Origin of the sequence: Olsenella sp. An290, assembly GCF_002159535.1 — a bacterium.
GTDB lineage: Bacteria > Actinomycetota > Coriobacteriia > Coriobacteriales > Atopobiaceae > Thermophilibacter.
In genome coordinates this window covers 1-90,815 of record NZ_NFIU01000008.1, presented here as the reverse complement: position 1 = coordinate 90,815, position 90,815 = coordinate 1, and the positions used below count along the sequence as shown (strand labels likewise).

Here is a 90,815-nt window from a genome sequence, read left to right as displayed (position 1 = left end):
CGTCCTCGCGGGCGTAGTAGACCTTGCCGTCGGCGCCGTACCAGCCCGTCCAGAGGTACCCGTAGTCCTTGTCGAGGCGGTAGCGCTTGCCGTCGAGGTCGAGCCAGCCGCGAACCATGTTCCCCGACTCATCAAAGTAGTACGTTCGCCCGCCGATCGTACGCCAGCCCGCTGACGTCACCGAACCGCGAGGGGTAAACGCGCTGAGATCCGCCTTGCCGCTAATGCCCGGCACAGACGCGCTCGAGGTGTACTGCCAGCCGTGGAATGCGGGCTCATAGGGATTGGCGAAGGTAAGGCTGCTGTTATATTGAGCGACCCAAGACGTCTTCGCCCAGATAGAAGGTGAGTTAAGGGGGCCAAGCAGATAGCTGGTGTAGCTATAGACGCTCACATCCGTATACCCATACGACTTCATGGTCGTAAGATACGCGTCAACGATCTTCTCGTACTCCGACACCTTCGTGGGAGGAGTGTGCCCCGTCCACGTCCACTCCTCCAAGTCATAGAAGACAGGCAGGTCCGGATGGGCGTCGTAGCGGTTGATGAGGCTTGCCGTCCAAACGGCCTCCCTCTTGGCATAGTCGGCGTCATAGGCATAGCTGTAGAGATACAGTCCGTAGGGAATGCCCAGGCGCTCGCACTCGGAGATGTTTCTCTTGAGGTACTTGTCCTCGTTTCCGGAGGCATAGCCAACCCTGATGATTGCGGCGTCGACGCCCGAAGCCTTCACCTTCTCCCAATCAACCTCTCCCTGCCACTCAGACACGTCCACTACCTTGAGAGCGGGGCTCAGATACAGAGTCCCGTCACCAAAATAGAATGATGGGCCCTCCCAGAAGGGGGACGAAACCGAACGTCGAAGTCTCGTCTGCTCAGCCCCACGCTGGGGATTGGGCATATCGGAATAGTGCGTTTCTGCAAACAGCTTAAGCTCCTCGTAGGAGGTCTCAAGAGAGCTTGGGTCACTCAGGTATGGCCCGTCTTCGGATGAGTTCTCCCCGGGAGTCTCAGAAGGGGTCGCGGAGACCCCCTGGTCAGAAGCTCCTTCAGACCCTGTCGGGCTCTCGGCCACAGGCGAGGCATCTGTCAACGGGTCAGTTTCGTCAGACGGGAGCCCTTGGTAGACCTCCTCGACAGATCCAGCCTCCTCGCCGGCGGCGCCTCCCTCCGTCAGCTCTGCCGCAAGCGCGGGGGATGCGCATGTCACGGCAAGAGCGCAGGACAAGAGAGCTCCGACAACCACTCTCCTTGTTAGAAGCATGTCAACCCCTCTCTTAACCGCCCCTCATGAATGAGGGGATCCGTGGAACCAACCGGTACCTTCCATGCGGTTAGTATAGGGATTGAGGGGCGTCCCTAAGCCAGGAAGCGGACAGCTATTCTCGGCTCGTTAATCAACTGGGACGTCGCCGGCAAACCGCATCTTCCCGGGCATGGCAGGACGCAGAGAGGCGGTCACCGTCAGGTCAAGCGACAGCGACCGCCCGGCATAGCCCAAGCAGGTTCTTGACCACTAACTGGGATGCTTCGAGAAGCTCGGCCTCAGCAGCTCAAAGGAGCCATTTCGGAAAGAATAGACGGCCGGGGCGTCCTCGATGAAGAATCCGGGGGTAAAGCTCATGGAGTACGCCCCCGCAAAGCGAATGAGCACGATGTCGCCCTCGCAGAGCTCGGGCTCGTCCTTCAGGATGCACATCCGGTCGCTCTCCATGCAGGTAAAGCCACAGAGCTCCTGCTCGCTCATTCGCCTATCCGAGGAGGTGTAGAGGACATAGGGGTACGAGGTTTTCTTCATCTCATGGTCAATATTGAGCCGAGAGAACTCGCTCACCACAAAACGGACACCACGAACATCCTTTGCGTCGACCACGCGGCCGACATAGAAGCCAGGGGTGCAGACAACAGCCCCGCCCGGCTCGACATAGAGCGCAACACGACTCCGGTCGATCGAGGAGAGCTCGTCGGCGATTGCCTCGGCATACTCCTCGTATTTCCCCTCGTTGCGCCTTCCTCCCCCATAAAAACCGCCGCCCATGTCGATGTAAGCAAGGTCGTCGGTCATGCTGAAATCGTTGATGATCTTTGCCGCATGGGAGGCGAGGACGCGATAGGTACTGGCAAGACGCCCAAACGTCGTCACGTGCATGTGCAGCCCGCAGAGCGTCACCCCCGGGATGGCCCGAATGCTCTCGATAGCATCGCCGAGGCCTCCGTCCTCGTAACAGAACCCAAAGCGGCCAGGCTCCGAGCCTCCGATGGTCTGGCCCGGGCAGAATCTCTCAAGATCGATGTTCGCACGAATTCCGACGCGCAGACTCGTGTGGCCCTCGGACGAGAGCTCCTTGAGCCATCTAATCTCCCGCTGAGAATCGATGTTCACGATTGAGCCGTTGAGAACGGCGTGACGGAACCACTCTCGGCCCTTCACAGGCCCATTGAAGATAATCTCCTTTGGGCTGAAGCCACGCTCGACGGCAAGATGATACTCCTCATCGGAGACCACCTCTGCCATGCAGCCGCAGGCCTTAGCCTCATCGAGAATCCATGGGAAGGGATTGGTCTTGACCGAATATCCCACACGGGCATGCTCTCCCCAGGAGCGCTTCAGGGCGGCGGAAAAGTCCAGGAAGTTGCTCTCGAGCTCCTTGGCATCAAAAATGAAGCAGGGGGTTTCGAGGCTGCTCAGCTGCTCTCTTGTAAACATTCAGTCTCCTAACGGTACGCAGAGGCGTCGCCATAGCGCTCGGAGAAGAAGCCGGCGAACCTGTTGAGCTCCATCTCGCGCTTATAGTCCTCGAACAGCTCCCTCGGACCATACTGAGGCTCGTATCCGAGATTCTTACGGGCCTTATCAACGTTCATAAAGTAGTTGACGCAGTCGTGCTTCTCCGGTCGGTACACCTTCTTTGAGGTGGAGGTGTCCTTGGCAAAAACCTCTATGATCGTCGAGACGAGCTCGTCAAGCGACGTCATACGCCCCGTTCCCACGTTATACATCCCGCTCTTGTCCACATCAGCAAACAGCTGCCTCCACACCATCTGGCAGAAGTCCTTGACGTAGATGAGGTCCATGCCCTTCTGGGGGTCACCCCACACCTCTAGGTCGAGCCCCTCAAGAGCACGCTTGATCATGAGCCGGTAGGAGCTCGTCGCAGGCTTTCCGTCATGAAAGAGCGTCTTGCTCTCCGGCATATAGCAGTAGATGTTCGGAAGACGCAGGCCGAAGAACGCGATGCCGTACTCTTGCTCATAGTTCCTGCAAATGTCTTCGGCGGCGCACTTGGTAATCGCATAGACCGAGTGGTCTCCCGTAAAGGGCACGCGACGCGGCATGTCATCCATAAGCTCGGTCTGCTTGCCGAAGTAACCATCGTAGTCAGAGATGGTCTGCGTGTATATGATGCGGCCGGCGCCACTTTTGCGCGCATATTCCAGCACGTTCAAGGTCCCCATGACGTTCGAGCGAACATAGGCCCGAGGGTCATAGCCCTCCATATAGGCAGGAAGCGCACCGGCAAAGTGAACCACCGCGTAGACGTTCTCCTGCGGGAGCGAGGCAAACGTCGACTCATCGTCAATGTTAACCTGAGCGTAGGAGACCATATCGGGGTAGGCGCTCTCAAAGAATGTCACCGGGCGCCGTCCGGTGGCAATAACCTCCCATTCGGTAGAGAGGTTGGATGCGAGCCAGTCAACCGTGTAGAGCCCGAGGGTTCCCGTCGCTCCAAATACGACGATGCGCTTCCTGGTCATAGCTTCTTCTCCTTGGGTCAGTCGTTTCGTTACATGCTCAGGGAATAGATGAGGATGCCGCCAAGAATAAGGGCGAGTGCGACACATCTTCGCGGCGTAACACGCTCCCCAAAAAACACCACGCCGAAAATCGTCACGTAGATGTAGCTCGTAGCCTCCAGAATCGGACCAAGCGAGAGCGGGACCACCTTGTAGGAGACGATGGTGAGCAGGGTCGCGCAGACAAAGATGGAATATGCGGCGATGACTCTCGGATTGAGGTACTCCGCCACAACGGAGTCATACTTCTTCATGGCGGATTTCTTGAGCAGCACCTGAGACACCGCGCTGATGAACACCCCGACAAGATAGATGCCCGCAAAGAGAGGGAGCTCTGGATTCATTCGCCCTCCCTTTCCTGCTTGGCATCAGCATCGTTTTGAGCGGCATCGGTGGAGTAGAGAACCACCCCGACCATCACCACCGCGGCACCGACCAGCATGCCAGCAGATACCTCTTCATGGAAAAAGAGCCAGCCCCACACGATTCCCCATACAACGGTCACGGCCTTGTTCGCAAAGGCAACCGAAAGGGGAAGGCGCTTGATTATCTGCTGCCAAACAATCGCGTAGGCAAAGAGAACGAAGAGCATCCCCCCATACAGCAAAATGAACTCTGGGCTCAAGAACTCCTGGGACGATGCGAGCTTGCTAAAGATGCCAGACAGCGAGTAGACGAGCAGCAGCACATGAAGGGCAACGAAGACCGGGGCTCCACGCCTCATCTCTTCGCCCCGCCGAGAGTGACGTTCGGACGACATACTATCGAGCCAGTTCGTCATAGGAGGTTAGCTCGCTCCCATACAGGAGATTGCTCCCATCCTGAGAAAGGACTTTTATGGAACGGTACAGGCAGTCCGTCACCTGGTCGAGCTCCTTGTATGAATCGGCCGATAGATAAATCCGTATTACGTAGGGCTTATCGCCAACCCCGTGCCTAATCTCGGCGCCAGGAGCGTAGTAGGACAGGATCTCTTTCACCTCTGGCCTCTCAGAGGCCTCGTCAAGGCCCTCGATCCTGCAGATGCGCCCCTCATATCCGTGAAAATAAAGGCCCGCGCTAATCCGGTCGAGATAGGGAGAATGACCGCGCAGACGCTCGCGAATTCTATCGCGGTCATAGACGTAATCAAGAAGCACTTCCTCAATGGAGAGGCCGCAGGCAAGCTCAAGAAGCTCGTGCTCATAGCCAAAAATGCGACCGGCGCACTCGCAGACCTGCAGGCCGCGTCGCTCACTCCAGAAGAACTGCATGCAAAGAGGGCCGTCAACCATCCCCACATAGCGCGCGACCTTCGACACAATCTCACGCGCCTCGTCGATGACCAGATTCGTAAGGCGGCTCGGATAGACGATTCGGCTCACGTGGGGCGTGGTATGAGCAATCTCCGTCGTCTTCTCGCGGTCCGCAATCTCCAGCACCACGGGCTCGCCATCGACGACCCAGTTCATCATGTTGAACTCAAAACCGTCGTTATACTCCTCTGCAAGAATGCAGTCTGCCTTTGAGTATGAGGCGCTCTCCTCAAAGTAGGACGCAATCTCCTCAGGGCTGTCGAGCACGTGAATTCCATGGGAACCGTAGGCGTCGATGGGCTTGACGACACAAGGAAAGCTGAGGCCGGAAAGGTCCTCGATCGCGGACTCGCGACGAACCACGGCGGACTTTGGGTAGGGAACGCCCAGCTCGTCGAACATCGCCTTCATCATGGTTTTATCGCGCAGGTAACGGAGGCGATCCGAGTCGAGATACGTGGGAAGCCCCGCCCTCTCGGCAATGGCGACGAGGTTTTCGGCGAGCACGTCAGAGAAGGAGGAGATGATGCCGTCGGCGCGCTCCTCGCGGCACATCTTGGCCACCGCGTCGACATCGCGAACATCAATGTCGTACGACTTGTCCGCGATGAGCTTAGCCGGACCATTTGCGTAGCCATCGCACACGATGACATAGATGCCACGATCCTGCGCCATCTTGACAAGCTTCACAAACTCATCCATAGAGCCCAGGACAACGAGGCGATGATCAGCGCTCACGGCACGCTCCTTCATCCTCGACAACCTCCTTGAGAACATACTGCGGGGTCTTGCTCACCGTCATCGTAAGGCGCCCAAGATACTCGCCTATGAGACCGAGGAACATAACGATGATGCCGGAGCACAAAATGACCGTCACCATAAGAGAGCTCCACCCCGTCTGAATCGAGGGGTCCAAAAGCTTCTGGACGACAAGAACAACAGCCCAGATAAGGCCAAGAAGTCCCAGAGCGGCGCCGGCAACCGAAGCAAACCTCAGCGGGACCATCGAGAAGTTCAGGACCGTTGACCAGAGCCGCACAAGACTCCTGAGCGTGTAGCCCGAGGTCCCCACCTCGCGATCAAAGTGCTTGACCGTCACATTGACCATGTTGTGCGTCGCGCGGAACATCAGGCCTTGGATGTAGACGTAGGGACCGTCGTACTTGACCATCTCATCGCACACAAAGCGCTTCATCACGAGAAAGTTGCTCGCCTCGATGCCCTTGGGCCGACCGGTAAGCACCCGCATGGTCCAGAGGGTAAACTCCGAGCCGACCCTTCGCCAGAGCGCCTCCTTGTGCTGCGGGTACTTTGCAAAGACGACGTCATGCTCGTCCTTCTCCATCTCATCCAGCAGAAGCTTGCACTGCGATGGGTGAGTCTGCATATCGTCATCCATAAGCATGACGTAATCGCCGTGAACGTGGCGGAGCCCGGCGATGATGGCACTATGCTGACCGAAATTCTTTGCGAAGTTTATTCCCGTCACCGCAGGGTCGCTCATGCACAGAGAGCGAATGCGCTCGAAGGTGCCATCGGTGGAGCCGTCATTGACAAGAACGAACTCGTACCGATAGCCCAGCGAGACAAGCACCTCTCGGGTCATCGAAACGACCTTTTCTATGGTCTTCTCAGAGTAGTAGCACGGGATGACAACGGAGACGAGCTTCTTGGAATCGGAGGCACTAGTTGCAGGCATAGAAGTCCTTCACGGAATCAATGACGACGTCACGGTCCGACTCGGAGAGGCCATAGTAAAGCGGCAGGCGCACAAGCCTATCGGAATCCGCCGTGGTGTAGGTGTCCTCCCCCGCAAAACGGCCGTACCGAAGGCCCGCGGGAGAAGAGTGGAGCGGCACGTAGTGGAAAACGGCCGAGACGCCGCGCTCCCTGAGGAAGGAGATGAAGTCCGTCCTCTCCTGAAGGCTGCGGCACTTAAGGTAGAACATGTGAGCATTGTGCAAGCATCCGTCCGGGATGACGGGAAGCTCGACCAGGCCACGTTCCGCCAGAGGGGTGAATGCCTTGAAGTAGGCCTCCCAGGTGGCAAGGCGATTGGAATTAATCGCGTCAGCCTCCTCAAGCTGACCCCAAAGGTAGGCCGCGTTCATGTCGCTCGGAAGATAGCTGCTGCCGTATTCCTCCCACGTGTACTTGTCGACCTGCCCGCGCAGGAAACGCTGGCGGTTGGTGCCCTTCTCGCGGATAATCTCGGCGCGCTCGTTGTACTTCTCGTGATTTATGAGAAGCGCGCCGCCCTCCCCCATGGAGTAGTTCTTGGTCTCATGGAAGGAGTAGCATCCAAAGTCGCCAATGGTGCCGAGAGCCCGTCCTTTGTACGTGCTCATGACACCCTGCGCGGCATCCTCCACAACGAGAAGCCCATGGCGTCGTGCAATGTCCATGATGGTGTCCATCTCGCACGAGACGCCCGCGTAGTGAACGGGGACGATGACGCGCGTGCGCTCTGTAATCGCGGCCTCGATCTTGGTCTCATCGATGTTCATGGTGTCGGGTCGGACGTCGACGAAGACGAGCTTGGCACCCGCAAGGACAAAGGCCGTCGCGGTTGTCGAGAAGGTGAAGCTCGGCAGGATCACCTCATCGCCCGGGCGGAGGTCGCAGAGCAGCGCGGCCATCTCAAGTGCCGTGGTTCCACTCGTGGTAAGTAGGGCCTTCTGTGCCCCAAACCGCTCCTCGAGCCAAGCGTGACACCGCATGGTGAATGGGCCGTCTCCGCAAATCTTGTGGTTGGCCTCCACGGCCTCTCGAACATAGCCGAGCTCCGTGCCCACATAGGGCGGGACGTTAAACTGAATCATTGCTTGAATGCTCCCCTAGGAAAGAACCTTACGGTTGCCATACATGTGCTCGAAGTACTGCTGATAGGTACCGCTCGTCACATGCTCCACCCACTCCTGGTTGTCGAGATACCACGAGATAGTGCGGGCGATGCCGTCCTCGAACGCGGTCTCGGGCTCCCAGCCGAGCTCCTCCTTGATCTTGTCCGGGGCTATACCATAGCGACGATCGTGTCCCTTGCGGTCCTCGACGTGCCTGATGAGCGAGGTGCAGATTGCGGGGTCATCAAGCCTCTCTGCAAGCTCGGCGATGATGCGCTCGACGATGTACATGTTGCTGCGCTCGTTGTGCCCGCCCACATTATAGACCTCGCCGACGCGCCCCTTTCTCAGCACAAGATCGATGGCCTTGCAGTGGTCCTCGACGTAGAGCCAGTCCCGGACGTTCAGCCCGTCGCCATAGACCGGCAGCGCCTCGTGGGACTGCGCGTTGTGAATCATGAGGGGAATGAGCTTCTCCGGAAACTGATAGGGACCGTAGTTGTTCGAGCAGCGCGTGATGTTGATGGGAAGTCCATACGTATCCGCATAAGCCTGGACAAACAGGTCGGCAGACGCCTTGGAGGCAGAGTAGGGACTGTGCGGGGAGAGCGGCGTGTCCTCACGAAAGAAAGTATCGGGCTCGTCGAGCGAGAGCGTGCCGTACACCTCGTCAGTGGAGACCTGGAGGTACTTGCGCTCCCCCGGGCCATCCGCCCCCATCCACGCATCCCTCACGGCATCGAGGAGGGAGATGGTGCCGAGCACGTTGGTGTCGGCAAATACCGAGGGGTTCTCGATGGAGCGGTCGACGTGCGACTCCGCAGCAAAGTTGACAACGTAGTCGGGATCAAACTCATCGACCAAAGAGCGCATGCGCGAACGGTCGCAGATGTCGGCGTGGACGAAGACGTAGCGCTCGTCCTCGGACACCGCGGCAAGGTTCTCGAGGTTGCCTGCATACGTCAGGGAGTCCACGTTCACCACTTTTACGTCATCGTGGTGCGAGAGGACATAGTGAACGAAGTTGCTCCCGATAAATCCGGCGCCGCCGGTAACCAGATAGGTCTTCATGGATGGTCTTCCTCCGAAAGGGACTCGACTACTTTGCGATGCGTCTTAGGTAAAGACCATAGTCCGCCTTGTCATGGCGATCCGCAGCCCGCAGCACCTCATCACGGGAAATCCAGCCTGCGTTGTACGCAATCTCCTCGAGGGCGGCAATCTTCACGCCCTGGCGCTTTTCAATGACGCGGATAAACTCGCTGGCATCATAGAGGGAGTCAACGGTGCCCGTATCGAACCATGCGAAGCCGCGCCCGAGGGTAGTAACGTGAAGGAGGTCCTTCTCGAGATAGATGCGGTTGAGATCGGTAATCTCAAGCTCGCCCCGAGCGGAGGGGGACAGCGACTTGGCATACTCGCAGACGTGGCTGTCATAGAAGTACAGGCCGGTCACGCAGTAATTCGACCTGGGGTGGGCAGGCTTTTCCTCAATGGAGAGGGCGCGGCCGGACTTGTCAAACTCGACGACGCCAAAGCGCTCCGGGTCCTCGACGTGATAGCCGAAGACGGTGGCGCCACACTCGCGCCCCACGGCGTCGGCAAGATATCCCGTCAATCCGCTGCCATAAAAGATGTTATCGCCTAGCACGAGGGCGCAGGAGTCGCCGTCAATGAACTTCTCGCCGATGATGAAGGCCTGGGCCAGACCGTTGGGCTCTGGCTGGACCTCGTAGCTCAGCCGGATGCCAAGGTCGGCGCCATCCTTGAGCAGACGTTGGAAATTGGGAAGGTCCTCAGGCGTCGAAATGATAAGGATGTCGCGGATGCCCGCCATCATGAGAACCGAGAGTGGGTAGTACACCATCGGCTTGTCGTAGACGGGAAGCAGCTGCTTGGATGTTACCGAGGTGAGAGGGCTCAGACGGGTACCGGAGCCCCCGGCAAGCACGATGCCTTTCATCCCACGTCCTCCAGACGTATCAAATGGATAAAACTGGAACTATGGTATCACGCCCATAAGGCATTACCTCATGCCGCGGTCGTCTCAGCCGAATCGTCGTACTTTTGCCGAGCCGCGCAGAGCCCGTGACTCACGGCCGTGGCGGCCCGCTCTGCCTTCAGCGAAAAGCCCACGGCTCTTTTGGCCGCTTCGATGAGCACCGAGCACAGCAGGCTTGTGGCAAGAAGCGCAAGCAAAATGAACGGGAACCACACCAGCGAATATATGGCCGAGCCGAAGAAGTAGTCATAAATGAACGTGTGCAGGAGAAAAATGTTCATTGAGTGGGCGCCCAGGAAACGAAGGGGCGCCCTCGCCACGGTCTTCTCGAGCACGCAGGAGAGCAGGCATACCAAGAACGCGGCAAGGGCATCGATCGCAAACTCCATGCCGATCCTCTGCCTGACGACGAGTAGGACGGCCAGGAGAAGCGCCAGCACCAGGGCTTTCGGTGCCGCATGGCGCTCTGAGCGCAGCATGGCGAGCAACCTCTCGAACGTGTCGTACTGCGCGCAGGCGATCCCGGCGCAAGCGGACGGAAAGTACCACCAGAGGCTTCGTCCAAGCTCCCATCCTGCCAGCAAAGGAATCAGGGCGCTCATGGCCAGAAGAGCCCAGCCCCCGATCAACCGGCTCGTTTTTATCAGCACGGGCACAAGGAAAATGAGCAGAATCGCAAGGGACATATACCACCACGTCGCATTGAGCGACGGGGTGCCAAGCGCGGACGAAAGGCCGAGCCCATCAATAAGGAAATATGCTATTCCCGCGATGACGCCATTTCCCCCATACACCGAGCCGGCCCAGTGCGACGGCACGCCCACAAGAAGTGCCACGGCCTGGGCGAGGACAAACACGCACCAGAACCCGGCGAGCAGCTTCACGACGTGCTCGATCGAGTAGCGCTCGCACAGGCGCGCACCCCTTTCCGAGATCAGGCCCTTGGCGTCAAGCTGACGAAAGGTCCCGTACGCCGTGATGAAGACAAACACGGCAACGCAGATCTTGAAGGACTGCGCCACGTTGACCAGAGAGGCCTCGCTCAGGGGGAAGCTTGAGAAGCCCCCTGCACCCACGTGGGCGGAAATGGTCTCGGTTGAATAGAAGAGGTGATGGAAGAGCATCATTATGATGGCGAGCCCCTTTGCGAGCGCGCTCGCGGTTTTTGACATGCAACCTCCCGACGTAAAGGCTCAAGACCGAGCGGACCAGACTCCCCAGCAAGGAGCCGCGCTCCATTCCCAGCTACGATACTCCTCATGGTCCTTTGCCACACCAGGCAATGCGATGACAGCCCACGGACCCCGCTACCGCCTGCGGCGCCGCCGGTTCTCGCGGATGACGTCGTGCGCCACCCACACGCCCAGGACAAACGCCATGAGATAGCCAACGAACCCGATGACGGGGATGCCAAAGATGACGGGCTGAATGCGTGCGTAGTAGACCACCGACGAGCCAATGAACAGGCCCGCCACGATGACGCTCATGGTGAGGCGGTTGGCGATGCGCGCCACGTCCTCGAGCGGGTCGGCCGTGCCCGCCAGGTCAAGGTTCACGCGAAGCTGGCCGCGCGTGAGCATGCGCATCGCGAGGCTCGCCTCCCCCGCCGCGCCCAGAAGGCCGTGGGTCGCGGCGAGCGTCTCGCGCGCGAGGCGCTTGAGCTCGCGCTCGCTCACGTCCCCGACCGAGGTGTGCGCCCGCACGTGGCTCTGGATGATGTCCACGATGGAGGCCTCGGGCAGAAGGCCGTGCACCACGCCCTCCAGCGTCACGAGCGAGCGCGCGAGCATGGTCACCGAGCCCGGCAGCTCCACGCCGTTCTTCTGCGCCATGGAGATGATCGCGTTCATGAACCCGCCGATGTCGAGGTCCGAGAGGTCCGCCATGCCGTAGTCGGCGACGATGGCGTCGAGGTCGGCGAGCAGGTGGGCCAGGTCGACCCCCGCGGTGTCGGAGACCGAGAAGCGCAGGAGGCCGTCGGCCAGCGCAGGAGAGTCGCAGCGCGCCACGGCGAGCACCATGTCGCGCACGGCGTTACGGTCGTGGCTCGAGAGCCGTCCCATGATGCCGAGGTCGAGGTAGACGATCTTCCCGCCGTTGATCACGAGGTTGCCCGGGTGCGGGTCCGCGTGAAAGAAGCCGTCGTCGAGCATCTGGCTCGTGTAGTTGTCCGCGAGCTTGGTGCCGATCTCGGCGAGGTCGTATCCCTCGGCCGCAAGGCGGGCCGTGTCGTTGATGGGGATGCCCTCGACGTAGTCCATCACCACCACGTGCCGCGTGCAGAGCGCGGGGTAGGGCTTGGGACAGGAGACGAAGGCGCAGGCGGCGTTGTTGCGGCGGAACTCCTCGAGGCTCCTTGCCTCCACGAGAAAGTCCGTCTCCTCGCGGAAGGACTGCCAGAGCTCGTCCACCACCGACTGCAGGTCGATGAACTGCTCGTCCCCCATGAACCGGCTCGCATAGCGCGCGAGCGAGCGGATGATGGAGATGTCCTGCGCCATGATCTCCTGCACGTGCGGCCGCTGAATCTTCACCGCCACGAGCTCGCCCGTGACGAGCCGCGCCTTGTGCACCTGCGCGACGGAGGCAGAGCCGAGCGGGCGGTCGTCGATCGCGTCGAAGATGTCCTCGATGGGTCGGTCGTACTCGGCGCGCAGGGCGGAGAGCACGGTGTCGCGGTCCATGGGCTCCACGCTCGTGCGGAGCTTCCCGAGCTCGCGCGTGAAGCTCTCGGGCAAGATCTCCGAGCGCATGGAGAGGATCTGGCCGGCCTTCACGAAGGTGGGCCCCAGCTCCTCGAGCATCCGGCGCAGGCTCTGGGGCGTGAGGCCGTGGAAGATGTCGTAGCGGCGAACGATCTGGAGCATCTCCCGGATGCGCGCCAGGCGCGAGGCGGTGGAGAGCCCGTAGGCGTCCATGCCGTCGGACCGCCCGCCAAAGAGGCCTATCGTCTGGGAGGACTCGCGCGTCTCTGACTTCACCCGGGCGTACCAGGCGTCGAGAATCTCGTCGGCGCTGCGCGGCGCCCCCTTCCGCCGGGGCACGCCCTCCGGGCGAGGGGGTGCCCCGCCCGGCCGGGAGTCCTCGGCGTCCCAAACGTCCGGGGCCGCGCCATGGGCGCGGTCCCGGTCTCTGCCCAGCTCCTCCGACACGCGCGCTCCGCGCTACTCGGCGTCGTCGGCCGGCTCGGAGGCGTCCTCGACGTCCACCACGACCGTCTTGGCGTCAATGTCCGCGGAGATCTCGGCCACCTTGGCCGCGTAGGCGGCGCGCTCCTCGGGCGTCATGGACTCGAGGCGGGCGCGCAGGGCGCTGTCCGCCGTGCCGTCGATGACCTCCTTGGCCTTGCGGGTCAGCTCCTGGTTCAGGGTCTTGCCCTGCTCGACGGTGAGCTCCCCCTTCTTGACGAGGTCCGCGACGACCTCCTGGGACTTCTCAGCACCCATGGCCACCGCGCCAACGCTGGCCAGGAAGAGCTTGCGGATGCCCTCGGTCACGTCAAAGTCTGCCATGTCTGCTCCCATCTCTTGGCCGGGCGCCCGGTGCGCCTCACCTGTATGGTCTCTCTTGTACCCGTTGCGCCGGACAAGAATTCGGCGAGTCGCCGCGGCCGAGCGCCGGCGTGCAAAGGTGACTGTCCCCTTTGCACGGGCGCCGGGTCAGCCCAGGAGGGCCGCGCGCAGCTCCGCCACCGTGCGCGCAACCGCGCAGGCGCCCGCGTCCTCGAGCTCCCCGGGGGCCGCCGTGCCGCCGAAGGTCACGCCCACGCACGCCACGCCCACCTCGGCCGCGGAATCCACGTCATGGTGGCGGTCCCCCACCATCACGGCGCGCGCCGCGGGGACGCCCGTGAGCTCGAGGGCCCGCGCGATCGTGGCCGCCTTGTCCGCCTGAGCGTCCGACACCTTGCCCAGCCGCACGTCAAAGAGCCCCTCGATCCCATTGTCCGCGAGCGCGAGCTCGACGAGGGACTGGCGCTTGGAGGACGCCACGGCGAGCCTCCGGCCGGCCGCGCGCAGGTCCTCGAGGAGCTCCCGCACGCCATCGAAGAGCGGCCAGCCGCTCGGGCCGAGCCCGGCGTAGATCTCGCGGTACTCGGCGGTGATCTGCGCGGCCTCCTCCGGGGAGAACCCGTACACCATCGAGTACGCCTGCGGGAAGGGCGGCCCCACGAGACGCGTGAGGTCCCCGAGGTCCTTCTCGGCAAGCCCGTGGCGCACAAGGACGCGCCGGGCCGTCGCCGTGATGCCGGGCACGGTGTTGGCAAGCGTCCCGTCAAAGTCAAAGATCACGAGCTCGCGGCCCGTGACGTCCTCCCCCGTAAGCGCCATGGCGCCCTCCTTTCGTCGCCACCCAGCGTAGCACGAAAGGGGCCGCCCCCTGCGGACCACGCGGCGGCGCAGGGGGTATCATGTCCCCATAGCTCACGCGCCCAGAGGAGGTCCCATGCACGCCGAGCCCATCACCTGCTACCGACCGCGCCCCGAGGCGGCGGCCGAGTTCGCCGCCCTGCCCTACGACGTCTTCGACCGCGCGTCCGCCGCGGCCTACGTGAGGGAGCACCCGCGCTCCTTCCTCGCCATCGACCGTCCCGAGACCGCCTTCCCCCAGGACCACGACCCCTACGCCGCCGACGTCTACGCCAAGGCCCGCGAGCTCCTCGCCGCGCGCGTGGCCGACGGCACGCTCCTGCGCGACGACACGCCCTGCTACTACCTCTACCGCCTCGCCCAGGACGGCCGCGAGCAGACCGGCGTCGTCGCCGCGTGCGCGCTCAAGGACTACGCCGACGGCACCATCCGCCGCCACGAGCTCACCCGCCGGGACAAGGAGGACGACCGCGTCCGCCACATCGAGGCCACCGGCTGCCAGACCGGCCCGATCTTCCTGGCCTACCGCGACAGCCCCGTGATGGAGACCCTCGTGGGCGCGGCCATGACCGCCGAGCCCCTCTACGACTTCACGGACGAGGACGGCTGCCGCCAGACCGTCTGGCGCGTGGCGCGCCCCGCCGCCGTCGAGAGCTTCCGTGCCCTCTTCTCGTTCGTGCCGCGCGCCTACATCGCCGACGGCCACCACCGCGCCGCCTCCGCCGCGCGCGTCTGCGAGCGCATGCGCGCCGAGGCGGGTGAGGCCGAGGGCGCCGGGGCGCCCTACGACTCCCTGCTCTGCGTCCTCTTCCCCGCGAGCCAGCTCACCGTGCTCGCCTACAACCGCGTGGTCGCCGACACGGCCGGCCTCTCCGAGGAGGAGCTCGTGGCCCGAATCGAGGGGGCCGGGCTCTCGGTGGGCCCGCGCGCCGAGGGGCCCGTCGAGCCCGCTCGGCGCGGGACCTTTGGCATGTACGCCTTCGGCGCGTGGCGCGAGCTCGCCCTTGCGGGGGAGCCGCCCGCGGACCCCGTCGACGCGCTCGACGTCTCCCTGCTCCAGGACCGCGTCCTCGGCCCCATCCTCGGCATCGAGGACCCGCGGACGGACCCGCGCATCTCCTTCGTGGGCGGCGCCGCGGGCGCTCGCGAGCTCGAGCGCCGCGCCGGGACCGAGGGCGTGTCCTTCTCGCTCTTCCCCACCTCCGTGGGCGAGCTCATGGACGTCGCCGACGCCGGGCGCCTCATGCCGCCCAAGTCCACGTGGTTCGAGCCCAAGCTGAGGAGCGGCCTTTTCATCCGCCGCATCGACCGCAGGCCGCGCGCGTCCCGCTAGCGGGACAAGAAGGGCCGGGCGAGAAGAACGAGGGAGGTGTCATGGCAGACGGAAGCAACGAGGGGCGCGGCAGCAGGCTCGGCAGGCTCTTCGCCGCGCTCGTGAACACCGAGGGGGACGGCGCCGACGCCCCCGACCTCGCCTCCGCCCTCGAGGGCGGAGGGGTGCCGGGGAGAGAGGCCGCGGCCGCACCCGACAACACCTCCGTTCTTGATGTGGACGAGCTCGGGAGGTCGCTCGCGGCCTCGCCCGACCCGCTCGCGCTGCTCGCCGGGCTCGTCGTGGACGTGCGCTCTCGGGCCGAGCGGGCGGGGCTCGCCGAGGAGGGGCCCACCCTGCCGCCGAGCGCGCTCGAGGTCCACCTGGCGGAGCGCCTCGTCGAGGCGGGGCTCCTCGAGCCCGACGTCGAGCTGCCGAGCCTCCATGTGGTGCGCCCCCGCACCTCCGACCTCTTCTACCTGCGCGTCGAGGACGCGCAGCTCCCCTACCTGGCCAAGGTCCGCGTCCTGCGCATCGAGGCCGCGCTCAACGCGGCGCTCCTCGCCACGCGCGTCCTGCCGGACGCCAACGCCGCCTCCGGCGCCGAGCTCGTCCGCTGCGAGCAGCGCGTGGCGCGCTCCGTCACCTCCCAGGCCCCCGAGCTCGCGGCCCGGCTCGAGCCGCCCGTCGCGGGCGAGTGGGACGTCCGCTACGCGCTCGCCTTTGGGATTGAGGCGCTGAGGCTCCCCTACCGCCTGACGGCGCGCTTCCGCGTGAACGCGCGGCACGGGCGGGCGGCGATCGAGGTCGACCTCGTCCCGCCGCGCGCGTGGGCGGCGACCGCCTACGTGGACGGGCTCGGCGTCGTCCCCGCCACGGCGGAGATGCGCCGGCGGGCGGCCTCCGAGTACAACCTGCGGCTCGGGGTCCTTCTTGCCGGGTACGCCCTGCTCGCGGCGCCCGAGCTCTCCGAGGTCTGGGTGGCGGGCGTGGTGGACACCGCCCGCGGGCACGCCTGCTACTACTCCGTGCGCGTGGAGCGCGGGATGCTCGAGGGCGTCGACCTTGCCGGCGCGCTCGACCCGTTTGCGCTCATGGCGTCCTGGGGCGCGGAGCTGGACGCGCGCGACCGCACGCTGGAGCCCGTGCGCCAGACCTTCCGCCTGGACGACGCCCGCTTCTGCCCGCCCTTCCGCTACGACCCGCCGGAGCTCTCCGGCCGGGGCGTCCCGCCCTCGCTTGCGGCGGCGCTCGGCTGCGCGCACGTGCGCGACCTCGGCATCGACGAGGCGGCGCGGCGCCGGCGCGTGGCCCGGGAGCTCTCGCGCCACCTCACCTCCTCCACCGAGCAGAACGTCCACGCGATCCTTTCCGCCGCGCGCGCCGAGGACGCCGAGGACGTCGAGCGGGCCGCGCGACGATGCGTCACGGGGCTCATCGAGGGGACGCTCGCGGACGACCCCGAGTCCGTCACGGACGCCTTCGTGTCCTCCGAGCTCGACCTCGCGTGCTCCCGCGCGCGCGAGGCGCTCGCGGCGCACGACCCCGCCCGCGCCGCGCGCGAGGTCGAGGACGCGCTCCTGCCCGTGGACGGGCTCGGCCTCTACGACGACGCGGACGCCACGATCTGGCGCTCGTTTGGCTCGTACGCGGACCGTGCGCTCTTCAACCGGCTCCTCGCGCGCCCGGGCGTGACCTGCGGCCTCGCCCCGGCGGCCTACTTCGAGGCGCACCTCATCGGGGCCGCGGCGGCGGGCGCGCAGGGAAGGATCGACGAGGCCCTCGCCCACGCGCGGCGCGCCTGCGAGGTGGCGCCGCTCTCCGCCCAGGCGAGCCTCGCGCTCGCGCAGTGCCTCGAGGCGTCGGGGGACGCCGCCGCGGCCGAGCGGGAGCTCTGCCGGCTCCTCTCGCTCGCCCATGACCCCGAGTCCCTGGGGCTCGGCTACCTCGCCATGGCCCAGCTCCAGTGGCAGGGCGACCACGTCCTCGCGGCGCAGGCATGCTACCAGCGGGCGACGCGCCACCTCGGGGCCCCGGCGCTCGTGGCGGGCCTTGCCGTCGTGGCGCTCATCGGGCACGTGGGCGCCACGGCCGGCGGGGCGCTCTCGGCCGAGCGGGCGGACGCCGTCCTCGAGGCGGCCGGCGTGCCGCTCGCGCCCACCGAGGAGGTCGGGGGCGCGCTGCTCGAGGCCACGCGGGCGGCCGTCGACGCCGAGGTGTTCCCCGTCGCGCGCGGCCTTCTGCGCGCGCTCTGCGCCCTCTCGCGCGACGACGTCTACTTTGGCGTGCTCCGCTCCATCGAAGACGAGCCGGACCGCTGATGGCGGGGGTCGAGCTTCTCCCGCCGTCCTTCTCGGCGGGCATCTTCGACTTTGACGGCACGCTCGCCGAGACCTGGCACCTCTGGATCGAGGTCGACCGCATCTTCTTTGCCACGCGCGGCCTTCCCTTTGACGCGGAGGCGGCGCAGACCCTGGCCACCCTCGGCTTTGCCGCGGGGGCGCGCTGGTGCATCGAGCGCTACCGCCTGCGCGAGCGCCCGGAGGACATCGTGGACGAGTGGAACCGGCTGGGCTCGGCCCTCTACAAGAGCGAGGTGAGGCTGCGCCCCGGGGCGAGGGCGTACCTCGAGGCGCTCAGGGCGGCGGGGGTGCCCCTTGCGCTCGCGACCACGAACGACCCGACGGTCCTGGGCGCGATGCGCCACGTGGACGTGACCGAGCTCTTCGACGCGGTGGTCTGTGGGTGCGAGGTGGAGCGCGGGAAGGACCACCCGGACATCTACCTGGAGGCGGCGCGGCGGCTGGGCGCGCGGCCCGAGGGCTGCGCCGTCTTTGAGGACCTGCTCGCAGGGGTGCTCTCGGCGGGGCGCGCGGGCATGGCGACGGTGGCCCTGCGCTGCGAGGACCCGCGCCAGCCCTGGGACGAGCTCTGCCGCGCGGCCGACCGCGCGATCGAGGGCTGGAACGGCCTCGGGCGATAGCCGGCGGGCAGAGGCCGGGGCGGGCGCGCGGGCTAGCGGCGCCGAAGCCTGGCCACGAAGTGGGTGTCGGCGTGGGGCAGCGCGGTCCTGCGCGCGTCAAGGAGCTCGAGCCCGGCGCCGGCAGGGCTTGCGAGCAGGGCGTCGACCACGCGCTCGTCCTCCTCGGCGAGCACCGAGCAGGTCGCGTAGACGAGAAGGCCCCCGGGGCGCACGCGGCCGGCGGCGGCGCGCAGGATGGACGTCTGGAGCGCGGCCAGGCCGGGCAGCGACTCCTCGCGCAGGGACCAGGCGATCTCCGGGTGCCGCGCGAGTGTGCCCGTCCCGGAGCACGGCGCGTCAACGAGGACGAGGTCAAAGGTGCCGAGCTCGTCGCCCAGCCCCTGGCCGTCCGCAACCAGGCACCGCACGTGGTCCGCAAGGCCCGCCGCCTCCATCCGGCGCGCGGCGAGCGCCGACTTGCCCGCGTCCACCTCGACCGAGACGATCTGGCACGGCCCTCCCGAGGCAACGGCCACGCCCTCCAGAAGCACGGTCTTGGTGCCGCGCCCCTGCCCCACCTCGAGCACGCGCGAGCCCGGGGCGGGCGCGCACGCGAGCGCGACCTCCTGGGCGGCGAGGTCGCAGGGCAGGACGTCCACGCGCTCGACGAGCCCTGACGCAGCGAGCCGGGACGGCGAGCCGAGCAGGAAGGACCCCGGCAGCGCGGCGGGCTCGGGCGCGCAGCCGGCCGCAGACAGGAGGCGCGCGGCGTCCTCCTCGGTCCAGCGGGTCCGGTTGGCGGCGACGTAGGCGCCGGCCGGCTCGAGGGCGGAGGCGGCCCACGCACAGGCGCGCTCGCGGCCGAGCGAGGCCCATGCGCGCTCGGCGAGCCACACGGGCAAGGCTCCAATGCGTGCGAGGTCAGAGGGGTCGCACTCCCCCGCCGCCACACGCCCTCTCGACGCGGCGAGCGCCCGGGCGTCCTCGGAGGAGACCCGGCGCAGCACGGCGTTGGCCAGCCCCGCCGCGCGCGGGGCGACGCCGCGCACGAGCTCGACGCCCTGGCTCACGCAGGTTGCCACGGGCGTGGAGAGGTAGAGCAGCTCGAAGGCCGCCAGGCGAAGGGCGTCGCGCACGCGGGGCTCGAGCTTGGCGCCCCGACGCAGGTGCGCCCCGATGACGCGGTCGAGCTCGCCCTGCGCGGCGGTCGCCCCCATGACGAGGCGCGTTGCCAGCGCGCGGTCGCGCTCCGAAAGGCCGGAGAGCGCCTCGGAGGCGCGCAGCAGGTCGCGGGCGCGCGCGGACCGGCGCCGACGCTCGGAGAGGAGGGAGAGCGCGACGCGACGCGCCTCGGTGGCGCGGGCCACCTAGACGCGCCCCCAGGAGAGGCCCTCGCCGCGCAGCCCGGCGGCCCAGGAGGATGCCTCCATCTCGCGCTTGCCGTCCGGCTTCACGCGGAGCAGCTCGAGCGAGCCGTCCGAGCAGCCGAGAAGGACGTGGCCGCGGGACGCGAGGACCACGCCGGGCCCGAGGCTCTTCTCGGCCTCCCGGGCGTCGCAGACGCGCAGGCCGCGGCCGGCGACGGCGCAGCGGGCGGGGGCCGCGTCGGAGGACGCGAGCACGCGCAGGGCGTTCTCGCGGGCGGGGGCCGACGGGTCGAGCTGGAGCTCGGCCTTGGAGATCTTGGCGGCATGTGTGACCCGGGCCTCGTCCTGCTCCGTCCAGGCGGCCGAGTCGTCCACGACGGAGGGGAGCGTCTCCACGAGGAGGCGCGCGCCGAGCTCGGCGAGCTCGGCGGTGAGCGCGGCGGCGGACTTGCCGGCAACCGGCGTCGCGGCCTGGGCGCAGTAGGCGCCCGTGTCCACGCCGTGGCCGATGCGCATGATGGAGACGCCCGTCTCGGCGTCCCCGGCGAGGATCGCACGCTGGATGGGCGCGGCGCCGCGCCAGCGCGGCAGGAGCGAGGCGTGCACGTTCACGCAGCCCGCGGGTGCCATGGCGAGCACCTCGTCGGGCAGGATGCAGCCGAAGGCGGCCACGCAGAAGACGTCGGCCTCGGCGGCGCGGAGGGCCACCATGGCCTCGGGCGTCATGCGGTTGGTCTCAAGCACGGGAAGGCCGAGCTCGAGCGCACGCGCCTTCACGGGAGAGGGCTCGAGGCGCTTCCCGCGGGAGCGCACCGCGTCCGGGCGCGTGACCACGAGCGCGACCTCGCACGCCTCGGCGAGCGCGGAGAGGGACGGCACGGCGAACTCCGGCGTGCCCATGAAGACCACGCGCGTCGGGCGCTGGCTCGTCATGGCAGGCATGGGCACCCCCTACTCCACCTCGGTGTCGCCGGGGCGGGCGCCCGCGGCGAGGGCGGCCTCGTACTCGCGCTGGGCCTCGGCGCGGCGGATCGGCGGCAGGTGGTCCATCATGGTGACGCCGTGGACGTGGTCGATCTCGTGCTGGAGGCAGACGGCGAGCAGGTTGTCGGCGGCCTCGTACTGCATGAGGTCGCCGTCGAGGTTCTGCGCCTGCACGATCACGTGGGACGGGCGGGTCACCGAGACGCTGATCCCCGGGAAGGAGAGGCAGCCCTCGGAGCCCTCGCGCTCCGGGCCGTCGGCCGTGACGATCTTGGGGTTGATGAGCACGTAGGGGTTCTTCTTGGAGCCCTTGCCCGCCCAGTCGACGTCGATGACCACGATCTGGCGCATCTCGCCAATCTGCGGGCCCGCAAGGCCGCAGCCGTCCGCCGCGTACATGACCTTGAGCATGCGCTTGGCGAGCGCGCGGACCTCGTCGTCGATGACCTCGATGGGGGCGCACTCCTGCGCGAGGCGGGGGTCGGGCGAGAGCACGATCTGGCTGAGCTCGTTCATGGTCCTCCTTTTGCCGGCGGCGCGGCCGGCGTCACATCAGGTCGTAGGGGTCTATGTCCACTGACATGTTAATACCCACGGGACGGCCGAGCGAAGCCACGCACGAGGAAAGCATGGTCCCGAGGTCGGCCGAGAGCGGCGCCTTCACGAGCACGTGGCGGCGGACGCGGTCCTTGACGCGGGCCTTCACGCAGTCGGCGGGGCCCAGGACCTCCCAGCCGGGCTCGGCGCCCACGCGGCGGCGGAGCTCCTCCGCCAGGCGGGCGGTGAGGTCGCGGACGGCGCGCTCGCTCGCCCCCCAGGCCACCACGTTGGCGAGGCGGCTGAAGGGCGGGTAGGAGGCCTCGGCGCGCTCGGCGAGCTCGGCCTCCAGGAAGGTCGCGCGGTCGTGCGTCGCGACGGCGCGCATGGCCGGGTGGGACGCCCACCAGGTCTGGACGACGACCTCGCCCGGGCGCTCGCCGCGGCCGGCGCGGCCCGCCACCTGCTCGAGGAGGTCGTAGGTGCGCTCGGCGGCACGAAAGTCCGGCAGCTTGAGCATGGTGTCCGCATTGACCACGCCCACGAGCGTGACCTCGGGGAAGTCGAGGCCCTTGGCGATCATCTGCGTGCCCACGAGCACGGCGCACTCGGCGGCGTCGAACTGCTCGAGGAGGCGCTGGTGGGCGCCCTTGGCGCGCGTGGTGTCCGCGTCCATGCGGATGACCTCGACGTCTTGGGGAAGGAGCATGCGCAGCTCGTCCTCCACGCGCTGGGTTCCCACGCCAAAGGCGGCGAGGTAGCGGCTCCCGCAGTTGGGGCAGCGCGTGGCGGGGTTGGGGTAGGCGGTCACGGGCCACGTGCGGCCGCAGGTGTGACACGCGAGCTCGTGGGTGCGCTCGTGGTAGGTGAGCGCCGTCGAGCAGTGCGGGCACTCGGGCACGCAGCCGCACTCGCGGCACATGAGGAAGTTGGCGAATCCGCGACGGTTGAGCAGGAGGACGGCCTTCTCGCGGCGCTCCGTCACGCCCTCGAGCGCGCGGACGAGGGGGCCCGAGAAGATGGAGCGCCCACCGCCGCGGAACTGCTCCCCCATGTCCACGACGGTGACGCGGGGCAGGACGGCGGTGCCGGGGCGCTCCGGCATCTCGACGCGCGTCCAGCGGGCGCCGCGGTAGCCGCCCTCGCGACAGCGCTCAAGCGCCTCGAGGGAGGGCGTGGCCGAGCCCAGCACGAGCGCGGCGCCGCGCTCGCGGGCGAGCTCGGCGGCGACCTCGCGGGCGTGGTAGCGCGGGGACTTGTCCTGTTTGTAGGAGGCCTCGTGCTCCTCGTCGATGATGATGAGGCCGGTGTCCGCGAGCGGGGCAAAGAGCGCCGAGCGGGCGCCCACCACCACGCGGGCGCGTCCCTGTCGCACAAGGTCCCACTGGTCGAAGCGCTCGCCGGCGGAGAGCCGGCTGTGGAGCACGGCGACGTCGTCGCCGAAGCGGCTGCGAAAGCGCCCCACCGTCTGCGCCGTGAGGCTGATCTCCGGGACCAGGACGAGCGCACCGCGGCCGTCGGCGAGGGCGCGCTCGATGGCGGCGAGGTAGACCTCGGTCTTGCCGGAGCCGGTGACGCCGTCCACGAGCACCACGTCGCCACGCGAGGCGCGGCGGGCGGACTCGATGGCGGAGAGGGCGGCGAGCTGGCCTTCCGTGAGGCGCTCGGGGCGCGGCGCGGCGGCCGAGGAGAGCGTGGTGTCCTCCGAGCCGCGAAGCCGGCGGCGGGACTCCACCTGCACGACGCCGCGCCTTGCGAGCGCGGTCACGGCGGACGCGGCGCCGGGGATGGTGGCCGAGAGCTCGGAGACGCGCTGCGGGCCCTCGCGCAGGGCGTCGAGCACGGCACGCTGGCGGGAGGCGTTGCGGGCGGGCGTGAACTCGTTGGCGGCCGGGGTGAGCGAGGCCCAGCGGACGTCGACGGCGCCGGCGCGATCCGTCTTGAGCTCCCAGGGGGCGTCCGGGGCGGAACGGGTGACCTTGACCTTCTGGCCGGGCGCGAGGAAGGGGCGGACGGCGTCACAGAGCGGGCAGGCATACTCCCGGGAGATCCAGGCGGCGAGCCGCGCGGCGGTGTCATCGAAGGCCGAGGGTGCGAGGGCCTGCACAATGGGCTGAATCTTCTTGGGCGAGACGTCCTCGGGCGGCGTGTCGGTGACATCGAGAACGTAGCCCACGGCGACCCGATGGGAGAAGGTGACGAGGACGGTGGCGCCCGTCGTGGCATCGGCGGCGAGCTCGGGGGGCACGGCGTAGGCAAACGTGCCCTCGAGCTGGCGCGTGGGTATGTCGAGCACGACGCTCGCGTAAGGCATGGCGCGGGGCCTCCGTTCTTCTGCCGGGATGGGCCTCCATTGTAGCGGGGAGCGCGGACTCGGCGCGGGGCCGGCCCTCAGAGCGAGGGCGCTACGGCTGGCGTCACAGCCACAGCACCTCGCTAGAAGTCACGCTTTCAACGTGCAAAGCGTGACTTTGGGTGAGTCGCCACAACTTGATTCGCTGGAAGTCACGCTTTGACATACGAAGCGTGACTTTAAACGAGTTGCCGCCACGTAACTCGCTGAAACTCACGCTCTGGAGGCGCAAAGCGTGACTTTGGGTGAGCTGGCGTACTTGACTCGCTAGAAGTCACGCTTGCCCCTACGAACGGGCTCTTCACCCGCGCCGGCTCACCGGCCCGCCTCTTCTTGCGATGAAACTCCGGAGTCCCTCTAGCTCCCACCTAGCATATATCGGACACTTCCACGGACCAATCCTAGGCCGAGATTTTGACTGATGTCTCCAGCGAACAAATTACTTATAATTTTTATACTATAAACGACTAACACGATCCCATATCGAATCAGAGCTTAGTGTCAAGTCACTAAGAATAGAGTCAACCCTGCTCTGTTGATTACGGTTCGGCTTATAGACTTTTCCAGAGTCTGCTTTATAATAAGTAATCATCTCTTCATCAATCAGAATCCTAATAATTTGCTTAGCGAGCTTTTTGTCGGCACTTTGTCCCATGCCTCTTGTCAAAGTCGACTCTTGGCGTCCACTTCCTGGCTCTAAGAAGAGTTTTCTCAGAATTTCTATCAGCATGCGATGCGGAACTGATAGCTCACCCTTTCTCACAGCTGAGTTTGAATGAAGGTATTCAAATTTTTTAATTTGTTTACAGCTTTCTAACCATTCGGGAACACCATTTACTGAAGAGACGCCGGCAACTTCTCCAATATCAGTATTAGGGAAAGAAACAGAATTATCTACGTTTGAATTAGTTAAATCCAGAGAATAGACCGTACAATTTCGTAGTGTTAAATTAAATACTTTCTTGCGTTTAAATGAAAGAACAGTGAATTCAGAGTAATCGATACTAATCCCTCTAAAATCAAGCGATTCAGTATCAGTTAGGCATAATGCGGCTATTATGTCAGCAACAAGCTGGTGATTCAAGGAACGGTCTAAACAGAATTTGGCGAAAGATATGAAGTTATCTGTAAGATGATTTGAATCAATATAATCAGACAAAATCTCGAGACCGGACAACTCAAGACAATAATTCCAGCGCTTACCATAATATGATGCATTATGTTGAGAGCCATCACCAGTAGTTGACTTTAGGTAAGAAAAATAGAGATTGATAATATTTTGAGCCCTTAATCCGTTTAAGATATAGCCATCATGGAATTCTCTATCTGGTGAATCTGCGGAGATTCTACCGATCGAAGGTAGCCGCTGAAGCATCAGGGCAGACTCATCGTTAGGAAATACGCCTGTCACAGATTTGAACACATCAGATAAATCACCTTGCGTAATGGGTCCGGTTGGTTTTTGCGTTCGACGCGTTAGATCTGCCAGCAGAAGCATGACCCGTTTAACAGTAAGTTGGGATATGGCTGGATTTATACTTGCCTCACGTCTGCATATTTCATTAAAGAAATAATTCCAGAACGTATAGTTTGAATTAAAGACAGGAAGAGTCTCTTGGTTGCTCTCAATTAAGGTTAGAAAGTACTGGATGACAAGCGGACGCTTAGGAATCCATCTAAATGGGAAGCTACTCACTTGATCAAGGTATCTACTTGATAGATTTTTTTCTAAATATTCAGAGAGTTCCTCGTCAGAAAACTGAGTCTTACACCCAAGTTTTAAAGTATTTGAAGAGTCGAGACCTAGGGCTTCAAACATCTCCTCATCGGAGTTGAAATAGTAGTCTCTCCCCGAAATAAGAACTCCACCTTTCGAAATAGAAATCAATTGCTTAACGCCGCGCAATGACATCGCCCTCGTATGTTGCATGGCCTGCTTATCAGAGAACCAAGATTGTGTTCCAATTTCATCGAAACCGTCTAAAAGGAGAATCACATGTAATTTCATATATTCATCAGTAAGAAAATTGTTTATGAATGACTCACCATTAATCCCCAAATCAGAGAAGTGACGATCCAGGATCTCTTTTGCGGATACCGCTCCCCAATGATTGCGTAGGTTGATTGCAAGTACATACGAAATTGATGATGATTCTGTGGTCATTTCGGAGAATATCTGCTTAATGCATCTACTTTTTCCTAAACCAAAGTCACCTTTTAAGACAATTCTTCTACCTTTACGAAGTTGATCTTTCATTTCGGAAAGTGTATATGATGATTTCTTAATTTCTCTTCTTTCTTTGCAAAGATTCATGTACGACACATTGATAAATACATTATCTTTTTCCGGTTCCCCAGTTTTCGCGTTAACAAGACTTCCAAATTGTCCGTTTTTTCTGGCGTAAACGTAGCCAGAATAATTAAAGAACTCGTTTTTGAACTCTTCAATGGAGAGAACCTTTACCTTTGATGCTTTACCTGCCTCTCTCATAGCATCAGTCGGCGTTTTCTCTAGGACAATATAACAACGTGTAAAAATTCCATCATTATTGAAAAGTGCATGCTTCACTAAGTCTAAATTTGAAATATCTTTTCTGATTTTATTAATATTATGCTGCTGTGTAATTTCAACGGCAACAGTTTCTTCGTCAGAAATATGTAGTATACAGTCGCACTTGACCCCGGCAATTATCTCTGTAGTTGCTCTACATTTCCACCGAAGACTGGCGATTTCTCTGACACTTTTTTCCAATTCCTGCCACATTATGTCTCCCCACTGGATGCATGAGCATTTTTCAATCTTGTTATGTAACTTACTAGATGCTGCCCATTCTCACGTCAGCTTATCGGGAAGTGTTGCTAATCTCGCCATGAATGGCCTCTGCCTACGCTCTACCTCCAGGCATTTTTCATTCTGCTGCGCTCGTACATTATTATGGTTGTATCACCAATAGCATGTAGGGAGTATCAATCTTGATTCTTTGATGAGCTGAGACTACACCCTCAGTCCCCTTGCCACACCACAAAAGCTTCACGTTTTCAACTTTTTTCTTCTATTGCCTGCTCTATCATTTGTTACCTGATTCGCCCTCCTCCACAGTCTCTTGAATGCTATCGACTCCCATGTGCCTGCAGTCATGCCAGTCTTTGTCGCTCACGTAGCGGACCGTACCGATTGGATGGAACAACGCCATCTCCAAAGACAAGTTCTGAATCATATGCGTACGGCACTGTATGTCGATGAGGACGAAAAGTTGGACCGTGACAGTTGGACCGTGACATTCCAACGTTCCCACGCAAACGAAGTGCGACCTCCGGCGTAAGCCGCCGGAGGTCGCCCAGCTGCGAGCAAATTGCCCATAGGTATCTTTTCTGGCGCCGCCACATCGCCTCGAGAACACTCGCCCCGCGCGGGAACAAGCCTGCCGGCAATCCCCTACCGCAGCTCAGCCACCGCCGCTCGCAGCTCGTCCACGCGGTCGCAGCGCTCCCACGTGAACTCGGGCAGCTCGCGACCAAAGTGGCCGTATGCCGCGGTCTTCTCGAAGATCGGGCGGCGCAGGTCGAGGTCGCGAATGATGGCACCGGGACGCAGGTCAAAGACGCGCGCCACGGCGGCCTCGATCACGTCGCCCGGCACCGTGCCCGTGCCAAAGGTGTCCACCATCACGGAGAGCGGGTGGGAGACGCCGATCGCGTAGGCAAGCTGTACCTCGCAGCGCCTTGCCAGGCCCGCGGCCACCACGTTCTTGGCGACCCAGCGCGCGGCGTAGGCAGCAGAGCGGTCCACCTTGGTGCAGTCCTTGCCGGAGAAGCAGCCACCGCCGTGCCGGCCCATGCCGCCGTAGGTGTCCACGATGATCTTGCGGCCGGTGAGGCCCGCGTCGCCCATGGGACCGCCCACCACAAAGCGCCCGGTGGGGTTCACGTAGACCTGGGCGTCACGCCACGGAATCCCCGACGCGTCGAGCACGGGCGCGATCACGTGGCGCAGCATGTCCTCGCGCACCACGGCCATGTCCGTGACCTCGTCGGCATGCTGCGTGGAGACCACGACGGCCGTGACCTCGACGGGGCGGTCGTCCTCGTAGCGCACGGTCACCTGGGTCTTGCCGTCCGGGCGCAGGTAGCCCACCGTGCCGTCCTTGCGCACGGCCGCCAGGCGCTCCGCCATGCGGCTCGCCAGGTAGTGCGGCATCGGCATGTAGACCGAGGTCTCGTCGGTGGCGTAGCCGAACATCATGCCCTGGTCGCCCGCGCCCACAAGGTCGAGCGGGTCCGTGGTGCGCCCGGCCTGCACGTCGAAGGACTCGTCGACGCCGGCGGCGATGTCGGGGCTCTGCTCGTGGATGAGGTTGAGGACACCGCAGGTGTCGCAGTCAAAGCCGTACTTCGCGCGGTCGTACCCGATGCGGCGGATGACGTCGCGCGCGATCTTCTGCACGTCCACGTAGGCCTCGGTGCGAATCTCTCCCGCCACGATGACGGTGCCCGTGGTGGCAAAGGTCTCGCAGGCGCAGCGCACGTTGTCCACGCTGGCGGGGACGCCCGAGGGGGAGACGTACCCCTTGGCCTCGAGCTCGGCCTCCTTGGCGAGGAGGGCGTCGAGGATGGCATCTGAGACCTGGTCGCAGATCTTGTCCGGGTGTCCCTCGGTCACGCTCTCCGAGGTGAAGAGGTACGAGCGCTCGGACGGGTTGGAACGATTGGGTGAGGACATGTTGCTCCTTCTTTCGCTTGGGAGGGCGGCCGTTACCATTCCGCCCCCTGCTCGGCTGGCTCAGAAATAGTACCCCAAGCCCCGGGCGCAAACCGCACGCCGGGAAAACGCCGCAGCAACCACACGTCAGGAGGCCTGGCCCGCGCCCGCACCCCCCAGCGCCTCGGAGAGGAGCGCGCGCCCGCGCTCGGTCCCCATGCCGGCAAACGCCAGGTCGACGACCTCGCGCACGAGCACCTCGCCGGCTCCGCCGCCGTCCCCGGCCCCGCCGGCGCCCGCCGGCGCCACGTGCTCGAAGACCAGAAACGCCCCGGCCACGGCCGCCGCCGCAAGCCGCCCGTTGATCTCGGGCCTGACGAGCCCCTCGCCCTTGGCGCGCTCGACCTGCGCGGTGAGGATGTCCACGACCCGCGAGAGCCGCGACTCCTCCACAAGCCCCGCCGCGGCCCCGGCCGCGCGCTCCGGTCGGTTGACCATGGCCAGCATGAGCGGCCCGCCGGGCCGCACCGCGTCGGCAAGCGCCCGCACGAGCCCCAGGATGGACGCGGCCGCCGAGGGGGCCGACGCCACGACGGCCTCGACCTCGCCCACGAGGTCGTCCACCGAGCGGTCAAAGACCGCGCGCACGAGCGCCGAGCGGTCCGCGAAGTAGTAGTAGAGGGAGCCCTTCGACAGGCCGCAGCGCGCGGAGACCTCGCCCATCTGGAACTCGACGTCGCCGCGCTCCACCATGAGCTCGGCCGCGGCGCGCATGATCTTCTCGCGCGTCGCGGCGCTCTTGGGGGTCCGAGCCCCCTGCCTCCCGTTTGCGGGGCGCGTGCCCGCGCCCTCGTGCCCAGCAGCCATGCGCCTCCCTTCCGTCTGCGGCAAGTGTAGCATTCCGTCATTTTTTTGACTCATATTCAAAAATATTGGACACGCGTGCATAATCAGGGCCCCATGGGGCACATTCACCCAACGAGGTGCGCCCACGCGGGCGCACGCCGCAAGACGGGCGCGCCCGGCCAGGCCGGCGCGCCGCCCGAAAACGAAGAGAGAGAAAGGACCGTCGTGCGCACCGCCGCCCGCATCTTCCGGCGCGACCTCAAGCGGATCGTCGCCAACCCCGTCGCCCTTGTCGTCACCCTGGGGGTCTGCGTCATCCCCTCCGTCTACGCCTGGCTCAACATCCTCGCCAACTGGGACCCGTACGAGAGCACCTCGACCGTCCCCGTTGACGTGGTGGTCCTCGACGAGGGCGCGGAGGTCCCCGGCCTGGGCAACGTCAACGCGGGCGAGATGGTCCGTGACCGCCTCGCCGAGAACACGCAGCTCGGCTGGACCTTCGTGGACAACGAGGACCGGGCGCTCGACGACGTCCGCGCCGGGCGCGCCTACGCCGCGCTCGTGATCCCCGAGGACTTCACCTCCTCCCTCGCCGACGTCATGGACGGCGACGCCCGCCCGGCCCGCGTGGGCTACTACGTCAACGAGAAGGCCAACGCGGTGGCCCCCAAGGTGACCGACACCGGCGCCACCACCCTCGAGAACCAGATTGCGCAGCAGTTCGTGGACGTTGCGGCCACCACCGTGACGGAGCGTCTCCAGGGCGCGACGGATAAGGCCGCAAGCGGGATCGACGCCGCCCGCGCGGGCGCCGCGGGAAGCCTCTCCGAGGTCGAGGTCCTTCTCGGCGGGCTTGCCGACGACCTCGACGGGACGGGAGGCGCCCTGGGCTCCGCACGCGCCGCCGTCGCGAGCGCGCGGGAGGCCGTGGGCACGGTCGGGGGCGCCGCGGATGCGCTCTCCGCCGACCTTGACGGCGCGCTGGGCGGGCTCTCCGGGACGCGCGAGGACGCCCGAGAGCTTGCCCGCACCCTCTCGGACGCCCTCGGGACGGCCACCGGGACGGTCCTTGGTCTCTCGTCGCGCGCGAGCCACGACATCGGTGCCGTCGCCGGGGACGTGGGCTGGGCGCAGGGAAAGCTCGACGCCGCCATCTCCCAGATCGAGGCGGCCAACGGCACCGTGCGGACGCTGCGGCTCTCCCTTGAGGGCGCGCGCAAGGTCATCGTCTCCGTGACTCCGGCTGAGGGCGAGGCCGCGACCGCCCAGGCCGAGCTCACCGCCTCCCTCGACCAGGAGATCGACCTGCTCGTCAAGCTCTCTGACGCCCAGCTCTCCAAGCTCGAGGAGCTCCGCGCGCTCTCTCGGGAGGTCGCGGACGGCGCGGACGCGGTGCGCGGCCTTGCTGACGGCGTGAACGACGCCGTCCAGGCCGGGGCGGGAACGCTCTCGGACCTCCGGACGGGCCTCGCGCAGGGCGCGGCGCCCGAGCTCTCCTCCGCCCTCGACGACCTCGCCGACGCCGGCGGCCGCCTCGCGGGCGGCGCCTCCGCGCTCCCCGCCCTGCTCGCACAGGCCGACGCCACCCTCGCCCAGATGGACGCCCTGCTCGAGCAGGGCACGGGCACGCTCGAGGGGGCGACCTCGTCCGTGCGCGACGCCGCGGCCCGCGCCGGCGCGCTCGCGGGCGACCTCTCCGCACTCGGGAGCGCCCGCGAGACGGCAGGCGTCTCCGACCTCCTCTCCCTTGACCCGGAGGAGACGGGCGCCGCCGTCGCCGACCCCATAGAGATGGTCACCGAGCCCCTCTTCCCCGTGTCCACCTACGGCTCGGGCGTGGCCCCCTTCTACACCAACCTGGCCCTCTGGGTGGGCGGCTTCGTGCTCGTGGCCATCTACAAGCTCGAGGTCGACCGCGAGGGCCTCGGCGCCGAGGCGTCCCCCACCGAGGCCTTCTTCGGCCGCTGGATGCTCCTCGCGCTCCTGGGCCAGGTCCAGGCGGTCATCTGCTGCGCAGGGGACATCGCGCTGGGGGTCCAGTGCGTCTCCCCGGCCGCCCTCGTCCTCGCGGGGATGGTCGCCTCGCTCGTCTACGTCTTTGTGGTCTACGCTCTCGCCGTCGCGTTCAAGCACGTGGGCAAGGCGCTCGGTGTGCTTCTCGTGGTGCTCCAGATTCCCGGCGCCTCCGGCCTCTACCCCATCCAGATGCAGCCGGAGTTCTTCCGCGCGCTCGGCCCCTGGCTGCCCTTCACCTACGGCATCGACGCCATGCGCGAGGCCGTGGCCGGCTTCTACGGCGACGCCTTCGCCAGAAACCTCCTCACGCTCCTGCTCTTCCTCGTGCCGGCGCTCTTTGTCGGCGTGGCCGCGCGACGGGGCCTGCTCGGCGTGAACGCCCTCTTTGACCGGAAGATGGCCCAGACCGACCTCCTCATCGCCGAGCGCGTGGGCGAGAAGGACGCGGGCCGGCTCGGCACCATCCTCGACGCGCTCGCCGCCTCCCCCGCCCACCGCGAGGCCCTCCTTGCCCGGGCGGAGCGCTTCGAGCGCGCCTACCCCCGGCTGGTGCGGCGGGGGCTCGCGGCGCTCCTTCTGGCGCCGCTCGGCCTCCTGGCCCTGCTCTTCGTGCTCCCCGCCAAGTTCGCGCTGCTCGTGTGCTGGATCGTCTCGCTCGTGGCCACCTGCGGCTACCTCATCGGCCTCGAGTACATGCGCGACCGGCTGGGCGAGCGGCGCGAGCTCGCGAGGAAGGACGGCGACGAGCTCCTCGCGCTCGCGCGCCGCGAGAAGGGAGGCGACGGGCGATGAGGCACGTCTGGGACTTCATGCGCCGTGACGCGCGGCACGTCCGCTCGAGCGCGATCGCGCTCGTGGTGTTTGTGGGCATCGTGGTGGTGCCCTCGTTCTACGCCTGGTTCAACATCGCGGGCAGCTGGGACCCCTACGGCAGCACGAGGAACCTTCGCGTGGCCGTGGCCAGCGAGGACGCGGGCTACGAGAGCGAGCTCGTGCCCGTGAGGATCAACCTCGGCGAGCGCGTGGCGGCCGACCTCAGGGCGAGCGACTCGATCGGCTACGTGGTCACCTCGGCGGACGAGGCGCGGGAGGGCGTGCGGTCCGGCGCGTACTACGCGGCGCTCGTCATCCCGGAGGACTTCTCGCGCGACCTCATGTCCACGCTCACTGCCCATCCCGAGCGCCCGCAGGTGACCTTCTACCAGAACGAGAAGAAAAACGCGATCGCGGCGATCGTCACGGACAAGGCGCGCGACGCCGTCATGGCCGACATCGACGCGAGCTTTGTCGAGGCGGTGGCGTCGGTGGGCGCGGGCGCGGCCGACGAGCTCGCCTCGGCGCTCAACGACGACCAGGTCGCGGGCATCGCCGGGCGGCTCGACGCGGCCGTGGTGGACGCGGGCGACGCGCTCGCGGACGCGGCAGGCGAGCTGAGGTCCTTCTCGGCCCTGCTCTCGTCGACCGAGGGGCTCCTGGGAAGCGGCGCGGACACGACCGCGGCGGCGCTCGGTCCCGTGGCGGACGCCGACGGCGCGCTCGGCGCGGCCGCGGACGGGCTCGGGAGGGCGGGCGAGGCCGTCGACGGGGCCGTGAGCTCCGTGACGGGCGCGCTCGACGGGGCCGCGGGCGGGCTCGACGGCGTGGACGAGGCCATCGCCCAGGCGTTCGATGCGGCGGGCGCGCAGACGGGGCGCCTCGACGCGGCCCTTGGGAGCGCGGGCGAGGCGGTCACCGAGCAGATCGGGCTCCTGGAGCGGCTGTCCGCGGCCCTTGACGAGCAGGACGGGCTCACCAGGGAGTTCCTGCGGCACTACGAGGTGGGCGACGTCGAGTACGAGCGCGTCGACAGCGTCCGCGTGAGCGTGGAGGGGCTCGGGGAGCGCGTGGACCAGGCCCTCGCCGAGTTGCGCGAGCTCTCGGACGGGATCGCGGGCGCACGGGAGGACCTTGCCTCCGGGGCGACGGACGCCGAGACGGCGCGCGGGGAGCTCTCCGGGCTCGTCCGCGACGCGCGCGCGACGCTTCGGGACGCGGGGGCCGCCTACGACGGGGACCTCAAGGCCGCCCTCACAGAGCTTGCGGGGACCGTGCGGGACGCCGCCGGAAGGGCGGGCCAGGTGCGGACGAGCCTTGCGGGGACGCTCGACGCCGTGCAGGACGCCGAGAAGGACGCCGCGTCGAGCCTCGGTGCCGCACGGGACGGGCTCGACGAGACGGCCGCGGAGCTCGACGAGGCGGCGGGCCGTCTCTCCGACCTGCACGAGAGGCTCGCGGAGGCGCTTGGCTCGGGTGACGTCGCGCAGGTGCGCGCGGTGCTCTCGGCCGGGCCGGGCGAGCTCGCGCGGTTCGTCGCCGCGCCCGTGGCGGTGGAGCGCACAGCCGTCTTCCCCGTGGAGAACAACGGCTCGGCCATGACGCCGTTCTACACGACGCTCGCCATCTGGATCGGCGGCGTGGTGCTCGCGGCGCTCGTCCGCGCGACGCCCTCGGCGGCGGCGCTCGCCGAGACCGGGTGCACGCACGCCGAGGCCTATCTCGCCCGAGGCGCGCTCTTCTGCGCGATCGGGCTCGCGCAGGCGGCGCTCATCTGCGGAGGCGACCTCTTCTACCTGGGCGTCCAGTGCGAGCACCCGGGCCTTTTCCTGCTTGCGTGCTGCGCGTCCTCCCTCGTCTACGTGAACCTCATCTACGCCCTCACCGCGTCGTTCGGCGACGTGGGCAAGGCCGTCGCCGTGGTGCTCATGGTGGTGCAGGTGGCGGGCTCGGGCGGAACCTTCCCGTCGCAGATGCTGCCCGCGGCCTTCCAGGAGATCTACCGCTGGTTGCCCTTCGTCCACAGCGAGGGGGCGCTGCGCGCGGCGATGTTCGGCATCTTTGAGGGGGACTTCTGGCGCGAGCTCGCCACGCTCCTCGCCTACCTGGTGCCGGCCCTGCTCCTGGGGCTCGTGGCGCGCCGGCCGGTGATCAGGCTCAACGAGTGGTTCGAGCGCAGGCTCGAGGAGACGCGCGTCATGTGACGGGGCACGGGGCGGGACGAGCGCCGGACGGGGCCGGACGGGGGCCGGGGCCCGCCCGGCCCCGCGACGCCGCGGCGCGAGGTCCTTCTCGCCCGCGCTATACTGAATGCGTATGTGACAAGCGGCTCCATCGAGAGGAATCCCATGGCTGACACCCCCGTGCGCGTGCGCTTTGCGCCCTCCCCCACCGGCAAGCTCCACGTGGGCGGCGCGCGCACCGCGATCTACAACTGGGCCTTCGCCCGCGCGAACGGCGGCACCTTCATCCTGCGCATCGACGACACCGACCCCACGCGCTCCACCGAGGAGAACACCCAGATCATCCTGCGCGCCATGCGCTGGCTGGGCCTTGACTGGGACGAGGGCCCCGAGGTGGGCGGCGACTTTGGCCCCTACTTCCAGACCGAGCGCGCGGGGCTCTACCGCGCCGCCGCACGTCGCCTCTGGGACGAGGGCCGCGCCTACCCGTGCTTCTGCACGCCCGAGCAGCTGGCCGCCGACCGCGAGGCCGCGCAGGCGCGCAAGGACCCCTTCCAGGGCTACCAGCGCCGCTGCCGCGACCTCTCCCGCGAGGAGGCGCAGGCGCGCATCGAGGCCGGCGAGCCCTACGTCCTGCGCATCAAGGTGCCCGAGGACCGCGGCGACGTCGTCGTGCGCGACGCCGTCCACGGCGAGGTAACCTTTGCGGCGCGCGAGCTCGACGACTTTGTCATCCAGCGCTCCGACGGCACGCCCACCTACAACTTTGCCACTGTGGTGGACGACGCCGCCATGGGCATCACCCACGTCATCCGCGGCGACGACCACCTCTCCAACACCCCGCGCCAGGTCATCGTCTACGAGGCGCTGGGCGCGCCGGTGCCCACCTTCGCCCACATCTCAATGATCCTGGGCGCCGACGGCAAGAAGCTCTCCAAGCGCCACGGCGCCACCAACGTGGAGGAGTACCGTGACGCGGGCTACCTCTCCGACGCCTTCGTGAACTACCTGGCGCTTCTGGGCTGGTCGCTCGACGGCGAGACCACGATCATCCCGCGCGACGTGCTGGCGCGCGAGTTCTCGCTCGAGCACGTGTCCAAGAACCCGGCGACCTTCGACCCCAAGAAGCTCGACTGGATCCAGGCCGAGTACATCCGCTCCATGAGCGACGCCGCCTTCGCCGACGAGGTCATGCTGCCGGAGCTCCACGAGGCCGGCGTCATCGGCGGCGACTTCGAGGCCGACGAGGCCTGGGTGGACGCGCTCGCCGCCATCGTGAAGCCGCGCACCAAGTTCCCGGCGGACGTGGTCACGGTGACGGCCCCGGTCTTTGCCACGGCCGAGACGCTCGCCTACGACGAGAAGGCCGTGGAGAAGGGCCTCGCCAAGGAGGGCATGGGCGCGGTGCTCGACGCCGCGCGCGAGGCGCTCGCGGCGCTGCCGGAGTGGGAGCCGGCCGCGATCGACGCCGCGCTGGAGCCGCTCCCCGAGGCGCTCGACGTGAAGAAGCGCCTGGTGTTCCAGGCCGTGCGCGTGGCCGTGTGCGGCAACCTCGTCTCGCCGCCGCTCGGCGAGACGATGGCGCTCATCGGCCGCGAGGACTGCCTGGCCCGCATCGACCGCGCCCGCACCATGGCGGCGTAGGCGGCGCCCAGCGCCCTCGCTGACCTTGCGGCCGGGCCCCGCCGGCGCTCTCGCGGCGGCTCCGGGCCGAGGGCTCTTCTCGGCGTTTACGCGGCTCCGCCTGGCGGTTCTTCTCGACAGGCTCTTTGATGAGGCGCCCGGAGGGCACGCTGAACTGCGCCCCCGGGCGCCCTCTTGTGCATACGTAACGCCACATTGCTGGAAATGACGAGTTACGTATGCCCCGACCGGCGAAAACGCATACGTAATCTGCCTTTTCTATGCTCCGGGACAACAAATCCCGGTTTACGTATCCTTCCGAGAATACGTAAACCGGGATTGCCGAAAAACGACCTTACGCATGCTCGCGGCCCGCACGCCATACCGTGGCCGCCCGCAGGGCGAGAAAAACCGGCGAGAAGGGCTAGTGCTCGGTCCCCTCGCCTGCGCGCACGGCGTCGTCGGCGCAGGTGACCGCCGCCTCGATCATGGCCGTGAGGCCCCTCACCATCGTGTCGACCGTCATCGAGGCCGCACCGTCGCCGCGCTCGAGCACCTGCTCCGCCGCAAACGGCACGTGCACGAAGCCGCCGCGCACGCCGGGGTGGCGCGTGGCCAGGCAGTGCAGCAGGCGGTAGAGGACCTCGTTGCAGCAGAAGGTGCCCGCCGTGTAGGAGACGGCCGCCGGCACGCCCGCGGCGCGGGCGGCGTCGACCATCGAAAAGACGGGCAGCGTTGCGAAGTAGGCGTCGGGGCCGTCCTCCTCGAGCCGGCCGACCGGCTGGTTGCCCTCGTTGTCGGGGATGCGCGCGTTGGCGAAGTTGATCCCCACGAACTCGGGCATGACGTGGCTGCGGCCGCCCGCCTGGCCCACGCAGAGGACGAGGTCGGGCCGCTCGGCGTCGATGGCGGCGGCCACGGCGGCGGCGTCCTTGCCAAAGACCACCGGGATCTGCACGCGCGCCACCTCGGCCCCCGCGATCTCACGCGGCAGCCGGCTCACGGCCTCCCAGGCCGGGTTGATCGTCGCACCGTCAAAGGGCTCGAAGCCCGTCACCAGTACCTTCATCGAAATCCGTTCCTTTCTCGTCCGGTCGCGCGCGGCGGCCGGGTCGGTGCGTCGGCAGGGATGCGGGGCGGCGGTCACGCCCGCGCCCGGCGGTCGGGCGCGCCGTGACGGCCTGCCCCGTCACCCCGCCATCACGAGAGGCCAAAGACGATCATGTAGACGATCTGGGCCACCAGCATGAACAGGGCGATGGGCACCTGCTTCTTGATGACGCCGTAGGAGTCCTTCATCTCCAGGATCGCCACCGGGACGATGTTGAAGTTCGCGGCCATGGGCGTCATGAGCGTGCCGCAGAAGCCGCAGGTCAGGGCCACCGACCCCACAAGCGCCGGGTCTGCGCCAAGCGACAGGACAAAGGGCGCGCCAATGCCCACCGTAAGCACCGTGATGGCGCCGTAGGCGTTGCCCATGACCATGGTGAAGACGGCCATGCCCACCGCGTAGACGATGATGCCCACCGTGGCGTTGCCCTCGGGGATGACGCCGGAGACCAGGCCGGAGATGACCTCGCCCACGCCCGCGGCCGTGAAGATCGAGCCGAGCGCGGCAAGCAGGACCGGCAGCATGGAGAGCGGGCCCACCGTGTCGAGCATGCGGCGCGTGTCGTCGAGGAAGACGCGCGGGGTGTTCCGGCGGGAGAAGGCCATGAGCAGAAGGCCGCCCACGACCACGCCAAAGGTAAGGCCCACGAGCGAGCTGATCTTGGTGAAGAGCGCAAAGACGAGCGCCATCACGCCAAGGGAGAGGGCGGGGATGAAGATCTTCATCCCGATGGCGTCGTAGTTGGCCTGCATCTCCTCCTGCGTGGGCGCACCCTCGGCCCCCTTGCCCACCTGCTTCAGGATGGGCGGGATAACCATGAGCACCACGAGCACGCCCGCGGCCGTGGACGGGATCCAGCGGCCCACGATGAAGAGCACGCCGAGGATGCACCAGAAGAGGGCCGTGCCCACGCGGCGCTCGTTGGTGCGGTCGAGGGCGTTTCTCACGCCCGCATAGAACGCCACGAGGCCGATGAGGATGTAGACGACCTCGAGGAGCTTGTCGGAGAGCGTGACGTCGGCGCTCTGGAAGAACTGGAGGAACTCCGTCATGCGTCCTCACCGTCCTTCTCGCCAGACGCGGGCCCGTCGGAGGCGGCGCGGGCGGCCTCGTCGAAGGTGGCGTCGCCCGTGGCCTTGATGACCCGGGCACGGCGGCGCATGAGACGCCGGTCGATCACGTTGTAGTAGACGATGGCGACGAGCATGGCGATGATCGCCACGGGGACCTGGACGCGGGCAAGGTCGAGCAGGCTCACCTCGTAGCCCAGGCCCGCGAGCGTGCCCTGCACGAGCAGGCCGCCCGCGCCGCCCACAAAGAGCACCTGGCCGAAGAACCACGCCACGTTGTCCATGCCCGCGGAGATGCCCTTGAGCTCCTCGAGGTGGCGCTCGGAGATCTTCTTGCCGTCACGCTCGACGGCGGCCTGCGCCATGGGCATGATGATCGGGCGCACAAAGCCGGCGACGCCGCCAAAGTTGACGTTGAACGCGGCAAAGAGCACGCGGATCACGCCATAGACGGACACGATGACGCCCGAGGTGGCGTTGCGAATCCTGCCGATGAGCTCGGCGGCCGCCTGGCGCAGGCCGTTGCGCTCGAGCGTGCCCGTGATCACGAACGTCATGATGAAGATGCACATGCTGCGGTTTGAGACGAAGCTCGTCCCAAGGGTGTCCAGGAACGCCACCGGGTCCATCCCGCCCACCACGGCGGTCGCGACGGCGGCCACCATGATGATGAGGATGGAGTCGAGCCTGAGCGCAAACCCGACCACGACGATGACGATTCCCAGGAGCTTGAGAAGCTCGGTGGGGTCCATCGTTCCTCCTTATGTAGACAATGCGACTTGGCTATCCTATCTGACCCCCTCCCCGGGCGAGAAAAACGTGCTCAAACCGAAACATCACATGCGAGGGGAGCATGGTCGGGCCGGGCGGGTCAGGCGGCGGGGCGCGCAGGTCCGGCACCCCCGCCGCCCCGCCGGGACGGACGTGTCGTATCCTTGTGGTCGGAACACCGCACCCAACCGGGAGGAGCCCCATGGCAGCCACGCCGCAGACCCTTGCCACCACCTCGGCCTTCGAGGTGCTCGGCCCCGTCATGGTGGGCCCCTCGTCCTCGCACACGGCCGGCGCCCTGCGCTGCGCGCGCGTGGCCGCCTCGCTCCTGGAGGGCCGCGTCGCGCGCGTGCGCTTCCGCCTCTGGAACTCCTTCGCGCACACCTACCGTGGCCACGGCACCGACCGCGCGCTCGTGGCGGGCGTGCTTGGGCTCGACACCGACGACGAGCGCATCCGCGACGCCTTTGACCTCGCCCGCGAGGCAGGACTCGACTTTGCCTTCGAGGAGGCCGGCGACGACGCCTCCGTCCACCCCAACACCGTCGACATCGACATGACCGACGAGTCCGGCGCGCGCTGCCAGGTGCGCGGCGAGAGCCTCGGTGGCGGCAAGATGCGCATCAGCCGCATCGACGGGGTCGGCGTGGACCTCACGGGGGCCTACACCACGCTCTTCGTCTCGCACCGCGACGCCCCGGGCATCCTGGCCTCGCTCACGCACCTGCTCGCGATGGCCGACGTCAACATCGCCTTCTGCCGGACCTACCGCACCGAGCAGGGCGGCCGGGCCTACTCGGTCTTCGAGACCGACGGGGCGCCGGACCTCTCCGTGCTGCCGATGGTGCGGCGCCTGCGCGACGTGGACTTCGCGACCTTCATATCGGTGCCGGGCTCGGCCTCGGCGACCTCCCCTGGCGTCACCGCGGCCGAGCTCTTCGACGACGGCGCCCAGCTGCTCGACGCCTGCGCCGAGCACGGCCTCTCCATCGGGGGCGTCATGGAGCTGCGCGAGCGCGGCCTCACGGGAGCCGAGCGCGCCGAGGCCTCCATGCGCCGCGTGATCGAGGTCATGCGCGAGGAGACCTCGGCGCCCATCGCGGCGCCGGCCCGCTCCCTCGGCGGCTTCATCGGCGGCGAGGCGCGCCTCGTGGCCACGGGTGCCGAGCGCTGGGCCACGTCGCTCATGGGGACGGTCCAGACCGACGCCGTCGCCCGCGCGATGGCCGTACTCGAGCGCTCCGCCGCGATGGGCGTCATCGTGGCGGCCCCCACGGCGGGCTCCTCGGGCGTGGTTCCGGGCTGCGTGCTCGCCGTCGCCGACGCGCTCGGCGCGGGCGAGAAGGACGTCGCCTCCGCGCTCTGGTGCGCGGCGGCCGTGGGCCTCAACATCCAGACGCACGCCTGCGTGGCCGGCGCCGAGGGCGGCTGCCAGGCCGAGGTGGGCTCTGCGGCCGCGATGGCCGCGGCGGCCCTGGTCGAGCTCCTCGGCGGCACGCCCGAGCAGGCGCTCTGCGCGAGCTCGCTGGCAATTGCCAACCTGCTGGGGCTCGTCTGCGACCCGGTGGGCGGCCTCGTGGAGGTCCCCTGCCAGGCGAGAAACGCGATCGGCGTGGCCGCAGCCTTCTCGGGCGCGCAGCTCGCCCTCTCCGGCGTGCGCTCGCTCGTGCCCTTCGACGAGGTCGTCGCCGCGATGGCCGAGGTCGGCCACGCCCTGCCGTCGCGCCTGCGCGAGACCGCGCGCGGCGGGCTCGCCGTGACGCCCACGGCCCGCGCGGCGTGCGCGGCGTGCGGCGCCTGCGGCGCGTAGGGACAAGACCGGGGCCCTTCTCGGGCCCTTCTCGAGGTCTTCTCGGGTCCTTCTCGGGTCCTTCTCGGGTCCTGGGGCAACCCGGGCTGCACCACGATCTCGCATCCGGATTAACGCGCATAATCTGTTTTCAAAACGTATATCCGCAGGACGCTTTTTGGGAAAAGTCAGATTTTGTGCGCTAATCGCCTCGAGGAGCGCCCGGCGAGAAGAACCTCCCACCCGCACCCCCCAGAAACGGTCCGGGCGGCCGCTCGGCCGCAGCCGGCGCCGGCCCCGCCTGACAGCGGCAGACGTGCCGGACCTCACAGGACGTCAACGCAAAAAGGGCCGGAACCCGAAGGTCCCGGCCCTGAACGTTTACCATGACGAGAATGACAATCTGGGCCACCACGATTGCCGCGCTCATCCCTAACCCTCCCTCAGCGGACACGAGCAGCCAGAGAGGACATCGAGGAAGCAACCACAGCAGTCGGCTGCGGCACCAGGGGCGGACCCGACTACCCGCGGCCCTCGAGAATCCTGAACGGAGCGTAAGCGGTGGCCAAGGCAAGTAGAACGAGGCACACGGACGAAAAGTCTGGGGCCCTCGCTCACACCGGCAACAAGGAGGAGCTGTGTTTTCCGTCCGTTCGGGCAGAGGCATAAGCACGTCGCCCGCAGAGATTGGCCGCTCGGCCACAAGCCCAGCCTCCATGGCGCGCTTGGCGCGGCCTTCACACCCTTAGCGCTCCGACGTCTCCACCTCCCTCACCGCCCGTGATGCTCACGATCCCGGTGGACATGTCGTGCCCGCAGTCGGGTGCCTCGACAAGCCGGCACACCGACTCGGGGCTGGAGACGGCGCAGCCCGTCTCGCAGCGCGCAATGCTGTCACAGCTGACGCCCGCGCGCTCAGTAAGCCTCGCCTGGTCGAGCCCACGCTCGGTGAGCAGCGCCGTCAGGCAGTGGAGAACTTCTCACGGTCGAATGGCATGCTGGTTACCCAAAACTTTCGTTTCGTTTTAACTATCTCAAACAAAAATTACTTAATTATAATATTAATATTATACTGACAGTCTCGTTGAAACTCTTCCATTCTGGTTGTAATATCTGCATCATAAGAAAGGAAGCATCGATGGAAATACATCTCCAGGAGATGAGAAAGCGCGCAGGCCTTAAGCAAGCGGAGATCGCTGAGAGGCTTAACGTGAAAGTACGAACCTATGGTTCTTGGGAGCGTGGCGAGGCGATGATGTCTCTCGAGCAGGCCTACAACTGCGCCGTCCTTCTCGACTGCTCGATAGACGAGATCGCGGGCATGCCGGTGCGCGACCCCTCCGAGTTCCGCGACCCGCGCGAGGCCGAGCTCCACCGCTGCTACCGCTCCTGCACGCGCGAGCGCCAGGACCGCCTCCTCGACACCGCCCGCGACTTCGCGGGCATGAGCCGGGATGTGGCCGAACGTGGTCTACCTGGGGCGCAGGAGGTGAGCGCGTGATGAGGGTCGAAAAGACAGTGTGGAATTCGATGAAGGCCATCGGCGGATTCGTTGTCGGCGCCGTCACCGTTTTCGGGTGGCTCAACGTGACTCCGGAGATGGTTGGTCAGACGACGTATGACGCCATGCGCGGACCCGCCCCTCTCGTCGTCATGTTCGTCAGCGGCTCCCTGTTCGGATGGGGAGTCACCAAGCTCTGGTCCGACCGCAGGATGAAGGAAGCATCAGAGGCCCATGACGCCGCAGTCGCGAAGAGGATATCCTCCGGGCTTGACGACATGTCCGGGTTTGAGCATGTCGACGACCTCGACGCGCTTATCAAGAAAGCCCGGGGGCTCTCGACCCTGCAGCGTCAGCTTGCCGCCAGGGACGCCGAGATTGAGTCCCTCGAGACAGAGCTCGCAGGTCGCCCGGCGCAGGAGGACGTGGGCGAGCTGAAGCGTCAGCTTGCCGCCAAGGACGCCGAGATAGAGTCGCTCCGCTCCCCCGTCGAGTCGGTCAGGAGGACGATGGCCTCGCTTCCCGAGGGGGAGCGCGCCCTCGCGGGCCGGCTCGCCAAGGGACCGTTCAGGACCTCCGGATTCTCCGCCGAGTTCGCCCACCTCGAGTCGGTGGGGGTCGCGAAGAGGCAGAGGGTTCCCGGTGTCTTCACCCCGACGTGGGCGCTGACGAGGGAGGCGATGTCCGCGCTGTCCGAGGATGACGGGCTGATGGCGACCGTCGCCGACGCCCTGGGGAGAGGCCTCAGGGACCGCAGCGCGGAGGAGGCCGTCGCGTCCGCGATCAGGAGGGCGCCAGCGGCAACCGCCGGCGCCATCAGCCTCATGTTCGACGAGGGGCACTTCGACTACCGCGCGCCGGACGACGACCCGTGGGAGGCTCGTGTGGACCAGGGGAACCGCGACCTGTCCGAGATGGAGTCCGACGGGGTGATCCGGTACGAGACCCTTGCGAGCGGGAATCGGCGGTGGACCCTCACCGAGAACGCCAGGAGGGCGATAAAGTCCGACGAATCCCTCATCAGCGAGGGAAGGGCATACGTCCGGGCGGCGCTGGAGGACGGAGCCGATGAGGATGAGGAGAGCGCGTGACGGGGCAAACCCGTCGAATTCGACGTCTTTGCCCACTTTGAGAAGGGACAGATGATGCCAGTTCACTACCACACGGGAAAGTTCCCGCCCAGCAGCATCGACTGGAAGAAGCTTGCCGTACCCATAGAGCGAGCCACCATGGCGCTCGCGCGCTATGACAGCTTTCTGGGCATCATCCCCGACGAGAGCATCCTCCTCTCCCCCATGCTGGTCCAAGAGGCGGTCACGTCGTCGAGAATCGAGGGGACCCACGCAACAGTGAGCGACGTACTCGTCTACGAGGCCGGAGGCGCTAACTTCGACTCATCGAAGTCCGATGACGTCCTTGAGGTCGTCAACTACAGGCGTGCCCTCCTGCTTGCGGAGAAGATGGTCAAGGACGTGCCTCTCAGCGGGAGGGTCCTCAAAGCCGCGCACAAGACCCTACTTCAGAACGTGCGAGGAAGCCTGAAGTCCCCAGGGATGTACCGGCACGACCAGAACTGGATTGGAACGTCCGACAACATCGACGAGGCGCGCTACGTGCCCATCGCCGCCGACAAGCTGGAGGACGCCATGGCGGCGTGGGAGCGCTTCGTGAACTCAGACGACATACCCTCGCTAGTGAAGATCTCGATAGCCCATGCCGAGTTCGAGTCCATCCACCCGTTCTGCGACGGCAACGGACGAGTGGGCAGGATGATCGTCCCCCTCATGCTCTGCTCGGACGGCATCATCAGACACCCGTGCCTATATCTGAGCGAGTTCTTCGAGCACAGGAACAACGAGTACCAGGACAGGCTCCTCGCCGTGTCGAGGGACGATGCATGGACGGAATGGTGCGAGTTCTTCCTCGCCGCAATCGAGACCCAGGCGAAGGAGAACCTCGAAAAGGCTCAGAGCATCTATCGCCTCTACAAGGACGTGCTGCTCGAGTCCACCATCAAGAGCAAGTCGCCCGAGGTCCCAGAGGCCGTGGCCTGCCTCTTCAGGAGCGCAATCTTCCCGTCGAACGTCTTCACGAAGAGGGCGGGCATGAACGAGTCCGCGTCGAGGAGGTTCATCAGCTCGCTAAAGGAGAGCGGGCGTATCGTCGAGATCTCTCCGCACAGAGGGCGCACCCCCGCAATTCTCGCCTTTCCTGAGCTTCTGGGCATCTCCGAGGGGCTCAGGATGGATAGTGTGCCGTCGGTGACGGACAACGACAATTAACCGTCAATAATGCCTTTATTTGACGGACAAACTTGTTTGCCCGTCGCGAGTGACGCACAAAAGCGCCCCGCGCGTCCTGCCAGACGACACGGGGCAAGCGCCAGCCAAGGGAACACTTGAAAGGCAGGTACATTATGCCACGCAGGAAGAGGAACACGCCAGAGCCCGACCGCACCTCGTGCGTGATCTACGCGCGCTTCTCGAGCGACAGGCAGCGAGACGAGTCCATCGAGGACCAGGTGCGCGTGTGCTCCGACTGGGCTGCGGGCCACGGCCTGACCGTGGTCGCCACCTACGCCGACCGCGCCATCTCGGGCACGAGCGACGATCGCCCGGAGTTCCTGCGCATGGTCGCGGACGCCAGAACCGGCAACTTCGGCACGGTGCTCGTCTACAAGCTCGACCGCTTCGCGCGCGACCGCTTCGACGCGGCCGTCTACCGCAAGCGCCTGGCCGAGTGCGGCGTCGAGCTCCGCTCCGCCATGGAGTCGATCCCCGAGGGGCCCGAGGGCGTCATCCTCGAGGCCGTCATCGACGGGTACAACGAGTACTACTCCAAGAACCTCGCTCAGAACACGCTGCGCGGCATGATGGGCAACGCCAGGAACTGCCTCGCGAACGGCGTGCGCGTCTACGGCTACCGCACGGGCGCCGACGGCCGCTACGAGGTTGACGAGGACGAGGCCCCCTTCGTGCGCGGGGCCTTCGAGCGGGTGGCCGCCGGAGAGGGCAGGAGGTCCGTCGTGGAGTGGCTCAACGCCTCCGGCTCGCGCAACACCCGCGGCAACCCCTGGGCGTACGGGTCGCTGCGCGGCATGCTCACCAGCGAGAAGTACCGCGGCGTCTACTCCTTCAACGGCGTCCGCGAGGAGGGCGGGATGCCGCGGATCGTGAGCGACGGGCTCTTCTTCTCCGTCCAGGCGATGATGGACCGCCACCCGCGCCAGAACGCCTTCGCCCTCAGCGGGAGGCTCCTCGATGCCGCGACCGGGACTCCCTACCGGGGCACGAGCGGGACGGGCTGCTCGGGCAGGCGATACCTCTACTACTCCGTGCCGACCGGCGACGGCCACGAGAGGCGCTACCCCAGGGACGAGGTGGAGCGGGCGGCCGTGGCGGCGCTCGCCCGCGCCTTCTCCGGCCGGGGCCTCTCCGAGCGGATAGCGCGCGCCGCCGTGCTCGCCATGGAGAGCGACGCGGACTCCCCCGCCGTCCGACGGGCGACGGGCAGGCTCTCGGAGATTTCCCGCGCCGAGCGCAACATCCTGCGGGCCGTGGAGGCCGGCGTGGTGCCCCCGGGGACCGACCGTCGCCTGGCGGAGCTCGCCGACGAGCGGGCGGCGCTCGAGCGCGAGGTGGAGGCCTCCCGCGCGGCCGTCCCCACGGTCGACGAGATGGCGGAGTGGGTCCGCACGAGGCTCTGCCGCCGCGACCCGGGCGAGCTCCTGCGCCACGCCGCCTCGCGCGCGACCATCGACGAGAAGGGCGTCCTTCGTGTGGAGATTCCGTGGCGCGCGAGCGACGACATGCTCGTAGAAGGCGTCTCCGCGGCACAAAAAATCGGCGAATGCCCAGCTCAGGGGCAGTTCGCCGAAGTTAAGTTTGGTAGCCCGTACCAGATTCGAACTGGTGATCTCCGCCTTGAGAGGGTTATCCCACAGCGTCGACTGAGGACAACAGACCTATACAAAAGAGTGTCTGAGCAGGTCTTTTGCAGCGATGAACAGCGACTGACGGAACCTGACGAAAACGGAGTTCCGGTCGCTGTTGTGTCCCGGTTGTGTCCCATCTACGACCAAGCCACAGGCAAGTTCAGATTGAAGGAGATTGCCATGAATCACAGCGCAGCAGACATCGACGCCATGTGCGCTCTCGAGGACTACTCCCATTTTCGCGCAGAGCTCGTTGAGATCTCACCGGAAAGCTTCACGATAGAGGAGCTGAGGGAAATTCTCGATGACATGATCAGGAGCAAGGTTGCCCTGGAAGACAGCATGCGGGAGCACTTCGCAACGCTCGGAGAAGCTGAGCAGACCGAACTGCTCGACATGCTGGGAAGCAGCGGTTACAAGGACCGCAGCTGGTGGTACTGGATGCTCATGGATGGCCCGGTACACAGAGAGTTCCCCACGATCTAATCCGGGAGGGATATCAGAGCGGGCTCCGCGATCAAACAAGGTCGCGGAGCCCTGCAATGATGAGCGCAGAAATACGCCACTGAGGATATCAGCAAGCAACGGGCTTGGGGCTTTTCAACCCTTCTCGCACGCCTGCGGGCTATAGTCGGGGCCCTCCGGCGCTCGGAAAGCGTTGAAAAGCCGTGCACTGAGCACGCGGCACAAGCACCTCAGTCGATGGAGTGCGTCCCTCACTCCGCCCGAAAAACAACCTCGCCCCCGCACGTCACCAGCGAGGGCATTCGCTTGCGCGAGACCATGACGTAGTCGTAACGAGGGTCTTTGTTGGGACCCTCCTTGACCACCTCGAGCACCCTGAAGTCGAGCTCGTACCATTCCTCGTACTCGGGGGAATCCAGCTCCTCATCGTTGTCGACGTACTCACTGTTCTCCCACACGCACCGATAGACGTCTCCCTCGGGGAACGTTATCTCGTATGTGCTTCCCCAGTCGTGGTCGCATAGATATCCCTCAATGTCTTTGACACGCTCCTCGAGCCTGTTCTGTCCGACCATGTCAGTCATCCCCTTTTCGGTCGTGCGGGAACAATGTGAGCACCGTTCTTCCCATAGTGAATGAAACCCATGGTCGTGGGAGACCGCTCCTTGCCGCGGCCGCCGATCCAGGTGCCGATCACCCTGCCGAAATCGACTCGCTCTTTATTATTACCCACCCATGTTCCAGCTCCGCCGAACTCACCGATGAGCTGTTGGGCGTCGGCAAGGCTTCCCTTGAAGATGCTTCTTCCGGCCTTGGGGTCGTAGTTGTTGTGTCCAGGGATGTGCTTGCCCTGGTTTCCCTCGTGCAGTCGGGTTGTGAAACCGTGAACGGTCCTGAACCCGTCATCCCGGCTGCCCGACGTTCCTCCACGCCCGCGCCCAATGCCGTACCCACTGCTACCGCTGCCCACACTTGCCTCCGTCCAGCGCGCCGCGCCCACAGCCCGGATACACCCACACGGGGATGCTGAGCGAGCGGGGGTAGTCCATCACGCCATAGAGGTCGCTGCCGTAGTAGACGATCGCCGTCGGACGCAGCTCGTCCACGGTGGTCCTCACGTCGCGCACAAAGCGGCGGCGCTCTGCCACATCCTTAACGAGTGCGCGCCCGCAGATGGCGATGACGCTCTCGCGCGGCAGGCCCTCTACGAGCCAGTCGCATTCCGGCTGGTGCCGCGCATTCGGGATGACCGTCAGTCCCTGTTCCTGCCACCATGCCCCGAGCGTCTGGTTGCGATAGCAGTTCCACATCTTGAGCGGACGCGGGAAATCGATGCACGTAGAGAAGTCCGGCATGATCACGCCCTCGAACTTCGAGAGCTTGGGGAGGTACTTGTGCGGGTCGTTCCACACGCGCTCGAAGCGGAAATCATCCTCGTAGAAGTGCACGAAGCAGTCGAAGTCGCACCATCTCTCGTGCATAGCAACCGAAAAGGGCACGAGCGCCGTGGGATGCGCCTCGACGGGCGTGAGCATGGGCATATCCCACGGGCGCGAGAAATCCAACCCCCCGAGCATCCACGCATGGAACACATCGCGCTTGTGCGCGAGCTCGGGATTATCAGTGGTTGATGCGTCCTGTCCATCGGGTTTGTTGTCCACTTGTATCACCTTGTTCGTACGGGTTGAAGTAGTACAGGCAAACCCTAAGTGGGCGTCACAGGCGTTCCTCGGCCTGTTCACAGATGGATTCACAGAAACTGGCCTGTTGCCATAAAGCGTTCGTTACCGTCGGCTTTTGCGCTAGCATCCCGCACAGAGAGCCGCATGCGAATGCCGAGTACCGTCCTCGAACGGTTCATGCGGAAGGAAATCACACTTTCAACCCGTCGACGAGCACTTTGGCCTTGGCCTCCACACCTGCAAAGGTGAGCACAACCGCAACGCGCACAGATAGAATGTGGGTAGTCGAAGTACATATAGAAGCAAAAAACAACAACTCTACTCGAGGCCATCTCTTCATCAGGAAACAAAGCAATGCGAAATAAGTGGACAAGGGAATCAGACTAGAATTACCAATAAGGCCTCAATCAGGAATCTCGAGGAAAGGAACTCTTTGTGAGCGAAAAGACCACGTCGGCGCAAATCGAGGTTCCTCGCAAAGGCAAGAAGCCAGGGGCTGAAGCTGCCGGCAGAGGCGTTGGAGCGCATCGAACGGTCAACCAACTCTTCGATCAAGAGAAGTTCCACGCACGGCAGGGGCACGGCTTCGCCGCCGAACAAGCGAACGACCTGCATGACAGGATGCGAGGCAAAGATGCACGTGTTCTCGGCGATGACTTCGCCAAAAACGGTCCCGACCGAATCGTCAACGGCCAGTGGATTCAGTCCAAGTATTACGCCAACGGACGAGAAGCGATAAACGCGTGCTTCGGGGATGGGGGCAAGGGTGCCTTCAGGTACGTCGGCAAGCAGGGCGAACCGATGGTCATCGAGGTGCCAAAGGACGATGCCATCTACGATCAGGCGCTCAGGGCGATGCGCGAGAAGATCGCAAACGGCCAAGTGGATGGCGTGACCGACCCTTCGCAGGCTGAATCGCTAGTGAGAAGAGGAAACTACACCTACCAGCAAGCAAGGAACATTGCAAAAGCCGGCAACATCGACTCGCTGAAGTTCGACGCAACCAACGGAGCGGTCACCGCCGCCTCCGCGTTCGGAGTCAGCGCCGTCATTGCCTTCGGGACCTGCATATGGAACGGCGACAAACCAGAAGTCGCAGCGAAGAAGGCGGCGCTCTGCGGTCTCAAGGTCGGCGGGACGTCCTTCATCGTCTCTGTCGTTTCCAGCCAGCTGCTGAAGGCCGGCCTCAACAGCGCTATGGTCTCCAGCACGGAGGCGATAGCCACAGCTCTCGGTCCGAAGGCATGCGCCGTCATCGTCAACGCGTTCAGGACCGGCTCGAACATTTACGGAGCTGCCGCGATGAAAAGCGCTGCGAAGCTGCTGCGTGGAAACGCGGTCGTCGCGGGCCTCACCGTCATCGTGCTCTCGTCGTTCGATATCGCCGACATTGTCCGCGGGAGGATATCGCCGGGCCAGCTTGCGAAGAACCTCGCCGGGACGCTTTCCTCCGTTGCAGGTGGGACTGCCGGGTGGGTCGGAGGCGCTGCCCTCGGTTCCATGGTGTTCCCAGGAGTCGGAACGGTTGTCGGCGGGTTGATAGGCTCCCTGGGCGGCGGTACCGCGGCTGGAGTCGCTGTGAATGCGCTCACAGGCCTGTTAATCAAGGACGATGCGGAACAGATGTGCGCTATCGTCGAGGAGCAGGTCGGACGGGTTGCGAGCGATTACCTCATGGCCGAGCGTGAGGTATCAGAGCTCGTGGAATCAATCAACCGCCGCCTAGACGGTAGCACCCTCAAAGACATGTACGCATCCTCCAACAGGGCTGCTTTTATCGCGGAACTCATGGCAGATGACATCAACGAGATCGTCTCCAGGAGGGCCCTGATAGAGGGTGACATCGACGGGCAGATTGCGGACGGGCTTGTCATGGTTCTGGAGGAGTCGGCAGAGGAGGAGAATGGAAGACCTGAGCGGATTGCTAAAGAAAGCTGCTGATGACTACGCCGCAGCGCTGGGCGAGCTGGATTACCGAGTACAAGAGAAGGCATTCTCGAAGGGATCGTTTTTCTCCGAGGCAAGGGTCGACGGCTGCAACCAATATAAGACGGTACGGGATGCCCTGATTGATGCGGGCACCGTTCTGCTTGATGACGAGGAGCAGGGAATCGCGCTTGCAATGCTCAAAGGAGGAGCCGGCGGGATGGCATCCGTTCTCCTCCTTGCGAAAGTCGAAGGCAACGAAGTATCGTTGGGGGCATACTCGAAAGAAGGCCTCATTCGCCAGCACGCTGCGAAAAAGGCCGTAGAATCGCTCAAGAAGAACCTGCAGGGTACAATGAGCTAGCCCTTCGCCGTAAGGTACCCTGCGCCCCCGACGCCGTCGATCCTCATGTACTGGTAGCCGGCGCGCGAGCTCGCGTAGGTCGTGCCCGCGCCGCCCACGAGCGAGGCGCACTGGTAGAACGTCTGGAAGCCGGAGACGCCGGAGGACGGCAGCGCCCAGTCGGCGTCCGCCCAGATCGTCACGAGAGAGCCGCACCCGCCGAAGGTGTAGGCGAGGTCCTCGAGGGAGGACGGGTCGAGCCCGGAGAGGTCGATCTCGGTGAGCCCCTCGCAGCTGTTGAAGGTGTGCTGCATCTCGCGCACGCCGCAGAGGTTCCCCACCCCCGTCACGTCGGTGATCGACTGGTGCCCGTAGAACCAGTAGTTCGTGTTCACGTGGTCGTAGGTCGCCATGTCGGCGGCGATCTCCACCGCCTCCACGTCGTGCCGGTGGTCGTACCACGGCTGGTAGCCCACCGAGTTGTACCGGGCGTTCGCGCACAGGCGCCCCGACGAGACGAGCTCCCGCCCCGCCTCGGGCTCGGCCGCGGCCGTCAGCACGAGCCCGCCGTCCGCGTAGAGGAAGCAGCGGAACCACTCGCGCTGGTCGCTCGCGGGGTCGGTCAGCACGCCGTCCACCCCGTAGTTGAGCTCCGCGTGGTTGTCCATCTGCCCCGGCACGTAGCCTTGCCCGCCCACGAGCCTGCTGCACCCGCTGAACATGAGCGACCCGCTCGTGGCGGACGAGGTGAACCCGTCCGCCCAGATCGTCTCGAGCGAGGGGCAGCTCACGAACATCTGGTTCATGCTGGTCGCGCCGGAGAGCTCCTCGAAGCCCTCCACCTCAACGAGGTTCTCGAACCCGTGGAAGAGGTAGCTCGCGTTGGCGAGCCCGCCCTCGGAGAAGTCGCCGTCGAACACGGCGCGCGTCACGGAGAGCTTGACGTCGTCCCAGGGGCGGGCACCCGCCGAGGAGTAGCCCTCCGGGTCCACCTCCCAGGCGTCCAGGATCACCGCCCCGGGCACGTCGGAGGAGCGGCCGTCGCGGTAGTTGAACTCGAGCGTACCGTCCGCGAGCAGGATCGCGCGCATCTTCACGCCCACGTCCCAGGAGAGCGCGAGTATTGCCGGCGCCATCTCGGAGGGCTTGTAGGTCTCGGTGAGCCCGTTCTGCGCGCGGATTGCGTCGGCGATGCCGTCGAACACGGAGTCCGAGATCACGCCCGTTCCCGTACCGGCGAGCGCCTGGAGCGGCGTCCCCGCCTTGGTGCCGTCGAGCGCGAACACCGCCGCCGCCATCTCCGAGGGCAGGTAGGTATCGGTGCCTCCGTTCTGCACGCGGATGGCGTTCGCGATGTCGGTGAGCACCGACCTCTGGATCGTCCCCACGGCCATCAGAACTCCACCTCGCTCAGGTCGTCCAGGGCGGCGATCGCCTGGTCGACGTACTGCTTCGTCGCGTAGGCCGAGAGGTCGGGCGTCGCGCCCGGCGCCCCGTCCTCGCCGTCCTGTCCGGGCGCTCCCTGCGGCCCCTGCTCGCCGGTCTCTCCCTTGAGGCCGGAGAAGGCGAACGCGAACGTGCGCGCCCCCGGCGTGCCGCCGAGCGTCACGGTCACCGACGGCGTGCCCGTGGAGGCGTCCACCGTCGCAGTCGCGCCCGTGATCTCGGCGTCAGCGCCGTCCTGCCCGTCGACGCCGTCCTCGCCGTCGGCGCCGGGCAGCCCCTGAACGCCCTGGGGGCCGCGCAGCGCTTCGAGCTGCTCGGAGGAGAAGTCCGCGTAGGTGAACGGGTCGCCCTTGTCGCCCTTGTCGCCCTTGTCGCCCTTGTCGCCCTTCTCGCCCTTGAGGTCGGCGGAGCTCGTGCCGCTCGCGCTCGTCACCGTGAGCACGGAGCCCGCCCACGAGTGCGTGACGCTCACGCCGTCAGCGCCGTCGGAGCCCGGCGCTCCATCCTGACCATCCATCCCGTCCTCGCCGGGATCGCCCTTCGGCCCCTTGAGCGCCGCCAACTGCTCGGCGGTGAAGTCGGCGTACGTGAATGCGTCGCCCTTCTCTCCGCGCTCGCCGTCGTCGCCCTTGTCTCCCTTAGCTCCGTGAAGGAGCGTTGCGGTGGTGGTCCCGCTGGCGTCCGTGACCGTCACCACCGCGCCCTCTGCCGTCTGCGCCACGGAGGCCGACGGGCTCACGCCGTCCGCTCCGTCCTTCCCGTCGGCACCGGGAGCACCATCGACGCCGTCTTTGCCGTCAGCGCCCGGCGCCCCGTCCTTCCCGTCGACGCCCGCAGGACCCGGCTTGCCGTCAGCGCCGTCGAAGTCCCCTCGCTCGGCGGCCGCCAGCAGTTCCTCCTTTGCCTGCGTCGCAGCCGCCGCGGCGGCGTTCGCGGCAGCAACGGCACCCGAGGCCCCGGCAGCCGCCTCGACCGCCTGCCCCGCCGTGGACACCGCGCCCTGTGCAGTCTCAACAGCCTCCTGCGCCTTGGACGCCGCCTCGGCAATAAGCGCATCCGCGTTCTCGTATTTCTGTATCGCCTCAAGGAAGAGTGTGAAACCGTCCTCGGACTCTGCGCCACCCACGAGCACCTGCTCAACACGCACTTCGAACGTCCGCGTCGAGATTGCGCTCCCTCCGGGAAGCGACACCATCACCTGACAGTCGACCGAACCCTCTGCGCACACCATAGCCGCCGGGTAGAACACGGAGAACGTTCCGGCCTCTGCGTCCACCTCATCGAACGGCTCGCATCCACGTTCGCGTGTCGCACGGTGGCGCCAAAGCAGATACACGTTTGCGCCGGAAAGGTCCACCACCTCTCCGTCGCGTCTCACGGCGAGCGCGATACCACGCCCCTCCGCATCGGCGGGAGACGCCACCAAGGCCCCCGCGAAGACGTCGTCGCAGGACTCCCACACCAGCTCGTGCAGGCCGTAACCTTCAAGATCGGCCATCAGAACTCCACCTCGCTCAGGTCATCAAGGGCGGCGATCTGCTGCGCCACATACTCCTTGGTTGCCAGCGCGGGCACATCGCCACCAGCGACCACGCCCGCCGCCTGCTCGATTGCGGCCACGCTTGCTCCCACGGCAGCAACGGTGTCGCCCGCAGCACCCGCCACGTCCTCAACAGCCGCCACACGCGCTTCGACGGTGCTGCGCTCTGCAAATGCTGTGCGCGGGGCAACGCCTACCGAGTAGCGTGCTTCCACAGCATCGCCAAAGAGCCGCACGCGCCGCACCACCCGCGCCCGGAGGCGCCATGCGGGATCGCGCGACGAGTCCACCACCGCGACCTCGTCCCCGAGTCCAACAAAGACAGCACCCGAAAGCGCCACGGCGTCCACCTCGTAGCTCACCAGCGGAGCGCACGTCTCCACAAGAGCCTCCTGCGTGCGGGCGAGAAGAACCTCGGGGTCCTCAACATCCGCGAACGTCACCTCTCCAAAGCGGTGCACGCGGCCGCCCGAGCCGTCTGGCAGGCCCCACAGCAGCCTCGCTTCATCGTCGCCGACCCAGTCGACACCACCGTTCACCTCACCGAACGTGAGCTTGCGCCGATACCCGCCCGTGAAGGCGCCCGTCTCGTCCACCACGGGCAACCCGGCCCCATAGCCGTAGAGCGCCGTGAAGACCTCGTCCTCAGCAACCGTGCGCGTGCATCCCGCCATGTTCCGCCCGTACTCGAGCCGCGCGCCGCGCCACGAGCCCAAAGCAGCCACCGCTCGCACGGTGCGCGATGACACGCAGCCGCCCGAAACCGCGATCGCGGGCTCAATCTCGCACCCCCACACCTCGCACACGCGCCTGAGAGCCGCGAGCCGGTTCACGTGGTAGATGTAGCAGCCGTGATCGCCAAACCAACCAAGCGTGGATGCCTGCCAACGCGTCCCCTCGAGCACGACGCCCAACGCACCGTAGAGCCCCGAGCCTGACACCCGCTCCTCCTCGACATAGCTACCGAGAAGGTCGCACAGGCTCGACTCCGCGTATACCTCGCACGCGGCACCCAGCGCCTCGTCCGTGCGCACCACCACGTGCTCGCGCCATCGCCCGTCCTGGGGGTCTCGCCACAGGATGCGATCGTATTTCTCAGGCGTCTCCAGGCAGGGGAACGAGAGTACGTCCTCTCCTCCCAGCTCCTCGCGATGCTCCACCGCGCCAGCCGGGTGCAGAATCCCGATACGCTCATCAGCGCGGTCGAACCAGAAAAGCGTCGGAGCCGTGCCGCCCATCAGAGCCATCTTTCTGTGAAGTTTGCTGTGAAGTCCGCGCAGCCCGTGAAGGACAGCTCGTGCGGACCCGGTTCCAGCCAGAAGAAGTCGCTGTCGAGCGTCACGTCGGAATCTGCAGCCTCGCCGTCAACCCATGCGCGCCCGGCACCGCAGTCGATGATGACCTCCTCGCCGCCCAGGAACGCTCGCTCCACCTCGACATGAGCACCCGTGTCATCGTCCTCGACGGTCACTCCATCACCAGCCGCCGCTTCCATCACGAACGTCGGCAACGTCCTATACGTGCCGCCAACGACAAACGACAGTCCTGCGCGGCCGCCAGCGGGCACGACCTCCTGCCCCTGCCCCCATGCAACGGGATCGAACGCCGTGAACGCCAGCTCGCAGGAACCGTCCTCGAAGAGGGCGTCCCAGGCATCCGCGCCTGTGCACACGGCGTTGCGATAGACGAGCCCCGGTTCGCCGGGGAGCTCCAAGTCGCATCCGGCATCCGAGGCGAGCCACGCCGCCGCTTCGTGGCGCAACGCAGAGAGCCCCTCCGCGTCCTCGTCTACGGCAAGGTCGAGGAAGAGCCGCACGCGCAGAGTCTTGGGCGGGATACGTGCAGAGAGCAGGACCGCACCGGCACGGCCTGGCACCTCAGCGGCGTCCACGGAGAGGCCGTGTGCCGCGGGCAGTACCACCTCGGCGGTCGAGAAGGACGAGAAGTCGTGCCCATCGAACTTGATGGAGCGCGCCATCAGAGCCGTCCTCTCGCGCGACCATAGGACACCGCCCGGCGCTGCTCTCGCTCCGAGAGCTCCTCGTCTCGGAAGCGGTCACCGGAACGGCGCAGGCGAACGTCGGTGTGAGAACCGCGCTCGTCGTTCCAAGTGCCCTGACTGCCACCCGCCCCGCTCTTCGTGCCCTTCCTATCGGTCATATCTCCCTCGCAACCGTCAGCCTCACCGTGAATGCCCACACGAAGCGCCCGCTCGAGTCGCGCTCCCTGAAAGCCGGCGCGTCCGTATCGATGCCCAGGATGCGCACCCCGGAACCCGCCACGTTCCACTCGGCGCGACCGGACGAGCGCACAGCCGCTTCGCACAGAATCGCGACATCGCACGCGGCAGCATCCGTTTCGCGGACGGCAAACACCTCCACCGAGGCGACTCCGCGTTCCTCGCCGTCTTGGCGGCTCTCACGCGAGAAGCCCGCCCAGCGAACCACGACGGGCTGTTCGCTCAACAGTGCGCTTGGCGCGATACAGAACACGTCACCGACTCCCGCCGCGCGCAGCATCCCCGCCACGGCATCCACGACCGCCCTCATCGCAGCTCCACCTCCCAGTGGTGTACGCGCCCGTTGAACCCCTCGAAGCGCGAAACCTTAGCAGCCACGTACGACCTCCCATGCACCTCGACGCGCGAGCCCGCGGGAATCTCGAAAGCCCCCGCACTCGTGACGGCATCCACGAAGAGCGTGCCCGCCCCTGCGTCCGCGCTGCGGTGCGCTTCGGCAACCACCGATTGCGCCCGCTCGAACCTCACGCGCGAGATGGCGCGCGGCTCGCCAAAGCCGCCATCGACTGCCGGCTCGCGCACTAGGCACGAGTCCGGGAGCAGCCTCGCGGGTATCGGTCGCAGCCACGCCATCAGCGCGCCCCGCAGAACAGGAGCCCCGTACCAGAGAGCTCCTTCTCACAGGCGTAGGTCGCCTGCTCCTCGCCGGTGGTGCCCCGGTTGTCGTAGTGCGTCACCGAGAAGGACCCGAGCTGGAATCCGCCCACCTGACCCTCACCAAACTCCGCGAACGCCTCGGCAGCAGCGCACACCGCACGCCGGTACGCAAGCTCGTCCGCCTCGCACGCGGGAACGCGACCGCCGCAGATCCATCGCACGTGACGCTCGGCGGCGGGAAGTGCGCCCGTGAACGCCTCCACGCCCATCCCACCGCCGTACGTGTCGCGATAGAAGCCAAAGTCAACCGACGTCGCACCCGCGCAGCCCACGACGGCCCCTTACGCAAGCGGGGCCAAGGACGCGTACACGCCGTCGAGCTTGTTGTCGAGCAGCTCCACGATGCCGTACTTGCGGTACTTCATCATGTAGGAGTCAAGGCTCTCCAGCTCGTCCGGGCTGAACACGCGGCTCGCAACGTGCTTGTCGAACTTGATCACGGCGCTCTTCTCCACCACCAGGAAGTTGATTGGCGCGCCCGCTCCCACAAGCTCGTAGTACGTGGAAAGGCCGCTCTTCTGCGGGCTCGCCACCTTTGTGTAGGTGCCAGAGCTCTCGGTGTAGTAGGTCTTTCCGCTCACGACCTCGGTGTCGGATGTGAGCTCGTAGACGCCCTCGGCAGGCGCATAGCCAAACTGGTCCTCGTCACCGGAGAGCAGGTCGATGTGCGAGTAGAAGCGCACCTGCGGTACCTCGACGATGCGGGAGAATCGCTCAAGCACGCGGTTCGAGCGCGTCGGGTTCGCCAAGCTGAAGTCATCCAGCACGCCCCTGAGCGTCGGCGTGATGAAGAGGTAGCGCGAGCCCGTGGTCACCTGCGCCTCGTCCATCGCGTTCGTCGCGGCGCGCAGGTCGGCAAGCACGTCCTCCGCCTCGGCGTCGGAGTAGTCTGTCGTAGCGGCAGAAACGCCCTCGTGTCCCGCGATCTCGGCAAAGGCGAAGGCGTCGGCCTCGGGCGCCACCTGCGTGCGCTGGAGCTCGGAACCGGCCTCGACGAAGCAGTCGAGCACGCCAGCCTCCTCCACGTCCATGACATCGGCCAGAAGGCGGATGCCACGGTCGTAGTTGAACGTCTTCGTCTCGAACTCGTAGGTGATGCTGCCGGTCTTGTAGCCCACGTTGCGGGTGTAGTCACCGAGGCCCGAGACCTGGATCTTCGGAACCATGATCTCCTTGGCGTTGCGGCCGGCGCGCACCATGCGGCGAGGGCTGTTCAGGCACGCGGAGACCGACGCGCGCTGGTACACCTCATCGAGGATGGTCGTGTAGTTCTTGGTGGATGCGATGCTGTTGGCCATCTGCTACTCCTCGTCCGCGATGCCCGCGATCTCGCGCCACCGCTTCATCGTCTTGCCCTCATCGGATGCGACCCCCGCGTTGGGAAGGCCGGTCTTGCCACCCTGTTGCTTTGCGGGAGTGTCTGCGAACAGCCACGGCTCGGCCTCCTTGAGCGCGTCGACGTCGCCGCCGTGGTCATCAAGGACCGCACGAGCGGCCTTCACGTTGCGCACGCCCGCGAGCTGCAGCTTGAAGTCGATTCGGTCGGACTCGCCCTGGGCCTTGAGCTCCGCGATCTCGCCGCGCAGCCGCTCGGCCGTCTCGGCGTTCTTGGCGGCCTCTGCCACCTGCGCCTCTAGCGCCGTGATCTTCTCGTCGCGTTCGGCGACGGCCTGCTCCCAATCGGTACCGCTCACCTGCGGCTGGTTCTTCTGCGTTTGCTCGCGCCTGTCGTCTTGCGCGGTTTGCGGCTTTTCCTGCGTCTTGTCGCCATGGTTATCATCGGCCATGTCAGCCACCTTTCGGTCATGACCGACACAAACAAATCGGCCCTCTAACACTGCGAACAGGTTAGAAGGCCGTCACAAAGTGGTTTAGCAAAGGACTCTACATCTCGAAATAAGGAATATCCCCACGCTGTTCGATTACCTCGATGTGTTGGTGATAAGCTCTCTCCGCATGAAGGATAAGGTCTTGATACGTCAACACGGTGATGTTCGATTGTTTCAAAAGCCCCAGTTCGCTTTCACTAAGCTCAATAGAAAAACCGTGTCCAACAGCCCCCATTTTCTCCGAACCGATGAAGTATGCAGGTATTGCGTCTTCCTTTACAGCACCATCAGCGAGCCCTAGTTTCTGAAGAATAGCCTGTCGATAGGCATTAATCTGCTCATATATCCTTGAATAGTTGACATGAGAATAGGAAGTGTCAGCGTTTCGCTTCAGCTCAACAATAATCGGGTAGGTCTCTTCAGCGACATATATGCAAATGTCGATGAAGGTTCGCCTATATTCGTCATCCTTTACATCGGTGTAGAGCCGATTGAATTCCTGCGTTACTACTTGAACTTCTTCACTTGTTTTTGGCGTCTGGTTCCAGTATGGATTAATGAGCCACGGATTTTGAGCGAGATGCTCTTCGAACATCTTCTCGACAGAGCTATCATCATCCATCAAGCTCTGCAGAGTCTTGATGGCCCTGAGTCGCTCGCTCACGATCCCTGCTTGTTTGATGCTTTCACTAGCAGCAATACGATTGAGGAGTCGCGCCATTGCAACAAGCAGTTCATCTTGTGTGCAATCCGTTTCGGAAGATAGCTCATCGGCAAGCTGGTAAATCGCGTTGTTCTCCACAACATCGATGAAACTGTTGAGCAGGGCTCTCATTTCACTTTCGTCCTGCTCACTCTCATCCATCTTCACCGTGAGCGTCTTGACGAGACGGTTGTGCAGGCGCCTCTGACTTTTGCCAAGTCCAGCCAACCAATCCTGATAGCCTTTGTCATCTGTTGCCCATGCGGGCAGACGCTTGACTGCGCCATTCTCGCGTCGATTGTCCCAAGTGTTGATTACCGTGCTCCGGATGCTCTTGATTACGCTAATCAGCTCACGAACCTCGCTATCAGCATTGTCAAGCCCTTGTCTGCTGCTAGTGATGGGATCTTCTGCGTCGGCGCTGAGATAGTCGGCGAAGAACTCACCGACCACGTACTGGTTGGCAATCATCGAGTTGGCATGGTTCTTCAGTACATCCTCATCAGCAATCTTGCCATTGATATAGACCACGACATTTGCATTGTTGCCGTGTTCCTTGAGCTGCTTTGGCTGCTCAACTGTTCCAACCCAGCCTTTTAACCCCTTCTCGCCAATCAATGATTCGAGGCTTTCCCTAACCGCCTCGTCTTTGATGGTCTTTGGGTCATACTGCTCGAGCTCTATCGTGTCATCGTCGACATTGAGCAGCTCTCGAATCTCCTCACCAGTGAAACCGATATACGTCGCATAGTCCATGCTTCCGTAATAAGCGTTCAGTGAGAGGTCTATAGGCTGATCATTGATGTAAAGAGCAAAGTTACCGGTTCCAGACTTGATGTAGAAGCGCCGAGAGAGCTGGGTCTTCAGTGAATCGAATGTCTGAGAGTTCACACCACGGCGAAGCCCGCGGATAATGGTGATGAAACCATGGTCGTAGCTGCTGAATTGCTCAAGCTCATAAGGCAACTTGCATAGCTCGGACTCGACCGGGTATTCGGAGTCATCCCTGATGAAGTCCGCATACTTGACGGCGAAGTGGCGCCACTGAGTACCGGTTGCGGTCTTCGTGTAGACCTCGTACTCGTCGCCAAGACTGAAGCTTGCGAGCTTTCCGATTCCCTTCTGGCCCATGGGCGAACGGCGGGTAAACCCCTCTGGCGCAGCTTCGGCTACCTTCTCTTTGCCAACAAGGGCATACTTCTCGTTCAACCCGTCAAGACTCATACCCGTACCATTGTCAGCAACAATGATGTGGTCGATATCCTTATCGATGGTCACGCGAACCTCTGTGGCATAGGCGTCGTACGAGTTCGCAATCAGTTCCGCCAACGCAGGAGGCGTGGTCGAGTACAGCTTACGTCCAAGATGCGTTGCGGCACGATTCGCTACATGGAAGTTGATGATGCCTTCTTCGTTGACCGTCATAATCAAACATCCTTTCAACGAAGTCTATTGAGCGCAGGCGGCTATGATACTCCTGCCCACAGCCTCGCCCAGCTTGGGGGGTACGGCATTGCCAATATGGCGGGCGACTGCCTTTCGGCTAATCTTCTCGCCGTCCTGAATGAACTTATAGTCAGCGGGGAAGCTCTGGAGAATCGCACCCTCGCGAAGCGTGAGTGCACGGTCCTGCTGAGGATGCCCGAAGCGCCCCGTACCATAGCAGTAGAACTGAGTGGTGATGGTCGGGGCTGTCTCATCCCACGCCATGCGCCCGTAAACGGAAGGGTAGGTCTTGCCGCTGTCCTTCTTGTGGCAATCAAGCCTCAGTTCCTCAGGCCAGTCGCGCCACGTGCCGTTAGGCTTAGAGGCCCGAATTCGCTTAAGGTTGATGTCGGTCAGGATAGACGCTGTCTGCAGCGGATCACCTTGGCAGACTCCACCAGCCTTAACGGGAGGCAGCTCGCCAATAGCCTGCCTAACCGTAACAGCGTCCTCCTCGTCGTTAGTCGGCCCGATAAGGCTAATCGCACCTTCTTTCGACGCGAGCAGCAGCAGACGGCGTCGGCGTTGCGGAACGCCATACTCCTCAGCTTTCACAACGTTGTAGGTAACTGAGTAGCCGAGCCGCTTCAGCGTTGCGACGAAGTCCGTGAAAATACTCTCCTTCACGAGCTCGGGCACGTTCTCCATGGAGATGTAGTCTGGCATAACCTCCTCGGCCAGCCTTCCGAACTGAGCGAGGAGCCCCCAGTCCTTGTGGCGCTCGCGGTGCTTCTTGTCCTTGCGATGCGTCGAGAACGGCTGGCAGGGCGCACATCCGACCAAGACCTTGATGTCGAAGTCCTTAAGGCGCTCGTTGATCTCGTCTCCCGTGACTTCGCTCACGTTCTTGCAGATGAAGGTTCCCTCGCCGTTGTTTGCCTCATAGGCATACTCGCAGGAGCTGTCGAGGTCGTAGCCCGCAACAACATCAATACCGCTGGTGCGCAGGCCATACGTAAGCCCTCCGATGCCACAGAAAAGGTCGACAGCCCCGATGGAGGGGCCGTCATTGGTCGCTGATATGTTAGCCTTCGTGTTAATATCGGCTCCCATCCCATTTCGCATTCCGGCATCGTCACGGCGCTTGGGAGCCTGCTGGCGCACCGAACACCGTAGCAATTTAGCATACCAGCTAATGTAGAAATTGTGAACGTCAACCCGCCGAATCGCATCTACTCTCCATTGACGGCAAACGGCAGCACGATTCAGGCTACAAACCGTACCGTAATCGCCCATGCCAGCCTCGTTTCTGCTTCCATCGTTTTCGCTGGTATAGTAGGTTTGCGTCACAAAGTCAGAGCTACCTGTGAACCGTGTTGGAGTATCGTATGCAGTGGACTAACGTAGCCATATCCGACCTAGAATCTCGCCCTGAGTGCGTCCACCGCGCCTACATCGACCCAGAGGATACCTGGAACGGCTGGGCATGCCCCTACTTCGAAAAGCCCGAGGTCGAGCGCATGGCCGCGTGGCTTCACGATTTCGATGACAGCCTCGTGTTCGACGAGACAACCGACACATTTACCACCACCTACGACCCCGATGCTCCGGAATCATTCGCCGGTATCGACATCGATGGCATGCATCTCTATCCCATTGGTAACGGCTCGTGGACATGGACAATCGTAGAGGGGCCCACAGGCAGCCTAACATCGAATCATCCAAGCAACGATTCATAGATAGCGGAATCAAGCTCCCGCCCTCGTAGGTAGCAATCGAACACCTCATGCGCGGGCAGCGCCCACATATCGATATGGTCGCTAAACTTCTCGCTCGCTCCCGTGGCTGCCGACATCACGCCCGGGAACGACACGCTCGCCACCAGTGCAGGATTATCTTCCTCGGATGGCACGAGGAACGTGTTTACAACGCCGTCGAAGTCGTGTTCTTCGACAAAACGCTGATAGGCCGACTGGTAAAGAAATTGCTTGGTTATCGATTCCACGCCAGGCTGGCCGTATATCCTGCCTTGCCTGCTCGGTGAGTAGTACTTTGCGTCGTAGATGCAGAAAAGACGCCGCCCGCGCACCTCGGTAAATGTGACAGTGTCTGGTATGAGGGTATCGACGTCACCCGCATCGTCCATGCCCTGCGCCCGCTTCCATAGGGGCCTCGGGATTATCTGCAGCAGCGTCTTGCTCTTGTCCTCGAGCCAAGCATCTGAAAGTTTAAGCGGCAGCTCCAGCAGTCTGTAATCGAGCAAATCCCCAAAGGCAGTCTTGCAAGCAGCCTCCCATGCATGATAGTAGCTCGTCGTACCCAGTCGCATGACCTGGCCTCGATCTGCATCAGCACCATGTTCTGCCAGGTAGTATCGCATCAGGTCGAGGACATCCTGCTTCCACGTTACATACTGGCTCGCGCGCTCGCGGTCGATGAGCCACTGGAGGTACTCGGCCTCCCCAATATCGGCAGGGTTCTCGTCAGTCAGTTCCACCGTGCCGATGGAGAGCAGAGACGAAAGGCCGGACCCCTCCAAGAACCGCGAGCACTCGCTGAGGATGGCCATATGCAACCGCATGATGAGGTCGTACTCGTCACGTCGGGTCTTGCGTGTCCATAGGTCTAGGTAGATGGGCGCACCATCCGATATGACGGGAGTCTCCATGTCGATGGTCCGCTGCCAGTCAATGACACCCGGGCCGTTCAGCACGCGGGTTTCCTCGAAGTTTGAGTAGATGCCGTACTCGTCGTAGAGCCAGAGCAGCCTAATCATCAAGGCGAGCTGGTCGCTGTGCGTCCCGCCCTCCTGCGGGTCGAGCAACTTGCCTTCCTGGCCAAGCTTGCGAATGACGTCGAGGACTTGCTTCATCTCGCTTTCGGGTCGGGTGGCGCTTCTAAGGTACTTTGGGTAGCAGACGATGGCGTGACTTCGCGCAATCACGATGCCTACGAAACGGAACTGATAGCGTTGCGCCGCGCTCGCTCCGTCTGCTTCGAGCAGCTCCTCCTCGTCGCGCTCGTCACCCGTGCGGTATCTGACGATGCCGCAGTCCATGAGCGCGTCGATAACCGCGCGGGTCTCATTGATGCCGACGGCGAGCTCGGCTCTGATCTCGTCTTCCGAGTAGGGGCGCAGCTCGCGGAAGTAGACCGCGCGCATTTGCTAACCTTCTTCGGTTGGCACGGACGTGGCAACAGTATCCGATGTTGCATAGACGTCTGCGAAGATATCTCGATGCAGTTCTGTGCTTTGCAAGAACACTTCAATGCCACGATCCTCGAACTCGTCACAGATGCCGGCGAAGGTCGCATTTCCATCTCGGAAGATGCTCCTGCGCTTCATCTTTCCAGCGTCTTCATACAGGTAGAGCAAAACCTTGTCTTCAAAAGCGCCCACAAAACGGCTCTTGCCATCGTCACCATACGGCTCGTCGTTCAGTGCTTCTGGCGAAAGAAAGAAGGGGCCGAGCAGTTTGTCCTCGTTGACGCCAACGTCGAGCAGCAGCATGTTGATGGCTTTGCGAAGCTCATTCCAGACGATGCGAGCACCGCCTACTCCGACAGTGTGTTCATCTAGTCTTTTGCCGCCAAGCGCAGTAGGAGTGGCGCCCTCGCCCTCGTCGATACCTATGTAGCGAAAATCCCAACGACGCTTAAATGCTGTATCCATAGGGAAGACACCCTGGTCGGCACTATTCATAGTCGCCCAGATATACATGTTGGGCGGCAACGTGAGGTATTCGAGCGTCGAGTCGCAAAATTCTTTGAAGTCCATATCCGGGTCGAAAAAGCTTTCGATGTCGCTCTGCTCGCTCTCGTCCAGCTTGTCGAGTGATGCTTTGATGCATGCAGACATCTCCATAGGCACGGAGACGTAGTACTCGCTTGCACCGAAAGCGTCCCTGTCAAGCAGCTGGAAAACGTCGCCGAATACAGCGGCAGGATTGGCACGGTTTAGCTCTTCAATAATGAGCAGGTAGTTCTTGTAAGGGTGTAGCGTGGCATCGATATAGGTCTCGAGGAAGGGGCCAGGAATGTAGCGGTAGCCAATCTTGTCACCCTCTGTGAAGGGCCTATAGCTGCCTACGAACTGCGAGTACGTGTAATCGGGATAGAAGGTTACGCGCCTGACTTGTTCTTTGGGGAAAATTCCGTCAGGGTTATCCTTCGCTCTGACACCTATCTTGTTAAGCTGGTAGGACTTGCCCGTACCAGGCGCACCGAAGAAGATAAGATTGCGGGGCAAGTTTACTAAATCGGCTATCCGCTGCATCTCAATGCTATGCTGCGTAGCCATGTACTCTTGCTCGCTCATCTCCTTGAGCGTCCCTAGTTCATGGGTGTTATTGCCAACATAGACAATGTGCTTCTTGCCATCTAGCTTAAGCCATTCCACATAGGGGAGATTGGCGAGAATAGTCTCTGGTTGGTTGCGGCTAGATCCCGAACCACCCAGTGCGCTGTCGACATGCACTGCCGTTTGCTTTCTCAAGGCATTCCAAAGACGCGTAATCTCAGAGAAAGATCGCCTTCCCGGTCTTCCGCTGACAGTATGCAGAACGATCGATTCCGCATCACGATCAACGTTGTCGACAACGATTTCGCTGCCTCTTTGTATGCTCTGAAGCTCTTTTCCTACAAGACCCTCGATGTCGTCTATCAAGGTATTGAAGTCCATAATAAGCCACCCTATTCGTCGTGCCCGCTCGATGTCTCAATGGCATTCACATTGATCGTATCGCTGAGGTAGTCATGAATTGTTGCAGCGATACCCTTTGCGAGGAGGTATGGTACGCCGTTTCCAATAGTCTTGAACGAATCCGTTAGCGTCATGTCGTTTGGAAGCTCGTATTCTGCTGGAAGGGACTGCAACGCAAGAGCCTCGGAAACGCTGAGCCTACGCTCACGGTAGGGATGCAGATGCACCTCGTTGTTGCCGTATGCGACGGTCGGAGAGTAACGCCATCGATGCAATCGCTTGTAAGACTTCTTGCTCACATCACCCTCGTCAACCGTTTGCATGCGAGCGAGACCTTGTCTGGGGGTGAAATACCTATCCGCATTGGGATGGTGTTCGACATCGTTCTTATCGAACCAGTATTGTACGGTGAGACACTTGTGCTCAGATACTTCATCAGGCACTTCTGTTACGGAGCCCTCATTGAATGGGTCTCTGTCTGGCCATGGCAGGCTCTTGATTGATTCAAGATCCTCTCTCATGTAACGTTCCCATGGAAAGTCTCGCAAGCTATCGCCATCAAATGCACCTGCTGGAAGCAGCTGCTTTCTTACTCCAAACAGAAGGATTCGATCGCGGTCTTGAGGAGCGCCGAACTCCAGTGAGTTGGTCAGTCGTTCGGTAGTGGCGTATCCTGCGAGCTGTAATGACCGCTTAAGCTCTTCGTAGAACTCTCTGTGCCGTGCAGTTCTCCACAGCCCCTTTACGTTCTCAAAGAGAAAGAAATCCGGCTTGTTCTCAATGATGAGGGAAACGTAGGTCTGCGACAGCTTGCCGTTATCGCCATTGCGTCCTCGGTTCTTACCTCCGACTGAGAAGTCAGGGCAGGGAGGACCTCCGATGAAACCAACGAGCCTACCTTTTGACCTAAGCTCTTCGACCATTTCTCGGATATGGCCACCATCGTCCAGGTAGCTATTAACGTCGTCGCATGAGTATCCGTACTCGGGCGCTTTCATGCCCATTTTCTCTCGTGAGTACTGGTATACGCGCATAAAGGGTTTGTGCCATTCATTAACGAAGCTGATAGTGAAGGCAGAGTGCTCGAAACCAAGGTCAAGAAAACCCGCCCCTGAAAAGAACGACAGGATGCTGTACTTATCAACTTGCTTAGCCGTCACAACTCACCCTTTCATAATCGCAGCGGCACTCTTCATGCCTTAAGCCAATCTATTTTACCAGTAAAGAGTGTCCGGCGAGGTATGGCTTGGGCCATCTGTCGGTTTGACCCTGTCCACGACAGGCCACTTGCCAAATGTCTCAACCTGCGACTCATGCTTACTCGAATTTGTTTTGCCGCCATCTCTGGCTGCTGGCCTGGCCGTGCGCTACCAACCTCGGGTTGTCCGCAGCCCGGCCGCCCGCGCTCCGGGTGTGCGCTCGGGCCGTTCGTGCCGCACGCAGCCCACGCGCCCATGGGAGTCTCCCGTACGGCCAGCCGTCGGCTCCGGTCGGTCTTCGCATACGCGCCTACAGCAGCCCGCTTCGCGGTCTGCTTCCGGCCGCGTGCTCAGCCCGCCCTACGCCGCCGTCCGGCCTAATGCAAGGTCAACGGGGGCGCGTGGTCAGCGTGCGTCACGCCCGGCCAGCGGCGCACACCCTACGCGCGGTCGTCCGGTCTGCTGCCGTCACGCGCTCGTCCGCGCCCGTCCAGTCCATCAGCCAGCGCGGGCGGCAAAGGCTCACTGCGGCGGCAACTCAGCAGCCACCACACGCCACCGGCATCCGCCTCCCAGCCGCTCCACCAGCAGCCGACGCCCAGCAGCGCCCGCCAGAAGCCGTCCCAGAGCCGCGACAGCCCCTCTTGCGACCCCCGAACTCGCCAGCTCCACAGAGAGCGCCTGCGGGCTCCTGGCAGCCCACCCGATGCCACATGCCACCCCGGACGCCGCCGCACCTGAAGACCGCCTCCCCCGACGGAAGACGCCGCCCCAGCCGTTACAATTGCTCCTGCAATCGTCCACCGAAAGCGAGGCGAGCCCCATGGCCATGCCCACCACCATAGACGGCCGTGCGGCCATCCAGTCATCCCTCGTGCGGGCGTGGGGGCTCGAGGGCTACGCCCGCATACAGCGCACCGTGCGCGAGACCGACGTCAGCTCCGACGCCGACTTCCAGCGGTTCTACAACCGCTTCTACCGCGTGCGCAGGAACGCGGAGTGGCAGTCGAGCTACTACGCGATCATGGAGAGGGAGAAGGCCACCCCCTCCATGGCGTTCGGGGACGTGCTGCGCGAGATGCACGAGCTCACGGGCAATGTGGAGGCGTCCTTCACCAGCAAGATGATCGCCACGCTCCACCCCGACAGGCCGATATGGGACAGCCTGGTGCTCGCAAGGCTCGGCCTGAGGCTCAAGGGAACGACGGCGCAGGCCAAGCTCGAGAACGCCGTCGAGGTGTACGGGAAGATTGTCTCCTGGTACGAGACTTACCTTGCCACGTATGACGCCGAGAGGAACATCAGGCTATTCGACGAGCTCCTTCCCGACTACGCCTGGCTCACCCCCGTGAAGAAGGTCGACTTCCTCCTCTGGAGCGAACGCTAGGTATCCTCACCATTGGAAGCCTTGCCCCTCGCGAGCCCACGGGCACGCGCCTTGGCCGTCTTCTCGTCCTCGCCGTACCACTTCTGCCGATACTCCCAGGCGTTCATGGTGACGCCCACCTCGACCATGTCCTGGCGCTTCTCGGCGCTCGTGTCCGTGATGATGCTGTCGTCGAACGTGACGCGCACCTCGCCCTCGTCCGGGAGCTCGACCCCGAGCGAGCGCGACGCGGCCATGACCGCACGGCAGATGCCCGCTATCGCGCCCTCCAGGGCATGCTCGTGCCGCCGGATGTTGCGCATGAGCGCCGAGTTGTCAGCCGAGACCTCCGTCGCGGTCTTCACGTACCCCGCGCCGTCGAAGTCGAAGTACCCCAGGCCGAAGCCCGTCAGGTCGCCGAGCATCTGCAGCGCGCACCTGAACGCCCTCACCTGAGCGTCAGTCCTCAGCGCCGGCGCAAACTCCTGAATCGTGTCCTCCGTGCTCATCACCTTCCTGAACACGGTACAGTCCTGCCGCCCGAACGGTATCGAGACCTTGCGCCCCTTGCCGTCGGTCTCCTGGTCGAACATCACGTCACTGAGGAACACCCGCATCTTGCCGTTGTCGATCTCCGAGATCATCGCGTCAAAGGCAAGGTCCACCGCCTGGATAGCGTCCACCGCGTCCGCGAACACGCTCTGCCCGTACGGGCTCATGTCCACGCGCGTGTTGTCCACGGCCGGCTTCACGATGGCGAAGGTGGGATAGGGAGAGCCCGTCTCGTACACGGGGCACACGCCCGCAGGCGCGACCTCGTTGCCGTGCTCGTCAAAGCACACCGTGACGATCCGGTACCCGCCCCTCCCCGCGCTCTCATTAGGCGAGAAGGACAATGCGGCCGAGAAGTCCGTCCCACCGCCCTTGAGATGCATCTGCAGCTGGTCGACCGCGCGCCCCCGCCAGAACGCCCGCGTGACGAACGCGCACTCCGTCACGCCCTCCTCGTCCCACGTGAGCGGAATCACCATGCGTGCGTCGTAGTGCCTAATGCGCACGCTCCCCGCGTCCGCGTCCACCCAGAGCGCCCACGCACCCGTCCCCATGCCAAATGCCTTGACCACGGTCGCTTGCGCTGCCGCCATGAAGCCGCTTTGGGCGAGAAACCCCTCCAGCCAGTCCGTGCACCCCTGCGCCCCGCACACCACCTGCGTCTTGTCGTTGAGCAGCAGCGACCCCCACTCCCGGCACACCCGCATCGCCGGGTGAATCGAGCGCCTATGCACCTCGTACAGGCGCCCCACGCCATCGGTGTCCTTGTAGTCGTAGAACGAACCACACGCCTGCATCCACTCATGCCACAAGCGAATGTACGGCTCCATCGCCTCCAAAGGCAGCACGAACCCAAGCGCCCGCAGGTACTCCCGCACATGCTCAGGCACCCAGTACTCCTCCTCGTACGCCTGCCCCACCTACATCGCCCTCCATCGCTCGCGCCCAACCGGCTCTCCTGGCAGCCCGTCCAGCCTTCGTTCCTTTTCATTCGCTTGGCGAGAAGAACGCGCTACTTCCGTCACACGCTTCCGCACAGCCCCTTCATGCCCCTCAGGCTTTAGCTTTTGATGCCGAGAATCCCGCCCGCCCATCAACGGCACATCGCATCGTCCGTCCTCCCTACGTTTAAGCTGGCGAGAAGAACGTCCGCTACCTCGCGTTTTCAGTTGGCAGCTGAATATGCCGAGAAGCACGTCCCTCACCCTCTCAGCACGTCATCCATCATCGCGTAGCGCACCGCGTCGATGGAGTGGTCATCACCGTCAGGAATCTCGTCGATCCAGCGCCCATCACGGTCGCGTAGGAACTCCTTGCAGGTGAACTCCTCGAACGTCCTCGGGCAACACGCGGGGTCGATGACGATCTCCCTCAGACCAGCAAGCCAGTCATAGGAGAGCCTCCGCATCCGCGCCTTCCTCGCAGGGTGTACGCGGATGCCGAGCTCGCGCCGCCAGGTTGCCATCTGCACCTTCGAGTCGGGAGTGTCGTCGCACCACACCATCTGGTCGTGGAAGTAGGGCTCCGCGCCCGGCTCGTCGGCATAGGTGAGCGCGTCCACCACGATGCGCCCCGTGTCGGCAGGCATCATTTTGTTTGCCGAGTGTTCCTCGAAGACCGTGAGTCTGCGCGCGTCCGGCTCCCAGCCGCAGCGCACGAAGCGCCACGGGTCGGGGAACCAACCCCAGTCCACGCCGTTGCGAATGCGCTCGAAACCTCGTACACGCTCGTCGGTCAGCCTCGCCTCCACGATGTTGTCGAAGACCGCTCCGCCCGTCCCGGTCACCTCGCCGAGGTATTCCCAGCGCCACGCGCGCTCGTTCTCCTCGCGCAGGTACTCCGCCTCCTCGACGAAGGGCGCGCCGAGCCATCCCGGGCGCGTCTCCACCACGTCGAGGTATGACGAGTGTCTGACGAGCGTGTCCGCCCGCCGCTTCCGCTCGATGCACTCAACGTTCACCCAGCTCCACATCGTCTTGGGCGGGTTGTAGGAGTAGAAGATCCAGAAGTCCTCACCACCGCGACGCAGCGAGTTGAGTATCGAGCGAACCGCCTCGATGCCGTCGAACTGGTCAAGCTCCTCGAACCACGTGATGGCGCAGTATCCGCGCGTGAACTTTACGCCCTTGAGCTTGAGTGGGTCATCCGCCCCGCGGAACACGATGCGCTGCCCCGTGGGCAGGTAGACGATCTCCATCGGAGAGAGCTTCGCCTTGAAGTACGCCGAGAGCCCCAGCGCCTCGATCGCCCAGAGCACCTGCTGGTACACCGAGTCGCGCAGCGTGTTGGAGAAGCGCCGCACCACACAGGCGTTCGCATAGGGAAAAGCCACAACGAGAAGAACGATGCACAGGCTGATGAAGCTCGACTTCGTGCTCCCTCGGCCTCCGTGCAACCAGTAGTGCGTATGCCCATGCGCCATGACGTCACCGAGCACGTCGTGGAAGCGCGGGATACAGAGGTCGGCGGCGCTAATCATCGACGTCCTCACCCTCATCGGCCCCCGGCTTCGCCGCGCCCACGGCCACGCCGAGCACGATCTGCGGGGCCGCCTCGGCGCGCTCGCCCTTGTCGCGGGTTGCCTGTGCATACTCGTCGGGGTACTTGCGCTCCAGGAGCCACGCGGCCGCCGTCCACTGGCCGTTTTTCTTGGTAGCCGCCTCGCGGATGGTGGTGAGCAGCGTCCGCTTGTAGTCAGCTTCTGCCTTTTTTAGCGACTCGCCTAACGCGCGATGCAGCCTCCCGCTCGGCTTGGAGAGCCAGCGGTACAGCGTTGCCTCGTGAATGCCCACCGCCCGGCAGATATCCTTGTTTGAGAGGCCATCGCCCTTGAGCGAGGCCATCTGCTGAATCAGCTCCTCGGTGAGCTTTGCCCTCATGCCGGGCACCTCCCTCCGTGACAAATTCACATTCGTACAGGCTCATTGTCCGGAGATGTCACAAAGAATGGAGGAGAGGGCCGCGCGCGGATGCGAGGCCTCGACAAGTCTCTGGCCACCCTCACGGTGGCGCTTCCTGAAGCTCGGTCGTAACCCCACACCCTACGTGAGATTGTGTCGCGTCACTCTCGCTCCCGCTTACCCTTGAGCCCAAATTTGCGCATGAGCCGCGAGTTCTGCTGCCGTAGCCGCGCATACTCCCGGCGCGCAGCCTCAATCTCCGGTCCCTCCTCGCACCCTTCGGCCTCGCGGCGCAGAATCTCGTTGAACGCCCTCTCCTCGGCAACGTGCGCTTCCTCCGTGCAGCGTGGGCACATCCCACTCTGGCGGTTCAGGCGTACCCCGACTGCTCCACACTGCGGGCACACCGAGAGCACTCTTAGACTCGCGTGAATCCGCGATGCCTGCATCTCGATGGCACGGACGCTCCGTTCCACGCCGTAGCGCCGGCGGATCTCCTCGCGCACGGCAGCGGCTCCCCGATGCCCCAGCTCGCGGATCACGTCATTCTGTCCAGTTGTCCACACGCTCACGCCGCATCATCGCCCACGAAAAACACCACTGCTGGAAAACTACTCGAGGTGTCCACAGTGTTCGCGCGTCTGACCAGCGAGAAAACACCTTGAACACCGGAGCTCGACAAACTCAGGATTACCCCTCGCACTCCTACAGGGCCTCTCTCCCCACCATCATCCCCGACACTCCACAATGAGGTGTTCAGGTGTTTAGGGTGTTCGTTTCCGCAGCCCAACACGTCAAACACCCGGCAAACGTCCCTGAACACCATTACGCTCAGTCTCAAGCTCTTCTGGGGTCTTGAGAACAAAAGCCCGCTGCGAGCCATAGCCTTCTACGATGCGATTGCTCGGGCAGCGCTTCCATTCGGGGAAGCAGCGAGTGATGATGTTTGAAACGCGCATGTTGTCCCCCTTCTTCACGCCCTCGCGGGGTATCTGGATGGCCTCGACAAGAATCTGCATCGTGCACACGGGCTCTCCCTGTTTTTTTCTCAACAGGTATCTTCCGATAAGCCCTATCCACGGATCCTCAGTGGTCGCACGCTCACGTATGGCATTAGCTTCGTTCTCTACCGACCTCGGAAGCACGAGGCCGCAGTTGGGATTCACGCGATAGTCAGCGAGCACTTCTGCCCACACCTGCTGAACGTACTCAGCGAAGTCCGGCGCGAAGATGTTCCGTGCCGCGCCCCCTCCGCAACGAACCGGCATGAAGCGTCGGTTGCCCGTAGGGTCCTCTAGGTACTCGCCCAGATTGGTCGTGCCCACGAGCACGCAACGCCTAGGCAGCTGCACGGGACGCTTGGCGTAGGGCACCCGATAGCTGTCGGTTTGACTCGTAATGAACGACTTCAGGGTCTCGACCTGCCTGCCCTTGAACGCTGCCAGCTCAGCAAGCTCCACAAACCAGCGCCCCTGAATAAGCTCCTGCGCCTCCTTGGTCCCGATGTTCTTCACATCGTCCACGAAGAGCTCGTCGCGCATCGCAAGCCGGCGCAGGAGGGTTGACTTGCCGATTCCCTGCGGTCCCTGCAGAACGACCATGTAGTCGTACTTACAGCCCGGCTGATACGCACGCGCGACAGCTGCTCTCAGCAGGAGCGCCGTCACCGCCCGAACGTATGGAGTGTCCTCCGCGCCCAGACACTCAACAAGCAGAAGATCCTTCCTGGGAGTCCCGTCCCACTTTGGCAGCGCATCGAGCATATCGGTAAGGGCGTCGAAGCTCCTGCCATCCGAAAAGATCGAGAAGGCCGCAAACACGTTCTTATCCGAGCGTACGAGCGATCTCCCATCAAACTTGTAGCGCTCCTGCATGCGCGCGAAGAGGTAGTCATCGTCAACCGGACGCCAGAGCTTTGTCTCTGCTGCCCATGGGAGCCCATCCTCAGCCACCACCTGCTGGCTCATACGCTCTAGACGCACCCCCTTAAGGCCGGGGTCTTCCTGCATCCACCAAGCGAGAGCCGGCACGGTAGGGGCATAGAAACCAACACAGTCTCCGTCCTTGTTGATCTTGGCTTCGAGATGGGGGTTGCTCCATATGCTCTCCCCGCTGATTGTCTTAACGCCTCCGTCATCGACGGAACCTCTCCATGACGTTCCAGGCGGATGACGATAGGCACTGTTAACCTTCTGGACGATGATCGAGTCCGGCAAGGACGGCACACAGTGGCTCTCGTTATATGCGCGGGCAGCCGCAAGCGCGACGTCCTTCGGCGTGCACTTCGAGTTCATCGAGCATGCAAAGCGGTAGATTGTCTCATCTCGCGCGCCCTCGTGAAGCGTCTCAGGCAGCCTGAATGGTGCTTTCCGCGCCTTCTCGCCCTCCGTGATTGCCATCGCTCCGTCAGTACCGGGGCGATGCTGCATCACAAAAGCAAGCACGTTCTCGTCTGCATCTGCTATCTCACACTCGTCGGGGCTCACATCCCAAAAGACCTCCCGTCCGTTGGGATGAATCGATCCGGGAAGCATGACATAGCCCTTCTCACCACGGAAGTCCACGTGCGAGTTCTCGTTCTTGTAGGAGTCTGGCGCTCCATCAGGGAATCGATAGTAGAGGTGGGTTCCGCCTCTGCCCGTCACCGCGCTCGCTGTATCTGGGAACTTACCGTGTTCCGTTTGCCATTCAGCAAGCTCCTCACGCCCGTCGAAGGATCCGTCCTCAGCTACGTCCAGGTCGATGACGCCAATGTTGCCGGAGACGGAACCACAGGCAACAGCAATATTGCTGTCAGGGTGAGCGGCGAACATCGCCTCGATGATAGCTGCATTGCTGGTCGCATCTTTGAAGCCATGCGAGCCCTTATGTGGCTCCTTCGCACAGGCAGCAAGCGTGAACACTGCAAATCCGTGATGGTCCGCGAGCTGGAGCGCCATCTGTCTGCGCTCGTCGTTTCCCGTCATGCGCCACCGCCCATCACATACTCAACGAATCGCGGCTTCGGCACGAACCACTGTCTGCCGCCCACCTGCACGGCGGGGATCTTGTGCTCTCGACAGAGCTTTCGCACGTACTCAACCGTGAACCCGGTCAGTTCCGAAATATGCGCGGGTGTCAGCAGGTCGGGGTATGCCGAGAAGATCTCAACAGATGACCCTGGAGCCGCTCCATCCGAACCGGACTGGCAAACTGGATGGTTACGCCCCATGGCTACGACGCCACCTTCTGGAGACGCTCCTTCGCCTCGAGTCGCTCGAACGCAGCGAGCATCTTCTTGACCTGCCCGGGATACGGGACGAGATGGCCGTTCTCAATCTGAGAGATCGTGGAGACGTGCAGCCCCGACTCCCGCCCAAAGGCGGACTTCGACAGGCCGAGTCTCTCCCGCCTTGCAGTGATCTGTTCCTTGGTCAACTCCATGATTCACCTTCCTTTTGGTGTTGACGTATGTCACCGTATACATCTATTATACGGGTGTCATTTCCCTTGATAAGAATGATTAAAGGGGTGTCAATGAACGCATTTACTGAGATAACACTTCATCGCCAGTGGATTGACTTTGATGAAGAGACCGGAACAAGACGCGGAGTTAAAACCCCTGATGAGGATGCCCTCAACGAGCTTATAAATGCTGATTCTCCGAGCAAGCTCAGGGAGTTCACCGCCCAATGGTTTCCATTCATGAGCTGGAGAAAAAGTTGGGAGCACCCTGATTTTGATGATGAGCTAAAGGCGGTGTCCGACACGCGGGCGCTCATCCTATTGGTTCTCACCCTCAAGCGGCTCGTTGATGATGACGCATGCTCCAAGGAGAACTTTGAAAACCTTGGCGTTAGATTCGGGAGAGGTGGCACCGAGAACCACGAGAGCGCTGATCTCAACTTCCTGGCTTCTTCAAACACCCTATCCCGCGTCATTAGAGGTACCAACCACTGCGAAGCCGCAGAGAAGAGCCTCTACGCCGAGTTTAAAGACCATGGGTTAAGCGATGACGATCTCATCAAAATGGGGTACCTAGATTCAGATGGATCCTTCTTCTGTCCCCATGTCGCACTGTCCTTTGCCCCAGCCCACCAGATTCAAAAACAGAAGCTCTACCTCTTTAGCCAGCGAGAGATGGCTTCGTCCCTAGATCCGAGCAAGCGTTACCCTGTCATGTCCTTCTTTGGAGGCAATCTCAGAAAAGAGATTTCATATGGTCCCCAAAGAGCACTCTTCTTTATAGACATGATTATCCGCCCGTGCATTCAGGGCCTTCGGATTCAAACACGAGACGGGATACTTGCACCACAAGCAGACACAAACTTCACCTCGTTCTGGCTCTGCCTTACAGAGACCTTCCGCGATTCTCGCGTAACGAGGTGCAAGGCGTGCGGGCTTCCCATCATCGTTACAAAAGAGCGTGGGTCGAAACGTCAGTATTGCAACGATACGTGCAAGCGGAAGTACAAACGAGCCCTCAGATTTGCCCATCTCGTAAACGAGGAGCACATGAATCTAAAGGAGGCATCCGCTGCAGCTGGCATAGCTGTTACAACCGCTGAACGAATGCTCAGTAGAAATGAAATCACCATCAATGCCCACCCCGCCCCATAGGGGCGTGATGGAATAGCAAAAGACCTGCTCACGACGCTCGCCAACCAAGGAGGTGAATGTAATGGCAAAAGGAGACGGAAGCATTACGGAGGTAAAGAAGCCCGACGGAACCAGCTACGCCCCTAAGCACTGGAAGGTCCGCATCGACCTCGGTACGAACCCTATCACCGGCAAGCGCGACGTGGTCTCAAGAAACATCAAGGGAACCAAGTCCGACGCCTGCAAGCTGCGCGACCAACTCAAGGCAGACCTCGAGAACGGTCTCTCGGCCAACGCCGACAAGATGACCTTCGCCGAGTTCGCAGAGCAATGGCAGCAAGCTCGCGAGACGGCGGCAGAGATCAGCAAGACGCGCTTGCGCCGGGAGCGCACCATCATCGAGGACATGTGCTCCTACATTGGGGCCATCAGGCTTCGCGACATCACTGCCCAGACCATCGAGGGGCTCTACATGAAGATGCGCTGGGACAAGACGGAGGAGAAGGGCAAGTGCAGCGGCACCACCATGAACATGATCCACAAGCTGCTCAAGCAGATCCTCTCGCGTGCCGTGGACTACGACCTCATCCTGCGCAACCCCGCCGAGAAGGTCAAGGCGCCGCGATGCGACACACCGGACCGCCGCTCCCTCACCACCGCCGAGGCACGTCAGCTGCTCGCGACCATCGACGAGGCAGAGGACGAGGCGTATGCGTCCCGCGACGCCATCGAGGAACGGCAGGAGAAGCGCGGCGACACCTCGGAGCGGAGCTACCTGCGAGGCCTGTCCAGCATCGGCAACGTCATGGCGGCACGCATCGGTCTCGCAACCGGCATGCGACGCGGAGAGGTCCTGGGTCTCACGTGGGGCCACATCAGCTTCGCACGGGGAACCATCCGCGTCACCCAGTCGGTCACGACCTACGGTGAGGTGAAGGAGCCCAAGACCGAGGCGGGGAAGCGCGTCATCGCCGTGGACGAGAAGACCATAGAGCACCTGAGGCGGTGGAAGCAGTTCCAGCGAGAAGAGCTCGCCATTCTGTCGCTCGACCAGACGAGGGACACACCCGTCTGCTGCAACGACAAAGGCGGCCTCATCGCCCCGACGAACTTCTCGCGCTGGTGGCGGTCCTTCACGAAGGCCCACGGTTTCGAGGGCCTGAAGTTCCATGAGCTCAGGCACACCCAGGCAACGCAGCTCGTCGCCGGCGGCATGGACATGAAGACCGTCCAGCACCGGCTCGGCCACGCCTCGGCGACCCTGACGATGAACCTCTACGCCCACGCGCTGCCCGAGAATGACGCCCAGGCGGCTCAGCTCATCGGCAGCCTGTTCTCCGAAACGCCGAGCGAGCAGGCAAGGCAGGAAGGAACTCTCAGGGTCGCGGTCTAAGGCGATTGCGTCCCGGATTGTGTCCCGGTCCCCGTTGTGTCCAGATTGTGTCCCACGAAGGAGGAGAGATGAGGCTTCAAAAGAAAACAGGCCAGAGGACGTATCCCCTGACCTGCGGTCTTGTTGGTAGCCCGTACCAGATTCGAACTGGTGATCTCCGCCTTGAGAGGGCGGCGTCCTGAACCGCTAGACGAACGGGCCAAATGGTAGCCCGTACCAGATTCGAACTGGTGATCTCCGCCTTGAGAGGGCGGCGTCCTGAACCGCTAGACGAACGGGCCACATATGCAATTGAGAAGGCAAATGGCTGGGACTGAGAGAGTCGAACTCCCGCTGACGGAACCAGAATCCGTTGTCCTACCACTAGACGAAGTCCCAATTTGCCATTTCTTGCGCCTCTCAGCGCGGAGAAACACTATACGGCATTGGCCCCTCGTGTGCAACTCATTTTTTTGGAGAAGTTGTGACCGTGGAACGAGTGACCATGGAAGCCGTGGCCACGCGTCTCCCGCGCTCCGAGGCAACGGGCCGCCACGCGGGCGCCCGCGTGCCGGCAGCCTTCCCTACCACCGCAGCCAGGCGAGCAGCGCCTCGCGGTCGTTGGGGACCTCGTCCGCCTTCACGGCCTCGAGCAGCTGCGCGAGCACCATGCCCACGCCTGGCCCCGGCTCGATCCCGCGCTCCCGGATGACGTCCGCCCCGCTCACGGCAAGGTCGCGCACGCGCCACACGCCGCCGCCGGCCAGCTCGCGGCGCAGCGCCGCGCTCATGGCGTCGAGCTCCGCCGCGTAGCCCCGGCACGCGGGCGCCTTGGCCAGCGCGTCCGCCCGCTTGAGGTCGAGCAGGGCAAACGCAAGCGGCCGCGCCTGCCCCGGCGCCGCGGCCTCCAGCTCCGAGAGCATCCGGCGCGTCGACGACGGCGTCGGGCGCAGCTCGAAGTCGTGCAGCAGCACGAGCGCCGCGGCGGCCCGAACCACCTCCCTGGGCAGGGCGAGCCTCCCCATCACCCGTCGCGTGACGCGCGCGCCCTCCCCGGGGTGCCCGAAGAAGTGGCCGCGCCCACCGTCGTCAACGCTCCAGCACGCCGGCTTGGCCACGTCATGGAGCAGCGCGGCCCAGCGAAGCGCCGGGGAGGGCAGCCCTCCCGTCGCCTCCTCCACGCCCGCGCAGACCCGGGCGGTATGCTCGAGCACGTCGTAGGCGTGATAGGGGCTCCGCTGGTCAAAGCCCTCCATGGGGGCGAGCTCGGGCACGGCCGCGCGCATCACCGCGAACTCGTGGCGAAGCGCCCAGGCCACGCGCCCGGTGGCGAGGATGCCGTCCATCTCCTGCCCCACCCGCTCTGACGCGATGGCGGCGAGGCCCGGGGCGCACGCGTCAAGGGCCCGCTGCGTCCCGCGCTCGATCCTCGCCCCAAGGCGACACGCAAACCGCACCGCCCGGAGCACGCGCAGCGCGTCCTCCTCAAAGCGCAGCCGCGGCTCCCCCACCGCACGGATCACCCGTGCCGCAAGGTCCTCGCGCCCCCCAAAGGGATCGAGCAGCCCGCGCTCGGGATGGAAGGCCATGGCGTTCACGGTGAAGTCGCGCCGGGCGAGGTCCTCGCGCACGTCCGTCACAAAGCGCACCTCGTCGGGGTGGCGGCGGTCGGAGTAGGAGCCCTCCACGCGGTAGGTGGTCGTCTCCACCGGGCGCCCCTCCACGACGGCGGTGACCGTCCCGTGCGCCGTGCCCGTCTCGTGGACGGTCATCCCCGCCGCGCGCAGCACGGCCGCGGTCTCCCGCCACGGGGCCGCCGTGGTCACGTCGACGTCATGCCCGGGGCGACCGAGCAGCGCGTCGCGCACCCAGCCGCCCACGACCCAGGCCTCGTGCCCCGCGGCCTCGAGGGCGCCGAGCACGCGTCGGGCGTAGCCGGGCAGCTCTCGGGCGAGCCTCGCCTCCGTCGCGTCCATGTGGCCCCCTCCCCGCTCCAGGTTCTTCTCGCCAAATTCTAGCAGCCCGACCCGACGCCCCCGACAGAAGCTGAAAAACGCGACGGGCGGCCGGTCGCGCCTGCCATGAGTGCTATGCTCGAACGCGTTTGTTGACCGACGAACGGGAGGTACCGACTATGGACGAGATGGCATCCGTCACCCCCGACGACCTCGCCTGCGCGCACGAGGAGTTCTTCTCTGAGCGCGCCAACGTCGTCGCCAAGAACGCCGTGAGCTCAAGCGGCATCCGCGACGCCGCGCGCGTGCCCGAGGGCGTGGCCAGAAACGCCCTCACCTTTGACGTGGAGGTCACGCAGGGCGAGCGCTGCAACCAGGAGCGGTCCGGCCGCTGCTGGATGTTCGCGAGCCTCAACACCATGCGCTACCGCGTCATCAAGAAGTACAACCTCAAGACCTTCGAGCTCAGCCAGGCCTACCCCCTCTTCTGGGACAAGCTCGAGAAGAGCAACTGGTTCTTCGAGAACGTCCTCGACACGCTGGGCGAGCCGCTGGACGGCCGCCTCGTGAGCTACCTGCTCGCCGACCCCGTGGGCGACGGCGGGCAGTGGGACATGTTCAGGAGCCTCGTCAGGAAGTATGGCGTGGTGCCCAAGGAGGCCATGCCCGAGACCGCCTGCTCGCGCAACACGCGCGAGATGGACACCTACCTCACGCGCTACCTGCGCGGCGCCGCCAAGCGCCTGCGCCAGAGCGCCGAGGCCGGCGTGGCGCGCGGGGAGCTCGAGGAGATGAAGAAGGAGATGATGGGCGAGGTCTACCACCTCCTCGTCACCTGCCTCGGCGAGCCGCCTGCAACCTTCGAGGTGCGCCTTCGCGACAAGAACGACAAGCTGGCGCTCTCCGGCACCTTCACGCCCGCGGCGTTCTTCGAGACCGCCGTGGGCATGAACGTGGACGACTACGTGAGCCTCATCTCCGCCCCCACCGCCGACAAGCCCTTCGGCCACGCCTACACCGTGAGCCGCCTGGGCAACGTGGTGGAGGACGGCGGCGTGCGCTACCTCAACCTTCCGATCGAGCGCCTCAAGGAGTGCGCGATCGCGCAGCTGCGCGACGACCTGCCCGTGTGGTTTGGCTGCGACGTGGGCCAGAGCTACCTGCGCGAGGAGGGCATCATGGACACGGCCGCGCTGGACGTCGACGCGCTCTTTGGCTTTGAGGTCGAGGGCTGCATGGACCGCGCGGAGCGCCTGGACTACGGCGAGTCCCTCATGACCCACGCGATGGTCCTCGAGGGCGTGAACCTCGACGCCGAGGGGCGGCCCACGCTCTGGAAGGTGGAGAACAGCTGGGGCGCAGAGCACGGCCGCAACGGCTTTGACACCCTCTCCGACCCCTGGTTCGACGAGTACGTCTACCAGGTCGTCGTTGACAAGAAGTACCTGACGGACGACGAGCGCGCCATCTACGAGACCGAGGAGGCCCGCGTGCTCGCGCCCTGGGACCCCATGGGCTCGCTCGCCCGCGCGCGCTAGGAGGAGGACATGGAAGACACCCGTGCGGGCGCGCTCGCGCCCGAGGCAGTCGACGAGCTCACGGCGTCCTTCTCGAAGGACCGCGCCAACCGCGTGGCGAGAAACGCCGTCACCTCCGCCAACGTCCTTCCCGCCGCGCGCAGCGTGACCGCCATGCGCGCGTACCGCGACACCTTTGGCGTGAGCCGGCCCAGGACCGGCAAGGTCACCAACCAGCGCCACTCCGGGCGCTGCTGGATGTTCGCCGCCTTCAACGTGGCCCGCGCGGCCACGATGCGCCTGCTCGACGTCGACGACTTCGAGTTCTCCCAGGCCTTTGGCTTCTTCTACGACAAGCTCGAGAAGTTCAACGTGGGACTCGAGCGCATCATCGAGACGGCCGCGCTGCCCGTCGAGTCGCGCGAGGTCTCGGGCCTGCTCGAGCACGCCATGGGCGACGGCGGCTACTACCCGGCCGCCATGGGCATCATCCGCAAGTGGGGCCTCGTCCCCAAGGACGCCATGCCGGAGAGCGCCTGCACCAAGGACGCCGACCAGATGAACGCCCAGCTCGAGCGCCTCTTCCGCAAGAGCGCCTGCGAGCTGCGCCGCCGGGCCGCCGAGGGTGCCGGGACAGACGAGCTGCGCGCCGAGAAGGACCGCATGGTCGCCCAGTGCCACCAGGTGCTCTCCGTGTGCCTCGGCGAGCCGCCCCGCACGATCGACGTGGCGCTGCCGGTGGGCCGGCACTGCGCCGTCGACCCCGCGCGCCTCGTGGAGGTCGAGGGGGACGACCGCGCCGACCAGCGCGACGGAGCGGACGGGGGGCCGCGGCGCATGCTCGTGGACCGCGGCATCACGCCGCGCGAGTTCGCCGAGCGCTACGTGCCCTTTGACCCGGACGACTTCGTCGAGCTCGTGAACGTGGACCTGCCCGAGTACCCCTTCGGGCGGATCTACCACCCGCTGCGCACCGAGGCCGCGGCGGAGGGCCCCGCCATCCACATGTTCAACGTGCCCGTCGAGGTCCTCGAGGACGCCGCGGTGGCGTCGCTTCGGGCCGGCGTGCCGTGCTGGATGGCCTGCGACGTCTCCCAGCAGTTCGGGCGGCGCCTCGAGGACTTCCCCGGGGTCCTGGCCTGCGACACCATGGACGTCGAGGGGCTCTTTGGCGTTGACCTCTCCATGAGCCGCGCCGACATGCTCCGCAACCGCGAGACCCGCACCACGCATGCCATGACCTTCCAGGGCGTGCAGCTCGGCGAGGACGGGCGCCCCGAGGCCTGGCGGATCGAGAACAGCTGGGGCGAGGACGCCTGCAAGGACGGCTACCTCGTGGCAAGCGCCGAGTGGTACCGCACCTACGGCGGCGAGGTCGTCGTGCGCCGCGAGTTCGTGCCCGAGGAGTGGCTGCGCCGCTACGACGAGGCCGAGGTCGTGGACGTGGAGCCGTGGAGCGTGGTCTCCGCGGCGTTCCCGCGGAAGGACTAGCCCCGCCGGCGCGCCGGCGCCGGACGCCGGGCGTCGGACGAGAAGAGCCCCGGGCCGCGGACCCTGTGCCGCGGCCCGGGGCTCTTTTGCGACGCGCGCGGGCGTGAGCGGTCCGCGGGCACCGCGAGGACGCCGTTGGTGCGGTCCGGTCAATTAACGCACATAATCTGACTTTTCCCTCACGCGCTCCTGGGGATATATCTTCTGAAAACAGATTATGTGCGTTAATCGACCGGACCGGCCGGCGCGCAAGCACGAACTCAGGCCCGGCCGGCGCGCCGGCGCGCAGACCCGGCCGCGACCCCCACCGGCGTCGTCGCTAGAACTCCGCAAAACGCGGCTCGCCCGCCCGCGCAAGCTCCTCGCCGTTGGCAAGCTCGGTGAGCGCGGCCAGAAACGGCATCTCCTCCCCCGCCCGAAAAACGCACGTGAGCTGGACGTCCTCCGCAAAGAGCGAGTCGGACACCTTCCCCCCGGCGTCGGCGAGCAGGCGCGTCACCCGGTCGTAGAGCGCGTACGGCAGCTGGACCGTCACCGGCGTCACGAGCGTCATCTCCACAATGTCGCCCGCGGCGAGGGCCGCCGCCACCGCCTCCTGCGTCGCGGCCGTGTAGGCCCGGACGAGCCCGCCCGGGCCCAGGAGCGTGCCGCCGAAGTACCGCGTCACCACGCAGCAGACGTCCGCCAGCCCGGCGCCGCGCAGGACCTCGAGCGTGGGCATGCCGGAGGTGCGGCTCGGCTCGCCGTCGTCCGAGCAGCGCTCGCGACCGCATGCCAGAATCCAGGCGGGGACGTTGTGCCGAGCGTCGTGATGGCGGGAGCGCACCTCGGCGACGAAGGCCTCGGCCTGCGCCTCGCTCCCCACGTGGGCGAGCTGCGCGATGAAGCGGCTGCGCCGGTCCTCGACCTCGCCCGTCGCCTTGGCGCCCGGGCGGAGCGTGAGGTAGCCTGAGGCCGGCATCAGCGCTCGGCGCGGAGCACAACGGCCCCGGCAGCGACCTCGCCGGCCTCGCGGACCGGCTCGACGGGACCGAAGGTCTCGGAGTTGGTGACCGTCACGATGACCGTGTCGTCAAGGCCGCTCTCCTCGAGGAGGCGCCGGTCGAAGGCGATCACGGGCTCGCCCGCGCAGACGCGGTCGCCCTTGCGCACGAACAGCCTGAACCCGCGCCCATGCAGGCTCACGGAGTCGATCCCCACGTGCAGGAGGACCTCCGCCCCCTGCTCGTCCCTGATGAGCAGGGCGTGCTTGGTCTTGACGTCGGCCACGACCGTCCCCGTCACGGGCGAGAAGGCGACGTCGCCCCGGGCCCTGATCCCCACGCCCTGCCCGAGCATCCCGCGCGCGAAGGCCGGGTCGTCGATCTGGTCAAGCGGGACCAGGCGCCCCGAGACGGGGGCGTGGATGGCGTCGGAATCTGCGGGGACGCTGAGCGCCTCGGGCTTGGCGGGGCGCGCGGAGCCCATCATGTCGAGAAGACCCACGTTGGGAACCTTTCGTCGGAGGCGGGCCTCCGGAGGGCGGTGACGATTGAGCCCTGTTATTGTAGACCACCCGGCCCCGCAGGAAAACCTGCCGAGTCATGCTAGAATCGTCTGCGCGAGGTGGGCCAGGCGACCGCGGGGCGCCCCGGCAACGGGACGCCATGAGGAAAGTCCGGGCTCCACAGGGCAGGATGCCGGCTAACGGCCGGGCGGGGTAACCCGACGGAAAGCGCCGCAGAAAAGAAGACTCCCACTGGCGAAGGAGGCGCCGCGCGCGCCGAAACGCAAAGGGAAAAGCTGAAACGGTGGTGTAAGAGACCACCAGCGTCGTGGCAACACGGCGGCTTGGCAAGCCCCATCCGGAGCAAACGCAAATAGGAGCGCCATGGTGTGGCCCGCACTGCGCTCGGGTTGCGCGCTTGAGGCGGACGGTGACGTCCGTCCTAGATAAATGGCCGCCCACGACAGAACCCGGCTTATCGGCCCACCTCGCACCTTCCTCTCCCCCACACGCGCCCGCAGCGGACGAGAAGAGCGCCGAGAAGACCGCGCGGCGCGAGGCCACGCCGCAAAACGGAAAAAGGGCCCCGGAGCGTGCCCGGGGCCCTGGCAGGTCGTGCGTGCGGCGCGTCGCTAGTCGAGGTCGCCGAAGTCGGCGGCGCTCACGGCGGGGGCGACGGGCGGCGTCACGGGCGTCGGCGCCGAGATCGGGCGCTCGGCGCGGGCGGCGGTGGAGCCGTTGGGGACGCTGCTCATGGACACCTGCGTCGGGAAGACGGCCTCGGCGTCGTCGATGAAGTGCTGGAGCATCTTCTTGTACTCCGTGCGGAACTCCTCGCGGGACTGCTTGAGGCGGTCGATCTCGTCGAGCTCGTGCTGCTTCTCGGCAAGCGCCTGGCGGATGACCTCGCGGGCCTTGGCGTCGGCGTCGTTGCGGATCTTCTCGGCGTTGTCGCGCGCCTCGGCGAGGAGCTTGTCGGCCGACTGCTGGGCAACGATGAGCACCTGGGAGATCTGGCGCTCGGAGGCGGTGAGCGCGTCGGAGGGCATCGGGGCGGCCTGGGTGACCGGCGCGGCGGCAGCGCGCTCCTCGAGCGTGGCGATCTGTGCGTTGGCAGCGTTGAGCTGCTGCTCGGTGGAGGTCAGGCGACCCTTGAGGTCGGCGATCTTCTGGAGCATCGCGTCGACCTCGGAGGAGAGCTGCTCGAGGAAGGCGTCGACCTCCTCGGTGTCATAGCCGTGCTTGGAGGGAGAGAAGGTCTGCTGTTCGATGTCTGCGGGTGTGATTGCCATTCCTGTTCCCTTTCCTTTACCAGGACTCGCGTCAGTACCGCGCGTCCGCGTTACCCTGCATTCTACAGAATGATGGTGTAGAGCAGACGCTCGAGTACGCCAAGTACCAATATAGCCACAACTGGAGAGAAGTCGATGCCGCCGAGCGGCGGGATGAACCGCCGGAAGAAGCCCAGATACGGCTCCACGAGGATGCCGAGCGCGCCGCGGATGTCCTCAAAGAGGCCAGAGCCGGTGCGCGGCACCCACGACATCAGGCAGTACGCGACGATGAGCACCTCATAGACGTTGAAGAGGCGCCCTATGAGGGGGACGAGATAGCCCATGCGTTCCCTTCCGTCAGCGACCGGCCAGCTCGCGCGTGCGGTCGAGCGCCGCGTCGACGGCCTGCTCGACCCCCTCCACGAGCAGCGGCTCGAGCTCGCGCAGCGCCGCGGCGGTGGTGCCGCCCGGAGAGGTCACGCGCTCCATGTATTCCCGCGGGTGGCACCCCTCAGCCAGCAGCTGCTCGGCGGTGCCGCGCATCGTGGACTCGACGAGCTCGCGGCAGGCCGCGGCCGGAAGGCCCGTGCGCACGCCGGCGCGCGTGAGCGCGTCCACAAAGAGCGAGAAGAACGCCGGCGCGCAGCCCGCCACGGCTCCCGCGACGTCGAGCTGGTCCTCCCGCACGACGCAGGCCGCGCCGAGCGCGGCGAAGAGCCGGCGCGCGAGCTCGACGTCGTCGGCCGTCGCGCGGGGGCCCGCGCAGACCGTCGAGGCGCCGGAGCGCACGCTCACGGGCAGGTTGGGCATCACGCGGACCACGCGCGCGCCGGGGAGCGCCTCGGCGATCGCCGGGGTGCCCACGCCCGCGGCGATGGAGACCGCGAGCATGCCGTCCACGAGGTCGGAGACGGAGGCCATGACGTCAAAGAGCACCTGGGGCTTCACCGCCAGCAGCACCACGTCGGGAACGGGCGCCGCGGCCAGGAGCTCGCGCGCGTCAAGGGAGACCGTGGCCCCGCGGTGCGCGAGGTCGTCGAGGCGCGCGGCGTCGGCGTCGGCCACGCGCAGCCGCTCCGGCGCGATCAGGCCGGACTCGAGCAGGCCGCGGGCGATGGCGCCGCCCATCGACCCCGCGCCGACGATGCAGACCGTTGCGTCGAGCATGCGACCCCCTATCGGGTGAGGTCGCCGTCGGCGACGAGCTTGTCCACGTCGGCTCGCGAGAGCTCCACGCCCGCCGGGAGGACGCCAAAGACGCGGTCGCCGAGCTCGGTGACCTCGCCGTCGATGCCGAAGGAGAGGCCGAAGCAGAAGTCGAGGATGCGCTTGGCGGTCTCGGTGTTGGTGTTGCGGAACACGAGGACCACGGGCTGGCCGGTGCGCACGCGGCGCACGACGCTCTGGACGTCGTCATAGGAGACGGGCTTGAGCACGTAGGGCGGCAGCTGCCCGGAGTTCACGCGCGAGAAGGTGCGCGGGCCGGGCTGCGAGGAGCCGGAGGGCACGGCGCTCATGACGCTCGTCTCGTCGCGCGAGGAGCTGCGGCGCGCCTCCTGCTGCGGGCGCGGCTGGGGCGCGGGGGCCTCCTGCCGGGCCGCCACGGGGCGGCCGGAGCGCGTGTAGACCGAGACGCTCTCGGCCTCGGGGCGCGGGGTGTTGCCCAGAAGGCGCGGGCTCGAGCCCGGGTCGCGGCGACGGGTGTCGCGCGCGCGGGCGTAGGCGTCGCCCTCGGCCTCGTAGTCGTCGTAGTAGTCGTCCTCATAGTAGTCCTCGTCCGCGCCGCCGCGCAGCCGCTCCTTGATCGAGTCGAGGAAGCCCATCTTCTCCTCCTTTGTCCCTCGCGCGCTCGGCGCGATGTCGTCCCTATCCCTTCAGGGCATAGCCCTGGTCAAACACGCAGCGGCCCAGGCGAACGAGGGTGGACCCCTCCTCCACCGCGACCTCGAAGTCGTCGCTCATCCCGCACGAGAGGGTCTCGAGCGCACGGCCCGTCCGGGCACGCAGCTCGACGGCGAGCTCGCGCAGCCCCGAGAACGTCCTGCGGGCGGCGTCGGCGCTGCCGGCGGGGGCCATCGTCATGAGGCCCCGCACGGAGATGCCCGGCAGCCCCACCACGCGCTCCACGGCCTCCCTGAGCTCGTCAGGCGCAAAGCCCGACTTGGACGCCTCGCCGGAGACGTTGACCTCGAGCAGCACGTCGGCCACGATGCCGCGGGCCTCGCAGCGCGTGGAGACCGCCTCGGCGAGGTGCTCCGACGAGATCGAGTGGATGAGCGCGACCCGCCCGATGACCTGGTTGATCTTGTTCTTCTGCAGGTTGCCGATCATGTCAAAGCGCGCGCCCGCCATCTCGGGCAGGCCCGAGAGCGCCTCGAGCTTGCGCCCGAGCTCCTGCGGGCGGTTCTCGCCAAAGGCCCCCCACCCGGCGCGCCGGGCGAGAAGCACCTCGTCGGGCCCCACGGTCTTGGAGACGGCGATGGCCTCCACCTCGGCCGCGTCGCGGCCGGCGCGGCGGGCGGCGCGCTCGATGCGCGCGAGGACCTCCGCGCGGCGCTCCGCGAGGAAGCGCCCGTAGGACGTGGCGTCAGGTCTCATCGCGACCCCTCCCCCTCCAGGGCCCGCGTCCCGGCGGGCCAGGACCACGGGCGGCTCCGCAGCACCGCCACGGCCGCGTGGCGGCCGCACTGGCCGCCCTCCGCCCGGTACGAGAAGAACCGGTCCGTCGCGCGCGCCGTGGAGACGTCGCACGCCCAGACCTGGGACGGGGCGAGCCCGGCCTCCTCGAGGGCGCGCGTCACGCAGAAGGTGAGGTCGAGGTGGCGCCGCGACGGCACCGCGCCCGGCCCGAAGGCCTCGGAGAAGCGCGCGGCCAGGTCCTCGGACACCTCGTAGTCCTCGGCGAGGATGTGCGGCCCCACGTAGGCGACGAGCTCGTCCGCGGAGGCGCCGGCCTCGGCCATGAGGGCGCGCGCCGCCGAGCGGGCGATGCGCGCGAGGGTCCCTCTCCAGCCGGAGTGCGCGACGGCGAAGCCGCCCGGCGCCGCGATGACCACGGGCACGCAGTCGGCAAAGCACAGAAGCGCCGGGACGTCTGGGGCCGTCACGACGACGGCGTCGGCGCCCGCCTCGGCCTCGGCACGGGACGCGGCAAGCTCCGCGGGGTCGGCGGAGCGCACCGTGACGACCCGCTCCCCGTGCACCTGGCGCGGCACCACGAGCCGGTCCGCAAGGCCCTCGGCGCCGATGGCGGCAAGGGCCCGGCGGCGGTTCTCGGCCACGCGCGACGGGTCGTCGCCGCAGCGCGACCCCAGGTTGAGCGAGGCGAAGGGGGCCTCGGAGACGCCGCCCGTGCGCTCCGTGAACGCGAGCGTGACCCCGCCCGCGACGCTGGCGTCGGCAAGCAGGGTCACGCCGCAGGACAGATGTCTGCTGAGCGCGGGCATCCTAGATGCGGCTGCGCTTGAGGAACTCGGGGATGTCGAACTCCTTGTCGTTGGAGGACGAGGAGGACGACGGGCGGCTCGCGGCCGCAGGGGCGCTCGTCGGGCGCGCCTGCGGGGCGGACGGGCGGGTGACGGTCATCGTGGGGAGGGACTGCTGGGCGTTGGCGTCCTTGAAGCCCGTGGCGATGACGGTCACGCGGACCTGGTCGCCGAGGGACTCGTCCACGACGGTGCCAAAGATGATCGTGGCCTCGGGGTCGACGTTCTTGGCCACGAGGTCGGCGGCGTCGTTGATCTCCTGGATGCCGAGGTCCTTGTTGCCGGCGATGGAGAGCAGGACGCGCGTGGCGCCGTCGATGGAGCCCTCGAGCAGGCGGCTCGAGATGGCCTCCTCGGCCGCGTCGGTGGCGCGGTTGTCGCCGGAGGCGGTGCCGATGCCCATCATGGCCGAGCCGGAGTCGCGCATGATGGTGCAGACGTCGGCGAAGTCGAGGTTGATGAGGCCCGGGACCGTGATGAGGTCCGTGATGCCCTGGGTGCCCTGGCACAGGACGTCGTCGGCCATGCGGAAGGCCTCGAGCATCGTGGTCTTCTTCTCGGAGAGGTCGAGCAGGCGGTCGTTGGGGATCACGATGAGCGTGTCGACGTTCTCGGAGAGGTTCTTGATGCCCTCGATGGCGGAGCTGAAGCGCTTGCGGCCCTCGAACGCGAACGGCTTGGTGACGACGCCCACGGTGAGCGCGCCCACGTCGTTCTTGGCGATGTCGGCCACCACAGGAGCCGCGCCCGTGCCGGTGCCGCCGCCCTCGCCGGCCGTGATGAAGACCATGTCGGAGCCGGCGAGCGCCGCCTTGAGCTCGTCGCGGGAGTCCTCGGCGGCCTCCTTGCCCACCTCGGGGTTGGCGCCGGCGCCGAGGCCCTTGGTGATGTCCGTGCCGATGTGGACCTTGATGTCGGCATCGGAGATGGCGAGCGCCTGGGCGTCGGTGTTGACGGCCACGAACTCGACACCGCGGATGCCCTCCTCGATCATGCGGTTGACGGCGTTGGTGCCGCCGCCGCCCACGCCCACCACCTTGATGACGGCGAGGTAGTTGTTGAGGGTGTCGGTGTCCTTGATCATCGTGTCCTCCTCAAAGGGGCCTTTCGTGCTTCGTTTCATGCGTTCGGACGGTGCTTCCCGCGCCCCGCAAACCCTGAACCAAAACCCTCAAGCTCAAGTTCACGTCAACGCTTGGGATAAAGCGATGTATCTTGGCACACTTGCCCGACGCCCGTCAAATGGTTTGGCGATTTCATGGAAAGCGCAGGCAGGCGGCCCATCCCGGGACGCGCGGGGGCGGGCTATGCGCCGGTCCCCTCGCTCAGGACCCCTGTTCCGGGCTGGACGTTCTCGGAGTCGATGAGGCGGACGGCGGGGTTGGTCACCACGCGCACGTTGATGTAGGTGATGGTCCCGGGGTGCTCCTCGAGGTAGCGCGTCACGATCATCTCCTTGGTCTCGATCTCGGTCGGCGAGCCCAGGAGCACCTCGACCCCGCTCTTGAGCGTGCAGGACACGCTCTCGGGCGAGGGGGCCGAGTAGCTCACCACCTGGGAGGCGAACGAGGGCGAGAAGCCCGAGCGGAACTCCTCGACCGCCTCGAGGACGTCGTCGGTCGCGGTGGAGCCGGCCACGGGCGAGACCGTGGCGGGGACGTCCGTGATGAGCACGCACCCCTCCTCCATGGCACGGGCGAGGGCCGCGTCGTCGACCGACTGCCCCTCGGGCACGGTGAAGCTCGCCGGCTGGATCCAGACGCCCTCGCTGCCGAGGTACCAGCCAAGCGACCCCGAGCTCATGATCACGAGGGCGTCGACCTGCTGCTCGAAGATGGTGAGCCGCAGCGTGTGCGGGAAGACGCGGTCAAAGCGCACCGAGCCCACCCAGGGGTTCTTCTTGAGCGCGGCCTCGATGGAGGCCGTGTCCACGTTGAGCAGGGTGGAGCCCTCCGGGACGTCGACGAGGTTGCTCACGTCCTCCTGGGTGACGTGCAGCGTCGGCTCGACCTCGATGGAGGTGATCTCGAAGACCGAGGAGCCGCGCAGCACGAAGAACGCCACGACGGCGACAAGCGCGAGGCACGCCAGGGCCCCCGCCCCGACGGCGAGCGCCTTGAGGGCCTGGCCGCGCTGGTAGCGCTCGCGCTTCTCGCGCGGGGAGGCGCTCCCGGAGGACGCCTTGGCGGCGGCCCGGGCCTTGGCGACGCGCTCGAGGAGCGACGTGCGCGCGGAGCCCTGCGGGCGGGAGGCGCCGCGGGCCCGCGCGGGGGCCTTTGGGATGGCGGGGGCCTTGGGCAGGGCGGGGCCCTTTGCCCCCTGCGCCCCCGGGGCCACGGTGGGATGGACGGAGGACCCGATGACCGAGCCCGTGGAGCTGCGCTTGGTCGCCTTGGGGGCCTTCTCGCGGCGGGGCTTCTCCACCTTGGCCTTCTGGGGCTTGGGGG

General features: G+C 65.0%; 78 protein-coding genes, 3 tRNA genes and 1 other RNA gene. 20 read left to right on the top strand and 62 right to left on the bottom strand.

Annotation, left to right across the window (positions count from 1 at the left end):
* From B5F84_RS06270 to B5F84_RS06205, 14 genes are all read right to left on the bottom strand, one after another.
* Positions 1-1,264, bottom strand: a 1,264-nt coding sequence (locus B5F84_RS06270; RefSeq protein WP_275531503.1) for a GH25 family lysozyme, incomplete at its 3' end; no start/stop codon positions are given.
* A gap of 252 nt (positions 1,265-1,516) precedes the next feature.
* The gene (locus tag B5F84_RS06265; protein WP_087321935.1) at positions 1,517-2,707 is read right to left on the bottom strand and encodes a hypothetical protein; all 1,191 of its coding nucleotides are present in this window, start codon (positions 2,705-2,707) and stop codon (positions 1,517-1,519) included.
* 8 nt (positions 2,708-2,715) lie between these two features.
* Entirely contained in the window at positions 2,716-3,756 is a 1,041-nt protein-coding gene (locus B5F84_RS06260; protein WP_158094503.1) for an NAD(P)-dependent oxidoreductase, read from the bottom strand.
* Between the two features lie 29 nt (positions 3,757-3,785).
* The gene (locus B5F84_RS06255; RefSeq protein WP_087321931.1) at positions 3,786-4,139 is read right to left on the bottom strand and encodes a multidrug ABC transporter; all 354 of its coding nucleotides are present in this window, start codon (positions 4,137-4,139) and stop codon (positions 3,786-3,788) included.
* Complete coding sequence (locus tag B5F84_RS06250; RefSeq protein WP_087321929.1) at positions 4,136-4,519, bottom strand: EamA family transporter; 384 nt, start codon at positions 4,517-4,519, stop codon at positions 4,136-4,138. The genes B5F84_RS06255 and B5F84_RS06250 overlap by 4 nt, the downstream gene beginning before the upstream one ends.
* Positions 4,520-4,556: 37 nt before the next feature.
* On the bottom strand, positions 4,557-5,843 hold the full coding sequence (locus tag B5F84_RS06245) for an ATP-grasp domain-containing protein (RefSeq protein WP_158094502.1): 1,287 nt from the start codon (positions 5,841-5,843) through the stop codon (positions 4,557-4,559).
* The gene (locus tag B5F84_RS06240) at positions 5,818-6,789 is read right to left on the bottom strand and encodes a glycosyltransferase family 2 protein (RefSeq protein WP_087321950.1); all 972 of its coding nucleotides are present in this window, start codon (positions 6,787-6,789) and stop codon (positions 5,818-5,820) included. The genes B5F84_RS06245 and B5F84_RS06240 overlap by 26 nt, the downstream gene beginning before the upstream one ends.
* Positions 6,776-7,912 (bottom strand): dTDP-4-amino-4,6-dideoxygalactose transaminase, encoded by a 1,137-nt coding sequence (gene rffA, locus B5F84_RS06235; protein WP_087321925.1) that lies wholly within the window; start codon positions 7,910-7,912, stop codon positions 6,776-6,778. Before rffA ends, B5F84_RS06240 begins: the two co-directional genes overlap by 14 nt.
* 15 nt (positions 7,913-7,927) lie before the next feature.
* Positions 7,928-9,004: a dTDP-glucose 4,6-dehydratase gene (gene rfbB / locus B5F84_RS06230; RefSeq protein WP_087321923.1), complete on the bottom strand. Its 1,077-nt coding sequence runs from the start codon at positions 9,002-9,004 to the stop codon at positions 7,928-7,930.
* 28 nt (positions 9,005-9,032) lie between these two features.
* Positions 9,033-9,896, bottom strand: coding sequence for a glucose-1-phosphate thymidylyltransferase RfbA (gene rfbA, locus B5F84_RS06225; protein WP_087321921.1), 864 nt, complete (start codon positions 9,894-9,896; stop codon positions 9,033-9,035).
* Positions 9,897-9,964: 68 nt separating this feature from the next.
* Positions 9,965-11,107, bottom strand: a complete 1,143-nt coding sequence (locus tag B5F84_RS06220) for an acyltransferase family protein (RefSeq protein ID WP_087321919.1) — start codon at positions 11,105-11,107, stop codon at positions 9,965-9,967.
* Between the two features lie 135 nt (positions 11,108-11,242).
* Positions 11,243-12,916 carry an AarF/UbiB family protein gene (locus B5F84_RS06215; RefSeq protein WP_239378283.1) on the bottom strand — a complete coding sequence of 558 codons (1,674 nt, stop codon included), beginning with the start codon at positions 12,914-12,916 and terminating at the stop codon, positions 11,243-11,245.
* A 183-nt stretch (positions 12,917-13,099) separates the two neighbouring features.
* On the bottom strand, positions 13,100-13,447 hold the full coding sequence (locus tag B5F84_RS06210) for a hypothetical protein (RefSeq protein WP_087321917.1): 348 nt from the start codon (positions 13,445-13,447) through the stop codon (positions 13,100-13,102).
* 147 nt (positions 13,448-13,594) lie between these two features.
* Positions 13,595-14,266 (bottom strand): HAD hydrolase-like protein, encoded by a 672-nt coding sequence (locus tag B5F84_RS06205; RefSeq protein ID WP_087321915.1) that lies wholly within the window; start codon positions 14,264-14,266, stop codon positions 13,595-13,597.
* 115 nt (positions 14,267-14,381) lie between these two features.
* Here B5F84_RS06205 and B5F84_RS06200 point away from each other — a divergent pair, with 115 nt between their 5' ends.
* The 3 genes from B5F84_RS06200 to B5F84_RS06190 are packed head-to-tail and all read left to right on the top strand — an operon-like array spanning position 14,382 to position 18,600.
* Entirely contained in the window at positions 14,382-15,638 is a 1,257-nt protein-coding gene (locus tag B5F84_RS06200; protein ID WP_087321913.1) for a DUF1015 domain-containing protein, read from the top strand.
* Between the two features lie 41 nt (positions 15,639-15,679).
* Complete coding sequence (locus tag B5F84_RS06195) at positions 15,680-17,938, top strand: hypothetical protein (protein WP_087321911.1); 2,259 nt, start codon at positions 15,680-15,682, stop codon at positions 17,936-17,938.
* Positions 17,938-18,600 carry an HAD family phosphatase gene (locus tag B5F84_RS06190; RefSeq protein WP_087321909.1) on the top strand — a complete coding sequence of 221 codons (663 nt, stop codon included), beginning with the start codon at positions 17,938-17,940 and terminating at the stop codon, positions 18,598-18,600. The genes B5F84_RS06195 and B5F84_RS06190 overlap by 1 nt, the downstream gene beginning before the upstream one ends.
* 32 nt (positions 18,601-18,632) lie before the next feature.
* Here B5F84_RS06190 and B5F84_RS06185 read toward each other — a convergent pair whose 3' ends face one another.
* The 7 genes from B5F84_RS06185 to B5F84_RS06160 form a co-directional block, all read right to left on the bottom strand.
* Positions 18,633-19,946: a transcription antitermination factor NusB gene (locus tag B5F84_RS06185; protein ID WP_087321907.1), complete on the bottom strand. Its 1,314-nt coding sequence runs from the start codon at positions 19,944-19,946 to the stop codon at positions 18,633-18,635.
* A complete protein-coding gene (fmt, locus tag B5F84_RS06180) occupies positions 19,947-20,888 on the bottom strand; it encodes a methionyl-tRNA formyltransferase (protein WP_239378282.1) in 942 nt (313 codons plus the stop codon).
* A gap of 9 nt (positions 20,889-20,897) precedes the next feature.
* Positions 20,898-21,446 (bottom strand): peptide deformylase, encoded by a 549-nt coding sequence (gene def / locus B5F84_RS06175; RefSeq protein ID WP_087321906.1) that lies wholly within the window; start codon positions 21,444-21,446, stop codon positions 20,898-20,900.
* Positions 21,447-21,477: 31 nt separating this feature from the next.
* Positions 21,478-23,781: a primosomal protein N' gene (gene priA, locus B5F84_RS06170; protein WP_087321904.1), complete on the bottom strand. Its 2,304-nt coding sequence runs from the start codon at positions 23,779-23,781 to the stop codon at positions 21,478-21,480.
* A gap of 496 nt (positions 23,782-24,277) precedes the next feature.
* The gene (locus tag B5F84_RS09475) at positions 24,278-26,584 is read right to left on the bottom strand and encodes a hypothetical protein (RefSeq protein WP_143786063.1); all 2,307 of its coding nucleotides are present in this window, start codon (positions 26,582-26,584) and stop codon (positions 24,278-24,280) included.
* Between the two features lie 672 nt (positions 26,585-27,256).
* On the bottom strand, positions 27,257-28,540 hold the full coding sequence (metK, locus tag B5F84_RS06165; protein WP_087321902.1) for a methionine adenosyltransferase: 1,284 nt from the start codon (positions 28,538-28,540) through the stop codon (positions 27,257-27,259).
* A gap of 126 nt (positions 28,541-28,666) precedes the next feature.
* The gene (locus B5F84_RS06160) at positions 28,667-29,386 is read right to left on the bottom strand and encodes a TetR/AcrR family transcriptional regulator (protein ID WP_158094501.1); all 720 of its coding nucleotides are present in this window, start codon (positions 29,384-29,386) and stop codon (positions 28,667-28,669) included.
* 204 nt (positions 29,387-29,590) lie between these two features.
* Here B5F84_RS06160 and B5F84_RS06155 point away from each other — a divergent pair, with 204 nt between their 5' ends.
* From B5F84_RS06155 to gltX, 3 genes are all read left to right on the top strand, one after another.
* Positions 29,591-32,173 carry a YhgE/Pip domain-containing protein gene (locus B5F84_RS06155; protein ID WP_158094500.1) on the top strand — a complete coding sequence of 861 codons (2,583 nt, stop codon included), beginning with the start codon at positions 29,591-29,593 and terminating at the stop codon, positions 32,171-32,173.
* The gene (locus B5F84_RS06150) at positions 32,170-34,398 is read left to right on the top strand and encodes a YhgE/Pip domain-containing protein (protein ID WP_087321898.1); all 2,229 of its coding nucleotides are present in this window, start codon (positions 32,170-32,172) and stop codon (positions 34,396-34,398) included. The genes B5F84_RS06155 and B5F84_RS06150 overlap by 4 nt, the downstream gene beginning before the upstream one ends.
* 144 nt (positions 34,399-34,542) lie before the next feature.
* Positions 34,543-36,021: a glutamate--tRNA ligase gene (gltX, locus tag B5F84_RS06145; RefSeq protein WP_087321896.1), complete on the top strand. Its 1,479-nt coding sequence runs from the start codon at positions 34,543-34,545 to the stop codon at positions 36,019-36,021.
* A gap of 403 nt (positions 36,022-36,424) precedes the next feature.
* Here the strand turns inward: gltX and pcp are convergent, their stop codons facing one another.
* From pcp to B5F84_RS06130, 3 genes are all read right to left on the bottom strand, one after another.
* Complete coding sequence (gene pcp, locus B5F84_RS06140) at positions 36,425-37,069, bottom strand: pyroglutamyl-peptidase I (protein ID WP_087321894.1); 645 nt, start codon at positions 37,067-37,069, stop codon at positions 36,425-36,427.
* A 131-nt stretch (positions 37,070-37,200) separates the two neighbouring features.
* The gene (locus tag B5F84_RS06135) at positions 37,201-38,163 is read right to left on the bottom strand and encodes a DUF979 domain-containing protein (protein ID WP_087321893.1); all 963 of its coding nucleotides are present in this window, start codon (positions 38,161-38,163) and stop codon (positions 37,201-37,203) included.
* Positions 38,160-38,933 (bottom strand): DUF969 domain-containing protein, encoded by a 774-nt coding sequence (locus B5F84_RS06130; protein ID WP_087321891.1) that lies wholly within the window; start codon positions 38,931-38,933, stop codon positions 38,160-38,162. Before B5F84_RS06130 ends, B5F84_RS06135 begins: the two co-directional genes overlap by 4 nt.
* A 221-nt stretch (positions 38,934-39,154) precedes the next feature.
* On the opposite strand from B5F84_RS06130, the gene sdaAA reads away from it, so the two are divergent.
* From sdaAA to B5F84_RS06100, 5 genes are all read left to right on the top strand, one after another.
* Positions 39,155-40,762 (top strand): L-serine ammonia-lyase, iron-sulfur-dependent, subunit alpha, encoded by a 1,608-nt coding sequence (sdaAA, locus tag B5F84_RS06125; RefSeq protein WP_087321890.1) that lies wholly within the window; start codon positions 39,155-39,157, stop codon positions 40,760-40,762.
* Positions 40,763-41,879: 1,117 nt separating this feature from the next.
* A complete protein-coding gene (locus tag B5F84_RS06115) occupies positions 41,880-42,242 on the top strand; it encodes a helix-turn-helix transcriptional regulator (RefSeq protein ID WP_087321886.1) in 363 nt (120 codons plus the stop codon).
* Positions 42,239-43,333, top strand: a complete 1,095-nt coding sequence (locus B5F84_RS06110; RefSeq protein WP_087321884.1) for a hypothetical protein — start codon at positions 42,239-42,241, stop codon at positions 43,331-43,333. The genes B5F84_RS06115 and B5F84_RS06110 overlap by 4 nt, the downstream gene beginning before the upstream one ends.
* A 54-nt stretch (positions 43,334-43,387) precedes the next feature.
* The gene (locus B5F84_RS06105; protein WP_158094499.1) at positions 43,388-44,524 is read left to right on the top strand and encodes a Fic/DOC family N-terminal domain-containing protein; all 1,137 of its coding nucleotides are present in this window, start codon (positions 43,388-43,390) and stop codon (positions 44,522-44,524) included.
* Between the two features lie 134 nt (positions 44,525-44,658).
* Positions 44,659-46,662 (top strand): recombinase family protein, encoded by a 2,004-nt coding sequence (locus tag B5F84_RS06100; protein ID WP_087321880.1) that lies wholly within the window; start codon positions 44,659-44,661, stop codon positions 46,660-46,662.
* A 230-nt stretch (positions 46,663-46,892) separates the two neighbouring features.
* Here B5F84_RS06100 and B5F84_RS06095 read toward each other — a convergent pair whose 3' ends face one another.
* Positions 46,893-47,216, bottom strand: a complete 324-nt coding sequence (locus tag B5F84_RS06095) for a hypothetical protein (protein WP_019238396.1) — start codon at positions 47,214-47,216, stop codon at positions 46,893-46,895.
* A 381-nt stretch (positions 47,217-47,597) separates the two neighbouring features.
* Positions 47,598-48,218 carry a DUF4417 domain-containing protein gene (locus B5F84_RS06085; protein WP_255375237.1) on the bottom strand — a complete coding sequence of 207 codons (621 nt, stop codon included), beginning with the start codon at positions 48,216-48,218 and terminating at the stop codon, positions 47,598-47,600.
* Positions 48,219-48,758: 540 nt separating this feature from the next.
* On the opposite strand from B5F84_RS06085, the gene B5F84_RS06080 reads away from it, so the two are divergent.
* Together B5F84_RS06080 and B5F84_RS06075 are read left to right on the top strand one after the other, a co-directional pair.
* Positions 48,759-50,264 (top strand): hypothetical protein, encoded by a 1,506-nt coding sequence (locus B5F84_RS06080; RefSeq protein ID WP_204205520.1) that lies wholly within the window; start codon positions 48,759-48,761, stop codon positions 50,262-50,264.
* Positions 50,227-50,613 carry a hypothetical protein gene (locus tag B5F84_RS06075; protein WP_087321878.1) on the top strand — a complete coding sequence of 129 codons (387 nt, stop codon included), beginning with the start codon at positions 50,227-50,229 and terminating at the stop codon, positions 50,611-50,613. Before B5F84_RS06080 ends, B5F84_RS06075 begins: the two co-directional genes overlap by 38 nt.
* Here the strand turns inward: B5F84_RS06075 and B5F84_RS06070 are convergent.
* The 12 genes from B5F84_RS06070 to B5F84_RS06020 form a co-directional block, all read right to left on the bottom strand.
* Positions 50,610-51,986 carry a hypothetical protein gene (locus B5F84_RS06070; protein WP_087321876.1) on the bottom strand — a complete coding sequence of 459 codons (1,377 nt, stop codon included), beginning with the start codon at positions 51,984-51,986 and terminating at the stop codon, positions 50,610-50,612. The two genes, B5F84_RS06075 and B5F84_RS06070, sit on opposite strands and share 4 nt — an antisense overlap.
* Positions 51,986-53,536: a BppU family phage baseplate upper protein gene (locus B5F84_RS06065; RefSeq protein ID WP_087321874.1), complete on the bottom strand. Its 1,551-nt coding sequence runs from the start codon at positions 53,534-53,536 to the stop codon at positions 51,986-51,988. The genes B5F84_RS06070 and B5F84_RS06065 overlap by 1 nt, the downstream gene beginning before the upstream one ends.
* The gene (locus B5F84_RS06060; protein ID WP_087321871.1) at positions 53,536-54,816 is read right to left on the bottom strand and encodes a phage tail spike protein; all 1,281 of its coding nucleotides are present in this window, start codon (positions 54,814-54,816) and stop codon (positions 53,536-53,538) included. Before B5F84_RS06060 ends, B5F84_RS06065 begins: the two co-directional genes overlap by 1 nt.
* Entirely contained in the window at positions 54,816-55,556 is a 741-nt protein-coding gene (locus tag B5F84_RS06055; RefSeq protein ID WP_239378280.1) for a phage tail domain-containing protein, read from the bottom strand. The genes B5F84_RS06060 and B5F84_RS06055 overlap by 1 nt, the downstream gene beginning before the upstream one ends.
* The gene (locus B5F84_RS09470) at positions 55,556-55,738 is read right to left on the bottom strand and encodes a hypothetical protein (protein ID WP_143786062.1); all 183 of its coding nucleotides are present in this window, start codon (positions 55,736-55,738) and stop codon (positions 55,556-55,558) included. Before B5F84_RS09470 ends, B5F84_RS06055 begins: the two co-directional genes overlap by 1 nt.
* On the bottom strand, positions 55,735-56,127 hold the full coding sequence (locus tag B5F84_RS06050; RefSeq protein WP_087321869.1) for a hypothetical protein: 393 nt from the start codon (positions 56,125-56,127) through the stop codon (positions 55,735-55,737). The genes B5F84_RS09470 and B5F84_RS06050 overlap by 4 nt, the downstream gene beginning before the upstream one ends.
* Positions 56,124-56,399: a putative minor capsid protein gene (locus B5F84_RS06045; protein ID WP_239378278.1), complete on the bottom strand. Its 276-nt coding sequence runs from the start codon at positions 56,397-56,399 to the stop codon at positions 56,124-56,126. Before B5F84_RS06045 ends, B5F84_RS06050 begins: the two co-directional genes overlap by 4 nt.
* 50 nt (positions 56,400-56,449) lie before the next feature.
* Positions 56,450-56,806, bottom strand: a complete 357-nt coding sequence (locus B5F84_RS06040) for a hypothetical protein (RefSeq protein WP_087321865.1) — start codon at positions 56,804-56,806, stop codon at positions 56,450-56,452.
* A 9-nt stretch (positions 56,807-56,815) separates the two neighbouring features.
* Complete coding sequence (locus B5F84_RS06035) at positions 56,816-57,832, bottom strand: hypothetical protein (protein WP_087321863.1); 1,017 nt, start codon at positions 57,830-57,832, stop codon at positions 56,816-56,818.
* Between the two features lie 3 nt (positions 57,833-57,835).
* Complete coding sequence (locus B5F84_RS06030; protein WP_087321861.1) at positions 57,836-58,321, bottom strand: hypothetical protein; 486 nt, start codon at positions 58,319-58,321, stop codon at positions 57,836-57,838.
* 97 nt (positions 58,322-58,418) lie between these two features.
* Positions 58,419-60,491: an ATP-binding protein gene (locus tag B5F84_RS06025; protein WP_087321859.1), complete on the bottom strand. Its 2,073-nt coding sequence runs from the start codon at positions 60,489-60,491 to the stop codon at positions 58,419-58,421.
* Between the two features lie 24 nt (positions 60,492-60,515).
* Positions 60,516-61,604: a DNA cytosine methyltransferase gene (locus B5F84_RS06020; RefSeq protein ID WP_204205519.1), complete on the bottom strand. Its 1,089-nt coding sequence runs from the start codon at positions 61,602-61,604 to the stop codon at positions 60,516-60,518.
* 275 nt (positions 61,605-61,879) lie between these two features.
* Here B5F84_RS06020 and B5F84_RS06015 point away from each other — a divergent pair, with 275 nt between their 5' ends.
* On the top strand, positions 61,880-62,230 hold the full coding sequence (locus tag B5F84_RS06015; RefSeq protein ID WP_087321856.1) for a hypothetical protein: 351 nt from the start codon (positions 61,880-61,882) through the stop codon (positions 62,228-62,230).
* Here B5F84_RS06015 and B5F84_RS06010 read toward each other — a convergent pair.
* Genes B5F84_RS06010 through B5F84_RS06000 form a run of 3 tightly spaced genes read right to left on the bottom strand, consistent with a single transcriptional unit; the run spans position 62,209 to position 66,353 of the window.
* Entirely contained in the window at positions 62,209-63,654 is a 1,446-nt protein-coding gene (locus tag B5F84_RS06010) for an LlaJI family restriction endonuclease (RefSeq protein WP_087321854.1), read from the bottom strand. The genes B5F84_RS06015 and B5F84_RS06010 overlap by 22 nt on opposite strands.
* A 3-nt stretch (positions 63,655-63,657) precedes the next feature.
* Complete coding sequence (locus B5F84_RS06005) at positions 63,658-65,172, bottom strand: AAA family ATPase (protein ID WP_087321851.1); 1,515 nt, start codon at positions 65,170-65,172, stop codon at positions 63,658-63,660.
* 11 nt (positions 65,173-65,183) lie between these two features.
* Positions 65,184-66,353, bottom strand: a complete 1,170-nt coding sequence (locus tag B5F84_RS06000) for a DNA cytosine methyltransferase (protein WP_087321849.1) — start codon at positions 66,351-66,353, stop codon at positions 65,184-65,186.
* An 862-nt stretch (positions 66,354-67,215) separates the two neighbouring features.
* Between B5F84_RS06000 and B5F84_RS05995 the strand changes: the two genes are divergently transcribed.
* Positions 67,216-67,779 (top strand): hypothetical protein, encoded by a 564-nt coding sequence (locus B5F84_RS05995; protein ID WP_087321847.1) that lies wholly within the window; start codon positions 67,216-67,218, stop codon positions 67,777-67,779.
* On the opposite strand, the gene B5F84_RS05990 is transcribed toward B5F84_RS05995, so the two are convergent.
* The 7 genes from B5F84_RS05990 to B5F84_RS05960 form a co-directional block, all read right to left on the bottom strand.
* Positions 67,776-69,230, bottom strand: coding sequence for a hypothetical protein (locus B5F84_RS05990; protein ID WP_087321845.1), 1,455 nt, complete (start codon positions 69,228-69,230; stop codon positions 67,776-67,778). The genes B5F84_RS05995 and B5F84_RS05990 overlap by 4 nt on opposite strands.
* A gap of 281 nt (positions 69,231-69,511) precedes the next feature.
* Complete coding sequence (locus B5F84_RS05985) at positions 69,512-70,789, bottom strand: phage terminase large subunit (protein WP_087314188.1); 1,278 nt, start codon at positions 70,787-70,789, stop codon at positions 69,512-69,514.
* Complete coding sequence (locus B5F84_RS05980) at positions 70,782-71,189, bottom strand: transposase (RefSeq protein ID WP_087314190.1); 408 nt, start codon at positions 71,187-71,189, stop codon at positions 70,782-70,784. The genes B5F84_RS05985 and B5F84_RS05980 overlap by 8 nt, the downstream gene beginning before the upstream one ends.
* A gap of 182 nt (positions 71,190-71,371) precedes the next feature.
* Positions 71,372-71,716, bottom strand: coding sequence for a hypothetical protein (locus B5F84_RS05975; protein WP_239378276.1), 345 nt, complete (start codon positions 71,714-71,716; stop codon positions 71,372-71,374).
* 288 nt (positions 71,717-72,004) lie between these two features.
* Positions 72,005-74,176, bottom strand: coding sequence for a VapE domain-containing protein (locus B5F84_RS05970; RefSeq protein WP_087321843.1), 2,172 nt, complete (start codon positions 74,174-74,176; stop codon positions 72,005-72,007).
* A complete protein-coding gene (locus B5F84_RS05965; RefSeq protein WP_087314196.1) occupies positions 74,173-74,421 on the bottom strand; it encodes a helix-turn-helix domain-containing protein in 249 nt (82 codons plus the stop codon). Before B5F84_RS05965 ends, B5F84_RS05970 begins: the two co-directional genes overlap by 4 nt.
* A gap of 2 nt (positions 74,422-74,423) precedes the next feature.
* Entirely contained in the window at positions 74,424-74,633 is a 210-nt protein-coding gene (locus tag B5F84_RS05960; RefSeq protein WP_087314198.1) for a helix-turn-helix transcriptional regulator, read from the bottom strand.
* Between the two features lie 93 nt (positions 74,634-74,726).
* Here B5F84_RS05960 and B5F84_RS09465 point away from each other — a divergent pair, with 93 nt between their 5' ends.
* Positions 74,727-75,809, top strand: a complete 1,083-nt coding sequence (locus B5F84_RS09465) for a hypothetical protein (RefSeq protein ID WP_143786061.1) — start codon at positions 74,727-74,729, stop codon at positions 75,807-75,809.
* Between the two features lie 61 nt (positions 75,810-75,870).
* On the top strand, positions 75,871-77,181 hold the full coding sequence (locus B5F84_RS05955) for a site-specific integrase (RefSeq protein ID WP_087321841.1): 1,311 nt from the start codon (positions 75,871-75,873) through the stop codon (positions 77,179-77,181).
* A gap of 124 nt (positions 77,182-77,305) precedes the next feature.
* On the opposite strand, the gene B5F84_RS05950 is transcribed toward B5F84_RS05955, so the two are convergent.
* The 4 genes from B5F84_RS05950 to B5F84_RS05935 form a co-directional block, all read right to left on the bottom strand.
* Positions 77,306-77,382 (bottom strand) — tRNA-Glu (locus B5F84_RS05950).
* A 3-nt stretch (positions 77,383-77,385) separates the two neighbouring features.
* Positions 77,386-77,462, bottom strand: a tRNA-Glu gene (locus B5F84_RS05945).
* A gap of 23 nt (positions 77,463-77,485) precedes the next feature.
* Positions 77,486-77,559 (bottom strand) — tRNA-Gln (locus B5F84_RS05940).
* A gap of 185 nt (positions 77,560-77,744) precedes the next feature.
* Positions 77,745-79,136 carry an HD domain-containing protein gene (locus tag B5F84_RS05935; protein WP_087321840.1) on the bottom strand — a complete coding sequence of 464 codons (1,392 nt, stop codon included), beginning with the start codon at positions 79,134-79,136 and terminating at the stop codon, positions 77,745-77,747.
* Between the two features lie 158 nt (positions 79,137-79,294).
* Here B5F84_RS05935 and B5F84_RS05930 point away from each other — a divergent pair, with 158 nt between their 5' ends.
* Together B5F84_RS05930 and B5F84_RS05925 are read left to right on the top strand one after the other, a co-directional pair.
* Positions 79,295-80,653 carry a C1 family peptidase gene (locus B5F84_RS05930; protein ID WP_087321838.1) on the top strand — a complete coding sequence of 453 codons (1,359 nt, stop codon included), beginning with the start codon at positions 79,295-79,297 and terminating at the stop codon, positions 80,651-80,653.
* A 9-nt stretch (positions 80,654-80,662) separates the two neighbouring features.
* Positions 80,663-82,123: a C1 family peptidase gene (locus B5F84_RS05925; protein ID WP_087321835.1), complete on the top strand. Its 1,461-nt coding sequence runs from the start codon at positions 80,663-80,665 to the stop codon at positions 82,121-82,123.
* Positions 82,124-82,442: 319 nt separating this feature from the next.
* On the opposite strand, the gene B5F84_RS05920 is transcribed toward B5F84_RS05925, so the two are convergent.
* Positions 82,443-83,084, bottom strand: coding sequence for a YigZ family protein (locus B5F84_RS05920; protein WP_087321833.1), 642 nt, complete (start codon positions 83,082-83,084; stop codon positions 82,443-82,445).
* A complete protein-coding gene (locus B5F84_RS05915; RefSeq protein WP_087321831.1) occupies positions 83,084-83,608 on the bottom strand; it encodes a glucose PTS transporter subunit IIA in 525 nt (174 codons plus the stop codon). The genes B5F84_RS05920 and B5F84_RS05915 overlap by 1 nt, the downstream gene beginning before the upstream one ends.
* Positions 83,609-83,725: 117 nt before the next feature.
* Between B5F84_RS05915 and rnpB the strand changes: the two genes are divergently transcribed.
* Positions 83,726-84,103: RNase P RNA component class A (gene rnpB, locus B5F84_RS05910), an RNA gene on the top strand.
* Between the two features lie 138 nt (positions 84,104-84,241).
* Here the strand turns inward: rnpB and B5F84_RS05905 are convergent.
* The 8 genes from B5F84_RS05905 to B5F84_RS05870 all read right to left on the bottom strand — a co-directional run.
* Positions 84,242-84,901, bottom strand: a complete 660-nt coding sequence (locus tag B5F84_RS05905; RefSeq protein ID WP_087321829.1) for a DivIVA domain-containing protein — start codon at positions 84,899-84,901, stop codon at positions 84,242-84,244.
* 62 nt (positions 84,902-84,963) lie between these two features.
* Positions 84,964-85,227 (bottom strand): YggT family protein, encoded by a 264-nt coding sequence (locus B5F84_RS05900; RefSeq protein ID WP_087321827.1) that lies wholly within the window; start codon positions 85,225-85,227, stop codon positions 84,964-84,966.
* Between the two features lie 13 nt (positions 85,228-85,240).
* Positions 85,241-86,050: a pyrroline-5-carboxylate reductase gene (gene proC, locus B5F84_RS05895; RefSeq protein ID WP_087321825.1), complete on the bottom strand. Its 810-nt coding sequence runs from the start codon at positions 86,048-86,050 to the stop codon at positions 85,241-85,243.
* 8 nt (positions 86,051-86,058) lie between these two features.
* A complete protein-coding gene (gene sepF, locus B5F84_RS05890) occupies positions 86,059-86,706 on the bottom strand; it encodes a cell division protein SepF (RefSeq protein ID WP_087321823.1) in 648 nt (215 codons plus the stop codon).
* A gap of 43 nt (positions 86,707-86,749) precedes the next feature.
* Complete coding sequence (locus B5F84_RS05885; RefSeq protein WP_087321820.1) at positions 86,750-87,481, bottom strand: YggS family pyridoxal phosphate-dependent enzyme; 732 nt, start codon at positions 87,479-87,481, stop codon at positions 86,750-86,752.
* On the bottom strand, positions 87,478-88,329 hold the full coding sequence (locus B5F84_RS05880; protein WP_087321818.1) for a polyphenol oxidase family protein: 852 nt from the start codon (positions 88,327-88,329) through the stop codon (positions 87,478-87,480). The genes B5F84_RS05885 and B5F84_RS05880 overlap by 4 nt, the downstream gene beginning before the upstream one ends.
* 1 nt (position 88,330) lies before the next feature.
* The gene (gene ftsZ, locus B5F84_RS05875; RefSeq protein WP_204205518.1) at positions 88,331-89,452 is read right to left on the bottom strand and encodes a cell division protein FtsZ; all 1,122 of its coding nucleotides are present in this window, start codon (positions 89,450-89,452) and stop codon (positions 88,331-88,333) included.
* A 221-nt stretch (positions 89,453-89,673) separates the two neighbouring features.
* Positions 89,674-90,815 (bottom strand): FtsQ-type POTRA domain-containing protein (locus B5F84_RS05870; RefSeq protein ID WP_087321816.1); only part of this gene is annotated, 1,142 nt, incomplete at its 5' end.

What these genes read in the sequence shown, in the direction of transcription:
- B5F84_RS05960 (WP_087314198.1), bottom strand. Translation starts at nt 74,633, where the DNA reads ATGGAGTTGACCAAGGAACAGATCACTGCAAGGCGGGAGAGACTCGGC.
- B5F84_RS05985 (WP_087314188.1), bottom strand. Translation starts at nt 70,789, where the DNA reads ATGATTAGCGCCGCCGACCTCTGTATCCCGCGCTTCCACGACGTGCTC.
- rffA (WP_087321925.1), bottom strand. Translation starts at nt 7,912, where the DNA reads ATGATTCAGTTTAACGTCCCGCCCTATGTGGGCACGGAGCTCGGCTAT.
- proC (WP_087321825.1), bottom strand. Translation starts at nt 86,050, where the DNA reads ATGCTCGACGCAACGGTCTGCATCGTCGGCGCGGGGTCGATGGGCGGC.
- B5F84_RS05900 (WP_087321827.1), bottom strand. Translation starts at nt 85,227, where the DNA reads ATGGGCTATCTCGTCCCCCTCATAGGGCGCCTCTTCAACGTCTATGAG.
- B5F84_RS05955 (WP_087321841.1), top strand. Translation starts at nt 75,871, where the DNA reads ATGGCAAAAGGAGACGGAAGCATTACGGAGGTAAAGAAGCCCGACGGA.
- B5F84_RS06100 (WP_087321880.1), top strand. Translation starts at nt 44,659, where the DNA reads ATGCCACGCAGGAAGAGGAACACGCCAGAGCCCGACCGCACCTCGTGC.
- B5F84_RS09465 (WP_143786061.1), top strand. Translation starts at nt 74,727, where the DNA reads ATGAACGCATTTACTGAGATAACACTTCATCGCCAGTGGATTGACTTT.
- B5F84_RS06260 (WP_158094503.1), bottom strand. Translation starts at nt 3,756, where the DNA reads ATGACCAGGAAGCGCATCGTCGTATTTGGAGCGACGGGAACCCTCGGG.
- fmt (WP_239378282.1), bottom strand. Translation starts at nt 20,888, where the DNA reads ATGCCTGCCATGACGAGCCAGCGCCCGACGCGCGTGGTCTTCATGGGC.
- B5F84_RS05970 (WP_087321843.1), bottom strand. Translation starts at nt 74,176, where the DNA reads ATGACGGGAAACGACGAGCGCAGACAGATGGCGCTCCAGCTCGCGGAC.
- B5F84_RS05885 (WP_087321820.1), bottom strand. Translation starts at nt 87,481, where the DNA reads ATGAGACCTGACGCCACGTCCTACGGGCGCTTCCTCGCGGAGCGCCGC.
- priA (WP_087321904.1), bottom strand. Translation starts at nt 23,781, where the DNA reads ATGCCTTACGCGAGCGTCGTGCTCGACATACCCACGCGCCAGCTCGAG.
- B5F84_RS06115 (WP_087321886.1), top strand. Translation starts at nt 41,880, where the DNA reads ATGGAAATACATCTCCAGGAGATGAGAAAGCGCGCAGGCCTTAAGCAA.
- B5F84_RS06240 (WP_087321950.1), bottom strand. Translation starts at nt 6,789, where the DNA reads ATGCCTGCAACTAGTGCCTCCGATTCCAAGAAGCTCGTCTCCGTTGTC.
- B5F84_RS06050 (WP_087321869.1), bottom strand. Translation starts at nt 56,127, where the DNA reads ATGAGGGCGGTCGTGGATGCCGTGGCGGGGATGCTGCGCGCGGCGGGA.
- B5F84_RS06130 (WP_087321891.1), bottom strand. Translation starts at nt 38,933, where the DNA reads ATGGACCCCACCGAGCTTCTCAAGCTCCTGGGAATCGTCATCGTCGTG.
- B5F84_RS06135 (WP_087321893.1), bottom strand. Translation starts at nt 38,163, where the DNA reads ATGACGGAGTTCCTCCAGTTCTTCCAGAGCGCCGACGTCACGCTCTCC.
- B5F84_RS06190 (WP_087321909.1), top strand. Translation starts at nt 17,938, where the DNA reads ATGGCGGGGGTCGAGCTTCTCCCGCCGTCCTTCTCGGCGGGCATCTTC.
- B5F84_RS06255 (WP_087321931.1), bottom strand. Translation starts at nt 4,139, where the DNA reads ATGAATCCAGAGCTCCCTCTCTTTGCGGGCATCTATCTTGTCGGGGTG.
- B5F84_RS05925 (WP_087321835.1), top strand. Translation starts at nt 80,663, where the DNA reads ATGGAAGACACCCGTGCGGGCGCGCTCGCGCCCGAGGCAGTCGACGAG.
- rfbA (WP_087321921.1), bottom strand. Translation starts at nt 9,896, where the DNA reads ATGAAAGGCATCGTGCTTGCCGGGGGCTCCGGTACCCGTCTGAGCCCT.
- B5F84_RS05980 (WP_087314190.1), bottom strand. Translation starts at nt 71,189, where the DNA reads ATGAGGGCAAAGCTCACCGAGGAGCTGATTCAGCAGATGGCCTCGCTC.
- B5F84_RS05965 (WP_087314196.1), bottom strand. Translation starts at nt 74,421, where the DNA reads ATGGGGCGTAACCATCCAGTTTGCCAGTCCGGTTCGGATGGAGCGGCT.
- sdaAA (WP_087321890.1), top strand. Translation starts at nt 39,155, where the DNA reads ATGGCAGCCACGCCGCAGACCCTTGCCACCACCTCGGCCTTCGAGGTG.
- B5F84_RS09470 (WP_143786062.1), bottom strand. Translation starts at nt 55,738, where the DNA reads ATGACCGATAGGAAGGGCACGAAGAGCGGGGCGGGTGGCAGTCAGGGC.
- B5F84_RS05935 (WP_087321840.1), bottom strand. Translation starts at nt 79,136, where the DNA reads ATGGACGCGACGGAGGCGAGGCTCGCCCGAGAGCTGCCCGGCTACGCC.
- B5F84_RS06020 (WP_204205519.1), bottom strand. Translation starts at nt 61,604, where the DNA reads ATGGGAGCCGATATTAACACGAAGGCTAACATATCAGCGACCAATGAC.
- B5F84_RS06265 (WP_087321935.1), bottom strand. Translation starts at nt 2,707, where the DNA reads ATGTTTACAAGAGAGCAGCTGAGCAGCCTCGAAACCCCCTGCTTCATT.
- B5F84_RS09475 (WP_143786063.1), bottom strand. Translation starts at nt 26,584, where the DNA reads ATGTGGCAGGAATTGGAAAAAAGTGTCAGAGAAATCGCCAGTCTTCGG.
- B5F84_RS06195 (WP_087321911.1), top strand. Translation starts at nt 15,680, where the DNA reads ATGGCAGACGGAAGCAACGAGGGGCGCGGCAGCAGGCTCGGCAGGCTC.
- B5F84_RS06010 (WP_087321854.1), bottom strand. Translation starts at nt 63,654, where the DNA reads ATGCGCGCGGTCTACTTCCGCGAGCTGCGCCCCTACTCGGAAGACGAG.
- B5F84_RS06025 (WP_087321859.1), bottom strand. Translation starts at nt 60,491, where the DNA reads ATGACGGTCAACGAAGAAGGCATCATCAACTTCCATGTAGCGAATCGT.
- B5F84_RS05880 (WP_087321818.1), bottom strand. Translation starts at nt 88,329, where the DNA reads ATGCCCGCGCTCAGCAGACATCTGTCCTGCGGCGTGACCCTGCTTGCC.
- B5F84_RS05995 (WP_087321847.1), top strand. Translation starts at nt 67,216, where the DNA reads ATGGCCATGCCCACCACCATAGACGGCCGTGCGGCCATCCAGTCATCC.
- B5F84_RS06035 (WP_087321863.1), bottom strand. Translation starts at nt 57,832, where the DNA reads ATGGCCAACAGCATCGCATCCACCAAGAACTACACGACCATCCTCGAT.
- B5F84_RS06150 (WP_087321898.1), top strand. Translation starts at nt 32,170, where the DNA reads ATGAGGCACGTCTGGGACTTCATGCGCCGTGACGCGCGGCACGTCCGC.
- def (WP_087321906.1), bottom strand. Translation starts at nt 21,446, where the DNA reads ATGAACGAGCTCAGCCAGATCGTGCTCTCGCCCGACCCCCGCCTCGCG.
- B5F84_RS06245 (WP_158094502.1), bottom strand. Translation starts at nt 5,843, where the DNA reads ATGAAGGAGCGTGCCGTGAGCGCTGATCATCGCCTCGTTGTCCTGGGC.
- B5F84_RS06205 (WP_087321915.1), bottom strand. Translation starts at nt 14,266, where the DNA reads ATGGCGCTTACGGGGGAGGACGTCACGGGCCGCGAGCTCGTGATCTTT.
- rfbB (WP_087321923.1), bottom strand. Translation starts at nt 9,004, where the DNA reads ATGAAGACCTATCTGGTTACCGGCGGCGCCGGATTTATCGGGAGCAAC.
- B5F84_RS06220 (WP_087321919.1), bottom strand. Translation starts at nt 11,107, where the DNA reads ATGTCAAAAACCGCGAGCGCGCTCGCAAAGGGGCTCGCCATCATAATG.
- metK (WP_087321902.1), bottom strand. Translation starts at nt 28,540, where the DNA reads ATGTCCTCACCCAATCGTTCCAACCCGTCCGAGCGCTCGTACCTCTTC.
- B5F84_RS06160 (WP_158094501.1), bottom strand. Translation starts at nt 29,386, where the DNA reads ATGGCTGCTGGGCACGAGGGCGCGGGCACGCGCCCCGCAAACGGGAGG.
- B5F84_RS06250 (WP_087321929.1), bottom strand. Translation starts at nt 4,519, where the DNA reads ATGAGGCGTGGAGCCCCGGTCTTCGTTGCCCTTCATGTGCTGCTGCTC.
- B5F84_RS06095 (WP_019238396.1), bottom strand. Translation starts at nt 47,216, where the DNA reads ATGGTCGGACAGAACAGGCTCGAGGAGCGTGTCAAAGACATTGAGGGA.
- B5F84_RS06075 (WP_087321878.1), top strand. Translation starts at nt 50,227, where the DNA reads ATGGAAGACCTGAGCGGATTGCTAAAGAAAGCTGCTGATGACTACGCC.
- B5F84_RS06065 (WP_087321874.1), bottom strand. Translation starts at nt 53,536, where the DNA reads ATGGCCGATCTTGAAGGTTACGGCCTGCACGAGCTGGTGTGGGAGTCC.
- B5F84_RS06015 (WP_087321856.1), top strand. Translation starts at nt 61,880, where the DNA reads ATGCAGTGGACTAACGTAGCCATATCCGACCTAGAATCTCGCCCTGAG.
- B5F84_RS06005 (WP_087321851.1), bottom strand. Translation starts at nt 65,172, where the DNA reads ATGGACTTCAATACCTTGATAGACGACATCGAGGGTCTTGTAGGAAAA.
- B5F84_RS05930 (WP_087321838.1), top strand. Translation starts at nt 79,295, where the DNA reads ATGGACGAGATGGCATCCGTCACCCCCGACGACCTCGCCTGCGCGCAC.
- B5F84_RS06105 (WP_158094499.1), top strand. Translation starts at nt 43,388, where the DNA reads ATGCCAGTTCACTACCACACGGGAAAGTTCCCGCCCAGCAGCATCGAC.
- B5F84_RS06070 (WP_087321876.1), bottom strand. Translation starts at nt 51,986, where the DNA reads ATGGCCGTGGGGACGATCCAGAGGTCGGTGCTCACCGACATCGCGAAC.
- pcp (WP_087321894.1), bottom strand. Translation starts at nt 37,069, where the DNA reads ATGAAGGTACTGGTGACGGGCTTCGAGCCCTTTGACGGTGCGACGATC.
- B5F84_RS06060 (WP_087321871.1), bottom strand. Translation starts at nt 54,816, where the DNA reads ATGGGCGGCACGGCTCCGACGCTTTTCTGGTTCGACCGCGCTGATGAG.
- B5F84_RS06085 (WP_255375237.1), bottom strand. Translation starts at nt 48,218, where the DNA reads ATGCTCGGGGGGTTGGATTTCTCGCGCCCGTGGGATATGCCCATGCTC.
- sepF (WP_087321823.1), bottom strand. Translation starts at nt 86,706, where the DNA reads ATGGGCTTCCTCGACTCGATCAAGGAGCGGCTGCGCGGCGGCGCGGAC.
- B5F84_RS06030 (WP_087321861.1), bottom strand. Translation starts at nt 58,321, where the DNA reads ATGGCCGATGATAACCATGGCGACAAGACGCAGGAAAAGCCGCAAACC.
- B5F84_RS06210 (WP_087321917.1), bottom strand. Translation starts at nt 13,447, where the DNA reads ATGGCAGACTTTGACGTGACCGAGGGCATCCGCAAGCTCTTCCTGGCC.
- B5F84_RS06055 (WP_239378280.1), bottom strand. Translation starts at nt 55,556, where the DNA reads ATGGCGCGCTCCATCAAGTTCGATGGGCACGACTTCTCGTCCTTCTCG.
- gltX (WP_087321896.1), top strand. Translation starts at nt 34,543, where the DNA reads ATGGCTGACACCCCCGTGCGCGTGCGCTTTGCGCCCTCCCCCACCGGC.
- B5F84_RS06200 (WP_087321913.1), top strand. Translation starts at nt 14,382, where the DNA reads ATGCACGCCGAGCCCATCACCTGCTACCGACCGCGCCCCGAGGCGGCG.
- B5F84_RS05920 (WP_087321833.1), bottom strand. Translation starts at nt 83,084, where the DNA reads ATGCCGGCCTCAGGCTACCTCACGCTCCGCCCGGGCGCCAAGGCGACG.
- ftsZ (WP_204205518.1), bottom strand. Translation starts at nt 89,452, where the DNA reads ATGATCAAGGACACCGACACCCTCAACAACTACCTCGCCGTCATCAAG.
- B5F84_RS05905 (WP_087321829.1), bottom strand. Translation starts at nt 84,901, where the DNA reads ATGGCAATCACACCCGCAGACATCGAACAGCAGACCTTCTCTCCCTCC.